General features: G+C 69.1%; 79 protein-coding genes. 36 read left to right on the top strand and 43 right to left on the bottom strand.

Annotated elements, in window-relative coordinates; genetic code table 11:
* Positions 1 to 82: 82 nt before the first annotated feature.
* Both ORI60_RS17145 and ORI60_RS17140 read right to left on the bottom strand, forming a co-directional pair.
* Positions 83 to 721, bottom strand: a complete 639-nt coding sequence (locus ORI60_RS17145) for a peptidylprolyl isomerase (protein ID WP_266038358.1) — start codon at positions 719 to 721, stop codon at positions 83 to 85.
* Positions 722 to 773: 52 nt separating this feature from the next.
* Positions 774 to 1433 carry a DUF2306 domain-containing protein gene (locus ORI60_RS17140; RefSeq protein ID WP_266038357.1) on the bottom strand — a complete coding sequence of 220 codons (660 nt, stop codon included), beginning with the start codon at positions 1431 to 1433 and terminating at the stop codon, positions 774 to 776.
* A 130-nt stretch (positions 1434 to 1563) separates the two neighbouring features.
* On the opposite strand from ORI60_RS17140, the gene ORI60_RS17135 reads away from it, so the two are divergent.
* The 3 genes from ORI60_RS17135 to ORI60_RS17125 all read left to right on the top strand — a co-directional run bounded on the left by ORI60_RS17135 (position 1564) and on the right by ORI60_RS17125 (position 3158).
* Positions 1564 to 1713, top strand: a complete 150-nt coding sequence (locus ORI60_RS17135; RefSeq protein WP_266038356.1) for a hypothetical protein — start codon at positions 1564 to 1566, stop codon at positions 1711 to 1713.
* A 77-nt stretch (positions 1714 to 1790) separates the two neighbouring features.
* Complete coding sequence (locus ORI60_RS17130) at positions 1791 to 2222, top strand: hypothetical protein (protein WP_266038354.1); 432 nt, start codon at positions 1791 to 1793, stop codon at positions 2220 to 2222.
* Positions 2223 to 2300: 78 nt separating this feature from the next.
* On the top strand, positions 2301 to 3158 hold the full coding sequence (locus ORI60_RS17125) for a M23 family metallopeptidase (RefSeq protein WP_266038352.1): 858 nt from the start codon (positions 2301 to 2303) through the stop codon (positions 3156 to 3158).
* Here the strand turns inward: ORI60_RS17125 and ORI60_RS17120 are convergent, their stop codons facing one another.
* On the bottom strand, positions 3159 to 5831 hold the full coding sequence (locus ORI60_RS17120) for an AfsR/SARP family transcriptional regulator (protein WP_266038350.1): 2673 nt from the start codon (positions 5829 to 5831) through the stop codon (positions 3159 to 3161).
* Positions 5832 to 6185: 354 nt separating this feature from the next.
* Between ORI60_RS17120 and ORI60_RS17115 the strand changes: the two genes are divergently transcribed.
* The 3 genes from ORI60_RS17115 to ORI60_RS17105 are packed head-to-tail and all read left to right on the top strand — an operon-like array spanning position 6186 to position 11899.
* Positions 6186 to 8315, top strand: coding sequence for a diguanylate cyclase (locus tag ORI60_RS17115; protein WP_266038349.1), 2130 nt, complete (start codon positions 6186 to 6188; stop codon positions 8313 to 8315).
* Positions 8316 to 8342: 27 nt separating this feature from the next.
* Entirely contained in the window at positions 8343 to 10316 is a 1974-nt protein-coding gene (locus ORI60_RS17110) for an amino acid transporter (protein WP_266038347.1), read from the top strand.
* Positions 10317 to 10363: 47 nt separating this feature from the next.
* Positions 10364 to 11899, top strand: coding sequence for a tannase/feruloyl esterase family alpha/beta hydrolase (locus tag ORI60_RS17105; protein WP_266038345.1), 1536 nt, complete (start codon positions 10364 to 10366; stop codon positions 11897 to 11899).
* On the opposite strand, the gene pip is transcribed toward ORI60_RS17105, so the two are convergent.
* The 3 genes from pip to ORI60_RS17090 all read right to left on the bottom strand — a co-directional run bounded on the left by pip (position 11896) and on the right by ORI60_RS17090 (position 14052).
* Positions 11896 to 12843, bottom strand: a complete 948-nt coding sequence (gene pip / locus ORI60_RS17100; protein WP_266038343.1) for a prolyl aminopeptidase — start codon at positions 12841 to 12843, stop codon at positions 11896 to 11898. The genes ORI60_RS17105 and pip overlap by 4 nt on opposite strands.
* Positions 12844 to 12960: 117 nt before the next feature.
* A complete protein-coding gene (locus ORI60_RS17095; protein WP_266038341.1) occupies positions 12961 to 13503 on the bottom strand; it encodes a DUF305 domain-containing protein in 543 nt (180 codons plus the stop codon).
* Positions 13504 to 13578: 75 nt separating this feature from the next.
* Positions 13579 to 14052 carry a hypothetical protein gene (locus ORI60_RS17090; RefSeq protein ID WP_266038340.1) on the bottom strand — a complete coding sequence of 158 codons (474 nt, stop codon included), beginning with the start codon at positions 14050 to 14052 and terminating at the stop codon, positions 13579 to 13581.
* A 280-nt stretch (positions 14053 to 14332) separates the two neighbouring features.
* Between ORI60_RS17090 and ORI60_RS17085 the strand changes: the two genes are divergently transcribed.
* Genes ORI60_RS17085 through ORI60_RS17075 form a run of 3 tightly spaced genes read left to right on the top strand, consistent with a single transcriptional unit; the run spans position 14333 to position 16788 of the window.
* Complete coding sequence (locus ORI60_RS17085) at positions 14333 to 15088, top strand: lytic polysaccharide monooxygenase (protein ID WP_266038339.1); 756 nt, start codon at positions 14333 to 14335, stop codon at positions 15086 to 15088.
* 4 nt (positions 15089 to 15092) lie between these two features.
* Positions 15093 to 15689, top strand: a complete 597-nt coding sequence (locus ORI60_RS17080; RefSeq protein WP_266038337.1) for a DUF305 domain-containing protein — start codon at positions 15093 to 15095, stop codon at positions 15687 to 15689.
* 52 nt (positions 15690 to 15741) lie between these two features.
* A complete protein-coding gene (locus ORI60_RS17075; protein ID WP_266038331.1) occupies positions 15742 to 16788 on the top strand; it encodes an FAD-dependent monooxygenase in 1047 nt (348 codons plus the stop codon).
* Here ORI60_RS17075 and ORI60_RS17070 read toward each other — a convergent pair.
* Entirely contained in the window at positions 16733 to 19330 is a 2598-nt protein-coding gene (locus ORI60_RS17070; protein ID WP_266038329.1) for a BTAD domain-containing putative transcriptional regulator, read from the bottom strand. The genes ORI60_RS17075 and ORI60_RS17070 overlap by 56 nt on opposite strands.
* A gap of 4 nt (positions 19331 to 19334) precedes the next feature.
* Positions 19335 to 20096 (bottom strand): AraC family transcriptional regulator, encoded by a 762-nt coding sequence (locus ORI60_RS17065; RefSeq protein WP_266038327.1) that lies wholly within the window; start codon positions 20094 to 20096, stop codon positions 19335 to 19337.
* A gap of 50 nt (positions 20097 to 20146) precedes the next feature.
* Between ORI60_RS17065 and ORI60_RS17060 the strand changes: the two genes are divergently transcribed.
* The 3 genes from ORI60_RS17060 to ORI60_RS17050 are packed head-to-tail and all read left to right on the top strand — an operon-like array spanning position 20147 to position 22380.
* On the top strand, positions 20147 to 20545 hold the full coding sequence (locus tag ORI60_RS17060; RefSeq protein ID WP_266038325.1) for a DUF2000 domain-containing protein: 399 nt from the start codon (positions 20147 to 20149) through the stop codon (positions 20543 to 20545).
* A 23-nt stretch (positions 20546 to 20568) separates the two neighbouring features.
* Positions 20569 to 21147, top strand: a complete 579-nt coding sequence (locus ORI60_RS17055; RefSeq protein WP_266038323.1) for a Pr6Pr family membrane protein — start codon at positions 20569 to 20571, stop codon at positions 21145 to 21147.
* A gap of 27 nt (positions 21148 to 21174) precedes the next feature.
* Positions 21175 to 22380: an MFS transporter gene (locus tag ORI60_RS17050; RefSeq protein ID WP_266038322.1), complete on the top strand. Its 1206-nt coding sequence runs from the start codon at positions 21175 to 21177 to the stop codon at positions 22378 to 22380.
* On the opposite strand, the gene ORI60_RS17045 is transcribed toward ORI60_RS17050, so the two are convergent.
* Positions 22290 to 23117: an alpha/beta fold hydrolase gene (locus ORI60_RS17045; RefSeq protein WP_266038321.1), complete on the bottom strand. Its 828-nt coding sequence runs from the start codon at positions 23115 to 23117 to the stop codon at positions 22290 to 22292. The genes ORI60_RS17050 and ORI60_RS17045 overlap by 91 nt on opposite strands.
* On the bottom strand, positions 23114 to 23797 hold the full coding sequence (locus ORI60_RS17040) for an SRPBCC domain-containing protein (protein WP_266038319.1): 684 nt from the start codon (positions 23795 to 23797) through the stop codon (positions 23114 to 23116). The genes ORI60_RS17045 and ORI60_RS17040 overlap by 4 nt, the downstream gene beginning before the upstream one ends.
* Positions 23798 to 23934: 137 nt before the next feature.
* Here ORI60_RS17040 and ORI60_RS17035 point away from each other — a divergent pair, with 137 nt between their 5' ends.
* Positions 23935 to 24519, top strand: a complete 585-nt coding sequence (locus ORI60_RS17035; RefSeq protein WP_266038317.1) for a DUF998 domain-containing protein — start codon at positions 23935 to 23937, stop codon at positions 24517 to 24519.
* Between the two features lie 58 nt (positions 24520 to 24577).
* Here the strand turns inward: ORI60_RS17035 and ORI60_RS17030 are convergent, their stop codons facing one another.
* Complete coding sequence (locus ORI60_RS17030; protein ID WP_167977218.1) at positions 24578 to 24802, bottom strand: zinc-ribbon domain-containing protein; 225 nt, start codon at positions 24800 to 24802, stop codon at positions 24578 to 24580.
* Positions 24803 to 24887: 85 nt separating this feature from the next.
* Here ORI60_RS17030 and ORI60_RS17025 point away from each other — a divergent pair, with 85 nt between their 5' ends.
* The 7 genes from ORI60_RS17025 to ORI60_RS16995 are packed head-to-tail and all read left to right on the top strand — an operon-like array spanning position 24888 to position 30339.
* Positions 24888 to 25388 (top strand): GNAT family N-acetyltransferase, encoded by a 501-nt coding sequence (locus tag ORI60_RS17025; protein WP_266038315.1) that lies wholly within the window; start codon positions 24888 to 24890, stop codon positions 25386 to 25388.
* Positions 25389 to 25424: 36 nt separating this feature from the next.
* Entirely contained in the window at positions 25425 to 26015 is a 591-nt protein-coding gene (locus ORI60_RS17020) for a nucleotidyltransferase family protein (protein WP_266038314.1), read from the top strand.
* Positions 25978 to 26226 (top strand): BON domain-containing protein, encoded by a 249-nt coding sequence (locus ORI60_RS17015; protein WP_030476731.1) that lies wholly within the window; start codon positions 25978 to 25980, stop codon positions 26224 to 26226. Before ORI60_RS17020 ends, ORI60_RS17015 begins: the two co-directional genes overlap by 38 nt.
* Positions 26223 to 26945 carry a metallophosphoesterase family protein gene (locus tag ORI60_RS17010; RefSeq protein WP_266038313.1) on the top strand — a complete coding sequence of 241 codons (723 nt, stop codon included), beginning with the start codon at positions 26223 to 26225 and terminating at the stop codon, positions 26943 to 26945. Before ORI60_RS17015 ends, ORI60_RS17010 begins: the two co-directional genes overlap by 4 nt.
* Positions 26942 to 28699: a thiamine pyrophosphate-requiring protein gene (locus tag ORI60_RS17005; RefSeq protein ID WP_266038312.1), complete on the top strand. Its 1758-nt coding sequence runs from the start codon at positions 26942 to 26944 to the stop codon at positions 28697 to 28699. The genes ORI60_RS17010 and ORI60_RS17005 overlap by 4 nt, the downstream gene beginning before the upstream one ends.
* Positions 28696 to 29646, top strand: a complete 951-nt coding sequence (locus ORI60_RS17000; RefSeq protein ID WP_266038311.1) for a TIGR03557 family F420-dependent LLM class oxidoreductase — start codon at positions 28696 to 28698, stop codon at positions 29644 to 29646. The genes ORI60_RS17005 and ORI60_RS17000 overlap by 4 nt, the downstream gene beginning before the upstream one ends.
* A 27-nt stretch (positions 29647 to 29673) precedes the next feature.
* A complete protein-coding gene (locus tag ORI60_RS16995) occupies positions 29674 to 30339 on the top strand; it encodes a DUF6766 family protein (RefSeq protein ID WP_266038310.1) in 666 nt (221 codons plus the stop codon).
* 79 nt (positions 30340 to 30418) lie between these two features.
* On the opposite strand, the gene tuf is transcribed toward ORI60_RS16995, so the two are convergent.
* Entirely contained in the window at positions 30419 to 31600 is a 1182-nt protein-coding gene (gene tuf / locus ORI60_RS16990; protein ID WP_266038308.1) for an elongation factor Tu, read from the bottom strand.
* A 208-nt stretch (positions 31601 to 31808) separates the two neighbouring features.
* On the bottom strand, positions 31809 to 32678 hold the full coding sequence (locus ORI60_RS16985) for a LysR family transcriptional regulator (RefSeq protein ID WP_266038307.1): 870 nt from the start codon (positions 32676 to 32678) through the stop codon (positions 31809 to 31811).
* A 70-nt stretch (positions 32679 to 32748) separates the two neighbouring features.
* Here ORI60_RS16985 and ORI60_RS16980 point away from each other — a divergent pair, with 70 nt between their 5' ends.
* The 5 genes from ORI60_RS16980 (at position 32749) to ORI60_RS16960 (ending at position 36440) form a co-directional block, all read left to right on the top strand.
* A complete protein-coding gene (locus tag ORI60_RS16980) occupies positions 32749 to 33744 on the top strand; it encodes an FAD-binding oxidoreductase (RefSeq protein WP_266038305.1) in 996 nt (331 codons plus the stop codon).
* A gap of 5 nt (positions 33745 to 33749) precedes the next feature.
* Complete coding sequence (locus ORI60_RS16975) at positions 33750 to 34370, top strand: response regulator transcription factor (RefSeq protein ID WP_266038304.1); 621 nt, start codon at positions 33750 to 33752, stop codon at positions 34368 to 34370.
* A 70-nt stretch (positions 34371 to 34440) separates the two neighbouring features.
* Positions 34441 to 34803, top strand: a complete 363-nt coding sequence (locus tag ORI60_RS16970) for an ATP-binding protein (protein WP_266038303.1) — start codon at positions 34441 to 34443, stop codon at positions 34801 to 34803.
* A gap of 16 nt (positions 34804 to 34819) precedes the next feature.
* Complete coding sequence (locus ORI60_RS16965; RefSeq protein ID WP_266038302.1) at positions 34820 to 35845, top strand: PAS domain-containing sensor histidine kinase; 1026 nt, start codon at positions 34820 to 34822, stop codon at positions 35843 to 35845.
* A gap of 211 nt (positions 35846 to 36056) precedes the next feature.
* The gene (locus ORI60_RS16960; protein WP_266038300.1) at positions 36057 to 36440 is read left to right on the top strand and encodes an STAS domain-containing protein; all 384 of its coding nucleotides are present in this window, start codon (positions 36057 to 36059) and stop codon (positions 36438 to 36440) included.
* Positions 36441 to 36458: 18 nt separating this feature from the next.
* Here the strand turns inward: ORI60_RS16960 and ORI60_RS16955 are convergent, their stop codons facing one another.
* The 7 genes from ORI60_RS16955 to ORI60_RS16925 all read right to left on the bottom strand — a co-directional run bounded on the left by ORI60_RS16955 (position 36459) and on the right by ORI60_RS16925 (position 44661).
* On the bottom strand, positions 36459 to 37604 hold the full coding sequence (locus tag ORI60_RS16955; RefSeq protein ID WP_266038299.1) for a glycosyltransferase: 1146 nt from the start codon (positions 37602 to 37604) through the stop codon (positions 36459 to 36461).
* A 21-nt stretch (positions 37605 to 37625) separates the two neighbouring features.
* Entirely contained in the window at positions 37626 to 38702 is a 1077-nt protein-coding gene (locus ORI60_RS16950; RefSeq protein ID WP_266038298.1) for a nucleotide disphospho-sugar-binding domain-containing protein, read from the bottom strand.
* Positions 38703 to 38739: 37 nt separating this feature from the next.
* Positions 38740 to 39255 carry a TetR family transcriptional regulator gene (locus ORI60_RS16945; protein ID WP_266038297.1) on the bottom strand — a complete coding sequence of 172 codons (516 nt, stop codon included), beginning with the start codon at positions 39253 to 39255 and terminating at the stop codon, positions 38740 to 38742.
* A gap of 63 nt (positions 39256 to 39318) precedes the next feature.
* Positions 39319 to 40239, bottom strand: a complete 921-nt coding sequence (locus ORI60_RS16940) for a hypothetical protein (protein WP_266038294.1) — start codon at positions 40237 to 40239, stop codon at positions 39319 to 39321.
* 143 nt (positions 40240 to 40382) lie between these two features.
* Positions 40383 to 43142: a helix-turn-helix transcriptional regulator gene (locus ORI60_RS16935; RefSeq protein WP_266038293.1), complete on the bottom strand. Its 2760-nt coding sequence runs from the start codon at positions 43140 to 43142 to the stop codon at positions 40383 to 40385.
* Positions 43143 to 43228: 86 nt separating this feature from the next.
* The gene (locus tag ORI60_RS16930; protein WP_266038291.1) at positions 43229 to 44158 is read right to left on the bottom strand and encodes an LCP family protein; all 930 of its coding nucleotides are present in this window, start codon (positions 44156 to 44158) and stop codon (positions 43229 to 43231) included.
* On the bottom strand, positions 44155 to 44661 hold the full coding sequence (locus ORI60_RS16925) for a SigE family RNA polymerase sigma factor (RefSeq protein ID WP_266038290.1): 507 nt from the start codon (positions 44659 to 44661) through the stop codon (positions 44155 to 44157). The genes ORI60_RS16930 and ORI60_RS16925 overlap by 4 nt, the downstream gene beginning before the upstream one ends.
* Before the next feature lie 162 nt (positions 44662 to 44823).
* Here ORI60_RS16925 and ORI60_RS16920 point away from each other — a divergent pair, with 162 nt between their 5' ends.
* The gene (locus ORI60_RS16920) at positions 44824 to 46437 is read left to right on the top strand and encodes a ricin-type beta-trefoil lectin domain protein (protein ID WP_266038288.1); all 1614 of its coding nucleotides are present in this window, start codon (positions 44824 to 44826) and stop codon (positions 46435 to 46437) included.
* 38 nt (positions 46438 to 46475) lie between these two features.
* Here ORI60_RS16920 and ORI60_RS16915 read toward each other — a convergent pair whose 3' ends face one another.
* The 6 genes from ORI60_RS16915 to ORI60_RS16890 all read right to left on the bottom strand — a co-directional run bounded on the left by ORI60_RS16915 (position 46476) and on the right by ORI60_RS16890 (position 55061).
* On the bottom strand, positions 46476 to 48680 hold the full coding sequence (locus ORI60_RS16915) for a type I restriction-modification system subunit M/S (protein WP_266038287.1): 2205 nt from the start codon (positions 48678 to 48680) through the stop codon (positions 46476 to 46478).
* A 1-nt stretch (position 48681) separates the two neighbouring features.
* Positions 48682 to 49302, bottom strand: a complete 621-nt coding sequence (locus ORI60_RS16910; RefSeq protein WP_266038286.1) for a hypothetical protein — start codon at positions 49300 to 49302, stop codon at positions 48682 to 48684.
* 245 nt (positions 49303 to 49547) lie between these two features.
* On the bottom strand, positions 49548 to 50351 hold the full coding sequence (locus ORI60_RS16905) for an SAM-dependent methyltransferase (RefSeq protein ID WP_266038285.1): 804 nt from the start codon (positions 50349 to 50351) through the stop codon (positions 49548 to 49550).
* 57 nt (positions 50352 to 50408) lie between these two features.
* Positions 50409 to 51440 (bottom strand): tetratricopeptide repeat protein, encoded by a 1032-nt coding sequence (locus ORI60_RS16900; RefSeq protein WP_266038284.1) that lies wholly within the window; start codon positions 51438 to 51440, stop codon positions 50409 to 50411.
* Entirely contained in the window at positions 51433 to 51906 is a 474-nt protein-coding gene (locus tag ORI60_RS16895) for an RNA polymerase sigma factor (protein ID WP_266038283.1), read from the bottom strand. Before ORI60_RS16895 ends, ORI60_RS16900 begins: the two co-directional genes overlap by 8 nt.
* Positions 51907 to 52025: 119 nt before the next feature.
* The gene (locus tag ORI60_RS16890; RefSeq protein WP_266038282.1) at positions 52026 to 55061 is read right to left on the bottom strand and encodes a TIR domain-containing protein; all 3036 of its coding nucleotides are present in this window, start codon (positions 55059 to 55061) and stop codon (positions 52026 to 52028) included.
* 331 nt (positions 55062 to 55392) lie between these two features.
* Between ORI60_RS16890 and ORI60_RS16885 the strand changes: the two genes are divergently transcribed.
* Positions 55393 to 55872 (top strand): DUF4262 domain-containing protein, encoded by a 480-nt coding sequence (locus ORI60_RS16885; protein WP_266038281.1) that lies wholly within the window; start codon positions 55393 to 55395, stop codon positions 55870 to 55872.
* Positions 55873 to 56453: 581 nt separating this feature from the next.
* Here ORI60_RS16885 and ORI60_RS16880 read toward each other — a convergent pair.
* Positions 56454 to 57407, bottom strand: a complete 954-nt coding sequence (locus tag ORI60_RS16880) for a helix-turn-helix transcriptional regulator (protein WP_266038280.1) — start codon at positions 57405 to 57407, stop codon at positions 56454 to 56456.
* An 82-nt stretch (positions 57408 to 57489) separates the two neighbouring features.
* Between ORI60_RS16880 and ORI60_RS16875 the strand changes: the two genes are divergently transcribed.
* The gene (locus ORI60_RS16875; RefSeq protein ID WP_266038279.1) at positions 57490 to 57963 is read left to right on the top strand and encodes a VOC family protein; all 474 of its coding nucleotides are present in this window, start codon (positions 57490 to 57492) and stop codon (positions 57961 to 57963) included.
* 77 nt (positions 57964 to 58040) lie between these two features.
* Here ORI60_RS16875 and ORI60_RS16870 read toward each other — a convergent pair whose 3' ends face one another.
* The 4 genes from ORI60_RS16870 to ORI60_RS16855 all read right to left on the bottom strand — a co-directional run bounded on the left by ORI60_RS16870 (position 58041) and on the right by ORI60_RS16855 (position 61942).
* The gene (locus ORI60_RS16870; RefSeq protein WP_266038278.1) at positions 58041 to 59408 is read right to left on the bottom strand and encodes an NAD(P)/FAD-dependent oxidoreductase; all 1368 of its coding nucleotides are present in this window, start codon (positions 59406 to 59408) and stop codon (positions 58041 to 58043) included.
* The gene (locus ORI60_RS16865) at positions 59409 to 60626 is read right to left on the bottom strand and encodes an MAB_1171c family putative transporter (protein ID WP_266038276.1); all 1218 of its coding nucleotides are present in this window, start codon (positions 60624 to 60626) and stop codon (positions 59409 to 59411) included.
* On the bottom strand, positions 60613 to 61170 hold the full coding sequence (locus ORI60_RS16860; RefSeq protein ID WP_090066675.1) for a hypothetical protein: 558 nt from the start codon (positions 61168 to 61170) through the stop codon (positions 60613 to 60615). The genes ORI60_RS16865 and ORI60_RS16860 overlap by 14 nt, the downstream gene beginning before the upstream one ends.
* Before the next feature lie 64 nt (positions 61171 to 61234).
* Positions 61235 to 61942, bottom strand: coding sequence for a hypothetical protein (locus tag ORI60_RS16855; protein ID WP_266038273.1), 708 nt, complete (start codon positions 61940 to 61942; stop codon positions 61235 to 61237).
* 243 nt (positions 61943 to 62185) lie between these two features.
* On the opposite strand from ORI60_RS16855, the gene ORI60_RS16850 reads away from it, so the two are divergent.
* Positions 62186 to 63088 (top strand): GGDEF domain-containing protein, encoded by a 903-nt coding sequence (locus ORI60_RS16850; protein ID WP_266038272.1) that lies wholly within the window; start codon positions 62186 to 62188, stop codon positions 63086 to 63088.
* A 127-nt stretch (positions 63089 to 63215) separates the two neighbouring features.
* Entirely contained in the window at positions 63216 to 65339 is a 2124-nt protein-coding gene (locus ORI60_RS16845; protein ID WP_266038271.1) for an ATP-binding protein, read from the top strand.
* Positions 65340 to 65442: 103 nt separating this feature from the next.
* Here ORI60_RS16845 and ORI60_RS16840 read toward each other — a convergent pair whose 3' ends face one another.
* On the bottom strand, positions 65443 to 66564 hold the full coding sequence (locus ORI60_RS16840; protein ID WP_266038270.1) for a hypothetical protein: 1122 nt from the start codon (positions 66562 to 66564) through the stop codon (positions 65443 to 65445).
* A 232-nt stretch (positions 66565 to 66796) separates the two neighbouring features.
* On the opposite strand from ORI60_RS16840, the gene ORI60_RS16835 reads away from it, so the two are divergent.
* Positions 66797 to 69766 (top strand): AfsR/SARP family transcriptional regulator, encoded by a 2970-nt coding sequence (locus ORI60_RS16835; protein WP_266038269.1) that lies wholly within the window; start codon positions 66797 to 66799, stop codon positions 69764 to 69766.
* 448 nt (positions 69767 to 70214) lie between these two features.
* Here the strand turns inward: ORI60_RS16835 and ORI60_RS16830 are convergent, their stop codons facing one another.
* Positions 70215 to 71525, bottom strand: coding sequence for a DUF2252 domain-containing protein (locus ORI60_RS16830; protein WP_266038268.1), 1311 nt, complete (start codon positions 71523 to 71525; stop codon positions 70215 to 70217).
* A 241-nt stretch (positions 71526 to 71766) separates the two neighbouring features.
* On the opposite strand from ORI60_RS16830, the gene ORI60_RS16825 reads away from it, so the two are divergent.
* Both ORI60_RS16825 and ORI60_RS16820 read left to right on the top strand, forming a co-directional pair.
* Positions 71767 to 72546, top strand: coding sequence for a hypothetical protein (locus ORI60_RS16825; RefSeq protein ID WP_266038266.1), 780 nt, complete (start codon positions 71767 to 71769; stop codon positions 72544 to 72546).
* Positions 72547 to 72610: 64 nt separating this feature from the next.
* The gene (locus ORI60_RS16820) at positions 72611 to 74698 is read left to right on the top strand and encodes a M6 family metalloprotease domain-containing protein (RefSeq protein ID WP_266038264.1); all 2088 of its coding nucleotides are present in this window, start codon (positions 72611 to 72613) and stop codon (positions 74696 to 74698) included.
* Here ORI60_RS16820 and ORI60_RS16815 read toward each other — a convergent pair.
* Positions 74695 to 75168, bottom strand: a complete 474-nt coding sequence (locus ORI60_RS16815) for a hypothetical protein (RefSeq protein ID WP_266038263.1) — start codon at positions 75166 to 75168, stop codon at positions 74695 to 74697. The genes ORI60_RS16820 and ORI60_RS16815 overlap by 4 nt on opposite strands.
* Before the next feature lie 56 nt (positions 75169 to 75224).
* Positions 75225 to 76619 (bottom strand): LLM class flavin-dependent oxidoreductase, encoded by a 1395-nt coding sequence (locus tag ORI60_RS16810; protein WP_266038262.1) that lies wholly within the window; start codon positions 76617 to 76619, stop codon positions 75225 to 75227.
* 64 nt (positions 76620 to 76683) lie between these two features.
* On the opposite strand from ORI60_RS16810, the gene ORI60_RS16805 reads away from it, so the two are divergent.
* Entirely contained in the window at positions 76684 to 77166 is a 483-nt protein-coding gene (locus ORI60_RS16805; protein ID WP_266038261.1) for a MarR family winged helix-turn-helix transcriptional regulator, read from the top strand.
* Here the strand turns inward: ORI60_RS16805 and ORI60_RS16800 are convergent.
* On the bottom strand, positions 77163 to 77735 hold the full coding sequence (locus tag ORI60_RS16800) for a TetR/AcrR family transcriptional regulator (protein WP_266038259.1): 573 nt from the start codon (positions 77733 to 77735) through the stop codon (positions 77163 to 77165). The two genes, ORI60_RS16805 and ORI60_RS16800, sit on opposite strands and share 4 nt — an antisense overlap.
* 124 nt (positions 77736 to 77859) lie before the next feature.
* On the opposite strand from ORI60_RS16800, the gene ORI60_RS16795 reads away from it, so the two are divergent.
* Positions 77860 to 78864: an NADP-dependent oxidoreductase gene (locus ORI60_RS16795; RefSeq protein ID WP_266038258.1), complete on the top strand. Its 1005-nt coding sequence runs from the start codon at positions 77860 to 77862 to the stop codon at positions 78862 to 78864.
* 24 nt (positions 78865 to 78888) lie between these two features.
* Entirely contained in the window at positions 78889 to 79731 is an 843-nt protein-coding gene (locus ORI60_RS16790; RefSeq protein ID WP_266038257.1) for an alpha/beta fold hydrolase, read from the top strand.
* Between the two features lie 9 nt (positions 79732 to 79740).
* Here ORI60_RS16790 and ORI60_RS16785 read toward each other — a convergent pair whose 3' ends face one another.
* From ORI60_RS16785 to ORI60_RS16755, 7 genes are all read right to left on the bottom strand, one after another.
* Positions 79741 to 81027, bottom strand: coding sequence for an ABC transporter substrate-binding protein (locus ORI60_RS16785; protein ID WP_416234417.1), 1287 nt, complete (start codon positions 81025 to 81027; stop codon positions 79741 to 79743).
* Positions 81028 to 81670: 643 nt separating this feature from the next.
* The gene (locus tag ORI60_RS16780; RefSeq protein ID WP_266038256.1) at positions 81671 to 82780 is read right to left on the bottom strand and encodes a DNA cytosine methyltransferase; all 1110 of its coding nucleotides are present in this window, start codon (positions 82778 to 82780) and stop codon (positions 81671 to 81673) included.
* 46 nt (positions 82781 to 82826) lie between these two features.
* Positions 82827 to 83807, bottom strand: coding sequence for a DNA cytosine methyltransferase (locus tag ORI60_RS16775; RefSeq protein ID WP_266038255.1), 981 nt, complete (start codon positions 83805 to 83807; stop codon positions 82827 to 82829).
* A 99-nt stretch (positions 83808 to 83906) separates the two neighbouring features.
* Positions 83907 to 84803 (bottom strand): DUF6339 family protein, encoded by an 897-nt coding sequence (locus ORI60_RS16770; RefSeq protein WP_266038254.1) that lies wholly within the window; start codon positions 84801 to 84803, stop codon positions 83907 to 83909.
* Positions 84803 to 85780 carry a hypothetical protein gene (locus tag ORI60_RS16765; RefSeq protein ID WP_266038253.1) on the bottom strand — a complete coding sequence of 326 codons (978 nt, stop codon included), beginning with the start codon at positions 85778 to 85780 and terminating at the stop codon, positions 84803 to 84805. The genes ORI60_RS16770 and ORI60_RS16765 overlap by 1 nt, the downstream gene beginning before the upstream one ends.
* Positions 85777 to 87831, bottom strand: a complete 2055-nt coding sequence (locus tag ORI60_RS16760; protein ID WP_266038252.1) for a helix-turn-helix transcriptional regulator — start codon at positions 87829 to 87831, stop codon at positions 85777 to 85779. Before ORI60_RS16760 ends, ORI60_RS16765 begins: the two co-directional genes overlap by 4 nt.
* A gap of 197 nt (positions 87832 to 88028) precedes the next feature.
* On the bottom strand, positions 88029 to 88448 hold the full coding sequence (locus ORI60_RS16755; RefSeq protein ID WP_266038251.1) for a very short patch repair endonuclease: 420 nt from the start codon (positions 88446 to 88448) through the stop codon (positions 88029 to 88031).
* Between the last annotated feature and the right edge of the window lie 241 nt (positions 88449 to 88689).

The raw sequence follows: 88689 nt of genomic DNA, 5'->3' as shown, positions 1-88689 counted from the left end.
CCTCCCCCTCGTGCCCCCCCCCCAGGACAACCCCCTGGGGCCCCATTAACACCCCCCGCCCCACCACTCGGAAAATGAGCAACTAGTGGGCGAGCACGTGCAGAATCCTCACCGGCTTCTTCGGCAGGCCGTCGAGCGTGCCGTCCGGCTGCGGCACGATCCCGGCGTCCACGATGCGGTCCAGCGTGTCCATGCCGTAGATGACGTGACCCATCACGGTGTAGAGCGGCTTGATGTTGGCGAACGAGTGCACGATGAAGAACTCGCTGCCGTTCGTGCCGGGGCCCTGGTTCCCGTACGCGATGGTGCCGCGCGGATAGGTCTCCTCGCCCGTCACCTCGTCGGCGAACCGGTAGCCGGGCCCGCCCTCCTCGGCGCGGTAGATGTCACCGCACTGCAGCACGCCCAGGCGCGCGGTGTCGGTCAGGCGCCAGCACTGCGACATCGTGTAGAACCAGCTCCGCGCCAGGTGGGCGAAGTTCTCCACGCCGCACGGGGCGTTGGCGCGGTCGAGGTTCGCGATCACCACGCCGTAGTTCGTCACGATGGTGACCTTCACGGTGCCGCGAGCCGGCACGACGGACTTGGGCGGCTGGACCGGGCGGGCGGCCGGGTTGTCCGGCGTCGGGATGAACTCGCAGCGTGCCGTGGGGGTGGCCGGGGCGGCGGACGCGACCGGGGCGAGGACGACCATCATCAGGACAGCGAGCAGTAGCCTCATGACTGCCGACCGTAGTCGCCACATAACCCCTTGTCAGCCCGCTCGGGTCGGGTCACACGCCGACGGCCTCGCGCGGCTCGGCCACGGCACGCCGGCGCGGCTTGCGCTCCAACCACCACTGCGAGGCCAGCAGCGGGATCGTCCACCCGGCCCACGTCGTGATCCCGGCGATCGTGTTCGGCAGCTCCGCCTCCGGCACGCGGTCGGCGAACGCGAGGAACGCGACGACGCCCCAGATCCGGTTGGTGATGATCGAGACGGTCAGCACGAAGCTGCGGATCATCCACTTGCGGTGGTCGCGGAACCGGCGCTGCCTCGCCGCGCGCCACGCCAGCCACGTGAAGGCCAGCCACAGCACCGCCAGCAGCACGTTGCTCACCTGGGCGACCGGTCCGAACGGCGTCATCCAGCCGATGACCAGACCGGACAGCCCGGACGGCAGCACACCGGCGAACACGTAGACACGGCCGATGCGACGGTGCCACACGGGAAAACGGCCGCGGAACCACGGCCAGATCTGCACCACGCACGTGATGATGGCGATCGACGCGCAGACGACGTGCACGACGAGCAGGGGGTAGTGCGGTCCCCAGTCCGACTGCACGCGTGCTTGCAGACGATCACCGGTCAGGTACGGCGGCAGCGAGAACGCCACGAACGCCACCACCACGAACACCAACGGGCCCACCCAGGGCTTGCGCAACCACGTCATGGCGCCACTGTGGCGACTCCCGCTGACCGATCGCGCACCGCTCGCTGACGTGGCCTTCTGACACCTCGCTGACATCTGACGGGGTGTAGCTGTCAGGTCGCTGTGAGCGCCCGTCGGCAGTGTCAGCGCCATGAAGCCGACAGCCCAGGTCGCCACGGCCGCGGACACCACGCCCATGTGCACGGACGGCGACCACGTCGGCTTCGTCGCGGCGGGAACGCCCCGCACAGACGAGAACGGCGTGCACCGCACCGCCCGTCTCGCGTCGAGCGCTTGCTGAGGGGGCGCGCCGTGACCGGCTACATCACCGACTGACCGCTCTTCGCACCACCACCGCAGAACCGTTGAGGGAGAAGCATGTTCAGCAAGATCGCCAGCACGCTCGGGGCAGCCGTGATCGTCGGTGGCGCGATGCTCGGGCTCACCTCGCCCGCGCAGGCCGAGTCGGCGCCGGGGTGTGGCCCGGTGACGCCGATCGGTTCCACCGCCTACATCAAGAGCGGCGGCACCACCATCGGCTCGGTCAAGCAGTTCAAGGGCTGCAACAAGAACTGGGCCTACGTCTACGTGTGGGAGGGCTTCCGCTCCTCGCACTCCAACTGGGACGTCTGCGTCTCGGTCGCCACCGGTTCCAGCGCGCCCTACTCGCTCGAAGGCCTGCAGTGCCACGGCAAGAAGGCCGACAACTGGTCCTCGGGCACGAACACGCTGAACGTGTGCACCCACGCCGTCGGCAACATCCGCTGGGGCTCCAGCGAACCGTCGGCTCGCACGAGCATCCGCTGCTGACAGCGGACCACGAACTCAACACTCACGACACGCCGTGCACGAAGGTCCGCCGGACCTTCGGACGACAAGGGGAAAACGATGAACGTCAAGAGAATGATCTCAGGGGTCGCCGGTCTCGCGATCGGTCTGGGTGTGCTGGTGCTCGGTGGCCCGCAGGCCAGCGCCGCCACCAACTTCGAGCTGCCGTTCCCGTGCGGGCAGACGTGGTCGGGGCAGACCAGGACCAACCACAGCCCGCAGCTGGCGATCGACCTGAACCGCAGCGCGGACGAGGGCGACGCGGTCGTGGCTTCCGCCGCGGGCAAGGTCAGCAAGGTCCGCAACGAGGGCAGCACGAGCTACGGCCGCTGGATCGAGATCGACCACGGCAGCGGCTGGACCACGCGCTACGCCCACCTCTCCGCGCAGCGGGTGTCGGTCGGCCAGAGCGTCTCGCAGGGGCAGACCATCGGCAACGTCGGCAACACCGGCGGCTCGACCGGCGCCCACCTGCACTTCGAACAGCTGCTGAACGGCTCACCGCAGAAGATCAAGTTCTCCGGGACGACGATCCTGTACTACGGCACCCAGAACTACAAGTCGAAGAACAAGTGCGACGGCGGCGGTGGCACCACCAACCCGTACACGCCGGAAGAGGCGTGCGGCGACGGCTACAAGGTCATCGACGGCGCTAACGTGACCGGTGCGCGGGTCTCCCTGCTGTACAACGCCTCCAACGGCTACAACTGCGTGGTCACCATCAAGACCACCAAGCTCGGCACGGCGTCCGACGTCGGCGCGTTCCTCGAGGTGCAGGGTGAGGCCCGCACGACCGACCGCGACGAGTACGGCTACTACGCCGGCCCCGTGAAGAAGAAGGCGCCCGGCAAGTGCGTCAAGTGGGGCGGCATGGTCGGCACCTCCAGCTACACCAGCGCTTTCGAGCACTGCGGCTGATCAGCCGATCAGGCTGTCCAAGAGGTTGTCCCTGCGCAGACCGGGTGTGCCGAGCAGTTCGGCCGCCCGGTCAGCGTGCTCTTCCCGCCCGGCCCCGGCGAGCACCAGGCGGGCGACGCCCTCGCCGTACCGGTCGCCGCGGGCCGCGGTGATCTCCAGGCAGCGTCCGGCGTCCGCGGCGGCCTGCTCGGGCCTTCCCGCGGCCAGCAGCACTTCCGCGCGGCACAGCAGTGCCTGCCACTCGTCGTTGTGCTCGCCCGTGACCCGGCACAGCTCGATGCACTCGCCCAGCGCGGCCTCGGCCTCCGTCAGCCTGCCGAGCCGGAACAGCGCCTGTCCCTGCGAGGCCAGGGCGTACGCCGTTCCCGCCTCGTCCTCGTGCTCCCGGGCGAGCTCCAGACTCAGCACGGCGGCGTCGAGCGCTTCTTCGTACCTTCCGGCGACCTGGTGCACCTGGGCCAGTGCGGACAGCGGAACCCTCTGCGCGCCGGCGGGTCCGTGCTCCGACATGAGCTCGATCGCCCGTGCCAGGGTCGGCGCGGCCTGCTCCAGCTCGCCCAGTTCGCGCTGGATCGTGCCGATGCCGGACAGCGCACGCCCCTGCCCGAACGGGTCGCCGGCCCGCGCCTGCAGCACTTCCTCCAGCTGGGCCAGGGCGATCTCGAACGAACCGATCCGGCGGTTCGCGGCCGACCGCACCAGCAGCGCCGTCTGCAACGCGGACGACGTGCCGAGGGTGCGTGCGGCCTGGTCCGCGATCTGACCCAGCTCGACCAGGTCCGCGACCCTGTCCTGCTTGAACAGGTGCGGGTAGAGCATGTGCGCGATGGCCAGCCCGTGCTCGGCCAGCGCGGGCGAGTCCACAGTGGAACGTGCCGCCGCCAGCAGGTTCTCGGCCTCGTCGTTCAGCCACCGCAACGGTTCGCCGATGTCCTGCTCGCTCGCGGAGTACGTGAGCGCGCCGTAAGCGTGTGGCCGCAGCCTCTTCAGAGCCGCGGCGAGCGTGGCGCGGTAGTGCGTGAGCGCACGGGTGAGCGCCTCCTGCTTCTCGTCGTGCACGTGCTCGGCGCCGAACAACCGCAGCAGGTCGTGCACCCGGTACCGCTCCGGCCCGCACGGTTCCACGAGCCTGGCGTCCACCAGCGGGTCCAGCACGCGGTCGACGTCGTCCTGCCCGAGCAGCGCCTGGACCACCGGCCCGGCCACCGTGGGCACGTTGAGGCAGCACAACAGGACGAACGCCCTGGTCGAGTCGGCGTTGAGGCCCTCGAAGCCCAGCTGGAAGCTCGACCGCACACCGAGGTCGTCGAAGTGCAGCTCGTCCAGCCGATGGCGCTGGTCCGCGAGCCGTCTCGCCAGCGTCCCGGTCGTCCAGTCCGGGCGCGACCGCAGCCGCGCGGCCGCGATCGTGAGCGCCAGCGGCAGGTGGTCGCAGGCCCGGGCGACCTGCCTGGCCGCCTCGCTGTCGTCCCCCAGCAACCGCAGCGCGTCGGCCTCGGGCAACGGGTCGAGCCGGACGTGCCGGGCGCTCAGCGTCGCCAGCATCCGGCGGCTGGTGACCAGCACGGTGGAACCCGGTTCGCCGGGCAGCAGCGGGCCGACCTGCGCCGCGTCCACCGCGTTGTCGAGCAGCACCAGCACCTTCCGCCTGGCGAGCGTCGACCGGTAGAGCGCGGCCGCCTCGGAGACGTCCGCGGGAACGGCCAGCGGTGGAGTGCCGAGAGCACGCAGGAACCGCCTGATCACCTCGGCGGGGGAGAGCGGCGACCGGCCCGGCGTGGCACCGTGCAGGTCGGCGTACAACTGTCCGTCCGGGAAACGTTCGGCCATCGCGTGCGCGGCGGCGGTGGCGAGCGCGCTCTTGCCCTGCCCACCCGGTCCGTGCACGGCGACCACCGTCTCGGCCGAGCCCGTGATCAGCGCGATCTCCGCGCCGCGGCCCACGAACGGGTCGGGTTTCGCCGGCAGTTCGCGCGGCACCGCGGGGAGGTCGCCCCGCAGGATCGCGGCGTGCAGGTCCCGCAGCTCCTGGCCGGGATCGAGCCCGAGCTCCTCGGCGAGCAGGCGGCGGCCCTCGTCGTACGTCCTGAGCGCGTCCGCCTGCCGCCCGCCGCGGTGCAGGGCGACCATCAACGCGCCCCGCAGCCGTTCCCTGGTCGGGTGCTGCGTGACGTACCCGGTCAGCTCGCCGATGATCTCGTGGTGCCGGCCTTCCCTGATCGCCTTGTCGGCCCGGCGCTCGACGGCCGCGAGCCGTTCCTCCTCCAGCTGGTTCGCGAGCTGGGTGTTCGTGGTCAGCTCGGCGAGCGCCGGCCCGCGCCAGTACCCCAGCGCCTCGTCCGGGTCCCGCGCTTCCCGGAAGAGCCGCAGGTCGAGGGACAGTTCGGGGATGTCGAGCCGGTAGCCCTGGCGCGACCACTCCAGCGACACGCCGGGAAGGTCCTTCAACGCCCTCCTGAGCTGCGAGACGTGCACCTGCACGGCCTTGCGCGCGCTGGCGGGCGGATCACCGTCCCAGAGGGTCGACATGAGGTGGTCGACGCTGACGGTCTGACCGGCGTGCAGGAGCAGCACCACCAGGACCTGTTGCGGCTGGCCTGCGGGAACGCGGACGTCCCGCCCCTCGTGCGTGACGAGCAGCGGCCCAAGCACTCCGAACCGAACGCCGTCCACCGGCTCACGATAGTCCGTTGATCGTCGCGCTCACCTCCTCCTGCGAGCAACGGTCAACGACGAAGGTCTTGTGAACGGGCTTACCGGACGGCGGGTCGGAAATATCGGTGGCACAAGGTGCACGAATCACCGTCGAGCAGCGAAAAGTCGTGCGAAAATCGTCGGGTACCACCCACAGGCACGGATCGGCGACAGACGAGATCAACGCAGTCGCAGTGGTGGAAAACAGAAGAGGGATTTGCGGTAGCGTCCGTATTGGTGGGTCACCTCATTGGAGTAACGACGGTGCCGCGATCATCCCGAGTCGGGCATCATCACCTGGCTCGACCGATGTCGTAGAACGAGGGGTCTCGTGTGACCATCTTCCGTACCGGCCACACCGGGGCGTGGTGGATGTACCTGGTGGCGGGTCACCTGCTGCTGGGCGTCTACTACCTGATTCCGGTGAGTCCCGCGGGGACAACGGGGCAAACGGTACGGGTGGTGCTCTACTGCACGATCAGCGCTTCGGCCGCGGTCGCGACATTCGCGGGTGTCAAGCGCAACCGTCCCCAATGGAGGCGGCCATGGGTGTTCCTCGCGCTCAGCCAGGTCGTTTACGCGATCGCCGACCTGACGTTCTACGCATCGCACTACATCTTCGAGTACACGGTTTACCCCTCGTACGCGGACATCTTCTACCTCGGTCATTACCCGTTGATGGTCGCGGGCGTGATCCTGCTGATCCGCCGCCGCACCCCGGGCCTCGACCTGCCGAGCCTGCTCGACGCCGCGGTGCTCGCGGTCGTCGCGGGCATGGCGTCCTGGCTCTACATGATCGGCCCGCAGGCCCGCCTCACCTCGCCGGTCCTGGTGAAGATCGCGTCGCTCGGCTACCCGATGATGGACCTGGCGCTGTTCGTGGTGGCGTTGCGGCTGATCTTCGGGGCAGGTCCCCGGCCGCGCGCGTTCGTCCTGCTGACGTGCAACCTGCTGGGCATCCTGACCGCGGACACGCTCTACGTGCTGCAGCGCCTCGACGGCAGCTACCACGCGGGCAACTTCCTCGACGCCATCTGGTTGTCGGCGAACCTGTGCATGGGAGCGGCGGCGCTGCACCCGACGATGGCGCGGCTCGTGGACCGCGGGCACGTCAAGGACGTCGGGCTGAGCCGCGGCCGGATCATCGCGCTGTGCTCGGCCGCCCTCGCCGCCCCGGTCCTGATGCTGGTGCACGACGTGGGCCAGTCGTCGCAGGACGTCCTGGTGATCGCCGCCGGAAGCGCCCTGCTGTCGTTGCTGATCATCGCCCGGCTGGCGGGGCTGGTCGCGGACCAGCGCAAGCTCGCGATCACCGACAGCCTCACCGGGCTGCACACCCGCAGGTTCTTCGAGGCCCAGCTGCCGCTGGAGATCTCCCGCGCCCGCCGGAGCGACGGGTCGGTCGCGGTGTTCATCATCGACGTCGACCGCTTCAAGTCGATCAACGACAACTACGGCCATCCCGCCGGTGACGACGTGCTGATGGAGGTCGCGGCACGGCTGCGCGCGGCGTCCAGGGCCGGTGAGGTGCTCGCCCGCTACGGCGGCGAGGAGTTCGCGCTGCTCGTGCCGGACGCCGGCCCCGGCCGGCTGTCCGTGATCGCGAACCGGCTGCGCGAACGCGTGGCGGAGAAGCCGATCCCGGTCAACGCGGGCAACGACGACATCCCGTTGTTCGTCACGGTGTCGGTCGGCTCGGCGAGCTTCCCGACGCACGGCGACGGTCCCGACGACATCGTGGTCATCGCCGACCGGGCGCTGTACGCGGCGAAAGCGGCCGGGCGCAACAGGATCGCGGTCGGTCCGGAGCCGCTGCCCGCGGTCGACCCGGACACCGACGGCGCGATGGCGGAGTTCCTCTGCCAGGTCGCGGACCGGGTGGACGGCTGGCTGCACCGCTACGACCACAGCCGGTCGGTGTCGCGCTGGGCCGGTGTGGCCGCGGGGGAGTTCGGGCTCGACGCGCCCACGATCAGGGTCACCCAGCTCGCCGGGCGCCTGCACGACATCGGCAAGGTCATCATCCCCGAGGTGGTGCTCACCAAGCCCGGCGCGTTGTCGGAGGAGGAGTGGCGGCTGCTGCGCCAGCACCCCGACTTCGGCTACCGGCTCGCCCGGATGGTGCCGGGGTTCGCGGGTGTGGCGCACGTCATCAGGCAGCAGCACGAGCGCTACGACGGCGACGGGTATCCGGACGGGCTGCGCGGCGCCGACATCCGCGCGGAAGCCAGGATCCTGTCCGTGTGCGTGGCGTGGGCCGCGATGAGGTCGAATCGTCCACATCAGACCGCCCTGGACGAGAACCGCGCGCGGCGGGAGCTCTGGTCCGGTCGCGGCCAGCAGTTCGATCCGGACGTTGTGGACCTTTTTCTCGATCTGCACGCACAGGGCAGCATCGGAATGTTGCGTCCGTCCGGATTGTCCATTCAGGAGGCTGGTTTCCCGGCGGAGTTCCGGCCGTGATCAGCTGACGGTGGCATGCTCTGCGCCATGAGCACGGAGTTCGCCATCCCCGCCGAGGTTCCGAGTCCGGAACGGCCGGCCCCTCCCGGCGGACCGCTGGGCAGGTGGTTGCTCGCGGACCGCGTGGCACCTTCGGGTCCCGAGAGCCACGAGTCGCACGCCAGGCCGCACCCGTGGTGGAAGGTCATGACGCTCACCGGCGTCGACTACTTCTCCACCCTGTCGTACCTGCCCGGCATCGCCGCGCTGGCCGCCGGTGCGCTGTCCCCGCTGGCGACGTTGCTCATCGTGGCGCTGACGCTGTTCGGCATGCTGCCGATGTACCGGCGGGTGGCGCGGGAGAGCCCCCACGGCCAGGGCTCCGTGGCGATGCTGGAGGACCTGCTGCCGTTCTGGCGCGGCAAGATCTTCGTGCTCGTGCTGCTGGGGTTCGTGGCGACGTCGTGGATCATCACCATCACGCTGTCCGCCGCCGACGCCTCGGTGCACGCGCTGGAGAACCCGTACGTGCCGGAGTCGCTGCACGGCACCGAGCTCCTGCTGACGATCGTGTTGCTGCTGATCCTCGGCGGTGTGTTCCTGATGGGCTTCAGCGAGGCCGTGGGCGTCGCGATTCCGCTGGTGGCGGTGTTCCTCGCGCTGAACGCCGTCGTGGCCGTGGTGGGGCTCGTGGAGGTCTTCGCGACGCCGGACGCGCTCGACCGCTGGGTGTCGGCGCTGGGTGCGCACGGCGACGGGTTCTTCGGCGTCGTCGGCCCGGCGATCTTGGCGTTCCCGCTGCTGGTGCTCGGTCTGTCCGGGTTCGAGACGGGTGTGAGCATGATGCCGCTGGTCGCGGCGTCCGGTGACACGCCGGAGAAGCGCCTGGACAGCCGCGTGCGCAACACCCGCAAGCTGCTCACGACCGCCGCGCTGATCATGTCGGTGTACCTGCTCGCGACGTCGTTCATCACCACCGTGCTGGTCCCGCAGGACAAGTTCGCGCCCGGTGGGCCCGCGAACGGCCGTGCGCTGGCCTATCTCGCGCACGAGCTGCTCGGCGAGGTGTTCGGCACGGTCTACGACATCAGCAGCATCCTGATCCTGTGGTTCGCGGGCGCCTCGGCGATGGCCGGTCTCATCAACATCGTGCCGCGCTACCTGCCCTCGTACGGCATGGCGCCGGAGTGGGGCCGCGCCGTTCGTCCCGTCGTGATCGTCTACACGGTCATCTGCGTCATCATCACGATCATCTTCAACGCCGACGTGAACGCGCAGGCAGGCGCCTACGCCACCGGCATCCTGGCGATGATGGTGTCCGGATCGTTCGCGGTGACGGTGTCCGCGTGGCGCAAGAGGCAGCGCGGCGCGAGCATCGGGTTCACCGTGCTGACGCTGGTGCTGCTGTACGCGCTGGTGGAGAACGTCATCGAGAAGCCGGACGGCATCACGATCTCGTTCGGTTTCATCGTCGGCATCGTGGTGATCTCCCTGGTGTCGCGCATCTCGCGCACGACCGAGCTGCGCGTCGACAGGATCAAGTTCGACGAGCAGGCCCGCCGGTTCATCACCGACACGATCGAGAACGACGGCCTGATCACGTTGATCGCGAACCGCCGCCAGGACGGTGACAAGGCCGAGTACGACGAGAAGGAGACCGAGCAGCGCGGCATGAACCCGGTGCCGGGGTCCGCGGACGTGATCTTCCTGGAGATCGACATCGTCGACCCGTCGGCGTTCAGCAACGTCCTGTGCGTGTCCGGCGTCGAGGTGGACGGCCACCGCGTCCTGCGCGCCTCCGCTCCGGCCGCGCCGAACGCCATCGCGGCGATCCTGCTGGCGTTGCGCGACTCGACCGGCGTGATCCCGCACGCGCACTTCGAGTGGTCGGAGGGAAACCCGCTGGCACACCTCTTCCGGTACCTGATCCTCGGCCGCGGTGACACGCCTCCGGTCGTACGGGAAATCATCCGCTCGGCTGAGTCGGATCCGACTCGACGCCCACGCGTGCACGTCGGTTAGCTGGAAGACTCCCCCTGTACGTCCGGCTACAGGGGGAAGGACGCCGCATGTTCCGAAAGTTGTTGGTACCACTCGTTGTTCTGGGGACGGTGGCGGCGGGGGTCGCTCCGGCCGCCGCCACCACCCCAGCGCGTTCCTGCGCGGATCTGGTGCGCTCGTTCGACGTGCCCGACGCCCGCACCAGCGTCACATCGGCCGCGGTTGTCAGCGGCACCACGGAGTTCTGCGACGTGCGCGGCACGATCGAACCGAACATCCGCTTCCAGCTGAAGCTGCCGCTGCGCGGCTACCAGGGCCGCTACCTCCAGTACGGCTGTGGCGGATTCTGCGGCGCCATAGGCGATCCGGCCTTCCCGTCCGGCTGTGGACCGGCCTTCGGTGACGCCGCGGTGGCCGCGACCGACGACGGCCACCAGGCGCCGCCGGAGAACCCGTTCGACACGACGTGGGCCGTCGCGGACCAGAAGGCCCGCGACGACTACTTCTTCCGCGCGCCGCACGCGTTGTCGAAGGTGTCGAAGCACATCATCTCGGTCTTCTACGGCAAGGCGCCGTCGAAGTCCTACTTCAGCGGCTGCTCCAACGGCGGCCGTGAGGGCCTGCTGCTGGCCCAGCGCTACCCGCGCGACTTCGACGGCGTCATCGCGGCCGCGCCGGGCGCCTACTACACCGCGCTGATCGGCTACCAGGCGTGGATCGCGCGCAACACCATCCCGAACGACAAGATCGTCCTGCTGCACACCGCGGTGATGGCGGCCTGCGACGGCCTGGACGGCCTGGCCGACGGCCAGATCGACGACCCGCGCCTGTGCCGGTTCGACCCGGGCACTCTGGCCGGGCAGCTGACCGACGACGAGATCGCGCGTGTGCGCCGCCTCTACGCCGGGCCGTCCGACGGCGGCGTGCGGCTCTACCCCGGCGGCCAGCCCTACGGTTCCGAGCTCTCGTGGACGTTCTGGCTCAACCCGACTCCCGGTCTTGGTCGCGGCATCGCTCCCGAGCTCGCGGACAACGGCCTGAAGCACCTCGTCTACCCGATCGGCAAGCCGCACTCGTCCCTGGAGTCCTTCGAGTTCACCGTCCGCGAGTTCCGGCGCCTGGTGCCCGAAACCGTGAAGGCGAACTCGCTCTCGCTGGACCTGCGCGCGTTCCAGCGAGCCGGCGGCAAGCTGATCATCTGGCACGGCGCGGGAGACCAGGGCATCCCGTTCGAAGGCACGCTCGACTACTGGCAACGCCTCACCGGCGGCAAGAACCCCTCGTGGGCAAGGCTCTTCGTCGTGCCGTCGATGTGGCACTGCGCCGGCGGCGACACCCTGACCGACTTCGACCCGTTCCGGGCACTCGTGTCGTGGGTCGAAGGAGGTCAGCCACCGTCCCGGATCCTGGCCGTGGGCCGGGACTCGGACGGCAACGTCGTGCGCACCCGCCCGGTGTTCCCGTACCCGTTGCGGGCCCGGTACGACGGCTCGGGCTCGGTGGACGACGCGGCGAACTTCGTCGCCGCGCCCGGCTTCGGCTTCCAGGACCGGATCCGGTGGGCCGGCGAGGACCTCTACCGGTCCGGGCCCGTCGCGCCCTAGCGGAACTTGTGGATGGCGGCGGTGATGGCCTTGTCCATGCTGTTGCCCTCCATGATGACGTGCCCGGCGTCGTTCAGGATGACCAGTTCGGCGTCGGGCCACCGCTTGGCCACCTCCCACGCGGTGTACAACGGCCCGCCGAAGTCGTTGCGGCCGTGGATGAGCACGCCGGGGATGCCCTCGAGCCTGCCGAGGTTGTCGAAGATGTGGTCCGGTTCCAGGAACGCCTCGTTGCCCCAGTAGTGGGTCACGGTCCGCGCGAGCCGGTAGCGCGTCACGGGGTCGGCGTACCTCGTGCCCTCGAAGTCGTTGTCGCCACCCGTGATCGTGGCCAGGTCCCACTTGCTCCAGTCCCAGGCGGCCTTGTCCCTGACCACCGGGTCCGGCGAGTTGAGGAGCCTGTTGTACGCCAGCGCCAGGTTGCCGTCGCGGTCCTCCTCCGGGACGCCGTCGAGGAAGGCTTCGAAGTGGTCCGGGAAGAACATGCCGAGGCCGCGGGTGATCCACGCGTGCTCCTCGGGGCGGGAGGTGGTGACCGCCGGGATGATGATCTCGCTGACCCTGCCGGGGTGCTGGACGGCGTAGGCGAGGACGAGGGTCGAACCCCACGAACCGCCTGCCAGCAGCCACTTGTCGATGCCGAGGTGGTCGCGGAGCTTCTCGGCGTCGTCGATCAGGTGCTGCGTTGTGTTGTGTTCCATGCTGGTCGCCGGGTCCGCGACCGACGGCGTGCTCCGGCCGCAGCCGCGCTGGTCCCAGAGGACCAGGTTCCAGTGGTCCGGGTCGAAGTCCTCGCGCCACCTCGGGTGCGAACCCGATCCTGGGCCGCCGTGGAACACGCACGCCGGTTTGCCGTCGGGGTTGCCGCTGGCCTCCCAGTGGATCAGCTGGCCGTCTCCTACGTCGAGCATGCCTTGGGCGTAGGGCTCCACCTGTGGGTACATGCCGAGGAGGGTATTGAGGACCAGGTCCGGGGCCGACCGGATTTCGGGCCTATGCCGACACGTCCACTGCCGCAGCGGCCGTGGACGTGTGACGGGCGTACCGGTCCTGGTGCGGTGTCAGGACTTCTGCTTGGCGCTGATCTGGTCCAGCACCTCGGTCTGCGACACGATGATCTTGCCTGCCAGCGCCTTGGAACCGATGTGCTCACCCTTGGCCTGGGCGTCCTTCGCCATGTCCACGCCACTGCGGAGGTGGCGGGAGAGGGTGGCGAGGAAGAGGTCGTCGTACTGCTTGCCGGTGGCGGACTTCAGCGCCTCGACGTCCTTGGCGGTCATCATGCCCGCCATCTTGTGCGTGGCGTTGGCGTCGTCGCCGGGCACCTGGATGTTCCAGCTGCGCAGGTAGGTGGCCATCTGCTCGATCTCGCCCGCCTCGGCCGTGGCGATCTTGTCAGCCACGTTGACGACGAACTCGTCCTTGGACTTCTGCATGGCGACCTTGGCGATCTCGATCGTCTGGCGGTGGTGGGGGATCATTCGCAACGAGAACGTCGCATCCGCCTCGTTGGCCGCCGGTTCGCCCGAGCCGCTACCGCCGACAGACGAACAGCCCGTCAGCGCAAGCAGCCCCAGCACGATGATGAGCAGACGCGCTCGCATGAAGCCTCCCGTCCAGTGTTCCCTGCCGAGGGATACGGGTGGCCGAAGTGTCCGGTTCAGCGAAAGTTCCGCAACCTAAGTGGTTCGGTGGAGTTCGAGTGCCGCGAGGACGCCCTGCACGACGTCGGGGTGGCCGAGCGGCAGCGGTACCGGCGTCGTGTTGGTGTGGGGGATGACCTGGGCGAACGGGACGTCCACCGGGACCTCGGGGTCCACCAGCAACACCGAGCGCACGAGGTCGCGGTGCGCTGACACGAGGTCGATGACGTCGGCCGCGAGCGGTCCGCTGGTGAGGACGTCGAGCACGCTCCGCGCGTCGTCGCGGTGCCTGGTCAGCACGGTGTCCACTGTGGACTTCCAGGTCGGCGCCGCGGGAGCCCGCAGCCAGACGATCCGCAGGTGTTCGGTCAGCGGCCGCCAGGTCGCGGGGATCTCGTCGTGGACGGCCTCTCCCGCTGGATCGATCACGAGGACAGTGGGGGCACCTGCGGGTCCGTCGGTGACAACGCCGGGACCGGCAGCCCTGCTGGGCTCGTCGAATTCGCGCATGGCAACGGGATACCCAGTGTGCGGAGTTCGTACCAATGGGCCAGCTGGTCCGCATGGGGTGACCCGAATGGCGGAGTAAACGTTGTCATTCGACGTGAACTCGTTGGCGGGCACCAGTTTTCGGTTCGTGTCCGGTGATCGCTTGACCGTTTTCAGAAACCCGGTTTATGGTCTAGACCACAGACCGAAACTGGATCGGCGAGCGATCTAGAACGCTCCCGGTTCCCGCCCCCTGCCTACGGGTCACCCCGTCTGGGAACGATCCAAGGAGTTCGGACGAATGAAACTCATGCGCAAAGCGGCGCTCGTCATGGCCGTTGTCCCTGCCATCGTCTTCATCACGCCGGTCGGTTCGGCGAACGCGCACGGCTACGTGTCGTCGCCGGCCAGCCGTTCGGCGCAGTGTGCCAGGGGAGACGTCTCCGTCGACCTGTGCGGCCAGGCGAAGTACGAGCCGCAGAGTGCCGAGGGCCCCAAGGGCCTGAAGAACTGCAGCGGTGCGAACGGCGCCTTCGCCCCCCTCGACAACGACGGCCTGCCCTGGAAGGTCACCAACACCGGTCAGACCCTGTCGCTGACCTGGACCTTCACCGCCCGGCACGCCACGCGCGACTACGAGTACTTCATCGGTGGCACGCGCGTCGGCTACGTCGCCGGCAACAACCAGCAGCCGAACAACCCGACCACGCACACGATCAACCTCGCCGGGTTCTCCGGTCGCCAGAAGCTGTACGCGATCTGGAACATCAGCGACACGGTCAACGCGTTCTACTCGTGCATCGACCTCAACATCGGTGGTGGGGGCACGACCCCGCCGCCCACCAGCACGACCACCACTCCTCCTCCCACCACCACGACCTCGTCCACGACGACCACGCAGCAGCCGCCCGCCGGTGGCACGTGGGCGCCGAACACCTCCTACGCGGCCGGTTCGACCGTCACCTACGGCGGCTCGACCTACCGCTGCCGTCAGGCGCACACGTCGCTGAACGGCTGGGAACCGCCGAACGTGGCGGCCCTGTGGGAGAAGGTCTGACCTGATGAAGCGCCTGGTGATCGCGGTCGCGGTCCTGGCGCTGGCGGGGTGCGGCGGAGAGGCGGTCGTCCCGGAGGGCCAAGGAGCCCACGGGCACGGCGCGAGCTCCGCCGCACCACCCGTTCCTGCCGCCAGTGCGAGGTTCAACGACGCGGACGTGATGTTCGTGCAGATGATGGTGGACCACCTGCAGCTCGGCATCAGCCTCTCGCAGGTGGGCCTGGCGAAGGCCACCACGCAGGAGGCGAAGGACCTCGCGGGCGCGATCGACGTGACCCAGCGCGAGGAGCTCACGATGCTCAAGTCGTGGCTGAAGCTCTGGGGCAAGCCGGAGGGTGACGGCGCGAACCTGCACGCCGCCCACGGTGGCCAGCCGTTGCTCGACGACAAGGTCATCAACGAGACCAAGGAGAAGAGCGGAGCCGAGTTCGACCAGCTCTTCCTCAACCTGATGACCGGGCACCAGGGCGCCGGCGTGGAGATGGCGCTCACGGAGAAGAAGGAAGGCATGAACCCCGAGACGACGGCCTATGCGGAACGGGTGGTCAACACCCGGCAGGGCCAGATCTCGCAGATGCTGAAGATCATCGGCGGAGCGTAGGGGTCAGCGTTCCGCCAGCGTTCGGTCAGCGGCCCGGCGTTGCATCCCGAGCATGGACGTACTGATCTCGGGAGCGGGAATCGCCGGGCCCGCTCTCGCGCACTGGCTGAGACGTTTCGGCTTCACCCCGGTGGTCGTGGAGCGGGCGCCGTCGCTGCGCGACGGTGGCCAGGCCGTGGACTTCCGCGGCGAGGTGCACCTGTCCGTGCTCCGGCGGATGGGTGTGCTCGACGCGGTGCTGGCCGCGCGGACCACGCCGCGGGACATGGTGTTCCGCGGCGTCGACGGCCGCGAACGGGCACGACTGCCCGCCTCGTTCACCGCCGGGGACGTGGAAATCCTCCGCGGCGACCTGTCGCGCCTGCTGTACGAGCTGACCGCTTCCGACGTCGAGTACGTGTTCGGCGACTGGATCACGGCACTGCACGACGACGGCGCTGGCGTGGACGTCACGTTCGCGCACGGGACGCCACGGCGCTTCGACTTCGTGATCGGCGCGGACGGCATGCGGTCCGGGGTGCGGCGACTGGTCTTCCCCGAGTACCGGCCGAAGTTCCAGGGCTACTACTTCGCGATCTGGGACGCGGAGGGCGACGACCGGGACCTGACGTGCTCGCCGGGCGTGCTGACCTCGCCGGGATGGCTGCTGTACAAGTCGCCGATCCCTCCCGAGCTGATGCCGGACGAGGTGGTGTCCCAGGGCGTCTACCTCGACTCGATCAGCCAGGTGCGGATGCCCTCGGTGAGTTCGGGGCGGGTCACGCTGATCGGCGACGCCGGGTACGGCTCCACGCTGGGCGGCATGGGAACCGGGCTCGCGGTCGTCTCCGCCTACGTCCTGGCGGGGGAGATGGCGGCGGGAGGGGACGCCTTCGCCCGGTACGAGGCGCTGATCGGGCCGTACGCCCGCGGCAGCCAGGGCAACCCCGGGCCGTTCCTCGCGCCCGGCAGCAGGCTCGGGATGTGGGTGCGGGACCGGATGTTCGGGCTGCTGCCGAAGATGCCGGTGGTGGCGCGGATGGATCTGCGCGCCGCCACCGCGATCACGCTCCCCGAGTACGCCACAGCTCACCGAGCGCCTCGTCCACCTGCTGCTTGACGGCGGTGTGCATCCACCCGAACCCGAGCTCCTGCTGGGCCGCCAGCAGGAGCTCCTCGGCCCGCGCCGGATCTCCCCGCCGCTGGGCGATCTTGGCCAGTCCGGCGTTCGCGAGCGCCCGGGTGGCCGTCAGTCCCGCCCGCGCCGCCATCTCCAGCGCCTGGAGGTAGTCGCGCTCGGCCTGGTCCTCGTCGATGTCGAGCAACCGGTCCGCGCGTCGGCCCCGCAGTTCGGCCAGCTCCTCCACGGCGCCCAGCTCGGTGACGGCGCGCAGCGCCTGGTCGGTCAGCGCGAGGGCTTCGGCCGGGTCCTCGGTCAGGGTGGCCAGCACGTCCAGGACCTGCGCCGATCCCCAGCGTTCGCCCAGGTCCTGGAACCGCCGCAGGGCTTCGCGGGACTGCTGGATCGCGAGGCCCCGGTCACCGCTGGCGGCCCAGGTGGTGTAGGCGTTGCTGAAGCCCATCAGGCCCTGGATCCACGGGTCCTCGCTCTTCTCGACCTCGTCCTGCAACGCGGTGCGCGGTGCGGACGGGTCGGGCGGGCCGCTGAGCATCGCCCAGGCGATGAGCACGAACGGTTGCCTGATCGGGCCGCGCAACGCCAGGAGCTTCTCCTGCACGCGTTCGGGTTCGGCCAGTGCCAGCAGGACGGTGTACTCCTCTGTGGACTGTTCCGGCAGCAGCGCCAGCAGTTTCCGCGCCGCGCCCTGGACCTCCGTGCGGCTGCCCTTCAGGTACCAGTACCAGGCGAGGTCGCTGACGAGCCGCAGCGCCCGGCCCGGGTCGGCCGAGGTGGTCCAGTCGAGCGCCTGCACCAGGTTCGCGTGTTCGGCGCTCAGCCGCGCGAACCACCGCACCTGATCGCTCCGGCGCAGCTCGGGATCCGCGCGGTGCGCCAGTTCCTGGAAGTACGAGGCGTGCGCGGCGTCGACGCGCTTGTGCTGCGAGCAGAACTCGCGGATGGTCTCCAGCATCCGGTAGCGGCCGTCGGCGGCTTCCACCAAGGACTTGTCCACCAACGCGTCCAGCGTCTCGAGGTCGTGCCGGCAGACCTCCTCGACGGCCTCCAGGCTCGCCCCGCCGCTGAACGTCGCGAGGCACGCGGCCAGGTCGCGTTCGTCCTCCGACAGCAGGTCCCAGCTCCACTCCACGACGGCCCTCAGCGTCTGGTGGCGCGGTGCGGCGGCACGGTTTCCCTTGGTGAGCAGGCGAAATCGGTCGTTCAGACGGGCGGCGATCTCCTCGGTCGTCAGCGTGCGGGTGCGCGCAGCGGCCAGTTCGATCGCCAGTGGCAGGCCGTCCAGCTCACGGCAGATGTCGACCGCGTGCCGGTCGCGCACGAACGCGGGGTTGACCAGCCGGGCGCGGTCGGCGAACAGCGCCACGCTCTGCTCGGGGTCCAGCGGCGGCACCGGGCACAGCGTCTCGCCGGTGATGCCGAGCGCCTCCCGGCTCGTCGCGAGGATGCGCACCGACGGGCACGTGCTGAGCAGGTGCTGGGCCAGCCGGGCGGCCTCGGCGATCAGGTGCTCGCAGTTGTCCAGCACCAGCAGCGTGTCGCGTTCGCGCAGCGCCAGCGTCAGCCGGTCCTCCGGCTCCAGCACGGACTCCTTGAGCCCCAGCGCCTGCAGGGTCGCCGCCGCGACGTCCTTGGCCGGTGCCAGGTCCACGAAGATCGCGCCGGGACCGGCGGCCTGCAGCGCGAGCCTCGTCTTGCCGGCGCCGCCGGGGCCGGTGAGGGTGATGAGCCGGGCGGACAGCGAGGCGATCCGCGCGAGTTCCTCCTCCCTGCCGACGAAACTGGTCAGCTGGGCGGGAAGCTCGCGATGCGTCTGGCCGCGCAGGACCTGCAGGTGCACGGCGCGCAGTTCGGGCGACGGGTCGGTGCCCAGTTCGTCGGCCAGCAGAGCGCGTGCGTCTTCGAACGCCTGCAGCGCCTCGGCCTGGCGGCCCTGCTGGTTCAGCGCCTGCATCAGGTATCCGCGCAGGCGTTCGTCCAGCGGGTTCTGCCGCACCAGGTCCTGGATCTCGGCCACGTCGGCCTTGCCGAGCCGGATCCGTGCCGCCACCAGCGAGCCCGCGGCGGCGGAACGGTGCTCTTCCAGGCGGGTCGCGTGGTCCGCCAGGGCGACATCGGCGAGCGCCGGGCCGCGCCAGAGCTGGAGTGCCTCGGACAGAAGGGATTCCGCACCCCGCGGATCACCCTGCTCCAGCGCCTGCCGGCCGTCCGCCGCCAGCGAGACGAACCGGTGCGCGTCGACCTGCGAGGCGGGCAGAGCCAGCCGGTAGCCGGCCGGGTGGAACTCGACCAGCGCCGCGTTCCCAAGTGCCCGGCGCAGGCGCGAGACCTGGCCCTGCAGTGCGTTCGCGGCGTCCGCCGGCGGCTGCGAGCCGTAGAGCTCGTCCACCAGGCGGTCGAGCGGGACGATCTCCCCGGCCCGGATCGCGAGGAGCGCCAGCAGGGTGCGCGGGCGCGGGCCACCCAGCGCGATCTTGCCGTCGGGGGAGTGCGCTTCAACTGGGCCGAGGATGCCGATGTGCACGGTGTCAGCGTACGAAGCGCCCGGGACTCGTACCCAGGACACGGCGGAAGTGGCGCGTCAGGTGCGACTGGTCGTGGAACCCTGCCAGCACTGCCGCCTCCGCCGCCGACCGTCCCTCGACCAGGTGGCCGCGCGCGAGATCCACCCGGCGGCCGGTCAGGTACTTGTGCGGCGGCAACCCGAACCGGCGGCTGAACGCCCGCACGAGGTGGGTCGGGCTGGTCTGCAGCTCCCGCGCGGCCGCGTTCAGGGTCGTCCCGTCCGGCAGGGAGGCGTCCAGCAGCTGCCGCAACCGGTCGGCGAGAGTCGGGTCCGCGTGCACGGCGGGTGCGGTGCCGGCGAAGTGGTGCGTGAGGCGTTCGGTGATCAGCGCCAGCCTGCTCGCCGCCTCGAACGGCTTGTCGAGCGCCAGGTGCAACTGGTGAACCCGGTGCCGCAGCAGCGGATCGGGCAGCATCGGCGTGTCGACGGCCTTGCCGATCAGGTCGGGCGGCAGCACCGAGCCGTCCAGGTACAGCACGCGCTTGTGGAACCCGGTCGGATGCGCGGAGCGGCCGTCGTGCGGCACGTGCGGCGGCAACAGCGTGACGCCGTCGACGAGCGCGCCGTGCTCGTGGCGGTCCAGTTCGTACCGCACGGCACCGGTGTCGAGCACCATCAACGTCCACGCGTCGTGCGTGTGCGCCGGGTAGACGTGCGTGGTGAAGGAGGCGTGGAAGACCTCCTTGATGCCTTCCACGCCCGGCTTCCAGGCCGTGACGCTCATGTCAGAAACGTACAAGACGGCACACGAGGACGTCCGCGATCGTGGAGTCCATGTTCGACACCAAGATCGCTGTGTTGCTGCGGGACGACCTGGCCGGATGGCAGGCGCTGAACGTCACCGCCTTCCTCGTCAGCGGACTGCCCGAGACGCTGCGCGGTGAGCCCTACGTCGACGCCGACGACGTGCGCTACCTGTCGATGTTCGGCCAGCCCGTCGTGGTCCTGCAGGGTGACCAGGACCTGCTCAAGAAGGCCCACGAACGCGCCCTCAACCGCAAGCAGCCCATGAGCATCTTCACCGCGGACCTGTTCGCCACCGGCAACGACGAGGACAACCGGGCAGCCGTCCGCAAGGTGCACACGCAGGACCTCGACCTGGTCGGCATCGCGGTCCACGGTCAGAAGAACGCCGTCGACAAGATCTTCAAGGGCGCCCGGATGCACCCCTGACGAAACCGGGTTCTAATGCGTGAGTGATCAAGCTGCTCCGGATGGCCGTGTTCCTGCTGGTGCTTTCGGCGGAGATCTACCTGGTCGTGGTGCTGGGCGACGACTTCCGCCCGTTCCACCACTTCAGCTACTTCACCGTGCTCTCGAACGTCTTCGCGGCGGTGGTGGCGTTGCTGGGCGTGTTCAGCCCGGTGTCGGCGCAGATCAGGGGCGCGGCCGTGCTCTACATGGGCACGACGGGCATCGTGTACTGGCTGCTGCTGCGAGGCATCGACGTGCAGACGCCCGCCTACGCGAACTGGGTGCTGCACACCATCGTGCCGATCCTCGTGGTCGTGGAGTGGCTGCTCGCGCCGGAGAAGACCAGGCGGTGGTGGGTCTGGCTCGCGTTCCCGCTCGCGTACCTGGTGTACACGCTGGTCAGGGGCCCGATCGTGGCCTGGTACCCCTACCCGTTCATGGATCCGCGGCAGAACGGCTACGGCGCGGTGCTGCTGAACTGCCTGGTCGTCGCGGTGGTCTTCGGCGTGCTGGCGTTCGCGGTGTCCTGGGCGGGCAACAAATTGGCCCAGAAAAGCAGTCTGTCCTTGTCCCGCGACTAGGGCCAATGGTCGCCCTACGGTCGAGACATGACCAGGCGACTCGCGTACGCGCAGCTGACGAACTCGATCGGGGACGGCGGTTTCCTCGTCGTCTCCGCTCTCTACTTCACGCAGGTCGTGGGCCTGAGCGCGGCGCGGGTCGGCTTGGCGCTGACGCTCGCGTGGGGCGTCGGAGCCGTCGCCGGTGTCGCACTCGGGCACCTCGCCGACCGCCTGGGCCCGCGCACCACCGCGGTCGTGCTCGCCCTCGCCACCGCCGCGAGCATCGGGATCCTGCTCCTCACCCGCAACTTCGCGGCGTTCGTGCTGGTCATGTGCCTGTACGCGAGCTTCCAGAGCGGCCTGCAGGCGTCCAGGCAGGCCCTGCTCGCCGGCCTCACCACGCCGGAGGAACGCACACGGGCACGGGCCCGCATCCAGTCCACGGCCAACGCGGGCATCGCGATCGGCGCGGCGGCAGGCGGGTTCGCGCTGCACCTCGGCACCGAGATCGCCTACACCGCCGTGTTCGTGCTCGACGTGGTCGCGTTCCTCATCGCCGCGGCCGTGCTGAGCACGTTGCCGGAGACCGTGATGACCAGGGCGAAGGGCAAGTTCGACGTCCTGAAGGACCGCCCGTACGCGCTGATCACGCTGATCAACGCCGTGATGCTGCTCTACATGCCGCTGCTGAGCCTGATCATCCCGTTGTGGATCGTGCAGCGCACCGAGGCGCCGACGTGGCTCGCGGCCGCGTTGCTGGTGCTCAACACCGCGGCCGTCGTGCTCTTCCAGGTCCGGATCGCGCGGCGTGCCACCGGGCTGAGCCAGGCGTCGCGGCTCGTGAAGCACGCGGGCCTGATCATGCTGGCGTCCTGCGTGGTCTTCGCGGCCACGGCGTTCAGCGTCGGTGCCTGGCCCGTGGCGGCGCTGCTGATCGCGGCCGCAGCTCTGCAGGTGCTCGGCGAGATGATGCTGGCCTCCGGGGCGTGGGAGATCAGCTTCTCCCTCGCGCCCGCCGACCGGCAGGGCCAGTACCAGGGCTTCTTCGCGACCGGAACGGCCGTCGCGCGCATGGTCGGCCCCGCTCTGCTCACCACCGTCGTGCTCGGCTGGGGAGCACTCGGGTGGCTTGCGGTCGGCGGGCTCTTCGTCGTGGCCGGTTACGCGATGGGCCCCGCGGTGCGCTGGGCCCGCGAGAAGAACTCCACCAGCTCCGGCGCCATGACCGACGACTTGTACATGTGCGTCTGACCGGGCAGCGTCCGGTGCTCCGCGTCCGGCCCGAGCACTTCCGCGACGTTCTTCATGGCGTTGCGGAGGTACTCGGGGCTCTTGCCGCCGTCCATCGCGAGCGTCGGCACCTTGACGTTCCAGCGGTCGGTGGGGAGCTTCGAGCCGCGGCCGTCGTCTCCCAGGATCATGAGGTCCCACGGCAGCGTGTGCGCGACCGGCTTGAGCTTCTTCCACATCGGTGTCAGCTTCATGACCGCGAGGCCGAAGGCGGGCACGCCGACCATCTTCATGAACGTCGAGAGCATGCCCGACCGGTCGTCGCGGGCCAGCATGTCGTTCATCTGCCGCACGATGTCCGCCGGTCGCGGCTTGTAGGTGTCGTCCACGACGAACGGCGCCTCGTAGATCGCGAGCCGCGAGATGCCCGGCAGCCGCGAGGCGGCTTCGAGCGCCAGCACCGCGCCGGAGGACACGCCGAAGACGAACGCGCTGCCGCCGGCCTCCTTGATCACGGCGTCGATGTCCTCGACCTCGCGCTCCAGCGCCCACGGCGTCGCGCCGTCGCCGGTCTCGCCGCGCCCGCGCCGGTCGTAGGTGTGGACGGTGAAGTTCTTGTCCAGCACCGAGGCGAGCTCGGTCGTCGGGCCGAACATGCGGTGGCACATCGCGCCGTCCACGATGATCAGCGCAGGCCCGGAACCGGTGATCGAGTAGGCGACCTCGGTGCCGTCGGCGGAAGTGGTGAAGCGCGTCATTTCTGCTCTCCCAGGGTGGTGTCGAGGAAGTCCTGCCAGTCCTGTTCGGACTCGTCGCCCTCGAAGACGTGGTGTGCGGCGATGACCGGGCCGGAGAAGCCGCGCATGAACCGGTACATGCCGCGTTCGGTGCGCAGGCCGATCGTGTGGGCGTTGCGGTGGAACTCGACGGCGTCCGGGAGCTTCTCGGCCAGTGCCGCGTCGAGCTTCTTCCAGGCCTCGTCCCAGTCGCTGATCATCGGTCCGAAGACCGTGAGCGGGCGGGCGGTGCGGCCGGGGAACCAGGTGAGGTACTCCTGGAGCGTGCGCCGGAACAGCGCACCGCCGAGCGTCATCGCCTCGAACTCGTCGGCCCAGTCGTCGCCGGGCAGGAAGCCGCTCGTGACCATGCGGAGCACGGTGCTGCCGTGCTCACGGCCCTCGACGAGGAACTCGTAGGCGATGAACCGGCCGTCGGGAGCCTTGCCGCTGTCGTACGCGAAGTGGCGGCCCGGCTCCGACGCGGTGATCCCGCTCGTCGGCTCGTAGCCGCCGAAGGTCATCTTGACCTGGCCGTTCGCGACCTCGTTGCGGCCCATGAACCACGAGTCGATGCCCGGCCCCGTCGCGATGGCCGTCCAGACGTCCTCGACGGACGCGGGCACCTCGATCTCGTCGGTGCTCTTGAACTCGTGGCCCATCGGTTCTCCCTGTCCTGGTGCGTGGATGGTCCCATCCTGCTGCCGACGAATCTATTCGTCAAGGCAGTCCGACTGGTCTTGACAAAAAATATTGTCGGTGGTTCCGTTCTCGCCACACCGAACTGCTGGAGGAACCCATGTCCCGCATCGCCTGCGGCGTCGTCGCCGGTCCGCTCTACCTCGTCGTCGGGTACGCCCAGGCGTTCACCCGCGAGGGCTTCGACCTCTCGCGGCACCCGTTCAGCATGCTCAGCCTCGGGTCGCTCGGCTGGGTCCAGATCGCGAACTTCGTCGTCAGCGGAGCGCTGTTCCTGGTCGCGGCGACGGGCATGGCCCGGCACACGACGTGGGGAGCGCGGCTGATCGGCCTGATGGGCGCCGGGATGATCCTCGGCGGGGTCTTCGTGGCCGATCCCGCCATGGGCTTTCCCGCCGGAGCGCCTGACGGCCCGCCCGCCGCGCTGTCCTGGCACGGCGCTCTGCACGCCGTCGCGTTCGGGCTCGCGATGATCGGCTGGATCGGGGCGTGCTTCGTGTTCGCGCGTAGGCTCGGGGGATGGCTGGCGGTGATGAGCGGCCTGACGGGCGTGCTCCTGATGGTGCCGATGGCGTTCCTGGGCAACCCCGGCGGCACGGTGCTGCTGTACGTGGTCGCGACGATCGGCTGGGTGTGGACCTCGGTCGTGTCCCTGAAGCTGAGCCGGCCTGCCTTCTCGAGCTGATCTGCCCGGAGTGCGGGCGCGTCACCACCGACGAGAACGCGCCCGGATGCCCTGCCTGTCAGACGAGCTGATGCGCGTGCATCTTGCTGATGTCGTAGGAGACGCCGCAGAAGGTGCACTGCAGCCCGTACCTGCTGCTGATGGTGAACAGCGGGATGAAGAAGATGGTCGGCTTCGTGTAGCGCCGGAACAGGTTGTGCGCCGCCTGGTGGTGGCAGTGCCCGCACACCAGCGTCAGCATCCGCAACTGCTCGATCGTCGTCCGCCAGCCGAAAATGACCATCTGCTCTCCTCCTACCGGATGTCCTTCTGACGTTCGAGCACCCCTCCGAGTTGCAGTGGACCCGCGGAATTCAGAAGGTGGACAGGTGGACACCCTGCTGCGGCCCTGGCACCCCGACGACGCCCCGATCATCCTGGCCGCCTCGGGCGAGGAGGCGATGGACCGCCAGTTCACCTCCCAGATCGACTCCCTGCCCGCGGCCGAGGAGTGGATCGCGCTGCTCACGTCCCGCCGCATCGACGACACCGCCTATTCGTTCGCCGTGCTGCACGAGGGCGTTCCCGTGGGCAACGTCGCCGTGTCGAGCGTCGAACGCCGTCACCTGACCGGGTGGGTCTCCTACTGGATGCGGGAGGAGGCGCGGGGCAAGGGGCTCGCGACGAGGGCGTGCCGCGAGGTCAGCGAGTTCGCCTTCTCCGAGCTCGGCCTGTTCCGCCTGGAGCTCGCGCACCGGCTCGACAACCCCGCCTCCTGCCGCGTCGCGACGAACGCCGGCTTCGCGGTGGAGGGGGTCGAGCGGGCCAGGTTGCTCTACGACGGCGTCCGCTTCGACACGGAGACCCACGCGCGGCTTGCCACCGACTGAGGTTCACGTCGCTCTTCGGCGGGTAGCCGGGAGTGCATGAGCGGACTGCAGGACGAGCTGCTGCGGACGTTGGTCAAAGTCGCCAACGCTTTACGTGGCGCGGAGATTCCCTTCGCGCTGACAGGCGGATGTGCGGGATACGCGCGCGGAGGGCCGGCGAGCGAACACGACGTCGACCTCCTGGTGCGCCCGGAGGACGCCACGGAGGCCGTGCGCGTGCTGGTGAAGCGCGGGCTTCGCGCCGCCGAGCCGCCGGAGGACTGGCTGCTCAAGGTCTACGACGGTGACTCGCTGGTGGACCTGCTGTTCCGGCCGAACGAGCGCATCGTCACCGACGAGATCCTCGCGATGGCCGAGGAGATGCCGGTCGGCTCGGTGATGCTGCCGGTGATGCCGGCGACGTTCGTGCTGAGCAGCAAGCTGCTGGTGCTGGACGGCCATCGCTGTGACTTCAGCGAGCTGCTGCCGTTCGCCCGTGCGCTGCGAGAACAGATCGATTGGGAGCAGGTGCGCGAGGAGACCAAGGAGTCGCCTTACGCCGAAGCGTTCCTGATGCTCATCGAACGCCTCGACATCATCGGGAGAAGCCATGAGTTCCGAGCAGTACCTGGCGGCAAATCTGCGTAGGGCGGTGGCCGAGGACCCCCGGACCGCCGAACTCGGCGTGCGCGTCACCGTGCGCGGCGATCACGTGATGCTCTCCGGCGACGTGGCCTGCGCTGAACGCAGGGCGGCGCTGGAGGAGGTCCTGCACGAGGCCGCCCCCGAGCTGACGATCTTCAACGACGTGCGCGTGACACCTGCGGGCGAACCGGAGGGTGAGGAGGACCTGCGATGATCCGAGTCGCTGCGGTCGGGGACATCCACCTCGGCGAGGACATGCGCGGGCATCTGCGGCCGGCGTTGGAGAAGGTCGGCGAGCACGCGGACATCCTGCTGCTGGCCGGTGACCTGACCCGGCACGGCACGGTCGTCGAGGCCGAGGTGGTCGCGGACGAGTTCGCGGACCTGCCGGTGCCCGTGGTCGCCGTGCTGGGCAACCACGACCACCAGGACGACAAGCCCCTCGAAGTCACCAAGACGTTGCAGGACAAGGGCATCCACGTGCTGGAGGGCACGACGTTCACCCACCGGGTCAACGGCTGCTCGATCGGCATCGCGGGTGTGAAGGGGTTCGGCGGCGGGTTCGCGGGCAAGTGCGGGAGCGCGTTCGGCGAGCGCGAGATGAAGGCGTTCATCCAGCACACCTGCGACATCGCGGAGAACCTCCAGCAGGCCCTGTCGGAGCTGGACACCGACATCAAGGTCGCCCTGACGCACTACGCGCCCGTGCCGGACACGTTGCGCGGCGAACCGCCGGAGATCTACCCGTTCCTCGGCTCGTACCTGCTCGGCGAGGCCATCGACGCGACGGGCACGCATCTCGCCGTGCACGGTCACGCGCACTTCGGCACCGAGCACGGCATGACGCCGGGCGGGGTGCGTGTCCGCAACGTCGCGCAGCCGATCATCCGGTCCGCCTACACGGTCTACGTGCTGGAGGGGAACCCTTCATGACCGTCGGGGACTTCATCGTCCAACGCCTGCGCGACTGGGGTGTGAAGCAGGTGTTCGCGTACCCCGGCGACGGCATCAACGGGATCGTGGCGGCGTTCGGCAAGGCGGACAACGAGCCGAGGTTCATCCAGACCCGCCACGAGGAGATGGCCGCGTTCGCCGCGGTCGGCTTCGCGAAGTTCAGCGGTGACGTCGGCGTGTGCCTGGCCACCAGCGGTCCCGGCGCGATCCACCTGCTCAACGGTCTGTACGACGCGAAGCTCGACCACGTGCCGGTCGTCGCGATCGTCGGCCAGACCGCCCGCACCGCGCAGGGCGGCAGCTACCAGCAGGAAGTCGACCTGCACTCGTTGTTCCGCGACGTGGCCTCGTACCTGGTCGACGTGACGGTGCCCGAGCAGCTGCCGAACGCGCTGGACCGGGCGATGCGCACGGCCGCCGCCGACCGCGCGCCGGCCGTGCTGATCATCCCGAACGACGTGCAGGAGCAGGAGTACGAGGCGCCGAAGCACGAGTTCAAGTACATCCCGTCGAGCCCGCCGTCCCGCCCGGTGTCGTCCGTCGTGCCCGCGCTCGACGAGGTGCGGCGTGCGGCCGAGGTGCTCAACAGCGGCGAGAAGGTCGCGATCCTGATCGGGCAGGGCGCCCGCGACGCCGCCGAGGAGGTGCGCGCGGTCGCCGACCTGCTCGGCGCGGGCGTCGCGAAGGCGTTGCTGGGCAAGGACGTGCTGCCGGACGACCTGCCGTACGTCACGGGGTCGATCGGACTGCTCGGCACCAGGCCGTCCTACGAGATGATGCGGGACTGCGACCGGTTGCTGATCGTCGGCTCGAACTTCCCGTACTCGCAGTTCCTGCCGCAGTACGGCAAGGCGCGCGGCGTGCAGATCGACGTCGACGGCCGCGCGATCGGCATGCGCTACCCGACGGAGGTCAACCTCGTCGGCGACGCGCGGGAGTCGTTGCGCGCGCTCATCCCGTTGCTGGAGAACAAGACCGACCGCTCCTGGCGGGAGACGATCGAGGCGAACGTCGAGCGCTGGTGGGAGGTCGTCGAACGGCAGGCGCAGGTGCCGGCCGATCCCGTCAACCCGATGCGCATCGTCTCCGAGCTCTCGAAACGCCTGCCCCACAACGCCATCGTCACGGCCGACTCGGGGTCCGCGACGAACTGGTACGCGCGGCTGCTCAAGATCCGCGGCAACGTGCGGTCCTCGCTGTCCGGCACGCTGGCCACCATGGGCTGCGCCGTCCCGTACGCGCTGGGCGCCGCCTTCGCGCAGCCGAACAGGCCGCTGATCGCGCTGGTCGGCGACGGCGCGATGCAGATGAACGGCATGGCCGAGCTGCTGACGTTGCGGAGATACGGCATCCGTTGCGTCGTGTGCGTCTTCCACAACAACGACCTCAACCAGGTCACGTGGGAGCTGCGCGCGATGGGCGGGGCACCGAAGTTCGAGGAGTCGCAGACACTTCCGGACATCTCGTACGCCGCCTTCGCCCGCTCGATCGGCCTGCAGGGCATCGAGATCAACGACCCCGCGCAGCTCGGCACGGCGTGGGAGACGGCGCTCGCGTTCGACGGCTCGACCGTCCTCGACGTGCGCTGCGATCCGAACGTGCCGCCGATCCCGCCCCACGCGACGTTCGAGCAGATCAAGGACATGACCGAGGCGGTGCTGCGTGGCGACCCGGACGCCTGGGCGCTGATGACGCGCGGCCTCAAGACAAAGATCCAGGAGTTGCTGCCGTGAAACTGGGCTATTTCCTCTCTTCAGAAGAACACGGACCGCGTGAGCTGGTCAGGAACGCGAAGATGGCCGAGGAGCACGGCTTCGAGTCGCTGTGGATCTCCGACCACTACCACCCGTGGAACGACGAGCAGGGCCAGTCACCGTTCGTCTGGGGCACGATCGGCGCGCTGTCCGAGGTCGTGTCGCTGCCGATCACCACGGCCGTGACCTGCCCGACCGTGCGCATCCACCCGGCCGTCATCGCGCAGGCCGCCGCCACCGCGGCCGTGCAGACGCAGGGCCGGTTCGTGCTCGGTGTCGGCAGCGGCGAGGCCCTGAACGAGCACGTGCTGGGCGACCACTGGCCGTCCGCCGACGTGCGGCTCGAGATGCTGGAGGAGGCGATCGGCCTCATCCGCACGCTGCACCAGGGCGATGAGGTCACCCACCACGGCAAGCACTACACCGTCGAGAACGCCCGCATCTACACCTTGCCCGAGCGCCCGGTGCCGATCTACGTCTCGGCGTTCGGCCCGAAGGCGGTCCGCCTCGCGGCCCGCTGCGGCGACGGCTACGTCAGCGTCGGCCCGGCCGGCGACCTGGTCGAGAAGTACCGCGCCGAGGGTGGCCGCGGCCCGGCACAGAGCGGGCTGAAGGTCTGCTACGCGGCCTCCGAGGAGGAGGCGGTGGCGACCGCGCACCGGCTGTGGCCGAACGACGGCCTGCCCGGCGAGCTGGCCCAGGTGCTGCCGACGCCCAAACACTTCGAGCAGGCGTCGGAGCTGGTCACGCCGGAGATGATCGCGAAGTCGATGCCGTGCGGCCCGGACCCGGAGAAGTACGCGGAGAAGGTGAGGGAGTTCGCCGAGGCCGGGTTCGACGAGGTCCACGTGCAGCAGATCGGGCCGCAGCAGCAGGAGTTCTTCGAGTTCTGGGCCAAGGAAGTGGTGCCTCTGCTCGATGTTTGATGCTTTTGGCGCAGGGCACCCGGTCCTATGAGGAGTTTCCTGCGCGAGCACAGCCTGACGCTCGTCTTCGGCGGGTTGTTCCTCGCGGCGCTGGTCGGCCAGTTCTTCGCGGGCCACGCCGACTACAACGAGCGTCAGGCTGCGCTGGGTCAGCCGTTGCTGACGTTGGGTTCGTACCTGTTCTCCGCCGACTTCCTCGTCGACGTCGTGGAGAACTGGCAGTCCGAGTACCTGCAGTTCTTCCTGTACGTCACCGCCACGGTCTGGCTCATCCAGCGCGGCTCCACCGAGTCGAAGCCCGCGGAGAAGGTCGGCCACGAGACCGACGAGGAACAGCAGGTCGGCGCGTACGTCAAGAAGGACTCGCCGAAGTGGGCGAAGGCCGGTGGCTGGCGCACCGCCTTCTACTCGAAGTCGCTCGGGCTCGCGATGCTGGTGCTGTTCCTGATCTCGTGGACGCTGCAGTGGGTGGCGGGCTGGTACGCCAACAACTCCGACCCGCTGGCCGAGCAGATGGGGCTGTTCCAGTACTTCCTGAGCGCCGACTTCTGGAACCGGTCGCTGCAGAACTGGCAGTCGGAGTTCCTCGCGATCGCGTCGATGGCGATCCTCAGCGTCTACCTGCGGCAACGCGGCTCGCCCGAGTCGAAGCCGGTCGGTGCGCCGCACTCGGTGAGCGACAGGTCGGGCTGACGAAGAAGGCGCGGTGGGACAGCTGCCCCACCGCGCTCTTCAAGGCGGCGCGACCACCTTCGCGGGCCGTCGCCGCCGCCTAGGCGAGGATCTCGCCGACCGTGCCGGCGCCCACGGTCTTGCCGCCCTCGCGGATCGCGAAGCCCAGCCCGGTGTCCATCGCCACCGCCTTGCCCAGCTCCACCGTGACCTCGACGGTGTCACCTGGCAGGGCCAGCGTCCTGTCGAGCTCCACCACGCCGACGACGTCGCCGGTGCGGAAGTGGAACTGCGGGCGGTAGTTCGACGCAATCCCAGTGTGCCTGCCGCCCTCGGCGTGCGAGAGCAGGTACACGGACGCGCGGAACCGGGTGTGCGGCGCGACGCTGCCCGGCAGGGCCAGCACCTGGCCGCGCCGGACGTCACCGCGCTTCACCCCGCGCAGCAGGATCGCGGCGTTGTCCCCCGCCTGGGCCTGCCGCATGGGCTTGCCGAACGTCTCGATGCCGGTGGCCACGGACGACACGGAGTCGCCCAGGCCGAGCACCTCGACCGCGTCGCCGACGCCGAGCACGCCGCGTTCCACCGCGCCGGTCACGACGGTGCCGCGGCCGGTGATGGTCAGGACGTTCTCGATCGGCATCAGGAACGGCCCGGTGACGTCCCGCTCGGGCACCGGCACGTGCGAGTCCACGGCGTCGAGCAACGACACCACCGACTCCACCCACTCCGGGTCGCCCTGCAGGGCGCGCAGGCCGGAGACCCGCACGACCGGTGTGGCGTCGCCGTCGAAGCCGTACTGCGAGAGCAGGTCGCGGATCTCCAGCTCCACCAGGTCGAGCAGCTCCGGGTCGCTCACCGCGTCGGCCTTGTTCAGCGCCACCACCACGTACGGCACTCCCACGCGGTGCGCCAGCACCACGTGCTCGCGCGTCTGCGGCATCGTGCCGTCCTCCGCGGACACCACGAGGATCGCGCCGTCCAGCTGCGCCGCCCCCGTGATCATGTTCTTCACGTAGTCGGCGTGGCCGGGCATGTCGACGTGCGCGTAGTGACGCGTGGGCGTCTCGTACTCGACGTGCGCGATGTTGATCGTGATGCCGCGGGCCAGCTCCTCGGGCGCCCGGTCGATCCGGTCGAACGCCGTGAAGGTGGTGCCCGAAGGGTCCATTTCGGACAGAACCTTGGTGATGGCCGCGGTCAGCGTGGTCTTGCCGTGGTCGACGTGTCCCATGGTGCCGATGTTGAGGTGTGGCTTGGCACGCACGAACTCTTGCTTCATCGTCCTGTGTCCTCGGGATGTGCAGCTGGTTTCTCAGAACCGCGGACCGCTACGACCCTCCTCCAGTGGTCCTGAAGGATGGACTGGAGAAGGGTCAGAGTCGGGCGCCGGCCAGCTGTGCCGGGACGTCGGCGAGCGCGCACGCAGGAACACCTGCGAACGTGTTGCGCTCAGCCGTCAGGAACATGCGGTGATCGTGACAGGGCGGCTAGAGCGCTGTCACCTGGTTTTCCGCGAGCCCGATCAGCGCCCGCGCGGCAGGGCTGTGCGGACCCTCCGCGCGCCACGCGAACGCGAGCCTGCTGCGCGGAGAGGGATCGGTGATCCGCACGGCGTGCAGGCCGGAGACCATCGACGACGCGAGGATCGCCGGCCCGAGCCCGCGCTGAGCCAGCGTGATCACCATCGGCGGCGCGGACGCCTCGAACGCGATCCGCGGCCGTCGCGCACCGCAGGCGGCGTCCAGCGCCCCGCGCAGCCCCGTCCCCGGCGGCAGGCTGATCAACCCGCGCTCCAGCAGCTCGTCCAGTGCAACGGATTCCCTGCCGTACCAGGCATCCGAGTCCGCGACCGCGGCCACGAGCGGCTCGTCGGCCAGCACCCGGACGGACAACCCCTCCGGCTCCGCGCCCGCGTAACCGACCAGTGCGAAGTCCAGCCGTCCGTCCACAAGCGACGTGATCAGCTCGTCGGAGTTGGCCTCCGCCAACGTGATCTCGACGGCCGGGTGAGCGGAGTGGAACTCCGACAGCAGCTCGGGGAGGTCCATGATCCCGCACGACACGACCATCCCGACGCGCACGGACCCGCGCACCAGTCCGGCCATCTCCTCCACTGTCCGCCGCGCCGACTCCACCGATGCCAGCGCCGCCCTGGCGAGCGGGAGCACCGCCGCGCCCACGTCGGTGAGCGTGACCGTGCGGCCCGACCGGTCCAGCAGCGCGTGCCCGAGCTCCCGTTCCAGCCGCCGGATCTGCGCGCTGACGCCCGGCTGCGCGACGTGGACCCGTTCGGCGGCCCGCGTGAACGAGCCCGACTCCGCGACCGCCACGAAGTAATCCAGCTGGCGAAGCTCCATAACCAACGATTATAGACGGCGGTACAACTAGTTCTTGGACATATAAGCGCAGGCCAATGACCCTGGAGACATGCAGATCTTCTACCCCGGAGACGCCGGTTACGACGAGGAGCGCAGCGGCTTCCAGACCGGACTCCGCCACGAACCGCAGGTGATCTTCGCCGTGGAGACCGCGCGGGACGTCGAAGAAGCGCTCCGGTACGCCGGGAACCACGGCCACGAGTACGCGGTCCAGGCCACCGGGCACGGCCTCACCACGCCGACCACCGGCGTCCTGATCTCCACCAGGCGCATGAACGAGGTCCGGATCGACCCCGCGACCCGGACCGCGAGGGCCGAAGCCGGTGCGGTCTGGCAGCAGGTGGTCGAGAAGGCCGCGGAACACGGCCTCGCCCCGCTCAGCGGCGACGCGAGTGACGTCGGGGTCGTCGGCTACACCCTCGGCGGCGGGTTCAGCGTGCTGGCTCGGGAGTTCGGTCTCGCGAGCGACCGCGTCCGCACGACCGAGAAGACCGGTGACGTCGTCACCGCGCTGGAGTTCGAGCTCCTGCCCGTCACCGAGGTGCACGCGGGCGAGATGTTCTTCGAGGCCCGGTACGCGGAAGCGGTGTTCGAGGCGTTCCACGGCTGGGACCTGCCGGACCACGTCACGCCGGCGCTCACGACCCTCGGCGACGTCGTGCGCGTGACCTTCGCGAGCACGAAACCGTTCGACGTCGGCCATCTCCGCGTCGCGCCCGTGCTGAAGGAGGAGTTCGGCGTGAAGCCGTTCGCCCGGGCCGCCGGCAGGCCGCTGCCGCCGCACACCTACCAGGGCGACAACGTCCTGCTGGCCGACCTGCCGCTGGAAGCCCTGCACCGGGCCCGGGAGACGGCCGGGCGCTCCAGCACCGAGATCTTCCTCGGCCTGCTCCCGCTCGGCGGCGCCCTCGGCACCGGGGCCACCCACCTGCTCAAGCTCATCTCGCCGCGGCTGGGCGTCGAGGAGCAGCACGAAGAGGTGTTCGACCAGGTGCGTTCGTCCGTGGTCGGACGGTCGCGGAACTTCCGCTACGCCGTAGGCTGAACCGCATGACCCGAGTGGTTCTCGTGGAGGACCACGACATGGTCGCCGAGGCGATCGGCCTGGCCCTGGAACGCGCCGGGATCGAGGTGATCGCCCGCGCGTCCACCGTCGCGGCGGCGCTCGCGGAGACGAGCCGCGGCGAGCCCGACGTCGTCCTCCTCGACCGCAGACTGCCGGACGGCGACGGCACCGCGCTGATCGGGCAGTTCGTCGCGCTCGGGGTGAAGGTCCTGGTGCTGACCGGTGAGGCCACGGCGTCGGTCGCCGCGCGCGTCGCCGAGGCCGGTGGCGCGGGCCTGATGCTCAAGTCGGCACGGCTGGAGGACCTGGTCGACGCCGTCCGCCGGGTCGCGGCGGGCGAGGTCGTGTTCGACCCGAGGCTGCTCGCGGGCGTGCTCGACCGGCTGACCGGCCGTGTCAGCGCCACCGGCGCGACGCTCACCGCACGCGAGCGCGAGACGTTGTCGCTGCTCGCGGACGGTGCCGGTGCCGAGCAGATCTCGACGCGGCTCGGCGTCGCCCGCAACACCGCGCGCAACCACGTGCAGCACGTGCTCGACAAGCTCGGCGCGTGCTCGAAGCTGGAAGCGGTGTCCATCGCCCGCCGCGAAGGCCTGCTCGACTGATGCATCTGCACCAGCCGGCCTGAGGCAGATGCATCTGCACGAAGGGCCGACCTTGGAGCAGTGTGGTCGTGTGGCCGGAAGCGCGCTCGTCGAAGCCGTGTTCTCCCTGCCGGAGAACGACCGGCGCGGTGGTGTGGCGCTCGCCCGCGAATTCGCCCGCCGGGCCGCGCAGAGGTGTGGCTACCGCGGCCACCACGAGGACGTCGTCCTGGTCGTCAACGAACTCACCACCAACGCCGTCTGCCACGGCAGCGGCCGCCCCGTCGTGCACATCTCCGGTGGCGAGGAGCAGGTGCTGGTCGAGGTCGTGGACGACGCGGCCGCCCCACGAGCGCCCGGCTGGGGACTCCAGCTCGTCGCCGTCCTCGGTGAGAGCTGGGGCGTCCTGGAACGCGCCGGCCAGAACGTCGTCTGGTGTGAGCTGACGGCCTAGCCGCCATGATGAGGCCGTGCACCCGGACGCCTTCCGCGACACCGACCTGTTCCGGCTGCTCGTGCAGGGCGTCCGCGACTACGCGATCTTCGCGCTCGACCCGGGCGGCCACATCGCGAGCTGGAACGCCGGAGCCGCGCGGATCAAGGGGTACGCCGCCGAGGAGATCATCGGGCAGCACTTCTCGGCCTTCTACCCGCCCGAGGACGTCCAGTCCGGCAAGCCGGAGTGGGAGCTGCGGGTCGCGAAGGCCGACGGCGCGATCGAGGACGAGGGCTGGCGGGTCCGCAAGGACGGCACCCGGTTCTGGGCGAACGTCATCATCACGGCGCTCCACGACGACAGCGGTGAGCTGCGCGGGTTCGGCAAGGTCACCCGCGACATGACCGAACGGCGGCGCGCGGAGCAGCAGCTCACCGACCGGCGCCGGCTGTTCGCCCACCTGGTCGAGGCGCAGGAACGGGAACGTCAGCGCATCGCGTGGGACGTCCACGACGACACGATCCAGGCCATGGTCGCGGTCGACATGCGGCTGCAGCTGCTCGCCGGCAAGCTGCCCGCCGAGCACCGCGAAGTCGTGGAGCAGCTCGACGGCGCGGTCCGCGCCTCCATCAGCAGGCTGCGCGACCTGGTGCACCGCGTCCGCCCGCCCGGCATCGACCGCCAAGGGCTGAGGAACTCGCTGGCCGCGTACCTCGCCGACACCTCCACGGCTGCGGAGATCCGCTACGCGCTCGAACGGGAGCCGGGCGCCGACGCGGCCATCACGATCTTCCGCATCTGCCAGGAGGCGCTCACCAACGTCCGCAAGCACGCGCGAGCCTCGTCCGTCCTGCTCGACCTGTCCACGGTGGACAGGGGCTTCCTGGTCAGGGTGGTGGACGACGGCGTCGGGCTGTCCGGCCTCGACACGAACGCGGGCCACTTCGGACTGATCGAGATGCGGGAACGGGCGGAGGCCGCCGGAGGGTGGTGCACCGCGACCGGGCGGGAGAACGGGGGCACCGTCGTCGAGTTCTGGCTCCCGGACGTGCGGTCGTGATCGTGCGGGTGGCTCGTCGCCGACGACGAGCCGGACCTCGAGGTGCCTGGCCGAGGGCGTGCGCGACACCGAACTGGTCGCCGCCGTCCGGAGGTTGGCGGGCGGGTAGGTTGTGGTGGGGAAGCAACGGCCGTAACGTCGGGGATGTAGCCGGGTTCAGCAGCGTGCTCGGAGTCAGAGTCTCGTGCGCTTCGGCCACCGGGGAGTGCTGGTGAACGAAGAACAGTTCAAGGAATCACCGCTGCTGACAGTGCGTGCCGCCGAGGTGGCCGGGCTGATGGTCGTCGTGGTCGAAGGTGAGATCGACGTCGACACCGCCGACGAAGTGCTGGACGCCGTTCGTCTCGGCTTCGTCTCCGAGGGGCCCGCGCTGATCGCCGATCTCACCCTGGTCACCTTCTTCGGCTCCACCGGCATCTCGACTTTGATCTCGGCCCACGAGCTGGCCGAGGAACACGGCAGGAAGCTCCACGTCGTCGCACCGCAGCGCGCCGTCAGGAGACCGCTGCAGGTCACGGGCGTGGCCGACGTCCTCTCGCTGTACGACTCCGTCGAGGAGGCCGTGTCGGCGCTCAAACCGGTGCCCAGCGAGTAGGCACCGGTCCGCACGTCGTCAGCCGGCCAGCTCGGCCAGCTTCGGCACCACGTCGTCCGGCGACGGCATCGCGGCGATCTCCGCGGCGATGTCGGCGTTCGCGGCCCGGACTTCGTTGTCCCGCAACAACTTCCGCGCGACCTCGTGCACCGCGTCCGCGGTGAAGTCCTCACCGACGAGCCGGCCGCCCAGGCCGGTGTCCGTGACGATCTCGGCGTTGCGGAACTGGTCGGCGCCCTGCGGCAGCACGAGCTGCGGCAGGCCGTGCGTCATCGCGGCGACCGTGGTGCCGGCGCCGCCGTGGTGCACGACGAGATCTGCGTGCGCGAGCAGATCCGCCTGGGGCACCCACGGGAGCACGTGCACGTTGCCCGGCACGTCGGTCAGCACGGACGGGTCGACCTGCGGCCCGGTCGCGACCAGCACCTCGGCGTCGAGACCGGACACGCCGGCGATCGCGGTGCGCAGCACGTCCGGGTTCGAGAACGCGGTGCCGAACGTCAGGTAGACCAGCGGCCTCTCGTGCTCCACGACCCAGTCGGGCAGATCGCCCGGCTCGGCGAACGGAACCGGACGCATCGGAATTCGATTCACGTCCGCGAGGTAGGCCAGGTCCTGCAAAGACGGCGGGAAGACGTCGACATAGGTCGATCCGAGTCCGTAATGGTGCCCATTCGGCAGGGTGATGCCGAGCTCGGCGACGTACTCCAGAAGGAGGTCGCTCATTGCCTCCGGAATGAGGCTTTCGTCCATCTTGCCGAATCCGTGGCAGACCGCCGGAATCCCGGCGCGCAGGGCGGCGAGGCCCGCACCGGGGTTGATGAGCTCGAAGACGACGAGGTCCGGCTTGTCCCGTTCGAGCACCGGTTCCAGATCGTTCACGAAGGCCCTGGGCAGCACGGACCCGAAGGCGTCCACGGCGGTCTGCCGCAGCATGTCCCGGCGGAACCCGTCCGTGCCGTGCAGCGCGTTCGCCTGGCGGAACGCGTCCCAGATGCTGATGCCCGCGTCGACCACCGTGAACCCGAGCTTTTCCACGGTCGGGTGGAATCCCGGGTCGACGGCGTAGAGAACGTCATGTCCTTGCGCTCGCGCGGCGATCGCGAGCGGAAGTATCGGGTAAACGTGTCCGTGTGAGCCTAAGCTCGAGAAGAGAATGCGCACTCGGTCAGATTAGGTGCTGCTCTATTGCATCGGGAGACTTTCCCACCGTTCCGCCACGTCGTTGGGTGAAGGCATCGCCGCGATCTCGGCGCGCACCTCACCGGCGGCCCGCTGCAGCTTCGAGTCCTCGATCAGCTGGGTGAGCAGCGCCGCCGTGACCTCGCGCGGCTCGGCCCGCAACCCGGCCCCGCGCCCGGTGACCGCCGTCGCGTGCACTGTCCGGTCGCCGGGTCCCGGCTCGACCAGCTGGGGCACCCCGGCCGCGAGCGAGCCGAGCACCGTGCCCGCCCCGCCGTGGTGCACGATCCCGTCGCAGAACGGCAGCACCCGCGGCAGCGGCACCCACCCGACCGTCCGGACGTTGCCCGGCAGACCCCCGGTCCGGTCCGGACGGACCAGCACGAACTCGGCGTCCACGTCCTCGGCCGCCCTGACCACGGCCGCCATCATCCGCCCGGCACCGGGACCGGGCGCGGTGCTGCGGCTGACGAGGATGCGCGGCTTCCCGGACGGCTCGGCGAGCCACCGCGGCACCTCGCCCTCACCGCTGTACGGCGCGAACCGCATCGGCTCGCCGCCGGGGAACTCCGCGAGCGACGGCGGCGCGGTGCGCAGAACCGTTGCGGGAGAACGCACTTCGGCCTTCATCCGCGCCCCGACCGCGGCCGTCAGCTCCAGCCCGTCGAACAGCGACACGTCGTGGACGATCGACGGCACCCCCAGCGCCGACCCGGCGGCGGCGAGCGGTTCGTGCACCACGACGTCCGGGCGCCACCCGCGGGCGAACGCCTGCAGCGGCGCGGTCATCGCGTCGCCGACGCTGCCGAACATCCGCGACACGAAGTCGAGCCGGCCGCTGCCCCGCAGCTCCCTCCTGGCCACCAGCGGATGCGTGAGCATGATGCGCAGCGCGATCGGTCCGAAGCGGACGCGGGACGGCACGACGTCCTCGACCCGCAGACCGGAGTCGCGGACCCGCAGCGCCTCGCCACCCGTCGCGACCACGACCTCGTGACCCGCGTCGCGCAACGCCAGCGCCAGCGGCATCAACGGGAAGACGTGACCCAGGAGGGGAGCGGCGACTACGAGAACACGCATAGATCCAGGTTAACCACACGCGCGGAGTTGCCCCGGTCTACGGCTCGACCAGCCGCCGCACGGCCTCCTCGACGCACCGCCGCCGCTCCAGGTGGTTCGAGCACGTGCCGTTGGACCACATCGAGGCGATCGCCAGCACCAGCTGCACCACGTGCTCCGCCGAGAACCGCGACGACACCACCCCGGCCTCCTGCGCGGCCCGGACCGCCTCGACCTCGGCCACCCGGCTGACCGACCCGCGCCGCTCCAGCCGCTGCCAGGTCGCGAGCCGCGCGAACTCCGGGTGACGGTGCTGCAGGTCGTACAACCGGCCCGCGTATCCCGGCAGGTCGTGGGCGTCGAACTCCACCATGGCGGCGCCCACCACCTCCGACTGCACGGCCTCGAACAGCTCGTCCTTGCCGCCGTAGTAGTTGTAGGCGAGGCCCGCGGAGCACCGGGCGATGCGCGCGATGCGTTCCATCCGCGCCCCGGCGATCCCGTAGGCGGCGAACTCGACCAACGCGGCGTCCAGCAACCGGCGGCGGGTGCGTTCCCGATCGCGGCTGTGCATGGGACCAGGCTATGGCGAAAGGGCCGCACCCCTGAAGAGTGCGGCCCTGGTCTTGCCGGAGAACTACTTGGCCATGTCGAACCAGTTGAAGCCCTCGACCATCTGGCGGGTGGTGTCGCTGACGTAGCGCGGGCCGGTGAGCTCCCAGCGCGTCACGGTGCGGTAGGTGCCCGGCTCCAGCGACTCGTCCGCGCGGGTGTTCTCGTCGTCCTTGACCGGGATGTACTCCTTGATGGACTTCTTGGTCAGGGTGACGTCGAGCGACTCGTACGCGGACTGCGTGTAGAGGTAGTTGCCCTCACCGCTGTCGAGCGCACGGCCCGGGTCGGCCAGCTTCAGCTGGATCGTGCTGCCGTTGAACGAGCCGGTCGCGGACACGACGGTGACGATGTGGCCACCGCTGCGCTGCAACGAACCGGTGGTGGGGCCGGCCTTGTAGCGGCCGTACACGAGCTGCAGCGGGCCCTCGTTGAGCTTCTTCGCGAGCTCGCCCGCGAAGTCGGGGTTGTTGTGCGTGCTCGTCACGCCCGTGGAGGTGGTCCAGCCGGCGTCGCGGGCGGGCTTGGTGGCGATGTCCCAGGCCTTGCGCAGGTTGGTGAGGTTGGTGCCGCCGTCGTACTGGGCGTCGACGCCGATGCGCCCGATCGAGTTGGTGATGACGCTGTAGTCGGCCGGGTCCTTCGGGTTGAGGTTGCCGACCTTGGTGGTCAGCCAGCCGACCGGGGCGTCCTTCTCGTGACCCCAGTAGTGCAGGACGTTGTAGAGCGACGCGGGGCCGCAGTAGGCACCGCCGTTGTTCTCCAGGCCGGCGCGGTGCTGATCCACATCGCTGACGCCGCACTTCTTGACGTTGAAGTCGGCACCGGCCAGGTCGGAGGCGCCGACGCACGGGGGCGGCGTGCCGATGATCGGGTCGGCCACCGCGGTGGCGGGAGCGACGACGGCGGTCAGGGCGGCGGCGGCGATCAGAGCGTTGCGGATCATGTCGGTTTCCCCTTCGAGATCTTGTGTTCCCCTGCGGTGACACAAGATTCGCCGAGGCGAACCCCCAAGGGCATGAGGGGAGAACCCTCAACCCTCCGGCGGAAAAGATGGGTGTATCAGGGACACCCCCACGTCGCTCCGTCTCAGGCGAGTACGCGTGCGAGGTCCCTGCGACCTGCGATTCCGAGCTTCGTGTAGATCCGGCCGAGGTGGTTCTCGACGGTCTTCGGCGTCACGAACAGCTCCTGCGCGATCTCCCTGTTCGCCCGGCCCGCCGCCGCCAGGTCGGCCACCCGCCGTTCGGACGCCGTCAGCGCCTCCGCCCCCAGCACGACCTGCCGTCGTGGCCGGTCGCCGAGGGCCTCCAACGCCTCGGCGGCGCGGGTCTGCAGCACCGCCGACCCGCAGTCGCCCGCCAGTTCGATCGCCCTGTGCAACGGCTCCCGCGCGTCGGTCCGCCGCCTCGCCACCCGGAGGGCCTCACCCAGGTCGACCAGCGAGCGGGCGAGTTCCAGGCGTGAAGGCGAGTCCTCCAGCACGGTCACGGACTCGGTCAGCAGCTCCAGTCGCGAGTCGGGGTCGGCGTTCGAGAGCAACCGCAGAGCCGCGCCGACCTCCGTGGCCGCGCCCCACCTGCGGGCCACCTCCACCTGCTCGGCGGCCAGTTCCAGCGCGAGCTCCTGCTGGTTGAGCAGCAACGCGGCGCGCGTGGCCGGAGCGCGCCACGGGATCGTGGGTGGATCGACGTGCACCTGGTGCATCGCGTCGCGCTGGCGGTAGGCCTCGAACATCGCACGCCGTGCGTCGCCCTCGGCCAGTGCGATCAACGCGCGCACCTCGTGCAACCAGATCATCGGCATGGTCAGCCGGGCATCGGCGTGCGCACCGTCGAACGCGTCGATGAACGCGGACGCCGCCGCGACGTCGCCTCGTTCCAGGGCCGCGTAGACCGCGAAGTGCGTCGAGGTCGCGCGCAGGCTGATCACCTCGGACACCGGGTCCTCGTGCGCGACGGCGGCCAGCGCGCCCTCCGCCTCCGCCTCGACGGCCTGCATGTTGCCGCAGCGCCAGTTCAGGAACAGCGACGCGTTCGCCACCATCGCGAACTCGATCGGCGACCCGTGGGCCCGCACCTTCAACCGGGCCCGCTCGATCTCGTGCCGCGCGGTGCCGACGCCGTCCGCCGCCATCAGCGCGAGCAACGCCACGAGCCAGGCGACCATCGCGTCCGTGCTGCCTGTCGCGTCGTCCAGGTACGCGCCGTTCGCCAGCGCGCGCGTCGCCGTCGCGGCGACCTCGTCGTGCGGCCACACCTCGTAGCGGCCCATCTGAGCGAGCAGGCCGAGCAGCGTGCGTTCGTCCGGGGTGCCGCCCGCGAGGCCGGAGTAGGCGCTGAGGTGCGCGGACGCGACCTGGCGCTGGTCGGGGAGGAACGAGCGGAACACCGCCAGCCGTGCCTCCAGGTGCAGGCGCGACTCGCCGTCCGGGCGTGCCCCGATGGCCTCTTCGAGTTCCGCGATCGCCGCGGCGGGGCCTTCCAGCGCGGCCGTCGCCGAGGCCGCGGCGGCGACCAGTTCGGCGTCCGGAAGTCCCTCTGCCGCGGCCTTCAGGTGCCGGTGCGCGTTGACCGCGTCACCGAGCCGCAGCAACGCGCGCCCGAGTTCCGCGCGCAGCCCGGCGTCGGTGGGCCGTTCGTCCACCGCTCGCGTCAGATGTCCCGCCGCGGTGCGGGGGTCGCCGGCCGAGAGCAGCGTCGCCGCGGCCTTCCTCAGCACGTCCGCGGCGTTCGGCAGCGTCCCCTTGGGAGCGTGCACGAGGTGTGCGGCCACGCGGTCAGCCGGTGCGTGCGACTCCTGCAACGACTTCGCGGCCCGCGCGTGCAGCGAGGCGCGCGCGATCGGCCCGAGGCCGGTCAGGACCGCCTCGCGCACAACGGGGTGCACGAACTCCAGGTGCTCGCCGGTGACCAGCACGTTCGCCGCGGTCAACGCCTCGACGGCGGCCGGGAGGTCGGTGACCTCCGCCAGTTCCGCCGCCTGCCACGGATCGGCGTGCGTGCCGAGCACGGCGACGGCGCCCGCGAGCGCCACCGCCTCGGCCGGCAGCCTTCCCAGCGTGGCGCGGAAGACGGTGCTGGGGCCGAGCGTGCCGACCTTGCCGGCCGTCTCGGCGTCGTCCAGCGGAAGCCCGAGCGCCGCGAGCTCGTCGACCAGGACGCCGGACAGGAACGGGTTCCCGCCGCTGGCCGCGTGCAGGGCGGTGATCACCTCGGGGTGCCCGCCGACCAGGGCGCTGAGCGCGTCCGTGGTGAGCGGACGCGGCAGCAACCGGTCGGCGGACACGCTGAGCTGCGCGAGCGGCCCGAAGTTGTCCATCGGCGGTCTGGTCGCGACGACCAGCGCGATCGGCAGGTCCGCGATCCGGCGCGACAGGTAGACGAGGAACTGCAGCGACGAGTGGTCCGCCCAGTGCGCGTCGTCCACGGTGATCAGCAGCGGCCGGGTGGACGAGAGGTCCACCGCGACCCACCACAACGAGTGCAGCGTGCGGGCGAGCTCGGCCTGGCTCGGGTCGAGCGCGGCGTCGTCCAGGGCCTTCAGCGCCGCCCCGGACGGACCAGCGAGGATCTTCTCGCGCAGCTCGCCGGAGTACCGCGACACCGACCGCTCGACCATCTGCCGGACGACGCCCCACGCCATCGCGCTCTCCATGGCGTCGCCGACGGCCTGCAGCCGGCCGAACCCGCGCTCTTTGGCCAGCTCGCGACATTCGTGCACGAGCCTGGTCTTCCCGATGCCCGCACGGCCCTCGATGACGACGACGCGACCCTCACCACGGGTGGCTGCGTCCAGAGCTTCACGAATGTGCGCGATCTCGGAGTCACGTTCAAGTGGTTCGCGCACGAATTGATCGTAGCGGCCGTTTCGCGCGCTACATGCGGATCATCGGCTGCGCAGAAGAGCGACTTGATGCTCCATTGGAGTGATCGTCAACGGATGCACTCGCTGCCGCCGGAGCTGCCGCCCTGGTCCAGGGCCTTCTCGACGAACGTCCTGGCCTTGGCGGGATCGACCTCGAACCCGAACCCGGCCTCCCGCTCGACCGGCGCGTCGACGGGCAAGGTCGTCACGCTGATCCCGATCGGACCCGTGAACCGCTGCGCGAACCCCACCAGGTCCCAGCCGTCGTCCACGGTGATCGACCCGCTGACCTCGCGCGCGAGCGTGAGCGCGTTGTCCTTGGTGATCTTCGAGGCCAGATCGGCGAGGAACACCTGCTGCCGCCGGGCCCGGTCCAGGTCGCCGTTCTCCAGGCCGTGGCGCTGGCGCAGGAAGGCGAGCGCCTGGTCGCCCTGGAGCACCTGCCTGCCGGCTGGGAAGGCGGCCTTGGTGATCGGGTCGTTCGACGGCGCCTTCAGGCACACCGCGACGCCGCCGAAGAGTTCCGAGATGCGGCCGATCGCGGACATCTTCACGGCGGCGTGGTGGTCGACCTTCGCCCCGGTCGTCTTCTCGACGGCCGCGGTCAGCTTCGCGGGGGACTGGGCGAACAGGCCGTTGATCTTCTGACCGTCCACGAGGATGTCGCGTGGCAGCGACACCACCGAGACCGCCGTCCCGTCCGCCTGGAACCGGGCGAGCATCAGCGCGTCGGTGAAGTTGTGGTCGTCGAGACCGATGAGGAGCACGTTCTGCGTTTCCTGCGGCGCCGACACCGCCGGTGGCGCGGCCTCGGTCTTCTTGATCGTCATCGGGACGACCACGGCGGCGGCCGCGGCGGCCGCGGTCAGCGTCGCGACGCCGACGATCAGCCCCAGCGGCTTGCGCTTCCTCGCTTTGTGCAGGTTGGCCAGCACGGTCCGGGAGTCGACGCGCTCCTCGGCCTCAGCGGCGATGGCCTGGCGGATCAGATCGTTCATGAGTGCACCCCCAGGGTGGCGGACCGGGCGAGTTCGTGAGTGCGCAGCGTTTGCAGCGCGCGAGAGAGTTGGCTGCGCACAGTCGATTCCGTGCAGCCGAGCACCTGTGCGATCTCCGCGTCGCTGCAGTCCTCGTAGAACCGCAGCACCAACGCGGCGCGTTGCTTGCGCGGCAGGATGGCGATCCGTGCGCGCATGGCCTCGCGTTCGGCGTGCGCGTCAGCCGGGTCGGCCATCGACGGCACGTGCTTGGCGAGCTCACCGCGTTCCACGGCGATCTCCCGCGCGGCCCTGCGGTGCCGCCACGACAGGTAGTCGTTGGTCACCATGCGCTTCACGTAGAGATAGGGCGCATCCATGGCCCCGATGCGTTCCCACTTGCCCTGTGCGCGCATGAGCACGTTCTGCACGATGTCCTGCGCCAAGTGTTTGTCGCAGGTGATGGCTGTGGCGTACCCCAGCAACCGGTCCAGCCGATCAGCGACGAACTGGTCGAACCCCACGCCGCCCCCTTCTAGTCGTCAGTCGTTTGCGGAGTGGGAAACCCCCTTCGCCGCTCGATCCGCTGCATCGGCTTTTGTGGCCCGGGCCACAGATGTCTCGGTTTGGACGGATTTTGACGTGAAGTCTTTTCATGTTCATGTCCGTGGTCGAGCCTTCACCTCATGCGCATCATCCCTGCACTCGCGCTGTTGTCGCTGCTGCTCGTCCCCGTGGACGCGGCGGCCGCTCCCAACGGCAACTACTACCTGCAAAGCGCCGTGACCGGCCAGAACGCCGCCGTCTCCGGCTCGTCCGCGGTCCAGCACCGCCCCAAGGGCAACGAGGACCGCCAGCAGTTCTCCTGGAACGGCAGCACGCTGGCCGAGGGCGGCCTGTGCCTCGGCCGGGCCGGCGACGCCACCCAGATGATCAGCTGCTCCAGCCCCGACGCCCGGTGGGTGGGGCTCCTCGACGACCAGGACAGGTACCGCTTCAAGGACCCCGGCGCCGACCGCTACCTGGTCGCGTCCGGCACCGACCAGATCCGCGTCGGCACCGGCGCCGACACGTGGTTCCTCACCCCGGTCACCCCGGTCCGCGTCCAGCCCCCGGCCGATCCGCGCCTGGACGAGATGACGTTCCTGACCGCCCACAACGCCTACGCGAACGGCGTCGACGGCGGCTTCATGTTCGCCAACATCGCCCCGAACCAGTCACGCGGCATCGTGCAGCAGCTCAACGACGGCGTCCGCGGCTTCATGCTCGACATCCACCAGACCCCCGACGGCGCGATCCTCTGCCACAACAGCTGCACGGCCGTCAGCCGGCCCGTGGCGTTGAACGTCGACATCCAGCGCATCGTCGACTTCCTGAAGGCACGCCCCACCGAGATCGTCACGGTCTTCCTGGAGGACTACGTCTCCGCCGACGTCCTGCGCAACGAGCTGGCGCGCGTGAACGGCCTGGGCGACGTGCTGTTCCACGCCGAGGGCGTCCGGGAGAACGGCTGGCCGACGTTGTCGCGGATGAGGGCGTCCGGCAAGCGTTTGCTCATCTTCACCGACCACGGCCGCGACGGCCGCGAGAATTCCGGCGTGCTCTACCAGAAGGACTGGACCGTCGAGAACCACTGGTCGATGGGGTCCGGCACCGGCGCCTCCGACTGGTCCTGCTACTCGCGCTGGGGGGACAAGCCGCTCACCGCGACGGAGACAGGCTTCCGCCCGCTGTTCGTGATGAACCACTTCCGCGACGTCCCGGTGCAGGGCACCGCCGCCACGGACAACTCCAAGCTGGTCAACCGGGCCCAGCGCTTCTGCGAGCCCGCGGCCCGCAAGACCCCGAACTACCTGGCCGTCGACTTCTACCACCTCAACACGCCGTCACTCCCGGCCGAACGCCACCCGTCCGGCGCCGGACCCGTCGAGCTGTCGGCCACCCCGTCCCTCTGCCTGGACAACGACAACGGCGGCACCGCCAACGGCAACCCGGTCCAGATCTGGGGCTGCAACAACACCTACGCGCAGAAGTGGCGCGTCGTCGCCGACGGCACCATCGCCATCGCCGGCAAGTGCCTCGACGTCAGCAACAGCGGCACCACCAACGGCACGAGCGTTCAGCTGTGGGAGTGCAACGGCACGGGCGCGCAGCAGTGGCGCGTGCGGTCGGACGGCTCCGTGCAGAACCCGCAGTCGGGGCTGTGCCTGGACAACCCCGGTGCGTCGACCACGCCCGGCACGCGGCTGAACATCTGGAGCTGCAACGGTTCCGCGGCCCAGGCCTGGAAGTTCCGCTAGGACTCTTGAGTGGGCCTGCCGGTGCGGGCCCACTCATCTCAATCGCTCAGCAGAGTGCTGAACACGTTGTCGCGCAAAGTTCCTGAGGACTTCACGGCTTCCTCGTAGCGCTCGATCTGCTTCGCCAGCAGTTCCATCGTGGTCGCGATCTCACGCTGCACGCCGAGAGAAGGAAGCGAAAGCGGGAGCAGTTCCATCCGCTTGGAGTTGATGTGGGGAATGGCGGTGGAGGTGGCGACCTGCGTCGTGATCCACGCGTGCATCTCAGGAGAGTTGAGGTAGTGCACCAAATACTCCGGCGACACGCCACTCCCAGGACGTATGCGCAGGCAGCTCGGCCCGAGGATCCACCCCGCCTCGCCTTCGCTCACCAGACCGTGCCGTCCGAGCGTACCTGACCGCGCGGCCACCACGTCTCCAGCGCGGAGCAGGTACCGCTCCCACTGACCTCCTGAGGTGCGGACGGTCTGAGGATCGAGCGTGTCCAGTTCGTCGTGGCTCAAGTAACCGCGCTTGATGTTGCGTGGCAGTAGAAGTGGGATCCAACCCGGTGTGTGGACACCACGTTCGCGGACGATGTGCCCGAGTCCGACCTGGATTTCGCACACGTCGCCGAGCTTCACTTCCTGCCGGTCCTCGGCAGCGAGTTCGACGAGGCTCTCAAGCCGCGCGTCCAGGTCGCGACGCTCGGCCGCAATGCGCTCGCCGAGGTCGTCGAGGTGGCGCCATCGCGTCCTGATTTCGATGAAGTGCTCGCTGGAGCTGCGCTCCCACGGAGCAACAGGCTTTCTGACATAACGGGTTGGCTGGAGGTTGTAGTTCTGGTCGCGGATCTCCTCGAGCCGGGCGGTGTAGGAGAACCCGTCTTGCGCCGGGACCTTCTCACCGCGCTGCCACCCGCGAGACGCGTGAACGAGGCGTTCGATGTCCTCCTCGCGGAGGTGCCGGGGTCCTCGTGTCCTCTGCGTTCCGATTCCCGAGGCATCGATGAACAAGACGGAAGCTGTCGGATGCTCGTGGATGCCAGGCTTGCGCAGCAGCCATAGCGAGACAGGGATTCCGGTCGAGCTGAAGAGTCCCGGAGGCAGTGCGACGATGCCTGCGACCAGACCGCTTTCGACCATGCGGTGTCGAACCTGCTCGTCCTGCCCGCTGGTGAAGAGTGAACCGTTCGGCGCCAGCAGGGCGGCGCGTCCACCGGGCTTGAGCTTGGCGACCGCGATCTGGAGGTACGCGAGGTTCGTGCGCTTTGAGGAAGGAATCCCAAAAGGCCAACTGTCGTACTCGGCTTCGGCGGGAAGCGTTCCGCTGAAGGGTGGGTTCGTCACCACGACGTCGAACTGCTTGCCTGGGAAGGAGCCGCGCAGGAGCTGGGGCCCAGCCCGGTGGACCTGGCCCTCCAGGTCGTGCAGCAGGAGGCTCAGCACACTGATGCGGTACGACTGATCGCTCAGCGCCTGCCCGAAGAGCGAAAGGCCCGCAGCACCCGTCTTCCCCGCCGCTGTCAGCAGTTCGCCCGAGCCGCACGACGGGTCGTAGATGCTTTCACCTTCGCCTATCGCGAGGATCTTCATCATCGTCCGGACCACGGTCGGCGGAGTGAAGTGGCCGCCGGACTTGCCGAGATCGCGGTTCAGGTGTTCCAGCAGGACGTCGAAGGCCTCGCCGAAATCGACGTCGACCGGAAGTTCGGAGACCAGCCTGACCGCGGCGACCAGAGCATGTTCGTTCAGGGTGTCGTGGGTGTTGGAGAACAGATCCGAGTTCGGCCCCCATGAGAATGCACTCTGCAGCCAGTCTCGCATGGCCCATGGCGGCGCCACGACCAGTTCGGACCAGTGAACAGGCTCGGTCTTGCGGAGGTGCAGCAGCGCCATCGCGAACTGTACGGAGGACATCAGGTCCAGCTGGCCGCGCAGGACGTTCGTCAGACTCCGCAGCGTGGAGTGCATCTCTTCGCGCACGCTCGGGTCATCCGCCGCAACAGCAGTGCTCATCCCGCTGTTGCGGGTGAACCTGTCCCCGTACGTGCTGCCCGGAGCCTCATCCGGCTGCAGTCCGTTGCGAGGGATCTTGCGCTGGCTCAGCCAGTGCGCCATCTCCGCCGCGTCGAAGAGTTCCTGTCCCGCGACCACGTCGGGAACGGGGAAGTCGGCGTGCCGGGTCCGCCAGTTGCTGGCCGCACTCACTCGGACGCCGGCCAGCCTGGCTATCTCGGACAGGGGCAGTCCGTTCTTGTTCACGTCACGCTCCCTGGCGATCACGACGTTCGAGAACCTGAGGCACCGTGTCCACGGCTGCGACTTCCGTGACGAGGTCAGCGGAGATGTATCCGCACACGCGGTAGAGCACGTCGTGGTCCGCCTTCAGATCGCGGCGGTGGATCGGCTCGTGGTGCATCACGCGGTTGCGAAGCCTCAGCAGGTTCACGAGGCTGAGGTGCAGCTGGTCGCGTCGGCCGCTGTAGTGGGGGAACGCCTTGTGCAGCGCGGGCACCCACAGCGCTCGGTCGTTGGACCTGCTGGTCAGAGACACCCAGAACCCGAGGCTGAGCTGGGCGACCACGTCGTCGGCGTCAGCGCTGGCGGCCTTCTCCCGCGCTCGCTTCACCAGCAGCTGGCCGTTGCCGGTGAGCGAAGCCACCGACCACCAGTCTGGTCGGTGGAACCTGGCGTGCAGCTGATCGTGCATGGCGTTCCGGAGCCCGATCTCCGCGAGCCCGAGCAGCGGATAGAAAGCGGCGCTGACCTGGATGTTCCAGGTGTAGGCGCGCAATGCCGCCGCCTCATCACCGCCGTTGGCGGCGAGGTACGGCGAGAAACGCGCCGCGGAGAGCACCTTGATGATGCCGTTGCTCGAAGTCATCACATTCCCCCTGGATCGTGAGACCACGGCGCGACCTGCCGTGGTACGGTGCATGAGTAGGCCCCAGGTTCGCCTCTGCTTCGGCATGCCACCTGGGGCATCGTCTTTGGCGCACCCGATCCGGGATTGCCGAGTAATCGACAGCGGTGTTGTAGGAGAAACGGTAGACCGCTGTCGATCACTCGTCAAGTACGTTTGCGTACTTCAATCTGTGAACTCTGCAGTACGCATGGGTACACGGGCCGCTAGACCTTGCGGCCGATGCCCACGTAGACGTCCTGCGGGCCGCCTTCTCCGGCCGGGCCGAGTTCCGGGTGCCAGTTCGGCGCCGGGACGACGCCCGGCTGGAGCACCTCCAGGCCGGCGAACATGGGCTCGAACTCCGTGAGCGAGCGGAAGTACATCGGGTCGCGGCTGTGCTGCATGGCCTCGACGACGGCGCCCATCTCGTCCGGCTTGAAGTCGGCGGTGAGGTGCGACAGGGCGACGAGGCTGCCCTCGGGCACGGCGTCGCGGTAACGGGCGACCACCTCGGCGGGGCCCTTCTCGTCCGAGACGAAGTGCAGCACGGCGATCATGAGCAGGCCGACGGGCTGCGAGAAGTCGATCAGGTCCTTCACGACCGGGTCGGACAGGACGTCGTCCGGGCGGCACATGTCCGCCTGCACGACGCCCGCGTTGTCGTTGCCCTCCAGGATGAGCTGGCTGTGCGAGACCGCCACCTCGTCGTAGTCGACGTACACGACCCGTGCGTCGGGGTTCTCCTGCTGCACGATCTCGTGCACGTTGCCGACCGTGGGGATGCCTGAGCCGAGGTCGAGGAACTGCGTGATGCCCTGCTCCATCATCAGCAGGACGGCACGGCGCATGAACGAGCGGTTCGACGCGGCGATCGCACGGCCGTCGCGCAGGATCTGCAGCACCTTGTCGCCGACCATCCGGTCCGACGCGAAGTTGTGGCCACCTCCCAGCAGGAAGTCGTAGACGCGTGCCGCGCTGGGCACGTCCGTGTTGATTCCCGCGGGGACCCAGGAGAAAGGCTCGGCCATGCCGCAGAACCTACTCGAACGCGTGCACGCGTGTAGCGGCCCGGACCGGTGACAGCGTCATCCAGAACGCGCGAACCGGCTGGAAACGTGCTCTGCCAGCAGCAATGCGCCGGCTTCGCGCGCTTCCTGGTCGAGCCAGCGCAAGTGGTCGTCCGCGCGTGCCGAACGGAGGTTCCTGGCCGACTCCACGGCCTCCCGCGCGAGCTCGGTGGCCGCGGGGAGATCACCCAGGGCGAGGTGGTTGCGGGCCAGCGCCGTCAAGGTCAAGGTGCGTGCCCGGCCTTCGCCACACGTGCCGACCTTGCCGGCGAGAGCGGCGATGGCCCGCGCGGGATCGTTCAGCGCGCGCCGGTCGGCCCAGGCGTTGTGCGCCGCCACGAATCCGAGCTGGAACGCCTTCAGCGCGTCGTCGGGAGCGTTGTGGTGCAGGAACATCCGGCCCGCGCGGGTCAGCACGGAGGCGATGAGCGCCTCGTTCTCCGCCTGCCGCGCCAACGTCAGCGCCTTCGCGAAGTGCGGCAGGGCCGTGCCGGGCTGTCCGCTGTCGAACGCCGTCCACCCGGCCAGTTCGTGCGCCTCGGCGACGGCGGTCCACGAGGTGTCGTCCACGACGATCATCGGTTCGACGGCGGCGAGGTGCTCCAGAACCGCGCTGTGGCAGGCGATGCCGCCGTAGCGGCGGTCGAGCGTCCGCAACGCCTGAGTGCGCGCGGCGATCGCTTCGGGGGAGATGCGGCGCGACGGCATCGCGGGCGGCAGCCAGTCGAACGTGGGCGCGCCGACCGTGATCCGGGCGGCGTGCTCCAGAAACCGCTGCCGCGCCTCGGAGTTCGCCCTGACCAGCTCCTCGGCCTCGGGAAACCCGTCTGCCACGGCGGCCGTGCACCACTGCACGGCCTCGGCCTCCTCGCCGAGTGCGAACAGGACGTGCGCCAGCCGCACGGCGGCGTCACCGAGGCGTTGGTCTGCGGCGACCCGGAAGTGCACGGCCGCCTCGCGCAGGCGACCCGCCCGTTCCGCGGCCTCTCCCAGGCGGTACTGGCGCTCGACGGCGTCGTCGAGCTCGAACTGGGCCAGCAGCTCACTCATCACTGCCTCCGAGGATTCGTCGCAGCTCGGCACGGCCGCGGGTGAGGTGCGTGCGCACGGTCGACTCACCGACCACCAGCACCGCGGCGATCTCGCTGACCGAGTACCCGAGCAGGTGGTGCAGCGCCACGGTCTCGCGGTGCCTGGGGGAGAGTTCGCGCAACGCCGCGTGCAGCGCTTCCACGTCGTGCGCCGGCTGAACGACCTCCGGCACCTCGGCCAGCGGTGTTTCCCTCCCGTACCGCTGCTGCCACCGCCGCATGAGCCGTATGGCGACCTTGAGCACCCACGCCTCAGGTTTGTCGTACGCGTGGATGTCGCTCCATCGGTGCTGTGCGATCAGCATCGCGTCCTGCGCGATGTCCTCGACCGCACGATTGTCGCCGCTCAGAGCCGTCAGCGTCCTGGTCACCACGGGCAGGCACTCGCGGAAGAACTCCGCGAAGCCCCGATCCGGTGCGCTCAACGGCCTTCCCTTCAGCGTCCGCAGGTGTCGTTCACCGCCCTCGGGCGACCTTCACCGGTTACAGGCGGTGAAGCCACCGAAGGCTGACAGACGGAAGGGAATTCACCCGTTCGGAGTGCCTAGGGGAGGAGGTGGCGGAAGGCGGCGACCAGCAGCATGCGCTGTTGGTCGACGTCCACGCCCTCGTCCAGCTCGTCGTCCTGGCGGTACTCCCGGCCGCTGGGGGCGCCTCGGCCGCCGAACGACTCGACGCGCACGGCGATGTCCACGACGTCCGAGGACAGTTCCACAGTGGACTCGTCGTCCGGGATCGGTTCGTTCTGGTGGAACAGCTCGTAGGAGAACCGCATCCCGATCGTGCCGTCGAACGTGATCTGCTCGGTCGGCAGCCGCATCGCCTCGAACACCGCCCGGTACAAAGAGGCACCGGTGAGGTGCAGCGGGGTCATCACGACGTGCGTGGTGCCCAGGTCGTGGCTGCGCACCGAGATCGCGACGGTCGGTCCGTCCGGCGTCGGCGGGACCGGTTGCGGGAACACGGGAAGCTCCGACTTGCGGTCGGAACGCCAGGTCGCGACGAGTCGGTCGGCGGCGTCCACGAGGTCGATGTGCTTGCGGGGCGCGAGGAGGGGCGGCAGCGGTTCCTCGTCCAGCCGCACGATGAACAGGAAGGCGCGGCGGCGCGTCATCTCCAGGGTGAACGCCGCCGTCCACTCCGCCGCCGGCTCGCGCCGCGGGGTGTTCGCCGACCACAGCAGGACGTGGTAGTCGGAGGTGGCCAGTGCCTCGTCGATCGAGGTGGAAGCGTTGCCGCCGGTCGTGATCTCGTCCTCGGCCAGGTAGGCGTTGACGTTGCGGGACTCCAGTTCGGCACGGAGTTGCTCGGCGTGCGCACGGTCCTTTCCGGCGAACGACAGGAACACCTTGGGACGGGTTTCGAGCGGCACGGGGTCTCCGTTCTTCCTGAGTCTTCTGCGCAGCGGGCCCGCTGAGGTCTGGAAGCCCGCGTCGCCGTGCAGGGACCAGCACGCCCAGTCCGCCGGGTGCCGATCGGCGACTTCGACCAGTGCGTGCTGCAGGGCGCGATCTCGGGGAAGCTTCGCCAGGTGGCGGCCGAACGCGTCGAGCACCTTCCGCGCGGCCGCGTCCTCCGCCTGCCAGTGGGCGGCGACGACCGCGCCCGGCCCCGTGGCCGTGACGGCGCGGACGATGCCGGGCTCGCAGGCACCGAGCACGACCGTGCCGCACGCGCTGAAGTCCATCTCTCCCAGCGCTTCCACGGACACCCGTTCGTCGGCGAACTGAAGCCACGACTGGTCGGGGTTCATGCGGTCGTGTTCGGCCTGGGCGTCGATGCGGATGCGTTGGGAGCGCCCCTCTTCGAGAGTGCGGCGCAGCGCCGAGGCCTCCGTGCAGATCGCCGCCTCGTCGCCCCTCTGCCCGCGGGCGCCGCGCTGGCGGGGGCGCAGCGCGGACAGGCACGGCAGGCTGGACAGCGCGTGGGTCATGCCGAGGAAGAGGTTCGTGCCGGGGACGGGCAGGCCCGCCAGCGGGACGTCCGCGAGGACGCCACCCGCCACGACGACGATCCTGGTGGCCTTGGGCGGCAAGGCCCCGACGACGTCCTCCAGCCCGATCAGACCGGCCAGCTCGGCGAGCAGCGCGCCGAGGACCGCCTTGTCGTACTTGGGTTTCCAGGCCTTGAGCCGGCGGACCGTGTCGGTGAGGTCGCCGATGTGGACGGAAGTCGTCACGTGCGTGATCCTGCGGCCGACGAGCACGTGGTGGAGCTGGTCCGGCGTCGCGTGCATCATCCACACGACCTGGTCCCTCGGCAGGTGCCTCGTCGCCGCGGCGAGCCAGCGCCGGGCCGCCGGGAGGTCGGCGAAGCCCGGCAGATCGCGTCGTCCGGGCCCGGCCAGCGCGGCCTCGACGGCGACCACCAGTCCTGCCAGCGCTTTGTGACCCTCGCGCCGGGCACGGCGGGCCGCGGCGCTCACGCGGCCGTCCCGCACGTCGGGGGCCGCGCGCAGCAGCCGCAGCTTGACGCTGGGGCTGTCCCGGTGGTCCGCGAGACCCTCCTCGACGCGGTGCGACTCGGCCCAGTGCCGGGCCGCGACCTCCTCGTGGCCCGCGTCGGCGAACGTGTCCCCGAGTTTGCGCAGCGCCAGCGCGGTGAGCTCGGCGTTGCCCGCCTTGCTCGCGACCTCGAAGTGCTGGGCGGCCTTCTCGAGCCTGCCCTGCGCGTAGGCCAGTTCGGCGGCGGTCAGGTGCCACAGCGGCGAGTTCCCCTCGCCCAGCATGCCCTCGGCCTCGAGCAGCTCGTCCCGGGCGATCAGGCGGCGCACGTGGGTGAGCCGGCGTTCCGGCCGGAGCGCCTGGGTCGCGTCGGGGAGCTGCGAGATCACCTCCGGACCGGCCGCGGCGGCCAGCAGCGGGAAGAGCCTGCGGGCGGTGCCCGCCTGCCTGGTCATGACGAGCAGCACGGTCAGCTCGTACAGAACGGCGAACCTCAGCGCGGGCTCGATCTGGTAGCTGGTGACGCAGCGCGTCATCACCGCCAGCGCTTCCTCGTACCGGACCTCGCGCCGCAGCGCCGCGGCACGTTGCAGGAACTCGGCCGGCGTGCGAGGAGTGCGGTCGCGCAGCTTCGAGACGCGGGTGCCCCTGCGCACGTCGAGCAGGAGCCGGTCCCTGCCGATGTGCTCCAGGTGCTCGGGACGCCCGGCGCGGCGGAAGTGGCGTTCGGCGGCGTCGAGCTCGCTCTCCGCGGTGGGGTAGTCGTAGCGGTCCGCCGCGGCCAGCGCGGCGACGCGGGCGAGCCTCGCCTGTTCCAGTTCGGTGAGTTTCAGCTTCCGCAGCTCGCGCACGTCCCGTTCGGCCGCGACGTGATCCGTTGCGGCACTGCGGATCTGGGCCCGGAGGATCCTCAGCGTGGTGTCGTTGCCCCCGCTCAGGTACTCGTCGCACCGTTGCGCGGCCCTGGCGATGGCACCGAGGTTGAGCAGCGTCGCGCAGTGGTCGTGGGCGACGGCCGGGCTGATCTTCGCGGCCCTCACGTAGGCGAGGTCGACGCCGAGGACGTTGCCGCGCAGTGCGGCGGACCTGGCGGCCTTGACCGCGTCCGCGAGTGGGGTGCCGGGTTCGAAGTGCATCAGTTCCCGCGGCTCCGAGTGCTGCCGCTGTCCTTTGTGGCCGGTCCGCCACCGGTATAGCCGGTGCCGATCCCGCCCATAGCTCCGTCTGATCGGGACGGCGAACACGTGGCCGCCGAGGTGACCGCGCTGCCCGCGGCCGCGACGAGCACAGCCGCGACCAACGCGATGAAAAGCGTTCGTTGGCGCATGCACGATCCTCCGTGCGTCGCAGATTAACGATCCAGACGGCCCACAGATCGTTTGTCCACTTTCTGTCAACGAATCGCTCAAACGATCTTGTCGGTGCTCCTCGGCACACTGGATCCACCACCGATCCGAGGAGACCGTCATGTGCTGGAACTGCGACCACCCCGCCGGCCGCATGGAAGAACACCTGGCCACCCTGCGCCGCTGCATCGACGTGCGGGGCTGGGCGGTGCAGGCGGTGGAACGGGACCGAGCCCATCCACCCTGGGCGTACACCGTCGGCCTGACCCCGCGCGGCCTCCCGGAACTCGTCGTGACGGGCATGGCCGTGCTGGAAGCGGGCCGCCTGCTGGACGACATGGCCGAACACCTCGTCCACAGCTGCCTGCCCGAGCCGGGCCACCGCTTCACCGTGCCCGGCGGCCCACTGCTGGAGGTGGTCCGCGTGGCACGCCCCTGGGCCCACCTGCTGGTCTCCGCGCGGCTGTACGGGGAGGGCATCAAGGCCTTGCAGCTCGTGCACGCCGACGAGTCCGGGCGCTGGCCGTGGGACAGCTCCTTCGAGGGGGTGGTGGGAGGCCAGCCGGTGCTGGGGGTGAGGGCGGGGCCGCCGGGCAGGTGAGCCGGGCCGCCGGTGGCGCGGCGGAGGTGTCGCAGCGGGGCCCGCCGGGGGTTCGGTTCCGATGCCTCGGGTCCGCCGTGCCACAGGTCCGCGTGCCGTTTGCCGCCTGCGCGGCTTCCGGCTCGGGTGCGGTCGTCTGTCGGCGACCCGCAGCGTCTGCCGGCGCGAGGGCGCGTCGCGGCTCAGCGGACCCCGTTCGTGCCGTGGGCCCGCCGCTCTTCGCCTGCCTGCGGTCACGCAGCCCTGCAACCGCACGGCACCTGCCGGAGCGCGGGCTCAGCCCACCTGGCGCGGTGGCGTCGTGGCTCGCGGACACCGTTCGTGCCGTGGGCCCGCCGTCCTTCGCCCTCCGCCAGCGCAGCTCCCTGCTCACTGACGCCGCAACCTCCAGCCACACAGCACCCGTTTGCGCAAAGGCAGCCCGACCCCGAGCCGCAACCCTTCAGCCGCGCAGCACCCGCTGGCGCGGAGGTTCCGTCCAACCCAGGCGCCGCAGCCCTTCTGCCACGCGCACCGCCAGCGCGAAGACTCAACCCCGACGCCGCAGTCCACAGCCACACGGCCCCACCGGCGCCACGACCTCAGCCCACCGCCCGGTTGATCCGCTCACCCAACCCCCGCAGGTGCTCCACCAGCTCACCAGGCCCGTGCACCACGAAGTCGCACCCCAGCAGAGTCAGACGAAACGCGAGGTAGTCGATCGTGTCCTCGACGCTGTGCCAAGAACACGACCCGTCGTCGAGAGCGGTCAGGTCGCCCGCGAAGTCCGTCAGCCGCGCCCGTGCCAGTTCCACGGGCAACCGCAGGGTCGCGCGGGCCCGGAAGGTCGGCGCCGAGTCGTACATCTTCCGCGTCACGAACTCCGTCGCGTCCCCGCCGGGCGGCACGCGGGGTGTGAAGCGGGCCCCGGTGGCCAGGGCGGCGGAGACGCGGTCCAGCCGGAAGATCCGCCAGTCGTCCCGGTCCACGTCGAAAGCGAGGAGGTACCAGCGCCGGCCGAGCGCTACCAGCTGAATGGGCTCCACGTGCCGTTTCGACGTCACGTTCTCGTTGGCGACGTAGGCGAACCGCACCCGTTCGCGGGCGGCGACCGCGCCGGCGATCACGGTCAGCTGTCCTGGGTCGACCAGCGCGGCGTACGAGGCCGGGGTGGGTGCGGTGGCCGAGGTGAGCGACGAGACGCGCCGGGCCAGCCTGGACGGCAGCACCTGCTGCAGCTTCGCCAGGGCGCGCAACGACGCCTCGGCGATGCCCGCGACCGGTTGCCGGGCGGCGGTGCGCAGGCCGACCGCGATGGCCACGGCCTCCTCGTCGTCGAGCAGCAGCGGTGGCATCGCCGCGCCCGCGCCGAGCCGGTACCCGCCGAGCACGCCCATCGACGCCTCGACGGGATAGCCGAGGTCGCGCAGCCGGTCGATGTCGCGCCGCACCGTGCGCGGCGTGACCTCCAACCGGGCCGCGAGCTCGCTGCCGGGCCACTCGCGCGGTGTCTGCAGCAACGACAGCAGGCGCAACAACCGGGCCGCATCACTCATGCCGCGAACCTAGTTCAGAACTAGGACCGATGTCGTCCTACATGGCTCATACGGTTGCCCCGACGAGCAAAGGGGAGACCGGATGAACATCGTGCCCGAGGGCTACCACACCGTGACGCCGTGGCTGATCAGCCGGGGCAGGACGGCCGAGCTGATCGACTTCATCACGGAGGTGTTCGACGCGACCGAACTCGGCCGCGTCGGCGAGGCACCGGAGATCGGCCACGCGGAGGTCCGCATCGGCGACTCGGTCGTGATGCTGTTCGACCACCCGGACTGGCAGCCCACACCCGCGTTCCTGCGCCTCTACGTCGCCGACGACGCGACCACGCTCCAGCGCGCCGTGAAGCTCGGCAGCAGGATCGTCACCGAGCCGACCGAGCTGTTCTGGGGAGACCGGGTCAGCCGGTTCGCCGACCCGTTCGGCAACCTGTGGTGGCTGCACCAGCGGATCGTGGAACCCACCGCGGACGAACTGGCGGCGAGGATGGCGGACCCGAAGTTCGTCGAGGCCATGAACTACGTGCAGAGCGCGGACTTCACCCCGCGGACGTGACTCGGTCCGAGGTACAGCCCCACGGCGTCGAACTCGTCGTGGGGCTCATGACCGCCCGGCGCGTGAGAGGAAAACCCTTAGCCGGTGACCCGGTCCCGCTCGTCCGCGGTCAGCGTCGGCTCCGGCGCCGCCGACCGGGGGCCGCGCATCGTCGCCAGGAACACCTTGGGGCTCATCAGGTTCGCCATCGGCGCGGACAACGTGAACGCCTCCAGGAACGCCCGCGTCACCGGCGGCTCCGTGGTCGCCGTGCGCACGAGCCGGTCCACATAACGCTGCAGCACCCGCCCGGCCAGCGGCAACGGCTTCCCGACCGCACCCGGATACAGGATGTCCTGGTTGGTCGCCATCGCCCAGGCCCCGTCGACCACCTTGCCGATGCCGCGCTGGATCTGCTGCTCGGAGTGCCCGGCCGCCATACCGGCGTCCAGTGCCTGCGCGCTCTGCGCCGCGACCGACATCCCGTGCCCGTAGACGGGGTTGTAGGTGGCCACCGAGTCGCCCAGCGCCAGCAGGCCGCGCGGCCACGACTTCAAGCGCTCGAAGAACATCCGCCGGTTCGCGGTGCTGTGCGATCCGTACACCGGCGACAGCGGCTCCGCCTCGGCGATCAGCTCACCCACGACCGGGTTGCGCACCGAGCCGGCGAACGACACGAACTCCGACTCGTCGGTGGACGGCTCACCGCCGCGCGTCCCGGACAGCGTGACCAGCCACTTGCCGTCCTCGATGGGCAGCAGAGTCGCGGTGCGCCCGGGGAACGGGTCACGCGGGTTCGCCTGCACGTTGACGATCGGGAAACCGGAGGCGGCCGTCGGGGGCGCCTGGAAGATCCGCGTGGCGTAGGCGAGTCCGGAGTCGACGCTCTCGGAGTGCACGGCGGGCAGCCCGAAGTCCTCCAGCCACGCGGGCAACCGGGAGGCACGCCCGGTCGCGTCCAGGACCAGGTCGGCCTCCAGCGAGATCTGCTCGCGGGAGATCCGGTCCTCGACCAGCACCCCGGTCACCGCGTCCCGGTCACCGAGCAACGACACCGGCTCCGTCCCGGTCAGCACCGAGATCTTGTTGTCCCGCAACGCCTGGCTGCGCACCACCCAGTCCAGCAGGCCGCGGCTGCACGAGACGATGAACTGCATCTCGGGGAACCGCGGCACCCAGCCCTGGGCGCTCAGCGACACCAGGTCGTTCGGCACCCCGATCCGGTGCGCCCCGGCGGCGAACAACGCGTCCAGCGTGCCCGGCAGCAACGCCTCGATCGCCCGCGCGCCACCGGACATCAGCAGGTGCGCGTGCCGGGCCTGCGGCACGCCGGAACGCGGCGAGGGGCCGTCCGGCAGCTTGTCGCGCTCCACCACGGTGACCTCGTCGAAGTGCCGGACGAGGACGGACGCCGCGAGCATGCCCGCGAGCCCACCGCCGAGGACAACGGCGTGTGTCGGTGCCATCTAATCCATTCCCCCTGCTGCTTGCACGCGTGCCGCGTCGGCGACGGCGGCGTCGACGATCGGCGAGTGCTGGTACGCGCGTGAGATCCGGACCCACCTGTCGTGCTCGGCGGTCAGGTCGGTGCCGTCGACGATCACCGAGGCGGGACGGCGTTCGGGTGCCCGCGCGCGGCCGTCGGACGAACCCGCGGCGCGCAGCTGGGCGGCCTCCACGACGGCGGCCAGTTCGTCCGTGGGCAGCGAAGCCTGCCGTGCCAGGGACGTCGCGGCCTCGCCGACGCTCAGGTCGAAGTAGGGCGTGAGCGCCCAGCGCCAGTCGTTGAGCTCGATGATCTGCCGGCGCACGCGGTGGTGCGGGTTGAGGAACTTGCCGGGCGCCACCAGCACGATCCCGGGGTTCACGTGCACGAGCGCGCGGTGCAGCGGCCGCAGCGCGAAGTACGTGCGCCAGCGCCGCACCCACAGCGAGGGCGACGGGCGGCGCGGCCCGAAGACCGGCAGGGCCATCGCGATCACCAGCGGGATCATGCTCAGCGACGCCATCAGCGGAGCCGTCGTGCTCAGCACGTCGAAGCTGCGCTCGCCGGCCCAGTCCATGAGCAGCACGAACAGCTTGATGACCGCGAACGCCATGGGGAACAGCGCCGCCGCGCAGTACCAGCGCAGCCCGAGCCGCAGCCACGGCCGTGCCGAGATCGCCTGGTCCCGCGAGCCCTGCCAGCAGTGGTAGGCCTGCCCGCCGCAGCCGACCCCGGTCGCGAGGAGGTAGATGAACAGGAAGACCGCGATCGTGGGCTGCGTCGCGTAGTAGGTGTCGAAGTCGACCTGACGTTCCTCGTCGACCTCGGACTTGAAGAACAGCACGACCATCGCCGCGACGATCGTGCTGTAGCTGACGACGATCAGCCGGACCCGTTGCCACGCCTGGGCGGCCGGGTAGCGCCAGTAGATCACCAGCGCGAACGCCGCTCCGGCGAAGCAGACCACAAGGCTGTAGACGAGCAGGGCGGCGAAGTTCGGCACGCCGCTCGCCCAGTTGATCCAGGTGATGTTCGCGGGCGCCGCGAAGAGCACGGCGAACGCCGAGAAGAAGACGGTCGAGATGAGCGCGACGACACGGGGACTGCCCCAGCTCGACCGCAGCGCGCGGATCTTGTACGCGAGGAGGAGCAGACCGACGATGCCGCAGGAGAGGTAGATCAGGTTAAAGATCGCCACGACGCACCCAGCGAGATCTTCCTTCGAGTGACTCGGCCACCCGGCGCACGTGCGCGGGTTCCTCGGTGGTGGCCGTGTCGGCCCACACCCGGTGTTCCGTCAGCCTTTCCAGCAGGTGGTCGGCGAGGTTCTCGGCCTCGCGCTCCTCGTCCTCGGTCAGCGTCGTCCGCCCGGCGATGATCTTCGCCATCCGCGGCAGCAGGTGCGGCGCGAGCCTGCGCATGCCCTCGTCGCGGGTCAGCGCGACGGGCTGGTGCTTCAGCAGGACGTGCGCGAACTCGTGCAGCAGCACGTGCAGGCGGTGGTACCAGGACGGGGAGTCGGCGCAGATGACGAGGTACGTGCCGTTCTCGAGCAACGCGGTCGCACCGCTCAGGCAGACCGCGTTGGTGATGGCGGCGAAGCGGACGTCGACAGCGCGCCCGAGCCGTTCGCTCATCAGCTCGCAGACCCGGCGGCTCGCCTCCTGGTGCGTGGCGTCGGGCGGCAGGTCGAGGTCGCGGGCGACCTCGTCGACCAGCTTGCGCAGTTTCCTGCGGTTCACCCGTCGCCTCCTCTCGATGTCGTCTGCAGCGGTCCAGGCTGAGATCTTCACGCCGGCGTCGTCATCAAGTGTGGTCCGCGGACGTGCGGCGGCTGTTCAGCGGGAACGACCACCCTTCGCCGACTTCGAGCGCCTGCCGGAACCCTTCTACCGCAGCGGCCCTGGCTTGCGGGGACAGATCGCCGGTGCGTTCGGCCAGACGGGTGACGAATTCGACGACGCCGAGTTCGCGCAGGGCGAGGAAGTCCGTCAGCTCCGAGTCGACCCGTGCGGCCAGGTCGTCGTCGAAGAAGTACGCCGGATCGGCGCCGAAATGGTCGGCCAGGCCGAGGATGTGCTTGAGCCGCGGGTTGTCGCTGGTGTTGCTCAGGAGCTCGCGGATGTAGCTGGCGGAGATGCTGCCGAACTGGCCCGACGCGCTGATCGCGGCCGCGACCTCCTCCGGCGACCACGGCCCGCGGTCGGGCGGGTGCACTGCCTCGAAGAGCGTGCTCAACGCCGTCGGGCGCCAGCCTGGCCGTTCCGCCGGGTGCAGCTCACGGCGTCCGTCGAGGAACGCGGCGGGGTGCACGCCGAGCGCGTCGGCCAGGTCGACGATCGCCTGGCAGGTCGGGTTGTCCTTCACGCCGAGCCGCAGCTGCGAGATGTAGCCGTGCCCGATGTCCCCGCCCCGTGACTTCACCGCGGCGGCAAGCGCTACGTTGGTGACCTTGCCTCGGCCATCGGGCGGGTTGTTGCACAGCTCGTTGAGGACCTCGGCGAACGGCCTCACGCCACACCTCCGCTGGAGCGACCAAGGGCCTTGGGGATCTTTCCACTGTTGTGGAACCAAGAGAGCATATGGCATCACAAGGGTTGAATCCACCTGTCCGTAGCTCTATGATCACACTCCGCCGCTTGCACTGATGTGTCGCGTTTGATCCGAACGACGTCACGGCAGTTGAAAGTGGCAGATCGGGCCGGTCAGAGCTGAAGTCTGGGGGGACTCATGGCGACTGCGCGGATGGGGCTACCGGTGGACCACGGTTCTCTGCGCCTGCACGACGAGAGCGCTCCCTCGCGCTGCGGCTCGTGCGCACAACCCGTTGGCGCGTGGGCGACTGACCGCTTGACGGGCCTGCTCGGCCGTTGGGGCTGGGACGACCAGGCACCCGCGACGTACCGCCGCGCCCAGCGCCGGTGGGAGCAGGTCGCGCTGCTCATGATCGACCTCGACCGGTTCAAGAAGATCAACGACGAGTACGGCCACCCCGCCGGCGACGTCGTGTTGAGCGATGTCGCCGCGGTGCTGACCGCTCACACGCGCCCGACCGACCTCGTGTGCCGCCACGGTGGCGACGAGTTCCTCGTGCTGCTGCCCCGCACCACGGGCCGAGAAGCGGTCATGGTGGCCGAACGCATCCTGCGCGGCATCCGCGCGCTGCAGACCGAGATCACCACGAACGACGGCTACCACGTCACCCTGCACGGCCAGACGGCGTCCATCGGCGTCGCATCCCACGTGCCCACCGCCGAGGACACGCTGATCGACCTGGTTCGCGACACCGACGCGGCCCTGCAACGCGCCAAGCGCGGCGGCCGGGCCCGCGTGCAGATCCACGACCCGGGCGCGTACGCCGCCGAGCGCAAGGCGGACTCCGCGGCCCTGCACCACCTGCTCGCGTTGCAGGACCTGATGAGCAGCGACCAGTTGCCGCAGGTCCTGGTCGCGCTGTCCGACGGTGCCAAGAACGCGGAAGAACTGCTGTCGAACCTCGGTCCGAAGGTGATTCTCACGCTGGAACGGCTGCAGGACAACGGTTTCGTGCTCCGCCGCGCGGCCCGCTACGAACTGACGGCCGCCGCCCGAGAGTGGATCACGGACGTGCTGCCCGCCGTCGCCGCGTGGACCAACCGCCACCACGGCCTCGTCCACTAGCACTTCCGGCGGCAGCTCCGGGGTTGGCAGCCGTCCGGCGAACACGGACAGTGTCACCCGGATGACCCCGGCGAGCGGCTGCCTTGGAGGCGGTAGAAGTCGTAGCGTGGTCGCGGGGTGATGTCGGGTGGCGAGAGTCGAGAACACCGTGTCCGGGGCCTCCTACGGGAACCTGGTGCAGGCCGGATCGATCGGAACGGTGCACGTCCATTCCGGACCACCTGGAAAACCTGTGCCGCAACAGCTTCCGCCGGCGCCGAGGCTGTTCGTCAGCCGCGCGGACCAGCTGACCGAGCTCGACAGGTGGCACGAGCGCGCGGATCACCAGATGCTCGTCGTGGTCAGCGGGCCCGGCGGTGTCGGCAAGACCTCGCTGGCGCTGAGATGGCTGCACGACACGCGTGACCAGTTCCCGGACGGTCAGCTGTACGTCGATCTCGGTGCCCACGCGGAAGCCGCGCAGCCCGACGACGTGCTCGAGTGGTTCCTCGGCGCACTCGGCGTCGAGGTGGTGCCGCCGAAGCTGGCCCAGCGGCAGGCGCTGTTCCGGTCGCTGACCGCGGACAGGTCGTTCGCGGTCCTGCTGGACAACGCCGCCAGCGCGGCACAGGTCAGGCCGCTGCTCCCGGCGTCGCCGAGCTGCGCGGTCGTGGTGACCAGCCGGTGGAGGCTCAGCCCGCTCGCCATGGACGGCGCCCGGTTCATCGAGGTCGACCCGATGGACCTGCGGGACTCCGTCGAGCTGCTGGAGCGGGTGGTGGGGGAGCCCAGGCTCGCCGTGGAGGCCGAAGCGGCACAGGAGCTCGCGCGGCTGTGCGGCGGAATGCCGATCGCGCTCGGGGTGATCGGCGCGCGGCTGTCCCGGCGGCCGCGGCGCACGCTGGCCAAGGAGGTCGACGAGCTGAGCGCGGAGAACCGCCGGCTCGCCGGTCTCGACCTCCGCGGCGGCACGACGTCGGTGAGCGCGGTGCTCGACCTGTCCTATGTGGAACTGCCGCCGCGTCAGGCCCGGCTCTACCGCCTGGCTTCGTGGCATCCGGGTGTCAGCTTCGGCGTGGGGGCCGCGGCGGCGATGCTCGCGGACGACGTCGGTGAGGTCGAGGACGACCTCGACGACCTGGTGGAGAAGAACCTCCTCATCGAAGCCGGTGACGACCGGTTCCGGTTCCACGACCTCCTGCGCCTGCACGCGCGCGGGCAGGACGACGCCGAACGCGAAGAGGCGGTTCACCGGGTGGTGGAGTTCTACCTGGACAAAGCAGTGGTCGCGGACTCGGCCGCGATCCCCGGCCGTCCGCGCGTTGGGCCGCGCTTCAAGTCCGCCGACCCGGACGTGTTCGCCTCGCGGGCCGAGGCGCTGGACTGGCTCGACCACGAACGCGACAACCTCGTGCAGTCGTTGCGCGCCGCCGACGACCACGGCTGGCCGGACCTGGTCTGGCAGCTGGCCGAGGCGATGTACGCGCTGTTCCAGCGCCGGCACCACTACTCGGACTGGGTGTTCACCCACGAACTCGGCGTGCGGGCCGCGCAGTCGTGCGGCGAGAGGACCGCCGAAGCCAGGCTGCGCAACCAGCTCGCCGTCGCGTTGCGCAACCTCGGGCGTCTCGACGAGGCGACCGCGCAGGTCCGGACCGTGCTCGACCTCGCGGGCGACCACGACCTCGGCAGCCGGGCGACTGCACTCGTGCAGCTCGGCTACACCTACAGGTTGAAGGGCGAGTTCGAGGTCGCGCTGCGGTACTACCGCGAGGCCGTTGACGTGGAGACCCTCCACGAACGCACCCGTGGCATCGGCCTAGCCCGGCGGCGCGTCGGCGAGGTCCTCGTCGAGATGGGCCGCCTCGACGAGGCGATCACGGAACTCAGGGAGTGCGAGACGCTCCTCGACAACGACGTCGACAAGGCGCGCGCACGGATGTTCCTGTCCCGTGCGCTTCTCCACTCGGACCGGCCCGACGAGGCCGCGCGCCTCGCTGACGGCGTCCTCGCCGACGTCCGCGACGCCGGTTCACCGGTGCACGTCGCCGATGCCCTCGAGCTCAAGGGCGAGATCGCCGAACGGCAGGGCGAGTTCGTGCACGCTCGCGACCACTACCGCTCCGCCCTGGCGTGCTACGGCGAATCCTTCGATCCCAGCGCCGACCGCCTCCGGGACCGGCTCGCGGCGCTGGATCGGCACGACCACGAGCGAACACCCGACGTACCGCAGCAGCAACAGCCCGGCGACCGCTACCGCGATCTCGGCTGACGGCTCAGGCCCGGTCAGCAGCACGTCCGCGAGCGTCCGCCACTTCGGCGCCGCCCGGTCACCGCGGACGAGCAGCACGCCGTCGCGCCTGACCACGCCTTCGTCAACGACCATGGCGCACCGGCGAGACAGGCACGGCGTGCGCGGGCTCCGGGATGCCGAGCAGCCGGTACATGGCCGCCCGCAGGATCTCGCCGGACCGGTCGAGCCGCGAGCTGACCAGGCCCGCGAACCCCGGAACGGCCACGGCCTCCGCGAGGTCGCCGGCGTACCTCGGAACCGCCTCGCTGATCACATGCGCAAGGCTGCCGCGACGCACGTCGGGACACGTGGCGAGCAGCAAGCGCGCACCGACAGCGGCGGCGTACTGCGTCGTGGAACCGTGGTCACCGACGACGACGTCGCTCGCGATCACCGCCGCCCGCCAGCCCTCCTCCGGCGGAACGACGACGACGTTGCAGTCGGCGAGCCAGGACCGCACCTGCCACGCGCCGTGCACGGCCCAGATGTTCGGGTGCAGCACCACGGCCACCCGAACCTTGCCGCTCAGCTCGCGGTAGAGCTCAGGACGTTGGTAGAACGTCGATTCCGCGGTCCACGTCGAACTGATCGTGACGAGCGTGTCACCCGGCCCCACACCCAGCGCCCGCCGGTACTGCTCGCGAAACGGCAGACTGGCCCGCATCCGGTCGAGGCAGATGTCCCCGGCGACAACGGCGGCGGACAACGCCTCAGGACACGACTCGGCGAGCACCGCGAGCTCGTCGTCGTGCGACAGCACGATCGCCGACGCCGCCACCTTCCCGTCACGCACCAGCATCTGCCGATCGAGCCCGTGCACCGGCTCAGCCTCCGGCCCCGCGGCCCGGACCCGCCGGCGAGACTTCATCGCGCCCGCCCCGTGCGGCAACACGAGCACAGGCCCCGGCGCCCGGTCGACGAACCGGTAGCTGGCCGCGAGCACGAGGTCGAACTCGTGCTGCAGAGCCATCTCCCACCCGATCACCAGCCCGCCGGCCGCACTGACGAACCGCGCGGTGGCCGCGTCCGGCTCGGGCATCGTGAAGTACGTCTGGACGCGGAAGTCGCTGTCCAGCAAAGGCAAGAGGTCGAACAGACGCGTGCCCGCCACCACGCTGGGCACGATCACGAGCACGTTGCGGCATCCCGGCACCGTCACCCGGTGCGCGCCACCCGCGCCGAGCGGGGTGGTGAACCAGTTCATCCCGGCCTCCATCGGTCGAAGCGATGAGAAGACCGTCCCGCCACGAGTGTTCATCGAGCTGTCAGAAACTCTTCGCGCACTTCAACGCGCTTGCGATCAAGCGACCTGTCCTCTTCTGCGCGCAATTCACGTCCATATGTCAATGGACTGTCACCGAACTGTCACGTTCGGCCGAACGAGTGCATTGCATTGGTGTTGAACAGGGAGGAGACTCTTCGGTCGGGGATGAGGGGTGGCGCTCGTGGATGCGCGATTCACGATTTTGGGGCCAACGGGGATACGGGTCGGCGACGACGTCGACACGCAATGGGGGCCGCCCAAGGAGCGGGCCATGCTCGCGGTCCTGCTCACGCGACCAGGGGCCTCCGTACCTGCGTCGGAGTTGATCGACTGGGTCTGGTCGGACGAGCGCGAACTGCCGAAGAATCCGAACCAGGCGCTGCACCTGTATTCCTCCCGAATTCGCAACGCACTCGACTCCTTGCCGAACCGTGTGGAATTGTCGGTGTCCAATGGCGCGTTCAGGCTGAACGTGTCACGCAACGTCGTGGATTATTTCCAGTTCCGCGACCAACTCGGTCGCGCACGCGAACTTGCTCGCGGTGGTGACCACCAGCAAGCCCTGAGTGCGATTCGGTCGGCATTCACGATCTGGCAGCGCCAGGTGCCCCTCGAGGACCTCAAGTCCGATCGTGCCGCGGCGTGGCGGCGCAACGCCCTGCTGAACCAGCAGATACCTGCCTACAACCTCTTGTGCGGTGAGCTCCTGGTGCTCGGCGAGTACAACGCGGTCCTGGAGACACTCGACGACCTGGAACCGGACTACCTGCTGCACCCGGTACTGCTGAAGCGGCGACTCGACGCGTTGCACCGGTTGATGCGGACGGAGGAAGCCACGCAGCTGTATCTCAGCATGCACAAGGCATTCCGGGTCGACCGGAACGACGTGGCTGCAGACGATCTGCGCAAGTTTCACGACAGGCTTCAGGAAAACGGTGTGGTCCAGGTCGAACCGGTCACCGGAACGGCGAACGTTCCGGCGCCACAACAACTCCCACTGGACGTTCCCGCTTTCGTCGGTCACGAGGACAAGCTCGCCGCGCTGGACGCCATGGCGGCACAGCCCGGTGTCGTGGTCGTCTCGGGTTCCGCTGGGGTGGGCAAAACTGCGTTGGCGGTGCACTGGGCGCACACCCACCGTTCCCACTTCCCGGGCGTGCTCTTCGTCGACCTGCAGGGCTTCTCCGACGGAGCCGTCCTCGACGCCTCGTCCGTCGTCGACCGCTTCCTGCAGGGCCTGGGCGTACCGCCGGACCGGATCGCCAACCCGGAGCACCGCCTGGCCAAGCTCCAGTCGCTGTTGTCCGGTCGCCGGCTGTTGGTGGTGCTGGACAACGTCCGTGACGTCGGTCAGATCCACCCGCTGCTACCGCTGTTCTCGTCCTGCGTGGTCGTGGTGACGAGCCGGTCCAAGCTGTCCGGGCTCGCGGCTCGCATCGCACCGCGACGAATCCCGATCGGCCCGCTCGAAACGGAAGACGCGGGCCGCTTGCTGCTCGACCGAATCGGCGAAAGGGCCGGATCCGGCGGCGAACTGGTTGAGCTGACTCAGGTCTGCGGAGGTCTGCCGATCGCGTTGAAGGTTCTCGCCAACCACATCGCGACCAGGCCGGGCGTGCGGTTGAGCGCGTTCGTCGACCACTTCCGCGAACGAGGCGTCCTCGACATCGGAACGATGCATGGCCCACGTGCGGTGTTCATGCAGTCGTTGCGCGCCTTGGAACCTGACGCCCGCTTTCTGTTCCGCACGATCGGAGCACACCCAGGGCCGGACATCAGTGTGCGCGTCGCGGCCGCCATGGCGTCGCTGCCCGTGCACCGCGTGCAGGAAGCCCTGGACGCCCTGGTGGAGGCCCACCTGCTGGAGCAGGCCGGTGAACTGGACCGGTTCAAGCTGCACGACCTGCTGCGCGAGTTCTCGGCCGGGCTGCTCGAGGATCCAGCGGAGCGGACGGTGGTCGAACACCGGATGCTCGACTTCTACTTGCGAACAGCGGAGAACGCGGACGTGCGGGTGTTGCCCGCGATGGTCCGCGTGCCGACGCTCGACGTCGAGAACGACGTTGGAGCGATCGAGTTCCGCGACTCGGCCTCCGCCCACCGCTGGTGCACTGTCGAAGCGCGGAACATCGTTGCTCTCGTTCGGTTCGCGATCGACGCCGGGCACTTCGAGTACGCCATGCAGATTCCACAGCTGGTCGGCCAGATCTGGCTCAGGCAAGGGCTGACCGCCGAGGTGCTTCACCTACTGCACGCCGGACTCGACGCGGCGAAGTCGCTCGGCGAGCCGGCGAAGATCGCTGCGGCCGACCTGATGCAGCAGATCGGTCACACCTACCTGCTGCGTCAGGAGTACGGGCGAGCGGAGCACTACGTGCACTCCGCACACCTCGGCTATCTGCGGGCGGGTGGAGAGCAGACTTCGGGGATCGCGATCTGCCTGCACACCGGCGCGCGAATTCTGGTGGCCACGGGGAACATCCCGATGGGTCTTGATTCACACATCAGGGCGTTGAACCTGGTGCGTCAGCTGGGAGAAAGCGGCCGTGGCCTGGAGCGGATCTTTCTGTTCAGGACCGGGGAGGCCTATCAGAAAGCTTTCGAATACGAGAAGGCTGCGTCTTACTACCATCAGGCACTGTCGTTGGCTCAAACGCAGGGTGACGAGGCATCCGAAGCGACGATTCTGCAGCTGCTCGGCTCACTGAGTTTCGCCCGTGAACGCACCGCCGAGGCGCGAGCATTCGCTGAAGACGCCTTGTGGAAGCACGCCCGTCAGCTCGCGATCGGAAGAGTTGGTGAAGTGTGTGCGCTGTTGTCGCAGATCGAGGTTGAAGCGGGCAATTTGTTGAACGCTAAACAGTATGCGCGTCAGGCTATTCGCTTCTGCGGTCGTGCCGGAGCGTCGTTGAGCGAGGCGACCGCTCTCTGCGTGCTCGGCCGGATTCTCGGCCAGGCTGACCAGCGCGAGGGTGCCGTCGAGGCGCTCGAGCGGGCCGAGGCGATCCTGCTCGACCTGGATCCCGATCGCGCGGGGCAGGTGGCCTCCGAACTGCGTCACCTCCAAGCGGAAATCGGTGTACCCGCTGCTCGGGTGCATTCACCCGTTGTGGAGCGCGACGCCCAGGTTCGCCAAGCGTAGTTATTACTTGAGAGTATCTTTCTGGGCTTGATCACCCGGTCGGGTGTCCCCCGATTTGACGTGACGGTGGGGTGCTTGGAACTATTCCAAGCCGTAATGACTCTGGTCCCCGACCGCATCACGAACTAAGGAGCGGACGATCAAGCCCCTCAAGAAGGTGCTGGGTTCACTGGCGATCGCTGTTGCCCTCGTTGTGGGTCCCGTATCGGTGCAGGCCAACGCGGCTCCGACGTCAGTCGAGACGAACAGTCGCCACTGGGCGGACTGCGTCGAGTACGAGATCCCTCAGAACGCCAGCCTGGACTAGTTCGAATTCGAACCGGGACCCCCGCCCGGTTCTGAAAGAAATTTGCATTTGGTCGTCCCAGGTGGGTAGTGGCGCGCCCACCTGGGACAACAGACGAGCATCGGATGCCCGTCCAGGTGGTGCCGGCGCCGTCGAAGTGGTCTACGCCGTCGAGTCGACGCCCTTGATCCGGCCGTCCCGGAACGCGTCCACGAACAGCCGGTGGTCCTCCCGCGTCTGTCGCGCGTATCCGAGGGCGAACTCGACGACGGACTCGGAGAACTCGGCGTCCCGGTCCCCGATGGCCGCCGCGATCGCCTCCTCGCACTGGAAGTCGACGAGGGTCTGCGCGGAGTCCGAGTCGGCCACGCAGTGCATCTTCGCGGTGGCGCGGCCCAGGTAGCCGAGCACGGGCAGCATGTCCGCGGGCTCGGTGAGGTCGGACCAGTCCAGGTCGGCCTCGTACGGGGAGAGCTCGGAGACGACGTAGCCGACGCCGCCGATCTCGGTGTGGCCGAGCCACGGGTCGGCGTGGGCCTGCAGGGCTCGCTGCGAGACGGCGGTGCGGTGGCCGTGGTCTGTGAAGTACTCGCGGATCCTGGCGTCGGGGACGATGCGGCTGGGGGCGGCGACGTTGGCCTGCTTCATGGACAGCACCACGTCGTTCTCCAACGCCTGGGAGCGGCCCTCCACCAGGATGTTGTAGGCGTGCAGGCCGGCTGAGCCGATGCCGAAACCGCTGCGGCCCACCACGTCCTTCACGGCGTAGGTGCGGCTCGACGCCCGTTTGCCGGTCGGGATGGTGTCCAGGTAGGACTCGTAGGCGAGCGTGACGGCCTTCAGCACGTCGGCCGGCAGTTCGTGGATGCCTTCGCGGTCGCGGCGGAAGCGGCGTTCGTAGTCGACGATCACGGTCTTCTCCTCCAGAAGGCCGATCCGGGTCGCGAGGCGGGCGCGTTGCAGCACGCGGTGCAGGGCGCCCTCGGTGCTGTCGAGGCGCAGGCTGAAGAGCTCGTCGTCCGGGTGCTCGGCGAACGAACGGACCTGGGCCACGTAGGCGGTGACGTAGGTGTTGATCAGGTCGGTGATCACGCTGTCGGGCAGTGCCTTGCGCCAGCCGAGGAGGGCCATCGAGGCGGCGAAGCGGCGGAGGTCCCAGGTGAACGAGCCGAGGTAGGCCTCGTCGAAGTCGTTGACGTCGAACACCAGCGTGCCCTCGGCGTCCATGTAGGTCCCGAAGTTCTGCGCGTGCAGGTCGCCCTGGATCCAGATGCGGCCGGTGCGCTCGTCGGCCCACTGGTCGGGCAGTTCGGCCATGTCGGCGTAGAACAGGCAGGCGCTGCCGCGGTAGAACGCGAACGGCTCGGCCGCCATCTTGCGGAACTTGTGCCGGAACGCGGCGGGGTCGGCCGCCATCAGGCCGGCGAAGGCCTCTTCGAGCACGCTCACGATGCGGTCGCCACGTTCGGTCATGGTGCATCCCAGCACGCGGTCGTCCGGGAGAGAAGCCGGGCGCGCGCAAAGAGCGGGCAGGAATCGAGAAGCTCGCACGAGGACGCCCGCCTAACGTCGTGGGCATGTGCTTCATGTTCGGTGCGAGCGAGGAGCAGATTCGCCGGATGCTCGAAGAACAGGTCGTCGAGGAGGTGCCGGTGGCCGAAGACTGGTCGCAGGACTAGGGAACGCGTTCATGCCCGGCGAAAGACTGCCGGGCATGAACGGATCGATGTCTCGCCGGAGCGTTCTCGCCGCGGGTGTGGCGGGCTCGGCGGCGGTTCTGCTCGGCACCGGGAACGCCTCCGCGGCGGCCCTCGTCACCCAGAGCGAGATCAACTCGCAGCCGACCTTCTACGAGGTGAACGGCGCCGCGACGTCCTTCCGCTACGAACCCGGCTTCTACTCCCGCCTGGAGGCCTGGCACGTGCACTGGCGGAACTGGACGCCGTACCACTGGACCGCGCCGCACAAGATCTACTCGTACGGCGCGTACGTGAACAAGTCCGGCATGCACGGCGAGGGCAGGGCGTTCGACCTCGCGCGCATGCTCATCACGAACCGCGACACGGGCGCGACGTTCACCGCCTTCAACGGCCGGTACGACCAGTGGAGGAACTCCACCGGCGACGCCCTGCGCACCGCGCGGATCCGTTACTGGGGAACGATGGCGTCACTGCACTACCACTTCCGGCACGTCATCTCGTACCTGGACGACGCCGAGCACCACAACCACGCCCACGTCGACAACGCGATCTCGGGCAGCGGCGACTCCAGCTTCACCACCGGTTCGGCGACCCAGACCTACTTCGTCCAGGCCGCCTGCCAGTACATCTGGGGCTACTCCACCGGCATCGACGGCGACTGGGGCCCGCAGACGCAGCGCGACTCCTCGGCCGCCCTGGTCCGGGCCGGCTCCGACGGCGTGATCACCACGCAGAGCCGGTGGCTCGCCTTCTGCAAGGCCAGCGCGCAGCAGGCCTGGGCGCTCGTGCCCTGAATCCGTTGACCAGCAGACGATCGACGGGTGGTTGACCAGGGCCGGTCTGCACCACGGTGAGGACATGGAACGCACACACCGGCGCCCTGCCTTGCTGATCACCGCGCTCCTCTCGATCGCGATGTTCACCGCCGGCAACTCGGCCGCAGCCCCTCCGGAAGAACCGTCGAACCACTGGCAGTACAACCACTGGCCGCAGCAACAGCCGTGGCAGCAGTCCAGGGACTCCGCCCGCGTGCTCGCGCAGGCCGGTTTCCCGGGCCCGATCGACCCGCAGAACTGGGTCAACCCCGACCACATGACGTGGGAACGGGACTACAAGAAGATCCCCGGCACGAACTGGGCCGACCCGTCGGTCAAGGGCTCGGTGCGCACCTTCAAGGGCGCGCTGGTCCTGCTGGACTACCCGAACCAGCCGTTCGTCGTCACGCAGGCCAAGAACTCCACGGTGTTCGGCAACCCGAGCGCCGAGGCCAGCAACGTGCCGCGCGCCCAGGTCGGGCAGTTCTACCAGGACTTCCTGAACAAGCCGAACGCCCTCAACCGCGGCCACACCGTGCACGAGTACTGGATGGAGACCTCCGGCGGGCGCTACGGCGTCGACCTGAAGGCGTTCGGCCCGTACACGATGCCGGGCAAGGACCACGAGTACGCCATGGAGTTCCAGGGCGGAACCGGGTGTCCCGCGGGCGATTCCTGCAACCGCAACATCCGCACCGACGGCCGTGCCGCGTGGGTGGCCGACGTCGGTGCGGAGGTGCCGGCGGGCTACGACTTCATCTACTACCTGTCGGCGGGCCAGGACGAGTCCGGCACCTGGCAGGAGTTCGGGATGATGAAGTTCCGGACCAAGGAGGACGTGACCGACGACTTCGGCCCGCCGGACCCCGCGCTGCCGAACTGGTCGAGCACCCGTTACGTCGACTGGACCTCGTGGGCCGCGGGCTCGTCGATCTGGCCCAACGCGGGCGGCGGCTCGTCCACCCAGGCCGAGAGCTCCGGCCAGGGCGTGTACGCGCACGAGCTGAGCCACATCCTCGGCATCGGCGACAACTACAACAACCCGTACGGCAGCCCGCCGCGCCGTGACTACAGCGGCCCGTGGGACATGCTGTCGCGCGGTTCGTTCAACGGCCCGGGCGGTCCGCACTCCCGCTGGACCATCCCGGCGACCGGCGGCGGGTCGCTCGGCGCCCAGCAGACGTTGCGCAACAAGATCAAGCTCGGCATCGTCGACGAGAAGAACGTCCTGCGGTTGTCCCGCGAGGCCCTCGCCGGCTCCGGCACGGTCATCGCGAAGATCACCGCCCGCGAGGTCAACCCCGGCGCCACCGGCCTGACCGGCATCAACCTCGCGCTGGGCACCGGCGACAAGTCCCCGTCCTGCAACGTCTCCACCAACCCGTTCTGCGACGGCGGCGGCTACAACAACTACACGCTCGAAGTCGTGGACCGGATGGGCGCCGACTCGTTCACCCCGGACTCCGGCGTGATGCTGGCCAAGACCAAGAACGTCGACGCCGCACCGTTCACGTGGGTGATCGACGCGAACCCGCAGGACATCGGCATGACCGACTACGTCCTGCCCGACGGCACCAAGGTCCCGATCACGATCGGCGACTACCGCCAGCTGTCCGACGCGCTGTTCCACGCGGGCACGAACTCCGGCAGCGAGTTCGAGTTCGTCGACACGGCCAACCGCCTGCACTTCTACGTGCTGGACCTGCAACGCGACGCCCAAGGCGTGCTGTCCTACACGGTGGCGATCCGGTCGCTCGACGGTGCGGGTCCGCAGCAGCGCGGTGTGCGGGTCAACCCGACCGCGGCCCGTGCCGACTCGTCGGGCGTGGCGACGTGCCGCTTCCCGCTGACCAACACCGGTCGCACGGCGCCTCCCGGTGGGCAGCACCCGGAGCCCGTCGACCAGTACCTCGACGGTGACGTCTACCGCGTGACGGCGAAGGCCGCGGACGGCTGGACGGTCTCCGTGCCGAACGCGCTGGCCACGGCCAAGTTCGGCGGACGGGTCGACGTTCCGGTGCACGCACAGCGCAACGGCGGGCCGCTCATGTCCAAGGTGACCTTGACGGCCGTGTCGGAGAGCAACCCCGGCAAGTCCGCGACGGCCACCTGCACGGTGACCGGCCGCTAGTGGCGACGGCTCCGAGCCGGCCCGCGCCGGCTCGGAGCTTCCCGCTGCTGCACAGGTCCTGACGTCAGCACCACGAAGCACCCCGTAAGCAGGACTGTGCCGCACGCCGGCCACGTCAGCGTCTGGACCGTCGTGATCGGGGCGATCACGCCGATGCTGAACAGCAGCAACGGCATGCCGAGCGCGTAGCAGACGCCGGCGGCGAACGTCCGGCCCGAGCCGCTGAGCAGCAACGGGATCGCGGCCGCTGCGGTCAGGACCGCGAACAAGAGCCACGCGTAGGTCAGTCCGGTGTGCAGCGCGACCGTGACGTCGAGGCCGTCCTCCGCACGGATCGCGGCCTCCTGCTCGGGCGCGTAGCGGAACCCGACGGCGGCTCTCGTCCCCGCGGCGGCGGCTGTGAGCAGCAACGACGCCCCCAGGATGGTGCGACCGCGCCGGACGGGATCGACTCGCTTCCTGGTGTCCACGCACCCAGTCTGTTGGCAGCCGGCGGCACCGCGGCGCCGCACACGCCCAAGTGCACTCAGTGGTGGTACGGGATGCGGGCCATCGGCTCGACCAGTTCGTGCTCCTCGTAGGACAGGTGCGAGAGCAGCGTCTCGGTGAGCAGGTCGACCGCCTCCTGCACCTGGACGATCTTCCGCGGCTCCGCGACCGTGGCCACCAGGGCGGCGTCCAGGCGTTCGAGCACCTCGTGGATGACGTGGTGCTCCTCGGTCAGCCGGTCGAGGACGGGCCCGAGCCGTGCGTCACCCGCTCTGAGCTGCGGGTAGAGGCTGGTGTCCTCGAGCGTGTGGTGGATGGTGACGAGCCGGCAGTAGCTCTCGCAGTACGCGCCCATCGTCCAGTTGTTCTGGCGCATGGTCATCGTGTTGATCTCGGACCGCGCCTCGCCGACGTCGATCGTGCCGTCCACGGCCTGCTTGATGATCGAGCGGACCTTCGTCAGCTCCTCGCGCAGGTGGTTGTGGACGCCGATCAGCTGACGGCCCATCGCCCTGCCCGAAGCGGTGTAGACGGCGTCCGCTTCAGGCGCCGGGCCTTTTGGTCGCGTCGACTCGTCCCACAGGAGTTTCGGACCGCGTTCCTTCTGCACGATCTCGCGCACGGCCGGTGCGACCTCTTCCGCGAACGTGCGCAGCTCGTCGTCGGTGTTGACCATCAGGACGAATCCGCTCATGCCGTCGTCGAGTGCCAGTTCGGCGAGTTGTTCGGCTGTGAACTCGGTTCCGATGTTGTAGATGCGGCGGATGTCCTCGGGCTTGCGCCCGGCTTCTTGTGCCGCCTCGTCGATGATGGCGTTCATCGCTTTGAGTTGTTGCGGTGGCGCATAGGGACTCGACGGCAGCCAACCGTCGGCTTTCTGGCCGGTGAGCCGCAGTATCCGCTTCTTGTAGGCACCGAGCCAGATGCCGATCTCATGCACGGGGAACGGTCCGGGCCGCGCCCCGTTGAGCGAGTAGTGCTTGCCGTGCAGGCGAATGCCGCGACCGGGTGTCCACAGTGCCTTGATCACCGCGATGGCTTCTTCGAGCGCCTCGACCGACTCGGCGGGCGTGCGGTGCGGCCCGTCCATGGCGGCGATGGCGTCCCAGAACGCGCCCGCGCCAAGCCCGAGCTCAACGCGCCCACCGCTGATGACGTCAAGGCTCGCCGCCGCGCGCGCAAGCACGGCAGGCGGCCTGAGAGGCAGGTTCGCGACGTTGGGGAACACGCGGACGTTGGTGGTGGACGCGGCGATGACCGACAACGACGTCCACGTGTCGAGGTTCGCCGCGTTGTACGGGTGGTCCTGGATGCTGACGAGGTCCAGTCCGAGCACGTCAGCGGCCTGAGCGAGCCGCAAGGTGTCGGCGAACCGCTCGGCGCCGGGCGGCAGGAACACCCCGAACTCGAGTGGGTGGCCGTAGTCTGTCATGCCGAAAGTATGCCACGCAGATGTTCTGCTTCACAGACGTTCTGTCGCGGCTATCATTGGCCGGGTGACCGCGCTAGAGGACGACTTCGGCTGGACCCTCGGCGTGGTGTTCCGCGCCTTCGTCAAGGCGACGAACCAGGCCGTCGGCGACCTCCCGGGCGGCCACCGCGGCTACCAGATCCTCACCGCCGCCACCCGTGACCAGCCGGAAAGCCAGTCCGCGCTCTGCCAGCAGCTGGGCATAGACCGGACGGTCATGACCTACCTGCTGGACGACCTGGAACGGGCGTCGCTGGTCGAACGCCGCCCGGCCCCCACCGACCGCCGCACCCGCCTGGTCGTGGCGACCGACGTGGGGCGCGCCCGGTTGCGAGAACTGGACCTGCGCCTGTCCCACGCCGAGGCGCACGTCCTCTCCGGCCTCTCCGCGGGCGACCGGGAGACGTTCAAGGCGCTGCTCTGCAGGCTGGCCGGGCACGTCAACGAGCTGGACCCGGTGCCGAGTGCCTGCCAGGCCGTGCAGGACATCGCGGCGAGCACGCCCTAATCGAGCAGCGCCAGCGCGTTGCGGATGCCTTGCTCCAAGAGGTCGTCGGCGAGCTTCTGATCGGTCAGGGCGCGGGAGAGCTGCAAGGTGCCGACCATCAGGGCGTAGACGCTGAGAACCGTGGTGCGGGCCGACTCCGGGTCTTCCGGCGCCAGGCGCGCGGCGAAGTCGTCCATGATCGCGAGCACGCTGTCGGTGTAGGTCCGCCTCGTCGGCTCGCCGCACCGGCTGATCTCGTCGAGCAGGGCCGCGGACGGGCAGCCCTCTTCCGGGTGGTCGCGGTGCTCGGGGGAGAGGTACGCGCGAACGATCTGCTCCAGCCCGGCGCGGCCGGGTGCGACGGCCGCGAGTCGCTCGCGCTGCTCGCGCAGCTGGTCGGAGACCGCGGTGGCGACCAGGTCCTCCTTGGACTCGAAGTGGGCGTAGAAGGCGCCGTTGGTGAGTCCCGCGTCCGCCATGAGCGTGGCGACGCCGGAGCCGTCGATGCCGCTGCGCTTGAACCGGCGGCCCGCCGTCTCGATGATCCGCTGCCTCGTCGCGAGCTTGTGCTCCTTGCCGTACCGCGCCACGTGCCCCTCCGCGCCTCGATGTTAGTACGATCATAATTCAAATCCGCCGGATCCCTTGCCGCTGGCTCACGTCCGAGCTTATGGTCGTATGGTCGTAATACAATCGCTTGGAAGGTGGGCTGACGTGCGTGCGTTCATCGTCGACCGCTACGGGAAGAGCGGCAACGCCCTCCGGGCCGGTGACGTGCCCGAGCCGGAGGTGGGGGAGCACGACGTCCTGGTCCAGGTCCACGCCGCGGGCGTCAACGCCCTGGACCTCAAGATCAGGGACGGGGAGTTCAAGCTCGTCCTGCCCTACCGCCCGCCGTTCGTCCTGGGCAACGACGTCGCCGGTGTCGTGGTCCGGGTGGGCGCCGGGGTGCGGGGGTTCCAGCCCGGTGACGAGGTCTGCGCCCGGCCGGACAAGGGCAGGATCGGCACCTTCGCGGAGCTCATCTCCGTCAGCGAGGACGACCTGGCGCTGAAGCCGGCGAGGCTCACGATGGAGGAGGCCGCCGCCATCCCTCTGGTCGGACTGACCGCCTGGCAGGCGCTGGTCGAGGTAGCCGGCCTGCGCGAGGGGCAGAAGGTCTTCATCCAGGCGGGTGCCGGCGGCGTGGGGACGTTCGCGATCCAGCTGGCGAAGCACCTGGGCGCCACCGTGGCCACGACGACCAGCACGGCCAACGTCGACCTCGTCCGGCGGCTCGGCGCCGACGTCGTGATCGACTACCGCGCGGACGACTTCGAGGCCGTCCTGCGCGACTACGACGTGGTGCTGCACAGCCTGGACGACAAGACGCTCGAGAAGTCGCTGCGCGTGCTGAAGCCGGGCGGAAAGCTCGTCTCGATCTCCGGCCCGCCGGATCCCGCCTTCGCCAGAGAGCTCGGCGGGCCGTGGATCCTGCGGCCGGTGATGAGGGTCCTGAGCCACCGCGTCAGGAAGGCGGCACGACGCCGCCAGGTCGCCTACTCGTTCCTCTTCATGCGGGCGAACGGGCAGCAGCTGGCCGAGATCACCTCGCTCGTCGACGCCGGGGTCGTCGAACCGGTCGTCGACCGGGTCTTCCCCTTCGAGGCGACCAACGACGCCCTGGCGTACGTCCGAACAGGACGCGCCAAGGGCAAGGTCGTCGTGAAGGTCAGGTAGGAGCCAGCCCGAGAAGGAGTTGTCATGACCGTGCTCACCGCTCACAAGGACACGCCGACCCAGACCGTGGACGTCGGCGGAACGACGTTCGCCTACCGCCAACTGGGCCCGGACACCGGCACGCCGGTGATCTTCCTGAACCACCTGGCCGCCGTGCTGGACAACTGGGACCCCCGCGTCGTAGACGGCATCGCCGCCAGGCACCGGGTGATCACCTTCGACAACCGCGGAGTCGGTGCATCCCGAGGCAGGACACCGCGCTCGGTGGACGCGATGGCGCGGGACGCCGTCGCCTTCATCCGGGCACTGGGCCACGACCGGGTCGACCTGCTCGGCTTCTCACTGGGCGGCTTCGTCGCCCAGGTGATCGCGGCGGAGGAACCACAGCTCGTCCGCAGGATGATCCTCGCGGGCACCGGCCCCGCCGGTGGCGAAGGCATCGACAGGGTCACCGCCGTCACCCTGCTCGACAGCCTGAAGGCCGCACTCACCTTCAGGGATCCCAAGGAGTACCTGTTCTTCACCCGGACCGCCGACGGCAAGGCTGCGGCCCGGCAGTTCGTGAACCGCTTGAAGGAACGCACGCACGACAGGGACAGGTCGATCTCCGTGACGGCGTTCCGCAACCAGCTCAAAGCGATCCACGAGTGGGGCGTTCAGCGGCCTTCCGACCTGACGGTGATCCAGCAGCCGGTCCTCGTCGCGAACGGCGACCACGACAGGATGGTGCCGAGCGGCAACTCCGCCGACCTGGCCCGGCGTCTGCCCGACGCCCGGCTCACGCTGTACCCCGATGCCGGGCACGGCGGCATCTTCCAGCGCCACGAAGAGTTCGTCGCCGAAGCTCTGGAGTTCCTCGAGGCGTGACGGATGCCGTCACTTGGCGGTTTTCTTCGCCTCCGCGACGGCGGTGTTCCAGGCCTCGTCCGCGCGCTTGCCCTGCTCGACGGACTGCAGGGCCGGGCCGAACACGTTGTCCTGGATCTGCCCGTCGGCAGGGCCCTTGTGCTGCGCCGCCTTGACCTTCTGCACCTGCGCGGCGAACAGCGCGCCTGCCTTGACGTTGTCGAAGTAGGTGTTGACGTGCTCCAGCAGCGACCTGTTCTCCAGGGCGTCGATCTGGCTGGGGAACGTCCCCTTGGCCTGGAACGCCTTGACCTGCTGTTCCGGAGCGGTCAGCCAGGCCGCGAGCGCCGCGGCCGCGGCCGCGTTCTTGCTCTGCTTCGGCACGGTCAGGTACGAGCCACCCCAGTTGCCGCCGCCGTTGGGGAACACGTCGGTGACGGCCCACTTGCCGGCGTTCTCCGGCCCCGCCTGGGCCTCGATGACGCCGAGCATCCACGACGGGCACGTCTTGGTGGCGAACCTGCCGAGCTTGAAGCCGGTGTTCCACTCGTTGCTGAACGCGACGAGCTTCGCCGACTGCCCCTTGGCCACGGCGTTCGTGACGGCGGCCCAGTCGCTCCTGATGTCCGGGTTCGACTCGACGACCAGCTGGTCGGACTTGTCGAAGTAGCCGACGTCGTGCTGGTTGTGCATGGCGTTGAAGATCTGCGCCGCGCTGTCGAACCAGGCCACGCCGGGCACCTTGGCGACGAACTTGTCGCCCGCCGCGAAGTAGCTGTCCCACGTGGCGAAGAGCCGCTTGACGTCGTCGGGCTGTGAGGGCAGGCCGGCCTGGGCGAAGAGGTCCTTGCGGTAGCACATGGCCAGCGGGCCGATGTCCGTGCCGTAGCCGATCAGCCTGCGGTCCTTGGTGGTCGCGGCGTCGGCCTTCCACTTCAGCCAGCGGTCCGGAGTCACCTCCTTCGGACCGATCTCCAGCAGGTCGTGGAACTGGTCGGACTTGGCCATGACCTGGCTCAGGTACCCCTCCTCGACCGCCTCGACGTCGGCGAGGCCGGCCCCCGCGCCCAGCTTGGTGAAGAGGTTCTGGTGGTGCGGAGCGCCCTGACCCGTCTTGCGGTGGGTGATCTTGACGTCCGGGTGCGCGGCCTCGTACGCCTTGAACAACTCCTCGTAACCGAACTCGTTGAACGTGGCCACGGTCAGCTCGGTCTTGCCGTCAGCGCTCCGGTTGGCCACCCCACCCGCACCACACGACGTGACGGCGGCGGACACGACGGCGCAGATCACCACGCTGATCCAGCGGTTCGGACGCACGCGAAGCTCCTCTGACGGCGACAGCAACTGGGAGCGCTCCCAGATTTGGGGAGTCTGAAGACGTCAGTCGAAGGTGTCAAGCACCTTCGCTCAAGACGTACTCTTCGTACTCAAACGGTTGCAGAGAAGAAGAAACTTGTCATTTACGACTTAAATGGCGCCGGTCTGGGCGGTTTCGTCGAGTGGCTGGGTGAGCGCAAAGTTGTCCGCAGTTCTGGGAGCGCTCCCAAAATCATCGGAGGCTTCGCTCGAAGTGAGCAGCTCTGCCAGGTGTCCTCAACAGGACGCTGCACGAACGTCCGGATCTACGACGGGGATCCGTGAGCGTGGCCCCGACTGGGGTCTGGGCTTGGCCTCGGAGAACGCACGAAGGCGACCCGGTTCGTGCTGTCCACGAACACGAACCGCCTCGTCTTTGGTCCCCTGGAAGGGCGCTGAACAGCCTCCGGCCTGGTCACCGCTCGTCGCACCTATCGCGATCCCAAGGCCTCGGACTTCTCTTAGACGCCCCAATTGGCAGCGCACAGAGGCTTCGGCTGAACAGCTGCGTTTCGCTCGACGTCTACCCGCACTGGCGCACTGAGTCCGAACGCAGGGCCTCGTCGCGGGTTGTTCACGCCAGTCGACGGGAATGCTGAAAGCTTCACGGCTCCATATTCAGATGCTGATCCTTCGGGGCGAGAGGCTTGCTGTTCTTGGTAACTTCCCACTTGCCTTGCACAGCCGCGTCGAGCGCCGACTCGTCGAGTCGCACTCCCAAGGCGGCAGCCAGTACGTGTGCGGCAAGCCTTGGTGGAATTGCGTTGCCGATCTGCTGGGACTTGTCCCTGCCCGCCCACGGGTAGTCGATGGGGAACGTCTGCAGACGCCCTGCCTCAGCGATGCTGAACCGCTCAAGTTCGTGCTCATCATGCGTCACAAGGCGATTGCGTGAAACCTTGCCCGTCACAGTGGCCGCAGGCTCGTCGGATGTGCGCCTTCCGCGAGCCTTGGGATCTCCCCCGGTGCCGTAGTTGGAGATCACGACGTACGGTGAGTCGCGGTGAACCGCCTTGCCCATGGTCTCCCACGGCAGCAGATGCGAATCACCTTCGGTCGGCGGCACGCCCTTGCGGTAACGGCGATGCGTCGGCGCCGGAAGGCTTGGCTTGCGATCACGCCGAGCGATCAGGATCGCTCGGCGCCGTGTCTGCGGTACTCCGTACATCTCTGTGTGGAGAATGCCACAGTCCGCCTTATAGCCAACGCCCTCTAGCGCTTCCCTCACGGCGTTCCACACTGGCAGCACCGCGGGAACCTGCTCCAGCACGATGGCGTCGTATGGCCTGCCGTCCTGGACTGCCTCCAACGCCCATCGCAGCGGTTCCAGGACCAATCCCGTGCGGTCGTCGTCCAACTCGGCCAGGCTTTCCTTGACCTTTTCGCCTGCCGCCATTCGCTTGACGAATCTGAGCACCTGCTCCAAAGCACGGCGACCCGTGCCGCTGCCTGCGACTGTGTAGGTCTGACACGGCGGACCGCCCGCCAGGACCGTGGCCGTCTTGAACTTCGACGGCATGTGGTCGCGAACATCAGCCTTCCAGGTCCGAAGCCCTGCCTCGACACGGGTCGCGCAGGCGTTGCCGTCCCACTCGATCCCGTCCACAGCCATACCCAGCCAGTGTGCGGCTACGTCCAATCCTCCAGGCCCGGCAAAGAGATCCACCATGTGGATCTGCCCAGGCTGAAGAGATACGGGCTGCTCAGGGATCATGGGCACGGAGTTTATCCGGTGTCCCTCCACGTCCCGAGGAAGCGGGTCAGTGTCCATCCAGAACCTTGCGGATCGCCAGTCCGAGGGCGTGGCCCACCGGTGGCGGCGAGGCGTTGCCCACTTGGCGGTACTGCTTGGTCTTTCCACCGGCAAAACGCCAGTCCGCTGGGAATCCCTGGAGGAGGGCAGCCTGCGCGACGGTGAGCTGGACCATGTGAGCAGGCCCGGCGGTGGGGTCCCAGTGGAAGTCCGCCGGCGGCGGAAAGTCGGCAACTGTGCCACCGTTGACCCCCATCGCCTCCCACGCTCGTTTCGACCCGGTCGGTCCGAGGTCGGGCCCACCCCTGTTCCAGGAGCCGCCCACCAAAGTGGGAGCGGGCCGGTCGGCTCCCGCCGCCCACTCGGCTGCCTGAGTCCATCCCCGGGAGGCCATGGAGTCCAGCAGTACGGCCCCTACGGATGGCGCGGGTCCCTGCGCTGGGGGCAGCTCGAAGTCGTCCGCCGACCGATCCTTGAAAGCGACCAGAACACCCTGCTTGCGGTCCTGCGGCACGCGGTAGTCGGACGAGTTGACAACCAACCACCTGGCGCTGTATCCGAGGTGAACGAGCTCGGCTGCGATCTCCTTGCGCGCGTCCAGGTACTGGTCACTGGTCGCCAGGTCGGGCACGTTCTCGATCAGCAAAGCCCGCGGTTGGACGCCGTGCATGAGCATGATTGTGGCGTCGAGGAGCCTCAGCTCGACGTCGCTGCCGCGAGGTCGGTTGGTCGCGGCCGACGACTTCACCCGTGGCAGGCCCGCTGACAACAGGTCCACGTCGTACACACGCTGGTCGTCAGCGGGATCAAAGTCGAGCAGGTCCATCTGTCGAACATCCCAGTCCGGCCGGTTCAGGCGCAGGGTCTCGCACGCGACATCGCGGTTGTCGAGAACGACGACAGGGTCGAAACCCGCACGCTCCAGCCCGAGCGCGAGGCCTCCCGCGCCTGCGCAGACTTCGAGCGACCTGAGGCGCTTCTGTTCCACGGCCGATCCCCCCGATCGAAATTTCGCTGCTGGCATATGTTGTGCGTCCCCTCGTACGGCATTCGCAGTCAGGTGATACGGCAGCTCGACCGCCATATGTCACTCGTTCTCGACGTCTTGCTTCTTCTTGGAACGGTCTCGAAGAGGAGCCTCAGAGAGGAGCTTTTCGAAGAACGGCAACAAGATGTCCACAGCCTGCTTGTCCACGGCACCGTCGTCCGGACCGTCCGGCAGGCGTGTCCGCGGCACGTCGGGCATGTGCGCCGAGTCTGCGATCCAGTCTCGGAGCGCGTCGTGGTCGACGGGCTGGTCCGGCGCGAGCACGTCGAAGATGAGCGTGCTGCCCGCCGCGTTGATCGCTTTCGACAAACCGTTGATCTGATCCGACGCGTTCGAGACCTTCTGACTGATCAGGCGCTCGACAATGCGGATGATCGCTGCAGCAGTCGGGCGGTGGTCGGCCACCTCCAGACGCATCACGCTGTTCATGACGTCCTGGTAGACACAGGCTGTTTCCACCGGCCGGTAGTCGGCGCCGTCGCGGAAGAACTCCGCCACCCACCACAAGCGAGAAAACGCCTGTAGATCGTGTCTGCCGCTGAACCGCGTCGTCGGCGCCATACCTGACTTCTTGTCCTTGTGGCGCCACACCACGTAATCGGGGGCGACGAGCATCGCGAGGTAGTTCCAGAGCCGGCCATCAGCGGCCTCGGCACGCGTCATCCGCAGCGTGGCGTGCAAGCGCGGCGCTAGCCAGGCATCGACCCGAGGCTGCTGATCCTCGAAGCGGTTCATCGCCTCGTCTATCAGCGCGCGCACCGGCTCTGTACGCCACCGAGGCTCGTCTTCCGACAATGTCGTGGCGGCCTTGCGCAGGGCCGTCTGCGGCGGATTTTCCTTGCCCGCCTGCATTCCACGGCTGAGGTACTTGGTCACGGCCGCGTCGGAAAGAAGCCCGAGCACTGGCGGAAAGACCGCGGCGAGCACAGGACTCATCAGGACCCGTTCCTATCCATGCTGTCGACCATGCGCACCGCGTTGGTCAGCTTCTTGGTGACCTGACTGCGCTTGCCGGCCGCGTACTGGATGTTCGTCTGCAGCTCCGGCCATCCGGATCCGCTGGTGCGCCGCTCGTTGATCTCGAACAGGGCGTCGGTCAGCTGTCTGCCTGGCAGCACGTCGGGCAGCATCATCCGGAGGACTGGCTCACGCCAACCGCTGGGCACGACTGGAGTTCCGTCGTCGTCCAGGTCGAGCTCACTGATCGCTGTGTGGAACATGGCCGTCCAGACGTCCTGTGCGATCTGGCTCGCAGTCATGTCACGCACGAGCTTCTCCCCTGGGGAACCTCCCTTGTCGTTCATGATCTCGACCAGTCCCTCGACCGCCGTGGTGTTCAGGTAGACGACGGGGATGTCGTTGACCGTCTCCACGATCCACAACGAGTCCTTGAACGGTCGTAGCCATTCCTCCGGACCTTCGCGGAAGTCGGTCTCCACGATCGGGATCTCACGCTGGCGCTTGGGCGTCACCGCCTTGAGGTCGATGCACCAGTCCTTGTCTGTGGCACCGATGATGCGTCCCTGCACGCCACCGATCTCACCGGTCACCGCAAGCGCCAGAGACGCGCGGTTGAGGTGACGACCATGCACCAGCTCGATCTGTCCGTGCCAGTACCCGTCGCGTCCCTTCGAGAGACGGGCGGTGCTTCGCGCGTTCGTAGCGTTCTCGGTAAGAACTGCCAGGCAGACAAGGTCGGACCACGGCCCCACCGCGATCTCCTGCTCGGGCAGTGTCGCCTTGAGCTGGAGCGTTGCCGCATCCCATTCGGTGCGCCCGGTTTGATGCAGGGCGATCGTGCGCTCGGATTTGGAGATCTGCATGTACGGCAAGCTCCTGCCGTCCACGGTCACCGAGACGACCTCGAGATCGACGGGATCGAACAGGGTCTGATAGGGGAACACGTGCTTCACACCGCACCTCCGCGCGCCTTCTGGATGTCGACCACCAGGCGGGCGAGACTGCCTTGCACAGGGTGGGTCGACGGATCGGTGACACCGGAGAAGGTGGCCGAGCGCACGCCGGCGCCGATGACCAGATTGCCGTCCTCCATGCGGCAGTTCTCGGTGGCGATGAGCTCCTTCCAGTCGACGGCAGGACGGCCACCGGACCGCACATCGAACTTCGCGACCGGCGTGAGGAGCCACGGATCGTCCGCGTTGGGAAGCTTGAGGTCGACACGGACGTTCCAGGCTCCGGTGTCGTCCACGTGCCCGCTGATGTTGCGCACCGTCGGGACACCCTGCGCGCCACGGGATCCGGTAGCGCCGTACACGTCGAGCTTCAGCAGCTCCCGGAGCGCCGCGGGCCCCTCACCCTTGCTCGTGGAGCGGCGGCCGACGAGCTGCCGGACCGCCTTGTCGATCTCGAGGCGAAACTCCCGAAGGCGGCTGAGCGCACCGCGTACGTAGACAGAGGTCAGTTCCTCCGTGTGTTCCCAATCGTCGTGCTCAGGAGGTTCGGACGCGCGGAGGAACTGCTCGGCGAGGGCTACATCGCCGCTGTCCCGGCCGGTGGCGTAACCAGCGAGCAACACCGCATGAAAGCGCGTCGCCCCCAGTGGTAGGTCTCGCGGTCGCTTCTTCGTGACGGTCATCCGGGTGCCTCGCATGTACACCACGCGGTTGGCCTCGTCGTCGTCCTCCTCTGCGGGAGTGACGAGCAGAACAGCGTCGTGATCGCAGCCCTTCTTCTTGCCCGCTTCCCCTCGGCGGGGTGGGACAACGAGGCGCACGTCAGCACGAGCCACTTGAGTGCCTGACGTCAACTCCTCCACCGTGTCCCCGTCCAGGTATGCCTGGAATGCACGGCTCAGCGCAGCGTGGGAGGCGTGCGGGTCGACCCGCTCTTCGACGAGCGTCTGGCCGTTTCGCATCGTCACGACGGTGGCCTCCAACAGCGGACCGCCGTCCCGCCCGCCGATCATCGCCGCCCAGAAGTTGTCGGCCAGCGACTTGACCAGCTTCTCGTGCATTTCCGGCAGTTGCACGGTGTCGCCAGATGCGTCGTGGGCGCCGACGATGAGGAACGACGTGCCAGGCTCCTTCGTGAGCCGTTCCAGGTGCAGGTCGTGAACAGTCTGATCGTCCGCCCACCACGAGCGGGAAACACCCTCGTGGTCCGGATCCGTCTCCCGCTGGCCGAACCACGCGGGGCCCGCGAAAGCGAGCTCGTCGACCTCGCGCCACGGCAGGTCGAGTCGCCCGATCACCCGTCGCTCGGTGCGTCCCTCGTGGGGCTCGGAGAGCGTCGAGTTCATCAGCACGAGGCTGAAGCGGCTCGTCGCCCAGAGCGTGACCTTGCCGAGCCCGTACGACCCACCTGCCTGCTTACCGGACTCCTTGTAGCTGTCAAGCTGTCTGCGGACCACTGCGGCGAACCTGCCGTCGCCGTACTCATCACCAGTGAGTCCGGCAGCGTTGTAGTCATCGACCTTCAGCAGGACAAGCGAGTTCCTCTCATCCAGGTCGTCGAGTGCGGCCCGCAGGCTATGAGAGACCTTCTGCCCCGCGGCCGCCGCCTGCTCGTAGTGCCCACGAAGCTCGTTCCAGTTCACCGCTTCCAGGAACGTGTCGAGATGTTGTCCGTTCAGCTCGTGCAGGGTGTAGCGCACGCGGACGGGCTTGCTTGAGTCGTAGCGCTCGTCGAGGGAGTTCTGAGTCGCCTCACGAGCGAGCGCCGAAAGGTCGGCGTCGAAGGCGAAAGCCGCAGCATTCCCATACTCACGCCCACCATCCTTGTGCGCGAGGCGGTGGTGCCATTGAAGAGGCTTCTTCGGCGCCACATCGGTGCGGTTGTAGATCGACGCCGGGTCAGTGCCGAGGATCTCGGCGATCCTGCGCTGAGTCTCCGGCCGGGGTTCGGCACGGTTGTTGACCCACGCGGAGACCGCCGCTCGGGTGATCGGAATCTTGTCGGCGAGCTGCGCCTGAGTCATGCCGGCCTGGTGGAGCTGGCGCGCCAACCAGGAACCGAAGATCTCCCCGTGCTGTGGGCTCATCGCAGCCGTAGCCTCCACGCCTCGTGTCCGGCTCACCCCATCGAGCAAGCTCGGTCACACTATCAGCTGAAATTTGACAGAGCTACATGAATCAAAATTCAGTAGATAGCGTTGGGTCCATACGACCCTATGGACACGTATCGCCGCGACCGCGCGTAGTGCTACCTCCTCCGTCGACTCTCTACGACCTCGCGCACGCGGACGGCGGCCGCGTCAGCCGCCTCGTGTTCCCAAACTCGAACGACCAGCCATCCGTCGCCGGTCAATCGCGCGTCCGTATCAGCGTCGCGGCGTCGGTTTCCCTCGATCTTGGTTCGCCAGAACTCCGCATTGGTCTTCGGCCACGTCGCGTGCTCGGGGCAGCCGTGCCAGAAGCAACCATCAACGAACACTGCGACCTTGATCCCGGTGAAGACGATGTCCGCCTCCCGTCGTACCCCGGGCATCGGACGGCGGTGCACCCGGTAGCGCAGGCCTGCGGCGTACAAGGCCTTACGCAGGTCAATCTCCACCTGTGTGTTCCGTGACTTCTGGCGGCTCATGCGAACACGGGTCTGCGGTGTCGTCTCCGGCGGCTCCACGGTGACATTGTGTCGCGCCACCAATCGCCGTCGGCGGTCAAGGGCCGCACGGAACGTCGATGGATGGACTGCATGAGGGTCGGTACACCCTCGACGTGGTAGTCCAAGGAGATGTGAAGGCTCGGCCAGCCTGAGGTTCGGGGCGAGTCTGATGAGCAAGGCTCGAGGCTAACGCGTAAGAAAGTACGAACGGCCGGGGGTGTGGGCGCGTGGCCCGCACCAACCCCGGCGGTCGGGGGTG

The organism is Lentzea sp. NEAU-D7, assembly GCF_026242055.1.
Classification (GTDB): Bacteria; Actinomycetota; Actinomycetes; order Mycobacteriales; family Pseudonocardiaceae; genus Lentzea.
The sequence above is the reverse complement of the archived record's forward strand: the minus strand, read 5'-3'. Positions and strand labels throughout refer to the sequence as shown.

What these genes read in the sequence shown, in the direction of transcription:
- ORI60_RS17145 (WP_266038358.1), bottom strand. Translation starts at nt 721, where the DNA reads ATGAGGCTACTGCTCGCTGTCCTGATGATGGTCGTCCTCGCCCCGGTC.
- ORI60_RS17140 (WP_266038357.1), bottom strand. Translation starts at nt 1,433, where the DNA reads ATGACGTGGTTGCGCAAGCCCTGGGTGGGCCCGTTGGTGTTCGTGGTG.
- ORI60_RS17135 (WP_266038356.1), top strand. Translation starts at nt 1,564, where the DNA reads ATGAAGCCGACAGCCCAGGTCGCCACGGCCGCGGACACCACGCCCATG.
- ORI60_RS17130 (WP_266038354.1), top strand. Translation starts at nt 1,791, where the DNA reads ATGTTCAGCAAGATCGCCAGCACGCTCGGGGCAGCCGTGATCGTCGGT.
- ORI60_RS17125 (WP_266038352.1), top strand. Translation starts at nt 2,301, where the DNA reads ATGAACGTCAAGAGAATGATCTCAGGGGTCGCCGGTCTCGCGATCGGT.
- ORI60_RS17110 (WP_266038347.1), top strand. Translation starts at nt 8,343, where the DNA reads ATGAGCACGGAGTTCGCCATCCCCGCCGAGGTTCCGAGTCCGGAACGG.
- ORI60_RS17105 (WP_266038345.1), top strand. Translation starts at nt 10,364, where the DNA reads ATGTTCCGAAAGTTGTTGGTACCACTCGTTGTTCTGGGGACGGTGGCG.
- pip (WP_266038343.1), bottom strand. Translation starts at nt 12,843, where the DNA reads ATGTACCCACAGGTGGAGCCCTACGCCCAAGGCATGCTCGACGTAGGA.
- ORI60_RS17095 (WP_266038341.1), bottom strand. Translation starts at nt 13,503, where the DNA reads ATGCGAGCGCGTCTGCTCATCATCGTGCTGGGGCTGCTTGCGCTGACG.
- ORI60_RS17090 (WP_266038340.1), bottom strand. Translation starts at nt 14,052, where the DNA reads ATGCGCGAATTCGACGAGCCCAGCAGGGCTGCCGGTCCCGGCGTTGTC.
- ORI60_RS17085 (WP_266038339.1), top strand. Translation starts at nt 14,333, where the DNA reads ATGAAACTCATGCGCAAAGCGGCGCTCGTCATGGCCGTTGTCCCTGCC.
- ORI60_RS17080 (WP_266038337.1), top strand. Translation starts at nt 15,093, where the DNA reads ATGAAGCGCCTGGTGATCGCGGTCGCGGTCCTGGCGCTGGCGGGGTGC.
- ORI60_RS17075 (WP_266038331.1), top strand. Translation starts at nt 15,742, where the DNA reads ATGGACGTACTGATCTCGGGAGCGGGAATCGCCGGGCCCGCTCTCGCG.
- ORI60_RS17065 (WP_266038327.1), bottom strand. Translation starts at nt 20,096, where the DNA reads ATGAGCGTCACGGCCTGGAAGCCGGGCGTGGAAGGCATCAAGGAGGTC.
- ORI60_RS17060 (WP_266038325.1), top strand. Translation starts at nt 20,147, where the DNA reads ATGTTCGACACCAAGATCGCTGTGTTGCTGCGGGACGACCTGGCCGGA.
- ORI60_RS17050 (WP_266038322.1), top strand. Translation starts at nt 21,175, where the DNA reads ATGACCAGGCGACTCGCGTACGCGCAGCTGACGAACTCGATCGGGGAC.
- ORI60_RS17045 (WP_266038321.1), bottom strand. Translation starts at nt 23,117, where the DNA reads ATGACGCGCTTCACCACTTCCGCCGACGGCACCGAGGTCGCCTACTCG.
- ORI60_RS17040 (WP_266038319.1), bottom strand. Translation starts at nt 23,797, where the DNA reads ATGGGCCACGAGTTCAAGAGCACCGACGAGATCGAGGTGCCCGCGTCC.
- ORI60_RS17035 (WP_266038317.1), top strand. Translation starts at nt 23,935, where the DNA reads ATGTCCCGCATCGCCTGCGGCGTCGTCGCCGGTCCGCTCTACCTCGTC.
- ORI60_RS17030 (WP_167977218.1), bottom strand. Translation starts at nt 24,802, where the DNA reads ATGGTCATTTTCGGCTGGCGGACGACGATCGAGCAGTTGCGGATGCTG.
- ORI60_RS17020 (WP_266038314.1), top strand. Translation starts at nt 25,425, where the DNA reads ATGAGCGGACTGCAGGACGAGCTGCTGCGGACGTTGGTCAAAGTCGCC.
- ORI60_RS17015 (WP_030476731.1), top strand. Translation starts at nt 25,978, where the DNA reads ATGAGTTCCGAGCAGTACCTGGCGGCAAATCTGCGTAGGGCGGTGGCC.
- ORI60_RS17010 (WP_266038313.1), top strand. Translation starts at nt 26,223, where the DNA reads ATGATCCGAGTCGCTGCGGTCGGGGACATCCACCTCGGCGAGGACATG.
- ORI60_RS17005 (WP_266038312.1), top strand. Translation starts at nt 26,942, where the DNA reads ATGACCGTCGGGGACTTCATCGTCCAACGCCTGCGCGACTGGGGTGTG.
- ORI60_RS16995 (WP_266038310.1), top strand. Translation starts at nt 29,674, where the DNA reads ATGAGGAGTTTCCTGCGCGAGCACAGCCTGACGCTCGTCTTCGGCGGG.
- tuf (WP_266038308.1), bottom strand. Translation starts at nt 31,600, where the DNA reads ATGAAGCAAGAGTTCGTGCGTGCCAAGCCACACCTCAACATCGGCACC.
- ORI60_RS16985 (WP_266038307.1), bottom strand. Translation starts at nt 32,678, where the DNA reads ATGGAGCTTCGCCAGCTGGATTACTTCGTGGCGGTCGCGGAGTCGGGC.
- ORI60_RS16980 (WP_266038305.1), top strand. Translation starts at nt 32,749, where the DNA reads ATGCAGATCTTCTACCCCGGAGACGCCGGTTACGACGAGGAGCGCAGC.
- ORI60_RS16975 (WP_266038304.1), top strand. Translation starts at nt 33,750, where the DNA reads ATGACCCGAGTGGTTCTCGTGGAGGACCACGACATGGTCGCCGAGGCG.
- ORI60_RS16950 (WP_266038298.1), bottom strand. Translation starts at nt 38,702, where the DNA reads ATGCGTGTTCTCGTAGTCGCCGCTCCCCTCCTGGGTCACGTCTTCCCG.
- ORI60_RS16945 (WP_266038297.1), bottom strand. Translation starts at nt 39,255, where the DNA reads ATGCACAGCCGCGATCGGGAACGCACCCGCCGCCGGTTGCTGGACGCC.
- ORI60_RS16940 (WP_266038294.1), bottom strand. Translation starts at nt 40,239, where the DNA reads ATGATCCGCAACGCTCTGATCGCCGCCGCCGCCCTGACCGCCGTCGTC.
- ORI60_RS16930 (WP_266038291.1), bottom strand. Translation starts at nt 44,158, where the DNA reads ATGAACGATCTGATCCGCCAGGCCATCGCCGCTGAGGCCGAGGAGCGC.
- ORI60_RS16920 (WP_266038288.1), top strand. Translation starts at nt 44,824, where the DNA reads ATGCGCATCATCCCTGCACTCGCGCTGTTGTCGCTGCTGCTCGTCCCC.
- ORI60_RS16910 (WP_266038286.1), bottom strand. Translation starts at nt 49,302, where the DNA reads ATGACTTCGAGCAACGGCATCATCAAGGTGCTCTCCGCGGCGCGTTTC.
- ORI60_RS16905 (WP_266038285.1), bottom strand. Translation starts at nt 50,351, where the DNA reads ATGGCCGAGCCTTTCTCCTGGGTCCCCGCGGGAATCAACACGGACGTG.
- ORI60_RS16900 (WP_266038284.1), bottom strand. Translation starts at nt 51,440, where the DNA reads ATGAGTGAGCTGCTGGCCCAGTTCGAGCTCGACGACGCCGTCGAGCGC.
- ORI60_RS16890 (WP_266038282.1), bottom strand. Translation starts at nt 55,061, where the DNA reads ATGCACTTCGAACCCGGCACCCCACTCGCGGACGCGGTCAAGGCCGCC.
- ORI60_RS16885 (WP_266038281.1), top strand. Translation starts at nt 55,393, where the DNA reads ATGTGCTGGAACTGCGACCACCCCGCCGGCCGCATGGAAGAACACCTG.
- ORI60_RS16880 (WP_266038280.1), bottom strand. Translation starts at nt 57,407, where the DNA reads ATGAGTGATGCGGCCCGGTTGTTGCGCCTGCTGTCGTTGCTGCAGACA.
- ORI60_RS16875 (WP_266038279.1), top strand. Translation starts at nt 57,490, where the DNA reads ATGAACATCGTGCCCGAGGGCTACCACACCGTGACGCCGTGGCTGATC.
- ORI60_RS16870 (WP_266038278.1), bottom strand. Translation starts at nt 59,408, where the DNA reads ATGGCACCGACACACGCCGTTGTCCTCGGCGGTGGGCTCGCGGGCATG.
- ORI60_RS16840 (WP_266038270.1), bottom strand. Translation starts at nt 66,564, where the DNA reads ATGAACTGGTTCACCACCCCGCTCGGCGCGGGTGGCGCGCACCGGGTG.
- ORI60_RS16830 (WP_266038268.1), bottom strand. Translation starts at nt 71,525, where the DNA reads ATGACCGAACGTGGCGACCGCATCGTGAGCGTGCTCGAAGAGGCCTTC.
- ORI60_RS16825 (WP_266038266.1), top strand. Translation starts at nt 71,767, where the DNA reads ATGAACGGATCGATGTCTCGCCGGAGCGTTCTCGCCGCGGGTGTGGCG.
- ORI60_RS16820 (WP_266038264.1), top strand. Translation starts at nt 72,611, where the DNA reads ATGGAACGCACACACCGGCGCCCTGCCTTGCTGATCACCGCGCTCCTC.
- ORI60_RS16810 (WP_266038262.1), bottom strand. Translation starts at nt 76,619, where the DNA reads ATGACAGACTACGGCCACCCACTCGAGTTCGGGGTGTTCCTGCCGCCC.
- ORI60_RS16790 (WP_266038257.1), top strand. Translation starts at nt 78,889, where the DNA reads ATGACCGTGCTCACCGCTCACAAGGACACGCCGACCCAGACCGTGGAC.
- ORI60_RS16780 (WP_266038256.1), bottom strand. Translation starts at nt 82,780, where the DNA reads ATGATCCCTGAGCAGCCCGTATCTCTTCAGCCTGGGCAGATCCACATG.
- ORI60_RS16770 (WP_266038254.1), bottom strand. Translation starts at nt 84,803, where the DNA reads ATGAGTCCTGTGCTCGCCGCGGTCTTTCCGCCAGTGCTCGGGCTTCTT.